Source organism: Vibrio sp. Vb2131, from assembly GCF_033338535.1.
Lineage (GTDB): Bacteria > Pseudomonadota > Gammaproteobacteria > Enterobacterales > Vibrionaceae > Vibrio > Vibrio alginolyticus.
Genome location: NZ_JAWOSW010000003.1, coordinates 140,562 through 255,904 on the forward strand (window position 1 = coordinate 140,562; position 115,343 = coordinate 255,904).

The 115,343-nt window shown below is 44.6% G+C and carries 95 protein-coding genes and 2 tRNA genes (1 of these 97 only partly in view); 54 read left to right on the forward strand and 43 right to left on the reverse strand.

All coding sequences use genetic code 11. The features are described from left to right. Positions 1 to 51: 51 nt before the first annotated feature. The 5 genes from R7E38_RS04715 (at position 52) to R7E38_RS04735 (ending at position 5,569) form a co-directional block, all read left to right on the forward strand. Entirely contained in the window at positions 52 to 390 is a 339-nt protein-coding gene (locus R7E38_RS04715; RefSeq protein ID WP_005386570.1) for a P-II family nitrogen regulator, read from the forward strand. Positions 391 to 417: 27 nt separating this feature from the next. After that, on the forward strand, positions 418 to 1,647 hold the full coding sequence (locus R7E38_RS04720) for an ammonium transporter (RefSeq protein ID WP_005386568.1): 1,230 nt from the start codon (positions 418 to 420) through the stop codon (positions 1,645 to 1,647). A gap of 152 nt (positions 1,648 to 1,799) precedes the next feature. Next, a complete protein-coding gene (locus tag R7E38_RS04725) occupies positions 1,800 to 2,813 on the forward strand; it encodes a Fe(3+) ABC transporter substrate-binding protein (protein WP_005386566.1) in 1,014 nt (337 codons plus the stop codon). A gap of 99 nt (positions 2,814 to 2,912) precedes the next feature. Beyond that, a complete protein-coding gene (locus R7E38_RS04730; RefSeq protein WP_025768193.1) occupies positions 2,913 to 4,538 on the forward strand; it encodes an ABC transporter permease in 1,626 nt (541 codons plus the stop codon). Beyond that, entirely contained in the window at positions 4,538 to 5,569 is a 1,032-nt protein-coding gene (locus R7E38_RS04735) for an ABC transporter ATP-binding protein (protein WP_005380055.1), read from the forward strand. Before R7E38_RS04730 ends, R7E38_RS04735 begins: the two co-directional genes overlap by 1 nt. A gap of 157 nt (positions 5,570 to 5,726) precedes the next feature. On the opposite strand, the gene R7E38_RS04740 is transcribed toward R7E38_RS04735, so the two are convergent. The 14 genes from R7E38_RS04740 to hemL all read right to left on the reverse strand — a co-directional run bounded on the left by R7E38_RS04740 (position 5,727) and on the right by hemL (position 28,500). Next, a complete protein-coding gene (locus tag R7E38_RS04740) occupies positions 5,727 to 7,139 on the reverse strand; it encodes a phosphoglucomutase/phosphomannomutase family protein (protein WP_005380053.1) in 1,413 nt (470 codons plus the stop codon). A gap of 125 nt (positions 7,140 to 7,264) precedes the next feature. Then, complete coding sequence (locus R7E38_RS04745) at positions 7,265 to 9,673, reverse strand: GH36-type glycosyl hydrolase domain-containing protein (protein ID WP_005380050.1); 2,409 nt, start codon at positions 9,671 to 9,673, stop codon at positions 7,265 to 7,267. 84 nt (positions 9,674 to 9,757) lie between these two features. Next, entirely contained in the window at positions 9,758 to 11,677 is a 1,920-nt protein-coding gene (locus R7E38_RS04750; RefSeq protein ID WP_005380048.1) for a beta-N-acetylhexosaminidase, read from the reverse strand. A gap of 8 nt (positions 11,678 to 11,685) precedes the next feature. Further along, a complete protein-coding gene (locus R7E38_RS04755) occupies positions 11,686 to 12,576 on the reverse strand; it encodes an N-acetylglucosamine kinase (protein ID WP_005380046.1) in 891 nt (296 codons plus the stop codon). A 2-nt stretch (positions 12,577 to 12,578) separates the two neighbouring features. Next, positions 12,579 to 14,318 carry a glycoside hydrolase family 9 protein gene (locus tag R7E38_RS04760; RefSeq protein WP_226083662.1) on the reverse strand — a complete coding sequence of 580 codons (1,740 nt, stop codon included), beginning with the start codon at positions 14,316 to 14,318 and terminating at the stop codon, positions 12,579 to 12,581. Positions 14,319 to 14,381: 63 nt separating this feature from the next. After that, positions 14,382 to 15,377, reverse strand: a complete 996-nt coding sequence (locus tag R7E38_RS04765; protein WP_005380041.1) for an ABC transporter ATP-binding protein — start codon at positions 15,375 to 15,377, stop codon at positions 14,382 to 14,384. Between the two features lie 47 nt (positions 15,378 to 15,424). Next, positions 15,425 to 16,408, reverse strand: a complete 984-nt coding sequence (locus tag R7E38_RS04770) for an ABC transporter ATP-binding protein (protein ID WP_005380040.1) — start codon at positions 16,406 to 16,408, stop codon at positions 15,425 to 15,427. A 2-nt stretch (positions 16,409 to 16,410) separates the two neighbouring features. Next, the gene (locus R7E38_RS04775; protein WP_017635901.1) at positions 16,411 to 17,436 is read right to left on the reverse strand and encodes an ABC transporter permease; all 1,026 of its coding nucleotides are present in this window, start codon (positions 17,434 to 17,436) and stop codon (positions 16,411 to 16,413) included. Positions 17,437 to 17,438: 2 nt separating this feature from the next. After that, entirely contained in the window at positions 17,439 to 18,425 is a 987-nt protein-coding gene (locus R7E38_RS04780; RefSeq protein WP_005380038.1) for an ABC transporter permease, read from the reverse strand. Between the two features lie 170 nt (positions 18,426 to 18,595). Further along, positions 18,596 to 20,278, reverse strand: a complete 1,683-nt coding sequence (locus R7E38_RS04785) for an ABC transporter substrate-binding protein (RefSeq protein WP_005380037.1) — start codon at positions 20,276 to 20,278, stop codon at positions 18,596 to 18,598. Positions 20,279 to 21,058: 780 nt separating this feature from the next. Then, positions 21,059 to 24,445: a response regulator gene (locus R7E38_RS04790; protein ID WP_318081687.1), complete on the reverse strand. Its 3,387-nt coding sequence runs from the start codon at positions 24,443 to 24,445 to the stop codon at positions 21,059 to 21,061. A gap of 226 nt (positions 24,446 to 24,671) precedes the next feature. After that, complete coding sequence (rsmC, locus tag R7E38_RS04795; protein WP_033905578.1) at positions 24,672 to 25,697, reverse strand: 16S rRNA (guanine(1207)-N(2))-methyltransferase RsmC; 1,026 nt, start codon at positions 25,695 to 25,697, stop codon at positions 24,672 to 24,674. Between the two features lie 76 nt (positions 25,698 to 25,773). Next, on the reverse strand, positions 25,774 to 26,859 hold the full coding sequence (locus R7E38_RS04800) for an AI-2E family transporter (protein WP_031779035.1): 1,086 nt from the start codon (positions 26,857 to 26,859) through the stop codon (positions 25,774 to 25,776). 345 nt (positions 26,860 to 27,204) lie between these two features. Then, positions 27,205 to 28,500: a glutamate-1-semialdehyde 2,1-aminomutase gene (gene hemL / locus R7E38_RS04805; protein WP_005380032.1), complete on the reverse strand. Its 1,296-nt coding sequence runs from the start codon at positions 28,498 to 28,500 to the stop codon at positions 27,205 to 27,207. A 246-nt stretch (positions 28,501 to 28,746) separates the two neighbouring features. Between hemL and erpA the strand changes: the two genes are divergently transcribed. From erpA to vmeK, 3 genes are all read left to right on the forward strand, one after another. Beyond that, entirely contained in the window at positions 28,747 to 29,088 is a 342-nt protein-coding gene (gene erpA, locus R7E38_RS04810; RefSeq protein WP_005380031.1) for an iron-sulfur cluster insertion protein ErpA, read from the forward strand. A 105-nt stretch (positions 29,089 to 29,193) separates the two neighbouring features. Next, positions 29,194 to 30,306, forward strand: coding sequence for an efflux RND transporter periplasmic adaptor subunit (locus tag R7E38_RS04815; RefSeq protein ID WP_054579091.1), 1,113 nt, complete (start codon positions 29,194 to 29,196; stop codon positions 30,304 to 30,306). 12 nt (positions 30,307 to 30,318) lie between these two features. Continuing rightward, the gene (gene vmeK / locus R7E38_RS04820; protein WP_017820415.1) at positions 30,319 to 33,423 is read left to right on the forward strand and encodes a multidrug efflux RND transporter permease subunit VmeK; all 3,105 of its coding nucleotides are present in this window, start codon (positions 30,319 to 30,321) and stop codon (positions 33,421 to 33,423) included. A gap of 64 nt (positions 33,424 to 33,487) precedes the next feature. Here the strand turns inward: vmeK and R7E38_RS04825 are convergent, their stop codons facing one another. Beyond that, positions 33,488 to 34,780 carry a peptidoglycan DD-metalloendopeptidase family protein gene (locus tag R7E38_RS04825; protein WP_005386530.1) on the reverse strand — a complete coding sequence of 431 codons (1,293 nt, stop codon included), beginning with the start codon at positions 34,778 to 34,780 and terminating at the stop codon, positions 33,488 to 33,490. A 130-nt stretch (positions 34,781 to 34,910) separates the two neighbouring features. Here R7E38_RS04825 and tyrS point away from each other — a divergent pair, with 130 nt between their 5' ends. Further along, positions 34,911 to 36,098, forward strand: coding sequence for a tyrosine--tRNA ligase (gene tyrS / locus R7E38_RS04830; protein ID WP_005380061.1), 1,188 nt, complete (start codon positions 34,911 to 34,913; stop codon positions 36,096 to 36,098). A 418-nt stretch (positions 36,099 to 36,516) separates the two neighbouring features. Then, complete coding sequence (locus R7E38_RS04835; protein WP_005380062.1) at positions 36,517 to 37,362, forward strand: magnesium transporter; 846 nt, start codon at positions 36,517 to 36,519, stop codon at positions 37,360 to 37,362. On the opposite strand, the gene dacB is transcribed toward R7E38_RS04835, so the two are convergent. Together dacB and R7E38_RS04845 are read right to left on the reverse strand one after the other, a co-directional pair. After that, positions 37,341 to 38,762: a serine-type D-Ala-D-Ala carboxypeptidase gene (gene dacB / locus R7E38_RS04840; RefSeq protein ID WP_005380063.1), complete on the reverse strand. Its 1,422-nt coding sequence runs from the start codon at positions 38,760 to 38,762 to the stop codon at positions 37,341 to 37,343. The genes R7E38_RS04835 and dacB overlap by 22 nt on opposite strands. Positions 38,763 to 38,948: 186 nt before the next feature. Then, a complete protein-coding gene (locus R7E38_RS04845; protein ID WP_005380064.1) occupies positions 38,949 to 39,971 on the reverse strand; it encodes a porin in 1,023 nt (340 codons plus the stop codon). Between the two features lie 545 nt (positions 39,972 to 40,516). Here R7E38_RS04845 and greA point away from each other — a divergent pair. Continuing rightward, positions 40,517 to 40,990 (forward strand): transcription elongation factor GreA, encoded by a 474-nt coding sequence (gene greA / locus R7E38_RS04850; protein ID WP_005380065.1) that lies wholly within the window; start codon positions 40,517 to 40,519, stop codon positions 40,988 to 40,990. A gap of 84 nt (positions 40,991 to 41,074) precedes the next feature. Here the strand turns inward: greA and yhbY are convergent, their stop codons facing one another. After that, a complete protein-coding gene (gene yhbY, locus R7E38_RS04855; RefSeq protein WP_005380066.1) occupies positions 41,075 to 41,371 on the reverse strand; it encodes a ribosome assembly RNA-binding protein YhbY in 297 nt (98 codons plus the stop codon). A 138-nt stretch (positions 41,372 to 41,509) separates the two neighbouring features. Between yhbY and rlmE the strand changes: the two genes are divergently transcribed. From rlmE to R7E38_RS04940, 17 genes are all read left to right on the forward strand, one after another. After that, entirely contained in the window at positions 41,510 to 42,139 is a 630-nt protein-coding gene (rlmE, locus tag R7E38_RS04860; protein WP_005388985.1) for a 23S rRNA (uridine(2552)-2'-O)-methyltransferase RlmE, read from the forward strand. Between the two features lie 108 nt (positions 42,140 to 42,247). Further along, the gene (ftsH, locus tag R7E38_RS04865; RefSeq protein WP_017635895.1) at positions 42,248 to 44,221 is read left to right on the forward strand and encodes an ATP-dependent zinc metalloprotease FtsH; all 1,974 of its coding nucleotides are present in this window, start codon (positions 42,248 to 42,250) and stop codon (positions 44,219 to 44,221) included. A gap of 52 nt (positions 44,222 to 44,273) precedes the next feature. Then, the gene (folP, locus tag R7E38_RS04870; protein ID WP_226083702.1) at positions 44,274 to 45,104 is read left to right on the forward strand and encodes a dihydropteroate synthase; all 831 of its coding nucleotides are present in this window, start codon (positions 44,274 to 44,276) and stop codon (positions 45,102 to 45,104) included. Between the two features lie 19 nt (positions 45,105 to 45,123). Beyond that, entirely contained in the window at positions 45,124 to 46,464 is a 1,341-nt protein-coding gene (glmM, locus tag R7E38_RS04875) for a phosphoglucosamine mutase (protein WP_005388992.1), read from the forward strand. A 220-nt stretch (positions 46,465 to 46,684) separates the two neighbouring features. Then, the gene (gene secG / locus R7E38_RS04880) at positions 46,685 to 47,023 is read left to right on the forward strand and encodes a preprotein translocase subunit SecG (protein WP_005380080.1); all 339 of its coding nucleotides are present in this window, start codon (positions 46,685 to 46,687) and stop codon (positions 47,021 to 47,023) included. Between the two features lie 16 nt (positions 47,024 to 47,039). Beyond that, a tRNA-Leu gene (locus R7E38_RS04885) sits at positions 47,040 to 47,123 on the forward strand. Between the two features lie 56 nt (positions 47,124 to 47,179). Then, positions 47,180 to 47,256, forward strand: a tRNA-Met gene (locus R7E38_RS04890). A gap of 225 nt (positions 47,257 to 47,481) precedes the next feature. Next, positions 47,482 to 47,937, forward strand: a complete 456-nt coding sequence (gene rimP, locus R7E38_RS04895; protein ID WP_005386424.1) for a ribosome maturation factor RimP — start codon at positions 47,482 to 47,484, stop codon at positions 47,935 to 47,937. Positions 47,938 to 47,973: 36 nt separating this feature from the next. After that, positions 47,974 to 49,461: a transcription termination factor NusA gene (gene nusA, locus R7E38_RS04900; RefSeq protein WP_005380084.1), complete on the forward strand. Its 1,488-nt coding sequence runs from the start codon at positions 47,974 to 47,976 to the stop codon at positions 49,459 to 49,461. 22 nt (positions 49,462 to 49,483) lie between these two features. Then, positions 49,484 to 52,195 (forward strand): translation initiation factor IF-2, encoded by a 2,712-nt coding sequence (gene infB / locus R7E38_RS04905; RefSeq protein ID WP_005380086.1) that lies wholly within the window; start codon positions 49,484 to 49,486, stop codon positions 52,193 to 52,195. A gap of 114 nt (positions 52,196 to 52,309) precedes the next feature. After that, positions 52,310 to 52,705: a 30S ribosome-binding factor RbfA gene (gene rbfA, locus R7E38_RS04910; protein WP_005380087.1), complete on the forward strand. Its 396-nt coding sequence runs from the start codon at positions 52,310 to 52,312 to the stop codon at positions 52,703 to 52,705. After that, positions 52,705 to 53,658, forward strand: a complete 954-nt coding sequence (truB, locus tag R7E38_RS04915; RefSeq protein WP_226083661.1) for a tRNA pseudouridine(55) synthase TruB — start codon at positions 52,705 to 52,707, stop codon at positions 53,656 to 53,658. Before rbfA ends, truB begins: the two co-directional genes overlap by 1 nt. Positions 53,659 to 53,799: 141 nt before the next feature. Continuing rightward, complete coding sequence (gene rpsO, locus R7E38_RS04920) at positions 53,800 to 54,069, forward strand: 30S ribosomal protein S15 (RefSeq protein WP_005380094.1); 270 nt, start codon at positions 53,800 to 53,802, stop codon at positions 54,067 to 54,069. A 292-nt stretch (positions 54,070 to 54,361) separates the two neighbouring features. Beyond that, the gene (pnp, locus tag R7E38_RS04925; protein ID WP_005380098.1) at positions 54,362 to 56,497 is read left to right on the forward strand and encodes a polyribonucleotide nucleotidyltransferase; all 2,136 of its coding nucleotides are present in this window, start codon (positions 54,362 to 54,364) and stop codon (positions 56,495 to 56,497) included. 178 nt (positions 56,498 to 56,675) lie between these two features. Next, on the forward strand, positions 56,676 to 57,596 hold the full coding sequence (gene nlpI, locus R7E38_RS04930; protein WP_005380101.1) for a lipoprotein NlpI: 921 nt from the start codon (positions 56,676 to 56,678) through the stop codon (positions 57,594 to 57,596). A 99-nt stretch (positions 57,597 to 57,695) separates the two neighbouring features. Then, positions 57,696 to 58,118, forward strand: a complete 423-nt coding sequence (locus tag R7E38_RS04935) for a MarR family winged helix-turn-helix transcriptional regulator (protein ID WP_005380103.1) — start codon at positions 57,696 to 57,698, stop codon at positions 58,116 to 58,118. A gap of 124 nt (positions 58,119 to 58,242) precedes the next feature. After that, positions 58,243 to 59,589 carry an MATE family efflux transporter gene (locus R7E38_RS04940; RefSeq protein ID WP_017635889.1) on the forward strand — a complete coding sequence of 449 codons (1,347 nt, stop codon included), beginning with the start codon at positions 58,243 to 58,245 and terminating at the stop codon, positions 59,587 to 59,589. A gap of 51 nt (positions 59,590 to 59,640) precedes the next feature. On the opposite strand, the gene R7E38_RS04945 is transcribed toward R7E38_RS04940, so the two are convergent. The 3 genes from R7E38_RS04945 to R7E38_RS04955 form a co-directional block, all read right to left on the reverse strand. Continuing rightward, a complete protein-coding gene (locus R7E38_RS04945) occupies positions 59,641 to 60,519 on the reverse strand; it encodes a U32 family peptidase (RefSeq protein WP_226083700.1) in 879 nt (292 codons plus the stop codon). Between the two features lie 20 nt (positions 60,520 to 60,539). Further along, positions 60,540 to 61,553, reverse strand: coding sequence for a ubiquinone anaerobic biosynthesis protein UbiU (locus R7E38_RS04950; RefSeq protein ID WP_005380110.1), 1,014 nt, complete (start codon positions 61,551 to 61,553; stop codon positions 60,540 to 60,542). Between the two features lie 133 nt (positions 61,554 to 61,686). Further along, a complete protein-coding gene (locus tag R7E38_RS04955; RefSeq protein ID WP_005380112.1) occupies positions 61,687 to 63,726 on the reverse strand; it encodes a bifunctional diguanylate cyclase/phosphodiesterase in 2,040 nt (679 codons plus the stop codon). 363 nt (positions 63,727 to 64,089) lie between these two features. Here R7E38_RS04955 and R7E38_RS04960 point away from each other — a divergent pair, with 363 nt between their 5' ends. Both R7E38_RS04960 and R7E38_RS04965 read left to right on the forward strand, forming a co-directional pair. Next, on the forward strand, positions 64,090 to 64,617 hold the full coding sequence (locus tag R7E38_RS04960; protein WP_005394645.1) for a ubiquinone anaerobic biosynthesis accessory factor UbiT: 528 nt from the start codon (positions 64,090 to 64,092) through the stop codon (positions 64,615 to 64,617). Further along, positions 64,601 to 65,104: a GNAT family N-acetyltransferase gene (locus tag R7E38_RS04965; protein ID WP_005380119.1), complete on the forward strand. Its 504-nt coding sequence runs from the start codon at positions 64,601 to 64,603 to the stop codon at positions 65,102 to 65,104. Before R7E38_RS04960 ends, R7E38_RS04965 begins: the two co-directional genes overlap by 17 nt. Positions 65,105 to 65,138: 34 nt before the next feature. Here the strand turns inward: R7E38_RS04965 and R7E38_RS04970 are convergent, their stop codons facing one another. Beyond that, entirely contained in the window at positions 65,139 to 65,612 is a 474-nt protein-coding gene (locus R7E38_RS04970) for a hypothetical protein (protein ID WP_226083660.1), read from the reverse strand. Positions 65,613 to 65,771: 159 nt separating this feature from the next. Between R7E38_RS04970 and R7E38_RS04975 the strand changes: the two genes are divergently transcribed. The 6 genes from R7E38_RS04975 to R7E38_RS05000 all read left to right on the forward strand — a co-directional run bounded on the left by R7E38_RS04975 (position 65,772) and on the right by R7E38_RS05000 (position 71,053). Beyond that, positions 65,772 to 66,170, forward strand: coding sequence for a DNA polymerase III subunit psi (locus R7E38_RS04975; RefSeq protein WP_017635885.1), 399 nt, complete (start codon positions 65,772 to 65,774; stop codon positions 66,168 to 66,170). A 12-nt stretch (positions 66,171 to 66,182) separates the two neighbouring features. Next, positions 66,183 to 66,638 (forward strand): ribosomal protein S18-alanine N-acetyltransferase, encoded by a 456-nt coding sequence (rimI, locus tag R7E38_RS04980; RefSeq protein ID WP_005386430.1) that lies wholly within the window; start codon positions 66,183 to 66,185, stop codon positions 66,636 to 66,638. A 285-nt stretch (positions 66,639 to 66,923) separates the two neighbouring features. Next, entirely contained in the window at positions 66,924 to 68,513 is a 1,590-nt protein-coding gene (prfC, locus tag R7E38_RS04985) for a peptide chain release factor 3 (protein ID WP_005380123.1), read from the forward strand. A gap of 94 nt (positions 68,514 to 68,607) precedes the next feature. Then, positions 68,608 to 68,805 (forward strand): DUF5363 family protein, encoded by a 198-nt coding sequence (locus R7E38_RS04990; RefSeq protein WP_064376469.1) that lies wholly within the window; start codon positions 68,608 to 68,610, stop codon positions 68,803 to 68,805. Continuing rightward, complete coding sequence (locus R7E38_RS04995) at positions 68,792 to 69,565, forward strand: TatD family hydrolase (RefSeq protein ID WP_033905570.1); 774 nt, start codon at positions 68,792 to 68,794, stop codon at positions 69,563 to 69,565. The genes R7E38_RS04990 and R7E38_RS04995 overlap by 14 nt, the downstream gene beginning before the upstream one ends. 204 nt (positions 69,566 to 69,769) lie before the next feature. Continuing rightward, positions 69,770 to 71,053, forward strand: a complete 1,284-nt coding sequence (locus R7E38_RS05000; protein ID WP_005380131.1) for a NupC/NupG family nucleoside CNT transporter — start codon at positions 69,770 to 69,772, stop codon at positions 71,051 to 71,053. A 358-nt stretch (positions 71,054 to 71,411) separates the two neighbouring features. Here the strand turns inward: R7E38_RS05000 and R7E38_RS05005 are convergent, their stop codons facing one another. Then, positions 71,412 to 71,546: a hypothetical protein gene (locus R7E38_RS05005; protein ID WP_005391675.1), complete on the reverse strand. Its 135-nt coding sequence runs from the start codon at positions 71,544 to 71,546 to the stop codon at positions 71,412 to 71,414. 90 nt (positions 71,547 to 71,636) lie between these two features. Between R7E38_RS05005 and deoC the strand changes: the two genes are divergently transcribed. The 4 genes from deoC (at position 71,637) to deoD (ending at position 75,991) form a co-directional block, all read left to right on the forward strand. Beyond that, positions 71,637 to 72,413 carry a deoxyribose-phosphate aldolase gene (deoC, locus tag R7E38_RS05010; protein ID WP_005380133.1) on the forward strand — a complete coding sequence of 259 codons (777 nt, stop codon included), beginning with the start codon at positions 71,637 to 71,639 and terminating at the stop codon, positions 72,411 to 72,413. 97 nt (positions 72,414 to 72,510) lie between these two features. Continuing rightward, entirely contained in the window at positions 72,511 to 73,839 is a 1,329-nt protein-coding gene (gene deoA, locus R7E38_RS05015) for a thymidine phosphorylase (RefSeq protein ID WP_005380134.1), read from the forward strand. 68 nt (positions 73,840 to 73,907) lie between these two features. Beyond that, a complete protein-coding gene (locus R7E38_RS05020) occupies positions 73,908 to 75,128 on the forward strand; it encodes a phosphopentomutase (protein ID WP_226083507.1) in 1,221 nt (406 codons plus the stop codon). A gap of 143 nt (positions 75,129 to 75,271) precedes the next feature. Continuing rightward, a complete protein-coding gene (gene deoD / locus R7E38_RS05025) occupies positions 75,272 to 75,991 on the forward strand; it encodes a purine-nucleoside phosphorylase (RefSeq protein WP_005380140.1) in 720 nt (239 codons plus the stop codon). A gap of 95 nt (positions 75,992 to 76,086) precedes the next feature. Here deoD and R7E38_RS05030 read toward each other — a convergent pair whose 3' ends face one another. Continuing rightward, complete coding sequence (locus tag R7E38_RS05030; protein WP_005391677.1) at positions 76,087 to 76,692, reverse strand: YtjB family periplasmic protein; 606 nt, start codon at positions 76,690 to 76,692, stop codon at positions 76,087 to 76,089. A 91-nt stretch (positions 76,693 to 76,783) separates the two neighbouring features. Here R7E38_RS05030 and serB point away from each other — a divergent pair, with 91 nt between their 5' ends. After that, on the forward strand, positions 76,784 to 77,764 hold the full coding sequence (gene serB / locus R7E38_RS05035; RefSeq protein WP_005386439.1) for a phosphoserine phosphatase: 981 nt from the start codon (positions 76,784 to 76,786) through the stop codon (positions 77,762 to 77,764). Positions 77,765 to 77,827: 63 nt separating this feature from the next. Here the strand turns inward: serB and R7E38_RS05040 are convergent, their stop codons facing one another. Continuing rightward, positions 77,828 to 80,176: a PilZ domain-containing protein gene (locus R7E38_RS05040; RefSeq protein WP_206953300.1), complete on the reverse strand. Its 2,349-nt coding sequence runs from the start codon at positions 80,174 to 80,176 to the stop codon at positions 77,828 to 77,830. 136 nt (positions 80,177 to 80,312) lie between these two features. Between R7E38_RS05040 and radA the strand changes: the two genes are divergently transcribed. Together radA and fusA are read left to right on the forward strand one after the other, a co-directional pair. Then, on the forward strand, positions 80,313 to 81,692 hold the full coding sequence (gene radA / locus R7E38_RS05045; protein WP_226083504.1) for a DNA repair protein RadA: 1,380 nt from the start codon (positions 80,313 to 80,315) through the stop codon (positions 81,690 to 81,692). 215 nt (positions 81,693 to 81,907) lie between these two features. Next, on the forward strand, positions 81,908 to 83,998 hold the full coding sequence (fusA, locus tag R7E38_RS05050; protein ID WP_005386444.1) for an elongation factor G: 2,091 nt from the start codon (positions 81,908 to 81,910) through the stop codon (positions 83,996 to 83,998). 118 nt (positions 83,999 to 84,116) lie between these two features. Here fusA and R7E38_RS05055 read toward each other — a convergent pair whose 3' ends face one another. Then, positions 84,117 to 85,064: a LysR substrate-binding domain-containing protein gene (locus R7E38_RS05055; RefSeq protein ID WP_318081688.1), complete on the reverse strand. Its 948-nt coding sequence runs from the start codon at positions 85,062 to 85,064 to the stop codon at positions 84,117 to 84,119. A gap of 106 nt (positions 85,065 to 85,170) precedes the next feature. On the opposite strand from R7E38_RS05055, the gene R7E38_RS05060 reads away from it, so the two are divergent. Further along, the gene (locus R7E38_RS05060) at positions 85,171 to 85,371 is read left to right on the forward strand and encodes a DUF1127 domain-containing protein (protein ID WP_226083547.1); all 201 of its coding nucleotides are present in this window, start codon (positions 85,171 to 85,173) and stop codon (positions 85,369 to 85,371) included. Positions 85,372 to 85,439: 68 nt separating this feature from the next. Here R7E38_RS05060 and R7E38_RS05065 read toward each other — a convergent pair whose 3' ends face one another. Then, entirely contained in the window at positions 85,440 to 87,131 is a 1,692-nt protein-coding gene (locus tag R7E38_RS05065) for an AMP-binding protein (protein ID WP_031779037.1), read from the reverse strand. 476 nt (positions 87,132 to 87,607) lie between these two features. Between R7E38_RS05065 and R7E38_RS05070 the strand changes: the two genes are divergently transcribed. Further along, positions 87,608 to 88,603 carry a transporter gene (locus R7E38_RS05070; RefSeq protein WP_005380160.1) on the forward strand — a complete coding sequence of 332 codons (996 nt, stop codon included), beginning with the start codon at positions 87,608 to 87,610 and terminating at the stop codon, positions 88,601 to 88,603. A 224-nt stretch (positions 88,604 to 88,827) separates the two neighbouring features. Here the strand turns inward: R7E38_RS05070 and R7E38_RS05075 are convergent, their stop codons facing one another. From R7E38_RS05075 to R7E38_RS05090, 4 genes are read right to left on the reverse strand one after another with little or no spacing between them, the layout of a single operon-like run. After that, the gene (locus R7E38_RS05075; protein ID WP_005380163.1) at positions 88,828 to 89,394 is read right to left on the reverse strand and encodes a hypothetical protein; all 567 of its coding nucleotides are present in this window, start codon (positions 89,392 to 89,394) and stop codon (positions 88,828 to 88,830) included. Between the two features lie 54 nt (positions 89,395 to 89,448). After that, positions 89,449 to 90,126, reverse strand: a complete 678-nt coding sequence (locus R7E38_RS05080; protein WP_005380165.1) for a C39 family peptidase — start codon at positions 90,124 to 90,126, stop codon at positions 89,449 to 89,451. Positions 90,127 to 90,131: 5 nt separating this feature from the next. Further along, positions 90,132 to 90,455 carry a hypothetical protein gene (locus R7E38_RS05085; protein ID WP_005380167.1) on the reverse strand — a complete coding sequence of 108 codons (324 nt, stop codon included), beginning with the start codon at positions 90,453 to 90,455 and terminating at the stop codon, positions 90,132 to 90,134. 20 nt (positions 90,456 to 90,475) lie between these two features. Then, a complete protein-coding gene (locus tag R7E38_RS05090; RefSeq protein WP_005391691.1) occupies positions 90,476 to 91,405 on the reverse strand; it encodes a hypothetical protein in 930 nt (309 codons plus the stop codon). Positions 91,406 to 91,973: 568 nt separating this feature from the next. Between R7E38_RS05090 and R7E38_RS05095 the strand changes: the two genes are divergently transcribed. Further along, positions 91,974 to 92,618, forward strand: a complete 645-nt coding sequence (locus R7E38_RS05095) for a helix-turn-helix transcriptional regulator (RefSeq protein WP_005380169.1) — start codon at positions 91,974 to 91,976, stop codon at positions 92,616 to 92,618. A gap of 123 nt (positions 92,619 to 92,741) precedes the next feature. On the opposite strand, the gene chrA is transcribed toward R7E38_RS05095, so the two are convergent. Continuing rightward, positions 92,742 to 93,881 carry a chromate efflux transporter gene (chrA, locus tag R7E38_RS05100; protein WP_226083496.1) on the reverse strand — a complete coding sequence of 380 codons (1,140 nt, stop codon included), beginning with the start codon at positions 93,879 to 93,881 and terminating at the stop codon, positions 92,742 to 92,744. Between the two features lie 112 nt (positions 93,882 to 93,993). Here chrA and R7E38_RS05105 point away from each other — a divergent pair, with 112 nt between their 5' ends. After that, positions 93,994 to 94,911, forward strand: coding sequence for a LysR family transcriptional regulator (locus R7E38_RS05105; protein WP_052484234.1), 918 nt, complete (start codon positions 93,994 to 93,996; stop codon positions 94,909 to 94,911). A 170-nt stretch (positions 94,912 to 95,081) separates the two neighbouring features. Here R7E38_RS05105 and ebgR read toward each other — a convergent pair whose 3' ends face one another. Continuing rightward, a complete protein-coding gene (gene ebgR / locus R7E38_RS05110; protein ID WP_025768213.1) occupies positions 95,082 to 96,068 on the reverse strand; it encodes a transcriptional regulator EbgR in 987 nt (328 codons plus the stop codon). A gap of 420 nt (positions 96,069 to 96,488) precedes the next feature. Between ebgR and R7E38_RS05115 the strand changes: the two genes are divergently transcribed. Beyond that, on the forward strand, positions 96,489 to 97,076 hold the full coding sequence (locus R7E38_RS05115; protein ID WP_017636001.1) for an outer membrane beta-barrel protein: 588 nt from the start codon (positions 96,489 to 96,491) through the stop codon (positions 97,074 to 97,076). A gap of 38 nt (positions 97,077 to 97,114) precedes the next feature. Here the strand turns inward: R7E38_RS05115 and R7E38_RS05120 are convergent, their stop codons facing one another. After that, positions 97,115 to 97,666 (reverse strand): gamma-glutamylcyclotransferase family protein, encoded by a 552-nt coding sequence (locus R7E38_RS05120; protein WP_226083494.1) that lies wholly within the window; start codon positions 97,664 to 97,666, stop codon positions 97,115 to 97,117. Between the two features lie 182 nt (positions 97,667 to 97,848). Here R7E38_RS05120 and R7E38_RS05125 point away from each other — a divergent pair, with 182 nt between their 5' ends. After that, a complete protein-coding gene (locus R7E38_RS05125) occupies positions 97,849 to 99,033 on the forward strand; it encodes an NnrS family protein (protein WP_005391701.1) in 1,185 nt (394 codons plus the stop codon). A gap of 73 nt (positions 99,034 to 99,106) precedes the next feature. On the opposite strand, the gene R7E38_RS05130 is transcribed toward R7E38_RS05125, so the two are convergent. From R7E38_RS05130 to R7E38_RS05150, 5 genes are all read right to left on the reverse strand, one after another. Then, positions 99,107 to 100,060, reverse strand: a complete 954-nt coding sequence (locus R7E38_RS05130; RefSeq protein ID WP_005380188.1) for a CorA family divalent cation transporter — start codon at positions 100,058 to 100,060, stop codon at positions 99,107 to 99,109. Between the two features lie 275 nt (positions 100,061 to 100,335). Beyond that, positions 100,336 to 101,895: a glycerol-3-phosphate dehydrogenase gene (gene glpD / locus R7E38_RS05135; RefSeq protein WP_017636005.1), complete on the reverse strand. Its 1,560-nt coding sequence runs from the start codon at positions 101,893 to 101,895 to the stop codon at positions 100,336 to 100,338. A 176-nt stretch (positions 101,896 to 102,071) separates the two neighbouring features. Beyond that, a complete protein-coding gene (locus R7E38_RS05140; RefSeq protein ID WP_005380192.1) occupies positions 102,072 to 102,863 on the reverse strand; it encodes a DeoR/GlpR family transcriptional regulator in 792 nt (263 codons plus the stop codon). Between the two features lie 159 nt (positions 102,864 to 103,022). Continuing rightward, entirely contained in the window at positions 103,023 to 104,540 is a 1,518-nt protein-coding gene (glpK, locus tag R7E38_RS05145; RefSeq protein WP_005380193.1) for a glycerol kinase GlpK, read from the reverse strand. Between the two features lie 59 nt (positions 104,541 to 104,599). Then, on the reverse strand, positions 104,600 to 105,454 hold the full coding sequence (locus tag R7E38_RS05150) for an MIP/aquaporin family protein (protein ID WP_005380195.1): 855 nt from the start codon (positions 105,452 to 105,454) through the stop codon (positions 104,600 to 104,602). Positions 105,455 to 106,350: 896 nt separating this feature from the next. Between R7E38_RS05150 and glpT the strand changes: the two genes are divergently transcribed. Both glpT and glpQ read left to right on the forward strand, forming a co-directional pair. Next, entirely contained in the window at positions 106,351 to 107,715 is a 1,365-nt protein-coding gene (gene glpT, locus R7E38_RS05155) for a glycerol-3-phosphate transporter (RefSeq protein WP_005380199.1), read from the forward strand. 56 nt (positions 107,716 to 107,771) lie between these two features. Then, on the forward strand, positions 107,772 to 108,827 hold the full coding sequence (gene glpQ, locus R7E38_RS05160) for a glycerophosphodiester phosphodiesterase (protein ID WP_005380201.1): 1,056 nt from the start codon (positions 107,772 to 107,774) through the stop codon (positions 108,825 to 108,827). An 88-nt stretch (positions 108,828 to 108,915) separates the two neighbouring features. Here glpQ and dapD read toward each other — a convergent pair whose 3' ends face one another. After that, a complete protein-coding gene (gene dapD, locus R7E38_RS05165) occupies positions 108,916 to 109,947 on the reverse strand; it encodes a 2,3,4,5-tetrahydropyridine-2,6-dicarboxylate N-succinyltransferase (protein WP_017636007.1) in 1,032 nt (343 codons plus the stop codon). Positions 109,948 to 110,393: 446 nt separating this feature from the next. On the opposite strand from dapD, the gene R7E38_RS05170 reads away from it, so the two are divergent. Next, a complete protein-coding gene (locus tag R7E38_RS05170) occupies positions 110,394 to 111,008 on the forward strand; it encodes an AHH domain-containing protein (RefSeq protein WP_033905557.1) in 615 nt (204 codons plus the stop codon). Further along, the gene (locus tag R7E38_RS05175; RefSeq protein WP_238853068.1) at positions 110,998 to 111,594 is read left to right on the forward strand and encodes an imm11 family protein; all 597 of its coding nucleotides are present in this window, start codon (positions 110,998 to 111,000) and stop codon (positions 111,592 to 111,594) included. The genes R7E38_RS05170 and R7E38_RS05175 overlap by 11 nt, the downstream gene beginning before the upstream one ends. A 57-nt stretch (positions 111,595 to 111,651) precedes the next feature. Here R7E38_RS05175 and R7E38_RS05180 read toward each other — a convergent pair whose 3' ends face one another. Beyond that, a complete protein-coding gene (locus R7E38_RS05180) occupies positions 111,652 to 111,951 on the reverse strand; it encodes a YebG family protein (RefSeq protein WP_005380208.1) in 300 nt (99 codons plus the stop codon). A gap of 128 nt (positions 111,952 to 112,079) precedes the next feature. Then, complete coding sequence (locus R7E38_RS05185) at positions 112,080 to 113,006, reverse strand: LysR substrate-binding domain-containing protein (protein WP_017636009.1); 927 nt, start codon at positions 113,004 to 113,006, stop codon at positions 112,080 to 112,082. A 109-nt stretch (positions 113,007 to 113,115) separates the two neighbouring features. On the opposite strand from R7E38_RS05185, the gene R7E38_RS05190 reads away from it, so the two are divergent. After that, complete coding sequence (locus tag R7E38_RS05190; protein WP_005391714.1) at positions 113,116 to 114,090, forward strand: TDT family transporter; 975 nt, start codon at positions 113,116 to 113,118, stop codon at positions 114,088 to 114,090. A gap of 75 nt (positions 114,091 to 114,165) precedes the next feature. Here R7E38_RS05190 and R7E38_RS05195 read toward each other — a convergent pair whose 3' ends face one another. Next, a protein-coding gene (locus R7E38_RS05195) for a DUF3413 domain-containing protein (protein WP_042521370.1) crosses the window boundary here: on the reverse strand, positions 114,166 to 115,343 show its 3' portion. 646 nt of this gene lie beyond the right edge of the window; 1,178 of the gene's 1,824 nt are visible here — the last part of the coding sequence; the start codon falls outside the window, past its right edge; it ends in the stop codon at positions 114,166 to 114,168.

Genomic DNA, 115,343 nt, shown 5'->3' on the forward strand with positions numbered 1-115,343 from the left:
TAGATTGGATTATAAGAAGTGTTTCAGGATGAAAGCTTCGGAGATAACTCAATGAAAATAATCAATGCCATTATTAAGCCGTTTAAATTAGACGATGTACGAGAAGCATTGGCTGATGTCGGTATCGAAGGGATGACAGTATCAGAAGTTAAAGGGTTCGGTCGTCAAAAAGGTCACACGGAATTGTATCGCGGTGCAGAGTATCAAGTCGATTTTCTACCAAAGGTGAAAATTGAAATCGCGACTCACGCAGACAATGTAGATCGCGTTGTTGAAGCAATTACAAAAGCTGCGCAAACCGGAAAAATCGGCGACGGTAAAATTTTTGTTTACGATCTGAACCAAGCGGTGCGTATCCGAACTGGCGAAATGGACGCAGAAGCACTTTAAGAATTCAAAGGATTGGAGATACTTATTATGGAATTAACAACAACAGTAACCGAGTTACGTTACGCACTTGACACCTTTTTCTTCCTCATTTCCGGTGCGTTGGTAATGTGGATGGCAGCAGGCTTTGCGATGCTAGAGGCTGGCCTTGTGCGCTCTAAAAACACAACAGAAATTCTTACGAAGAACATCTGTTTGTACGCCATCGCATGCACGATGTTTCTGATTGTCGGTTATAACATCATGTATGTCGATAATGGAGAAGGAGGCTGGTTACCTTCATTTGGTACGCTAATTGGTACTCAAGGTGAAGGGGCCGACCACTCTTTAGAGTCTGACTTCTTCTTCCAAGTTGTCTTCGTTGCAACTGCTATGTCCGTCGTTTCTGGTGCGGTAGCTGAGCGCATGAAGCTTTGGTCTTTCTTGATTTTCTCTGCGATTTTAACTGCGTTTATCTATCCAATGGAAGGTTACTGGACATGGGGTGGAGGCTTCCTAGCAGAAGCTGGATTTAGTGACTTTGCGGGGTCTGGTATCGTACATATGGCAGGTGCTTCTGCTGCTCTTGCTGGTGTGTTACTGCTTGGCGCGCGTAAGGGTAAGTACGGTAAAAATGGTGAAATCTATCCGATTCCAGGTTCTAACATGCCTTTGGCAACGTTGGGTACTTTTATCCTTTGGTTTGGCTGGTTTGGATTTAACGGTGGTTCTCAGTTGATGGTTTCAGATTTTGAGAATGCTACAGCGGTAGGTCAGATCTTTCTAAACACTAACGCAGCAGCGGCTGCTGGTGCAATTGCGGCGCTATTCGTTTGTAAAACTACTTGGGGTAAAGCCGATTTAACGATGATCCTCAATGGCGCGCTAGCTGGCTTGGTTGCCATCACTGCAGACCCTCTATCGCCATCACCACTGTACGCGGTTGCGATTGGTGCGGTGTCGGGTGCACTAGTAGTATTCAGTATCATTGCTCTAGATAAACTTAAAATTGACGATCCAGTAGGTGCTATCTCAGTTCACGGTGTGTGTGGTTTCTTCGGCCTAATGGTAGTGCCACTGAGCAACGGTGATGCAACGTTTGGTGCACAGCTTTTAGGTGCCGTAGTTATCTTTGCTTGGGTATTTGGTGCTAGCCTAGTTGTGTGGGCAATCTTGAAAGCGACCGTTGGGATTCGCGTTACAGAAGATGAAGAAATGGAAGGTATGGACATGCATGATTGTGGTGTTGGTGCTTACCCAGAGTTTGTTACGGTGAAATAATCATTAGCTTGTAATAAATGGTTACACACTTAACACAATAAAACCTGCTCCGATGAGCAGGTTTTTTAATATTCGTCATTGTCTTCTTATTGAACATACATATAATAACGCAACTGATAAACGTTATCATTAGCATGGTAAAGGATTAAACAATGAAAAAACTGCTAACTCTTTCAGCACTAACTTGCGCTACTCTAGCTCCAACAGCAATGGCTGCTGAAGAAGTGAACGTCTACTCTTACCGTCAACCTTTCCTAGTTGAACCTATGTTCAATGAGTTCACTAAAGAAACTGGTATCAAAGTAAACGTAAAATTTGCTAAAAAAGGCTTAGCAGAAAAGCTAGCTCAAGAAGGTGAGTACAGCCCTGCTGACGTTATTCTTACGACAGACATCAGCCGTCTAGCTGAACTGACAAACAAAGGTTTAGTTCAGAAAGTCGATAGCAAAATCATTGAAGAAAACGTACCTGCTCAATACCAAGATAAAGAGAATGAGTGGTTTGCTCTAACTCTACGTTCTCGTAGCGTTTATTCATCACGTGATCGCGTAGGTAAACTAGGCGCAGATTTCAACTACGCAGACTTAGCTAAGCCAGAGTTCAAAGGTAAAATTTGTACTCGTAGCGGTAAGCACCCGTACAACGTTTCTCTAGTTTCAGCAATGATTGCTCACAATGGCGAAGCAGAAACCAAAGAGTGGTTAGAAGGCGTGAAAGCAAACCTTGCTCGCAAACCACAAGGCAACGATCGTGCACAAGTTAAAGCGATCAAAGAAGGCCTATGTGATGTTTCTCTAGGTAACAGCTACTACCTAGGTAAAATGGTTAACGACAAAGAGCAAAAAGCTTGGGCTGATGCAGTTTACATCAACTTCCCTAACCAAGAGACTACAGGCACTCACGTGAATATCTCTGGTATGGCGATGGCTAAGTACTCTCCAAACAAAGACAATGCTGTGAAGCTAATGGAATTCCTAACGGGTGACAAAGCGCAGCAAATGTACGCAGAAGTTAACTACGAGTACCCAGTTAAAGAAGGCGTGAAGCGTTCTGAGCTTGTGGAATCTTGGGGTGACTTTAAAGCAGACAAGCTTTCTCTAGACGATATTGCAGCCAACCACGAAGCGGCAATTAAGCTATTAGATGAAGTGAAATTTGACCTTTAATTCCTTGTGGGGGTATAACAGTACCCCCATTTGATTAAAGGATATGAGATGTATTTGCAACAGCATTTGTATTTCATACAGCCTTGCAGTAATTAGGCGATGAAAGATAAACACTCTTTATGGAAAACCAGTAGTGGGGTAATAACTCTGCTACTGGTTTTGCCGATCTTAGCGATCTTCTACACCGCAATTGGTGAAACGGATGATTTGTTTGCTCATTTAATGGCAACGGTCATGCCGACTTATATTTTTAACACGGTTGCGCTAACTGTTGGCGTAATGGTGCTGTCCTTAATTCTTGGTATTCCAAGCGCTTGGATAATGGCCATGTGTAAACTGCCGACCGAAAAATGGTTGCAGTGGGCATTGGTGCTACCTCTTGCAATGCCAGGTTATATCATTGGTTATATTTTTACTGATTGGTTTGATTTTGCAGGCCCGATTCAGATCTTTTTGCGTGATGTAACCGGATGGGGACCTGGCGAGTATTGGTTCCCTGACATTCGTACGTTGCCTGGTGCGACCTTTGTGTTGGCTTTGGTGTTGTATCCTTACGTGTATTTATTGTGCCGGGCTGCGTTTATGGAGCAAAATGTCTCTTTATTGCAAAGCGCGCGTTTGCTCAAGTGCTCTCCATGGGAAAGCTTTTGGCGCATCTCGATGCCGTTAGTAAGACCCTCTATCGCAGTAGGTTTATCATTGGTCGCAATGGAGACCATCGGTGACTTTGGTACGGTAAGTTACTTCGCGGTGAATACGTTAACCACAGCGGTCTACGATACTTGGTTGGGGTACTCTAATCTTAATGCGGCAGCCAAGATTTCTGCCATGATGCTCGTCATTGTAGTACTGCTTCTTAGTGCCGAACGATACAGCCGCCGTAAACAAAAGCTTTTTCAAAGCCAATTTAACAGTCACGAAGATTTTCGTTACGAGTTGACGGGCTGGAAAAAGTGGACCGCACTGGTTTGGTGTTGGGGCTTGGTTTCAGTCGCTTTTATTTTGCCGCTACTACAGCTGATTGATTATGCGATCACTTATTTTGCGCAGAGTTGGACCTCAGAGTTTCGTGAATACGCATGGAATAGCTTAGTTGTGTCTGTTATTGCTGCGATTATTGGTGTTGCTGTCGCACTGATCGTTAACTTTACCCATCGAGTCAGTGGTAAACGAGAAAGCTTGGCATTTATGCGTCTTTCTTCTATGGGCTATGCAGTACCAGGAACGGTACTAGCCATCGGTGTGATGGTCGCTGTGCTGTTTATGGATCATCGTGTCAACGATGTTGCTAAAGCCATGGAGTGGGGAAGGCCGGGACTTATCTTTTCTGGTTCCATGTTCGCACTAGTATTTGCCATGGTTGTGCGCTTTTCCGCGGTAGCGATTGGTAGTATCGAAAGTAATTTAAATAAAATTTCTCCGTCGTTAGATATGGCATCGCGCACTATGGGTTGTAAGCCCAATGCCATGCTGTGGCGCGTGCACTTTCCGCTGGTTAAGCGCGGTGCACTGATTGCGGCTTTATTAGTGTTTATCGAGTCGATGAAAGAGCTTAATGCGGCTTTGTTACTTCGTCCGTTTAACTTTGAAACACTAGCCACATACGTTTATAACTTCGCCTCGGATGAGCATTTAGAATTGGCCGCTTTGCCAGCGGTTCTGTTGGTTCTTGTTGGGTTGATCCCGCTTGTTGTTGTTAACCGTTCACTGGAGCAAAATCACTGATGAGCTGTGCATTATCAATTAAAAACCTAACGTGCCAATATGACGATCAAACTGTACTCGAATCATTGTCTCTTGAGGTAGAACAAGGGCAGATTGTCTGTTTGCTAGGAGCCAGTGGCTGTGGGAAAACAACACTATTAAAGGCCGTTGCGGGATTATTGCCGTTAACGTCAGGCGAAATGAGTCTAAATTGCGTCACAATTGATGATGGGGAAAACTGGTTGCCGCCAGAACAGCGTAATATCGGGATGATTTTCCAAGATTACGCACTTTTTCCTCACTTGACGGTGGAGCAAAACATTGCCTTTGGCTTAAAGCAGTGCTCGACAAAAGAGAAAAATGCCAAAGTTCAAGAGATGTTAGAACTCGTGCATCTTCAAGGTTATGGCGATCGTTATCCTCATCAATTGTCTGGTGGACAGCAGCAGCGTGTTGCGATTGCTCGCTCATTAGCTTACAGCCCAGACTTATTGTTACTTGATGAACCGTTTTCTAATATTGATACGCAAGTTCGCCATGAGTTGATAAGTGAGATCCGTAAGATTTTTAAGGCCCAAGGTGTGACTGCCATTTTTGTTACGCATAGCCGTGAAGAGGCTTTTGCTTTCGCCGATAAAATGGCAGTGATGAACAATGGAGTCATCGAGCAATATGGCACAGCATCTGAGCTTTACTACCAGCCTTCAAGTAAATTTGTCGCTGATTTCTTAGGTGGTGGCAGTTACCTTGCTGCTAAACGGGTTTCGAATTCAGAATATGAAACCCACTTGGGCGTGGTTGAAGCCACGGCTCAACAAGATATTCCAGTACAGGCGGAGTGCTCTTTACTGCTAAGACCGCAGCATGTGCAAATTCAATCCGATGAAGATAGTTCGGTAACCGTATTGGAACAGCATTTTATGGGTGATCACTGCCGTTATGTGATTAACGCGAATGGTGACCGTTTGTTAGCTACAGCTTCGCAAGCATTAAATATAGGTGAGTCCGTCGCGGTGAAAATTGAAACGCAAGGCGTCCTGGCATTTGCTTAACGCTCCTGAGTATCTTTTCTATCTCGTTTACGACTTCCCAACATACAATAAAAAAGCCCGGCTGTGGAGCCGGGCAAGTGCTCTTCTCCTGTTGATGAGCGCCTTTTCAGACAGCGTTGACTCTCATCATAGTGCTCGAAGCGGGCACAAGGTTCAGTTATAAAGACAAGAAGTCTTTAAACTGTTGAAGAACACGTTCCGCAGTGTCCTTATCTTGCATCTCTGCAAAAATTCGTAGCAGTGGCTCAGTGCCAGAGAAGCGAGCGATGATCCAACCGCCGTTCTTGAAGTAGACTTTCGCACCATCTTCATAGCTGACTTTTTCGATTTCAAACTCGAACTCAGGCAACTGCTTTTCAACATAAATCTTGTTGAACAGTACGTCTTTTTGCGCTGGTTTGAACTTGCAATCGCCTTCTGCCATGTAGGCATAGCCGTACTTGCCGTAGATTTCATCCAGCAACTCAGACAGCTTCTTGCCGGTTACTGAAATCATTTCTACCAATAGGCTTGATGCGAATACGCCGTCTTTACCTTTGATGTGGCCGCGAATGGTTAGGCCACCAGAGCTTTCCCCGCCAATCAGTGAGTCATCCGCTTCCATTTGGGAGCTGATGTGCTTAAAGCCTACAGGAACCTCAAAGCATTTCTCGCCATGATCTTCGGCGACTTTATCGAGAAGGTGGGTGGTTGCGATGTTACGTACCACGGAGCCTTTCCAGCCTTTGTATTCAAGTAGGTAGTAGTAAAGCAGCAGTAGCACTTCATTTGGATGAATGAAGTTACCTTTTTCGTCGATAATACCAAGACGGTCCGCATCGCCATCAGTACCGATGCCAATATCGTAACCTTGCTCTTTCACTAGGTGCATCAAACGGTAGAGTGTTGCAGCGCTTGGCGAAGGCATTAACCCACCGAAGTCTGGGTTTTTGCCATCGTTAATCACATCAACGTCACAGCGGCCGTTGATTAATACGGTTTGCAGTGCGTTTTTCGCGACACCAAACATTGGGTCGATCAAAACACGTAAATTCGCCTTCTTGATCGCTCCGATGTCGATAAAGTCGATGATTGAGTCAACGAATTCGTTCATCGGATTGATGATTTCAATCAGCTTATCTTCAACCGCTTGTTCAAAGTCGACGCTTTTTACATCTTGCGCAGTGAGCGCGTCTATTTGTGATTCGATTTTTTGGGTGATGATTTCATCTGCGTCACGACCACCTTCAATGAAGACTTTAATGCCGTTGTAATCGGCAGGGTTGTGTGATGCGGTAATACATGCCGAGTATGCGCAGCCCATTTCTTTCGCTTTAAACATTACGATAGGTGTTGGGACAAATTTGTCGATAAAGCTAACCATAATGCCGTTTGCTGCTAGAACTTCAGCGAACCAACGACCTGCTTTATCGGAAAGAAAACGACGGTCATAGCCAATCACAAAACCGCGATCAGCAACCGATTCGTTATTCGTGATGTTTGCAACTGCTTGGGCAACCAAGCGTACGTTATCTTTGGTGAACTCCTCACCAATAAATGCACGCCAACCGCCTGTACCAAATTTGATCATGATTCGATCCTCGATAAGAGCGGCATCCCACCGCGTCTTAAATCTTTGCTAGCGAACCGATGCACTTGTAAAACATAAATGCACCGGATAAATCAAAAGGGGAGAAGGACTCCCCCAAAAGATGATTAACCTAGAGTAACGATAACTTCGTTTACTGAACCTTCCGCTTGAACTGGTACAGATGCACCATTTACAGCTTCACCGTTCACGGTAATCGACTTAACGCCTTTGCTTACTGAGTCTGGGTTAACGACTTTGATGTTGTACGTTGCTCCTAGCCATTGGCGAGTCACTTCGAAGCCAGGCCAGTTCGTTGGGATACATGGATCGATAGTTAGGCCATCGAAGCCTGTACGCACACCAAGAATAAAGTTGGTAACAGCGAAGTAAGCCCAGCCTGACGTACCTGTTAACCATGGGTGGTTTGCACGACCGTGGTCTTGGTGGTCACGACCCATGATGAACTGAACGTATGAGTATGGTTCTGCAATACGTTTTTCGATGATGTCGTTCTGGTTGTATGGGTTTAGCGCATCGTAGAACTTCATTGCACGATCACCACGACCCAGTTTCGCTTCAGCTACCCAAGCCCATGGGTTTGGATGCGAGAATATCGCACCGTTCTCTTTTACGCCTTGGTAAACACGAGTTACGAAGCCGATATCATCATTCGGTGTTGCAAAAGATGGTGAGTTTAGGTGGAGGCCGTATTCAGAGAATAGGTTCTCATCGACAGCGTCCATCGCTTTTTCTCCGCGCTCTTGAGATACCGCACCAGAAAGTACCGCAAGTGTGTTTGACTCTAGGTGTACACGACCTTCTTTTTGTTGCGCTGTACCGATCTTTTCGCCGTTTTTCGTTAGACCACGGATATACCAGCCGCCTTCTTCGTCCCAAAGGTGTGTTTCACACGCTTCACGCACGTTTGCTGCCATCTCGGTGTATTTTTCAACGTCGGCTTCCTTACCTAGGTATTTCGCTAGGTCGATGAACTCCTGCAGTGCCCAGAAATGTAGGAACGACACCATTGAAGATTCGCCGCCACCTAGGTTCAGACAGTCGTTCCAGTCTGCACGCAGACCTTTACAGATACCGGTTTGACCTACGTATTCAGCCGAGAAGTCTAGCGCGGCTTTCATGTGGTCATAAACCGTTGCATCGCCACCGTCGGCGTAAGGGATCACTTCGTCGAAGAAGCTGTGCTCACCGGTTTCCATCACGTACTTACAGATGGTTGGAACTAGCCATAGGTGATCATCAGAACAGGTGTCTTCGATGCCGTGAATTTTGTCTTCATCAGAAGGTGTTGGAACTACGGTTGGAGATTTAGATGGTTTAACATCCGCTTTTTCTGGATCAAACCAATCTGGATCGAATAGGTGTAGACCGTAGCCCGCTTTTACTTGGCCGCGCAGTAGGTCAACGATACGTTTGCGCGTCATTGCTGGGTTAGCGTGAGGAACTGAGATTGCATCTTGCGCTGTATCGCGGTAACCAAGACCAGTACGGCCTCCCACCTCGATGAATGAAGCAAAGCGAGACCACACCACACACGTTTCCGCTTGGTATAACGTCCAAGCGTTGATCATGGTATCTAGACCTTCGTTTGGTGATTTCACTTGGAACTTGCCACAACGCTCATCCCAGTGTGCTTTGATACCCGCAAATGCGTTGTCGACTTCTGCAAGGTCTTGGTACTTAGCACGCAGACGCTCTCCGTTGCCTTTACCGATACCGAGAATGTAAGCAAAGCGAACTTCTTCACCCGGCTGAATAGTAAATTGCTTATGCAAAGAGCCACAGTGGTTGTAACAAGTTTGCGCTGTATTGAAACACTTACCTTGTTCTACCGCTAACGGGTTTGCTTCGTCACGGTATAGGCCTAGGAAGCTGTCACGTTGGCCGTCGTATGAATCTGGGGCAAATGTTGAAGCTAGGTAGTAGAAGCCTTCGAAATCGTTGGTGTTGTAGTACAGGTCGTACTCGATCACGCCTTCGTTGTAAGCCGTACCTGCCGAGTACAGAGACATCTGATGGTTTTGGTTATCAGATTGAATGTGGCTGAATGAGAACTCAACAAATGAGAATGCACTGATCGTACGTGGTTTGTCAGAGGTGTTTTTAATCACTACATCCCAGATTTCAGCGTCTTCGCCTTTTGGCACGAACAGAGTTTTTGTTGCGGTAATACCGCTGTATTCACATTTGAACTTAGAGTAAGACAAGCCGTGACGAACTTCGTAGTTTGCTTCGTCTAGGCTCTTCGCAACTGGTTGCCAAGAGATTGACCAGTAATCACCTGTCTCATCATCACGCAAGTAAACGTAGTGTCCTGGGCGATCGAATGTCGCATTTGGACGGAATTTAGTAACACGGTTGTATTCTGGAGAGTTGTAGAACGAGTAGCCACCCGCGTTGTGCGAGATAACCGTACAGAACTTCTCAGTACCTAGGTAGTTGGTCCATGGTGCTGGTACGTCAGGGCGAGTGATGACGTATTCGCGATTCTCGTTATCGAAATAGCCGTATTTCATTTGTGTCTTTCCTTTTTACGAAGCTGCATCAGCAGCCAAAATTTAAAAACTCTTCAAGCGTGATGTTTCGACATCAGTTTTGTATTACTTCCACGGTTTACGGTAATTCACTCCCTGCAAATCAAGCAGAGGTAGATGGCCTTTCAAGCGTGATAAATAGTCGGTCCAATCTCGGTGTTGTTTGTCTGTCCAACATGCTTCTGCCATTGCAGTTAAACGAGGGAAGATCATGTAGTCCATGCGAGGTTGGTTATTGATAATTTCGCACCATAATGCTGTTTGAATGCCCCAAATGCGCTTACGTATTGGGTCGTCAGCAGGCACTTCAGCGAGCGGCTCGTAGTTGTAAGCTTTTTCTAGTGGCAGTGGGTTTGCCCAGTCCACGCCCGGTTCTTCAGGTGCGTAGTCTTGGGTCATATCTAGGTAAGTGGTTTGTGCTGGTTGCAGCACCACATCAAAGCCTTGGCGAGCACAGTTCAAGGCCGCTTCTTCGCTTAGCCATGAGTAGATCACCGTATCTTTACTGACTTTGTCGCCGTGTTGAGCTTCTTCCCAGCCCAGCATGCGTTTGCCCAATTTACGAAGTTTGTCTTCGGCATAACGCAAGAAGTGTCCTTGCAAATCTTTGTAGTCGCTGTAACCCAGTTGTTCCATTAGTGCTTGGCATGCTGGGCTTTTTGACCATACGCCGTTAGGTACTTCGTCGGCACCAATATGAACGTAAGGCGCAGGAAAAAGCGCAGAGACTTCTTCTAGCACTTTGTCGATAAATTCATAGCTCCCCGGCAGAGCTGGGTTAATGACGTTGTCGTTGTAATGCTGAATACTGCGGTATTCGGTGGTATCTTCCGCTTCTACCAATAGGTGTGGTAACGACTTGATGGCGGCTCGGCAATGACCAGGTACATCAATTTCAGGAATGATGGTGATGCCGCGTTGCGATGCAAATTCGATAACGTCTTTGATGTCTTCTTGTGTGTAGAAGCCGCCGTAACGTTCATCAAAGTGCGTGTACTGTGGTTCATTGATCTCATCCAATCCGCGCCAAGCACCAATATCGGTCAGTTGAGGCAGTGATTTGATTTCAATTCGCCACCCCTCATCGTCGGTAAGATGCCAATGGAACGTATTGAACTTGTAATGAGCCAGTTGGTTGATCAAGCGTTTGACTTGCTTAACGGAGTGAAAATGACGAGCACAATCCAGCATCATACCGCGGTAACGAAAACGTGGCCTGTCCTTGATTGAACAGCAAACTACTTCCATTGAGTTAGGTTGATCGCCAACTTTGATTAGTTGTAATAACGTTGCACAAGCATGGGTAAAACCAGACGAAGATCCTGCTTCAATTTTGATTGACTCTTCGGCTACTTTCAGTTTGTAAGCGCCTTCATCCAAGGTTGGGTTGCCTTTGAAGATGATCTGACTGCCATTGTCTGATGCGAACTCAAATTGGTGAATGCGCTTAAGCTCATCAAGTAGCCATTCTTTAGCTGAATTGGCCAGGCTTGAATAAACCGCGACGCCAGCATGATGATCAAAGCTAAAATAGTGATCGCTGACCTCAATATGGTTTGGTTTTGGCAGCAAGGGCTGTGCATGGGTTAAACTTGCAGGAATCTCACTGCGTTCACGGTATGGTGAAGCTAATACGATAGGCGTGACATCCACTTGTGCGCGCTGTGGGTTTCCATCAACGACAAAGTTGATCATCGCTTCGTTAAAGCCATCCGAGTAATAACGGAATGGGTTCGAACCAATACTGAATTCACAGTAATAGTGATGGTTGGCAGCCAGTACCACCCCTTCTGGCTTAAGTGTGCAAAAACTACCAATTTGAGTCAGTTGACCATTTGAAACGCTGTCTGGAAGAATGTAACGATCGAAAGCGAAAGTTAAGCTCCAGCTGTTTAGGTCTTGGTCGCTCAAGTTATGAAAGGTGAGGCCAAAGCGGCAGTTTTGTTTCTGCTCAGAAAGGACTACGAGATCAACACGATATTCCATATCTACTCCTACGCCGCACTGAGCGAGTAAAGGTTATGTTCTGGTTTGCCAGCAAACATAATTGCGCCTTCAATCGCGTCAAACTGTGGCTCAACAATCCATTGCTGAACTGGTGGTGAAAGCCAACGTACAATGCGTTCAGCTATGCTGCCCATTAAACAAATACGTGTTGCGCCGCGCTTGTTTAATGCCACGAGAAACATTTCTATATCCGCTGCGGTTTGCTTCAGCATTTCAATGGCCAGTGCATCGCCTTGTTCCGCATGTTGGAAAATAGCCGGAGAAAACTGCCCATAATCACGAGGAAGCGCCTGTTTTGACCACGCCACCACGTTGTCGACCTCATTTTCGAAATGCGTCATAACGTGTTGTGCTAGGGGCGTTTTTTCTCTGATGCCATCTTCAGCTAACAAAACTTGCTGAACTAGGCGTAGCCCCATCACTGCACCGCCACCTTGATCCGAAATAGGGAACTCACGACCACCGACAACGTGTTGCTCCAATCCGTTAAGGTAGATGCCACAAGAACCGGTTCCCGCAATCATGATTGCGCCATCTTCGCCATTGTGCGCACCAACGCACGCACCGTAAGCATCGGTATTCAGAGTCATACTGGCAAATGGATGAGGAAGAGACATGAAGGCTTGCCAAGATGCTTTGTGCTCTGCGCCAGCAAGGGCTAAGCCGACGTGCATCGACGCGAAATCTTGTTGTGTCAGACCGCCTTGCTCGGTAGCCGAAGTGATGGATTCAAGAATCGAAGCCATTGCTATTTCAGCACCTAGCATGATGTTGGCACTGCCGCTTTTGGCCTCGCCAAGAAAATTACCTTGTGAATCTTTAATCCTGGCTCGACATGACGTGCCGCCACCATCGATACCGACAAAATACATTCCCATGATTATTCTTCCTTCATATTTTTAGAGGTCGCCAACTGAGAAACATGCTGAGCTTGACTCATTATCGCGAGTAAGTACCAAGCGCCATGCGGGATCCATTGTTCGCCCCAGCGCCAGTTTTGTAACACGTCTTCTTTTTGTGCAGGTGGGTTAAATGCAATGTCTTCCTCGTCTTCAAAGCCGCCAGTGATTCCGTTACACACGCCACCTTTTGCGTTGAAGAAACCATATTGAGGGAGGTAATCAGGGTTGTTACGACCATGGCCATCTAGCATGCACATGTCGTATGGGTTTAAGCCTACAACCCAGTTCAATGCATCTTGAGCAAACACAGAAAGTTGTTGCTGTACTTCTTGCGACGCTATATGCGGTTGAGCAAGGTACGCCATGGTCGCGAGTGAGCCCAGTCGAGCATTCTCGCCTTGCCACCAATAGCCGGATTCATTGTTGTGTGCGACAAAAAATGCCTCGCGTTTTGACTCATTTACGCCTTTAACATATTGGCGAGGGTAACCGAATGGGTTGATCACTTTATTCGATATTGTGATCTCAAACTCACACGCTAGGTTGACGATACGTTTTACCGATTCCGCTCGTGCTGAGTCGTCTTCAATTGATAGATATTCGCATAGGGCAATAACTGGTAGACCAGCTTCGGCTGCGTGAAAATATGGACGGCTGCCGTCTTGGTTTGCTGACCAAAAGTGTTGAATCTGCTCGTCGCTCATTTGGCGTGCAACTAAACGTTGCGCCCACAAACGGCTCTCTTCCAAGTAGCGAGTTTCTTTGGTTGCTTTAAACAGTTCTACACAAGCCAGTAGCGCACAGTATTCGTCGATAATGTTTTCTTCCCCATCATTGAGGTACTGCGTATTGTGCTCTTTTAAGTGCCAGTAACCATTTTCGGCAGCGTTGCGGTATTTTTGTTGATCGTATTCACCGTGAACACTTAAACGCGACGCTGCCGCTAGCGCTGCAATGGCGACACCGCCACCTTGTCGAAAGCCTGCTTGATAGTCGTCAAATTTGTGACCAAGTTGAGTTTCGTACGCGCAAATCTCGCGTTGCGCAGTATCTTTGCTCCACTTGTCAAAGACCGTCATGTAGAAAAAGCCTTTTTCGTTTTGCATACGCACAAGAAAGTCTGCACCGAACAGGGCTTCTTCAATCAGACGTGTACGTGTGAAAGCTGCAATGTCTTCGCTTCCTTCAAGCAATGAAACCCCTTTTAGGATGTTCCAAACCACCATTGGGGTTTGTTGAGGATTCAAATAATTCGCGTATGAAAGGTGACTTAAATACTTGCTAACGTCTCCTGATGCGTCGTACCAGCCGCCGTGTACATCAACCTTTTTATTGGAGTTTAGTACTGGAAGTTGTCGATCTTGTTTATCGAAGATCCCGCCGCAACGTTGCGATTTGAAGTAGTGGATCACATCTGACAAAGTTTGATCCAACAGAATGTGTTCGCCAACGATGAAAGAGGAAGAGCACGTATCTTCTACTTGCAAGAAATAGTCACCTGACGTTGTGAAAGAGGAAAAGTCGATGAGGTAGAAATAGCCCTGATGCCAGTTCGCCACTTTACCTTGTTCTTCAACCGCAAAAGTTGCCACGGTTTGCTCGCTAGTGGCACAAATCAATTGAGCAGTGTAAGAAGACAAGTGTGGTTGTTCGGTCTGGATAATGGCTTTCTTTGGGCCCAGACGTTCATAACCAATGTGGTTAGTCAGTAGCAGCATTCAATGTCTCCGGGAAACGATAAAAACAGGAATGGGTCAGGCTGAACCTGACCCTCGTTATGATTAATCTTCAAATAAGTAACAGCGGACAAAGTGGTTGTCGGACAGTTGAGTGACGCCCGGTAGTCGTTCGCGACATTTGTCGGTAGCGTGTACACAACGTCCAGCAAATGGACAGCCGACAGATTCTGGTGTCCAAAGTGGGATTTCCCCTTTGTTGCCTTTCAGTTTCTCGTGAATAGACTTCGATGGATCTGGAACCGCAGATACCAACAGTTGCGTATATGGGTGTTGAGGATCGTGAATGATTTCTTCAGTATCGCCCCATTCAACCATGTGACCTACGTACATGACCGCGAGATCTTCAGCAATGTAACGCGCTGTTGCGATGTCGTGAGTGATGTAAAGCAGAGACATTTGTTTCTCGAACTTCATCTCTTCCATCAAGTTCAGAACACCGGCACGGATTGATACATCGAGCATCGATGTTGGCTCATCCGCCAATACCACTTCAGCACCAACTGCGATGTTACGAGCTAGGTTTACACGTTGACGCTGACCGCCAGATAGCTGGTGCGGGAACTTTTGCGCCGTTTCTTTTGGTGGAATAAGACCAACTTGTTCAAGTAGGTCGTACACACGCTCTTCCAGTTCTTTCTTGTTGCCCGGTGCTACTTTCTTATGAATCAGCAGCGGGCGCGCAATATGGTGGAAGATATTGTGCGTTGGGTTTAGCGAGCCAAACGGGTCTTGCCACACCATTTGTACACCTTCACGGTAGGTCATTAAATCGTGACGAGAGGTGATGTCTTGGATATCACGACCTTTGTATTCAATGATGCCATCGGTTGGTGCGTACATTTTTGCAATCATTTTTGCAGTAGTAGACTTACCTGAACCAGATTCACCTACCACTGACAAGCCGCGGCTCTTGTACATTTTGAAAGAGACGTCGTTGATTGCGCGCATCTTAGATTGTTTGATTGAGTTACTGTTTAAAGGGAAGTCCTTAACGACATTTTTACCCTCAATCAGCAGTTCGCCGAATTGTTTGCTCATAATTCTCTCCAGTGTAATTTTTGTTCTTAGCTAGCGTTTTTTTGTTGTTAAACCTTAGCTTGAGCAATGGTGTCGCCGTACAAATGGCAATTTGAGAGGCGACCTGGTTCAATTTGACGTAATTGGGTTGGTACACGTGTACATGCTTCATGTACGCGATCGCAACGAGCTTGGAAGCGGCAGCCCCGTGGTACTTCTAGCAAGTTCAACGGGTTACCTGGAATACCAGTCAATTTGGTCTTTGGTCCAGTTAGTGGAGGGAAAGAGCTACCCAAACCTTTGGTGTAAGGGTGGTAAGGACTTTCCAGAATTTGCTTAGAAGGCGCGACTTCAATCAACTCACCTGAGTACATGATGCCGATACGATCCGAGAACTCGACCATCAATGACAAGTCATGTGTGATGAACAGAATTGAGAAACCAAACTCTTCTTTAAGCGCGTAAATTTTTTGTAGAATTTCACGTTGAACCACTACATCCAATGCGGTAGTCGGTTCGTCCATGATGATCATTTTTGGGTTCAGAGCCAAAGCGATTGCGATTACTAGACGTTGACGCATACCACCAGAGAACTGGTGCGGGTAATCACTCAATCGGCTAGGGTGGATATCAACGATTTCCAGCAGACCTTCAGCGCGTGTTTTTGCTTGAGCGCGAGTCATATTGGTATGACGCATGATGACGTCACAGAACTGCTCTTCCATGGTTAGAACAGGGTTCAAAGCGTTCATCGCACTCTGGAATACCATCGACATTTCACTCCAGCGGAACGCTTGCATGCGATCATCGCTGTACTGAAGGATATCTTCACCGTTGAAGATAACCTCACCACCTGTGATAAACGCTGGTGGCTTATGAAGGCGCATTAGTGAGAAGGCAACAGTGGATTTGCCACAGCCAGATTCACCAGCCAGACCGAATACTTCACCTGGTGCAATGTCGAAGCTCACGTTGTTACAGGCGCGGACATCGCCCGCGTCTGTGATGTAGTCTACGCATAGGTTACGGATGGAAATTAGTGGTGCAGTCATGATTATTTATCTCCGCTCCATAGTGCATTTTGTGGTGCCAGTTCAGGCTCACGCTCTTTCTTGTCTTTTGCTGCTAGTTTTTTCCAGCGTTTCATGCCTTTGTGAGAACGAAGTTGAGGGTTCGCAATTTCGTCAACGGCAAAGTTCAACAGAGCAAGACCAGTAACCAGTAGTGTTAGGGCAATACAAGGTGCTAGTACTTCCCACCATGCGCCAATCAGCATGGCTGATGAGGTTTGCACGTTGTAAAGCATGATGCCCCAACTGATCGTGTTGGCATCACCCAAACCTAGGAACGAAATGACCGCTTCAGTGTTGATCGCCAACATTACTGAGCCAATGAAGCTCGCACCGACAATTGGGATAAGGTTTGGTAAAATCTCAACGAAGATGATGCGGAATGAAGACTCTCCCAATACTTCGGCAGCTTTAACGAACTCTTTCTCGCGTAGTGCCATAGTTTGAGAGCGGACAACACGTGCACCCCATGCCCAAGAAGTACTAGCGATAATCAAGGCAATGGTGAGTGGGCCTGCTTCACCGATAAAGGCCGCCAACACGAATAGCAATGGATACTGCGGGATTACTAACATGATGTTCATCGCGGCACTCAATACGTCATCCACTTTACCGCCGAAGTAACCTGCCGATATACCAATGACTGTTGCTAAGAAACACACGATGATGCCAGCACCAAAGCCTACACCCAGTGATACTCGTGCACCGTAAGCCACCTGCGACCAGATATCGCGACCCATTCGGCTAGTACCTAATACGTGGTCGGCCTTTTTAGACATAAGCAGTGTACGACGATCGTCTGCTAGGTTTTTAGCGACCCAACCATCAGGGTTGTTTTGTGCCTGTTTTACAACAAAGCTTGGGTATTCGTGTGGGTTACCGGTTCGCTTGTCTGGCGCATGCTTTGTAAGTAAAGGAGCGGCAATCGCAACGAACACGAACAGCGTAACAATGCCAAGACCAATGCGAGCAAATGCGTTACCTAAAATAAGTTTGAATAGTTCTTTCATGATTATTTGCCTCCCGTACGTAGGCGAGGGTCTAGAATCATGTACAGCATGTCAGCCATTAAGTTGAAGCACAGCATGAACATCGTCATGATAATTAACTGACCTTGAAGTACTTGGTAGTCACGAGCGTGAATTGCGTTCAATAGAACAGTACCTAGGCCTGGGTAGTTGAAAATCATCTCGATGATTAATTGACCTCCAATGGCCATACCTAAAGACATAGACAGTGCGGTAACACTTGGAAGTAGTGCGTTACGTGCGGCGTAATTAAAGACGACGCGGTTTTCACTCAGCCCTTTACCTTTAGCCATCGTGATATAGTCTTCGGCGAGAAGGTTGATCATGTTGTTACGCATGTTAACTAGGAAGCCACCAATTTGAACGATGGTTGCACAGAATAGAGGTAATACAGCGTGGTAACCCACGTTCTTGATGAACTCCCAGCTTGTCCAATCAGGAATAGTACCTGGCGTGTAAGCATAGCCAGATGGGAACCATTTCAGGCCAATCGCAAAGGTAAACAGCGCTAACATTGCGATAACCATTTGTGGAATAGCTTGAATGATCAATGTACCAGGCGTTACGAATGCATCGTACTTACTACCGCGCTTCCAGGCGGCAAAAATACCAAGGACAGAAGCGATGGAGAAAGAAAGTACAACCGCAGTACCAGCTAGAAATAGTGACCAGCCAAATGCACTACCTAGTAAAGAATTAACTGAAAGTGGGTAGAACTGGATTGAGGTGCCCAATTCCCAACTTAGAATGTTTTTAATGTACGAGAAGTACTGAATGTAAATTGGCCCATCAACGAAACCGAGCAGTTCTTTCATTGCTGCGATTCGTTCTGGAGTCACCTGTACTGAAGCATTAGCAAACATCATGGTAACTGGGTCACCAGGCATTGCTCGCGGAATAATAAAGTTTAACGTCGCTGCAACTAAGAGCGCGACAAGATAGAACGACAAACGTCTTAAAAAATAACCCATAACTCACACCTTACTCACCCAGATTTTTTCCCTGTTTCTGGTTTCAGGTCGCTCCTAGCGAAATTTAGAGCGAAAAATCCCCTGACGACGAGCGCCACATATTGGTTTCGTTAACAAGGGATTTTTATAGGCGGCACACGGGATGTATGCCGCTTGAAATGAACTTCTACTTATTTAACTGGTTTTAGGTCCAGTACGTGAAGTAGACGCTCTGGGATACCTGCCCAAATGTTTGGACGGCCCTTAGGGTTTTCTTCGTTCCACCAACCAGTGAAGCGAGTTGTGTTGTATTGGTACATGTACGCGCCAGATAGCACAGGAATAGTTACTTGGTCCTGAGCAATGATCTTCTGAATGCCATGAGCGATCTCTAGCTGTTCTTGCTTATCTGCTGTCTTGTAGAAGCTGTTAAGAAGACCGTCTAGCTTATCGTTCTTGTAGAAGTGCATTGCAAAGCGAGGCATGCCGTCACCAGCTTGTAGCTTCGAGTTGTAGCCACTATCCCAGTACAAGTGTGGATCTGCACCGTGGAAGTAGTTGGTGTAAGCAACGTCGTAAGTACCTTCTAGCATAGCTTGGTTGTATACCGAGAAGTCCGGTGTACGAGCACGAGCTTTAATGCCCACTTCTGCTAGTTGCTCAACGGCTAGTTGTACCGTGTTGTTGAAGTCAGTCCAACCGTTTGGTGATTGAATTAGAAGCTCGAAAGACTTGCCAGATGGTGTATCCACAAAGCCATCTTTGTTTACATCTTTGAAGCCAGCTTTAGCTAGAAGCTTTTTCGCACCTTCCGCGTTGTATGTGTTGTAGCCTTTGTACTTGTTGTGCGTCTCTTCATCAGACCAAGCTTCAAATGCGTAGCCAAGGCCAGATGCGAAGTCGTTCACTGTACCGCCGCCGTAGAAAGCGATATCAATGATAGTTTGACGGTCTAGCGCCATAGAGAACGCACGACGGAAGTCAACGTTAGTTAGTGCTTCGTTTTTCGCAGCGTCTGGGTTTTTGAAGTTCACTACAAATGCTTGAGTACCCGCTGGTGGGTACCAGTAGTGGTGATTCGGACTTGCTGCAGCGTACGTACGGTCGATGTCTGGTACGAATGAAGACGTCCAGTCCATTTCGCCGTTAACGATTTTGCCCAAGAATTGGTCGTTGTTCGCGATTTGTGGCACACGCAGACAATCTACATCTAGGTTGTCAGCATCCCAATAATTCGGGTTCTCACACTGGATATATAGCTGCGGTGTGAAAGTGTCGATTTCAGTAAATGGACCACTGCCTACTGGATTTTCGTTTGTGAATGTTGCTGGATCTTTTACTTTGCTCCATACGTGCTTAGGTACGACTGGTACTTTCGCAATTTCGTAAGGAACGTTTGAGTTTGCTTCGCTTAGACGGAATTTAACTTGGTAGTCGTTAACTTTTTCTACGCCAGTCACCCAAGAGTTGATACCAGATTGGTCTAGCTCTGGCTTCTCTTTAACTAGGTTGAAAGAGTAAACAACATCATCAGCGGTAAACGCTTTGCCATCAGACCATTTTACGCCCTTACGGATATCGAAGGTTACGCTCATCAGGTCATCAGCCATGGTAAAGTTTTCTGCTAGACGAAATACAGGCGTGTTACCGTGCATTTCGTTAAAAACAACGAGCGGCTCGTAAATAAAGTCGGTTGTTGTGTGCAGGTTAGTTGCACCCAAGAAAGGGTTAAAGTTACGAACGAAAGTTGTAAACTCTTTAGGGTGGATAGTCAGTTCACTGCGTTCAGCCGCAGTAGCTACCGATGCAAAACCTGTAGTAGCCGTTGCAATAATTGCTGTTGCTAGTGCTGTTTTTTTAATATTGGCAAGCATAGCTGTTCCTTACTATTTGCTTTCATTTCACTAAATGGAATTGAATGTCATCAATTGATAAACACTCTCTAAGACCTACCTCTTGTACATGCCTTACTCATTACAACATTGAGTTTCGCCAAGAGTGGCCTGTAGGCCTTAGGCAGGAGTAAGAAAACACCTTATCCATAAAATAATCAAACTTGATTCCCGTTAAAAACGTTAAAATCTCTGAGCTCTCCGTTATAAACGTTATTTTGGCTAATTTTAACCAGTAGAGGGACAAAAAATAAACGTTGATATGCGTCGCAGTTTATATCCTTGTTAATAATGAGTGTTGGTGATTACTAACCTGGTGATCCATTTAAAATATACGTTTCTTGCTTGGTTTCTAGGTTCGGAGATCTCGCTCACATGCAGAAATGGTGTTAATTAATCAGCTAAAAATTAATCTGCCGTTCTGTTGTGATTAAGTTCGCAATCTCTATCAATAGTTCGTCAAAATCCGCTTGTTATCTGAAAAATGGCCTTTTTTATCGACAGTTTTCTTCCGTTTGTCGTCCTTTTTTTATTGTGTGAATGAAGTTTTTTGGTTGCTCGAACTTACCTAATTAAGGCCAGTTAAATGGATAAGATCGTACGTTTTGAAGACCAACAATAGATAGCGATGTCTAACCGAATGTTCGTTATTGGAAATATGTTAATGGGGTAGGAAGAGGCGGTCTCTTTTATCTCTAGGAAGGGAATACTCGAATAACAAAAAAGCCCAGCATGCACGCTGGGCTAGTTTTTTGATAAATATTAGCTGGTCAATAGTCGCTGTAGTTTATCTCGTTGTGCTTCTATGTATGCTCTCTCGGGGCTCTGTTCTTTGCAGTGTTCGAGAATGAACTCTATCGAGCTTAGCACCGTTCTCCAACGTGGTGTTTTGGGTAATGTTTCTATACGCATGTATTTATCTAAGGTGCGTGTTTGCAAAGTACTACGGTCTAGATAAACGCGCCACAAGCCACTTTGCTCTGCAAATGCGAACTTACTTTCACCCGTTACAGATTCCCAATACTCTAAAGCATGTGTCATTGCGTCTACTAGAACTTCTCGCATAAGTTCTTGCTTGTCTTTTTTATTACCGAGCGCTTTGTCTGCAAGGCGCGTAAATTCTCCGCCAAGCTCTTTTAGCTTTTGCAATTGGTCTTTGTCACCATCAAATGCATAACTTGAAAGCACTTCTACGGCGGTTTCTAGATTATGTATGCGAGCGGCACTGGCTCCACCGCCGACATTAAAGATGTACATGATATCTAACCCTGAACCTTCAGGGAGCTTAAGAATGTCTGCTTCGATGTTCTGACGAATATCTTCAATATAGATATCAATCTTGCCACAGTAATGAGGTTGTTTGACGGTCAGATATTTAGGGGCAATCAGCTCATCAGCAGATGAACGCTTTAGCTGTTCTAAGCTGCGCTTGAATAGCTTACAAGCAGCTTCGTTAGCAAAGCGAATACGCTTGTCTTCACGTAGACAGATGATAGCTTCAGGAGCCGATTCTAGCTGTTCCAACAAACGACCTTGAGTCTCAAGTAAGCTTGCTTCAACGACTGCACGCTGTCTAAGTTCAGACTCTAGCACTTTGTTTTCCATATGGCGCATTTCTGCTTTACTTGCCGTTAAATGCGCTTGGATACGTGCCGCCAACTCTTGTTTATTAAATGGTTTCGATAAATAGTCGTTGGCTCCTGCCTCAAAACCTCTTACACGATCTTCTGTTTGACTGAGTGCGGTGAGCATAATGATTGGCAACTCGGCATGATCATAGGTTTCACGTAGTTCACTACAAACTTGGTAGCCGCTCATGCCTGGCATCATGATATCCAATAACAGAAGTTCCGGCTTCTCTTGCTCGACGAGCGCTAACGTTTCTGGCCCATCGGAGACAGTACGCACACGATAGCCCTCTAAACGTAAAAAGCTTTCAAGCACGCGTAAGTTTACTGGTTCATCGTCAGCAACATACAGTAACGGGCCGTCTGGGTTCTCTGGAAGTGATAAGTCTTCACTGTTCTCTACATTAACTTCAGGAATTTGGAAGTGCCCGTGCGCAGCTAGAGTCTGGGTTGCTTGGATTTCTTCTTCACTGGCGAGCGGTAAAGTGAAACTGAAGGTAGTTCCGACCATTGGTTGGCTACTGACGTATAACGAGCCTCCCATTAATTCGATCAATTGACGGCTAATGGAGAGCCCAAGTCCTGCACCTTGACGATAACGGCTCGCGTCTTGCCCTGCTTGGATAAGTGGTTCAAAAATATGTTCAAGTTGTTCTGCGGGAATTCCTTGTCCAGTATCCACGACTTGTACGCGTACATGATCATCTACCACATTAGCGGAGATAACAATTTTACCTTCTGAGGTGTATTTAATCGCATTGCCAATCAGGTTATATAGCACTTGTTCAAGGCGTTGCGGGTCAGCTGACACTGCTTTTAAATCCGCTGGGACTTGGTTGATGATGCGGATGGTTTTACTTCCAAGTAAATGGCTAGAAAGCTCTAAAACCAATCGTGTTGCACTGCCCAAACTCACTGCTGATTTCTGGATATCCATGCTTCCATAACGCATTTTATGATAATCCAACAAGTCATCGACTAGATTAGCGAGACGCTGACCACTTTTAATGATGATATCAAGCTGATATTTCTGGCTAGCGGGGATCGCGCCATTGGCGCCGGACGCTAAGGTTTCAGCAATCCCGACCATGCCGTGTAACGGTGTACGAAGTTCATGAGAAGTCGTGGCTAAGAATTCATCTTTTAATTTATCGGCCAATTGCAGTTCTTCATTCTGTTTTTGAATGATCTGTATGTTGCTTTCTAGTTCTTCATTTTGCTTCTTAATGGTTTTAATCTTCTCTCGAATAGAGCGTTGCATTCGTTCAAAGCTTAACGCAAGCCGACCAATTTCATCTTTACGAACAGTATTAAAAGACGTGTCATCAAGATCACCTGCAGAGACCTTTTCGGCAACCCAAGTCAATTTCAGCAACGGAGAAGTGATAAAGTTTGATAAATAGTGAGAAGCGATCACCACAAGGATAATGGCGATCAACATAGCGATAACGAATAGTTTTTCGAGTTGATGGATACGAGCGAAAGCTTCGTTTTCTGGTAACTGTACGACGAGCGCCCAAATCACACCACGAGTTTCAATCGGTGCATAAGCCGCGATGATCTCTTCACCTAAACCGTTTGTGTAAGTGCCGACACCAAATGCACCAGAGAGTGCTTTATCGATCACTTCTAAACTGTTCTTAATATCGTCTTGTTTCGTGTTAATTGTGCGAGGTTGGTGATCATTTCCAACCAGCAAGGTGTTAATTGATGACTCTCGGTTGGCGTCTGCGGCTAACTTAGTGATGCCATTATTTGGCAAGCGGAACATGGCATAGCTGTGTAGATAACCTTGCTGAACAATTGGTGCACCTAGCCAAGCGACTGATTTCCCCCCTTCCAGCTCGAAGTCAGACACAATCACAGGAGTGTAGTCTTCGTTTACTTTTCGACGTTCAGTCACATCATCGGCGAGACGCTTGAAAGTTTTGCCAAGTGCCGAGTCTTTGTAGGGGCCTGATAACAAGTTCGTTCCGTAGTTATCGTCTTTGTTGATCGAGTAGGTGACGTTACCATTGATGTCGACCAGCAAAATGTCATTAAAATCAGAGCGCTTGAGGAGCTCTAAGTAGGCCCAATGATAGCGTTTATGTAAAAGCCGGTAACGTTCACTTCCTACATAGTTGGATGACTCGGGTAACGTTGAGGTTTTGATTTGGTCTCCGCTGCCCTCGATGTAGCGCTGTTGGGCGTTTTTACGAGACTCTTCAATATCATTGCCTAAACGACTAAAAGCATTGACGAGACCGTAGAATCGGCCACCACTGGCGTAAGCCAACTCTGAGCGCACAAAGCCCATGACTTCGGTTTCTCGTGCCTCAAAGTAGTCGATGATTTGCTGCTGTTTTGTATCTCGAACAGACAGTAAGTGCGAGGTGCTTTGTTCTTGCAGATCTTTACTGTGGGACTGCAAGAAAAAGATCGCAGTAATGGTAAGAGGTGTGATACTGAGCACCAGAAATGCGGTCATCAGTGTACTCTGAAGGCGCTTAAATTTCTGTTTTTTGTAGAATTTAAACATGGATAAGATTACAACTCATAATGGGCAGTTCTAAAACATACTTCGCTGCCGAGGTTCTCGTTAAAAACGGATAAGATGTTCAACTAGATAGAATTAACAAAATTAACGAGTTTTTTTTCTTTGACAAGAAAGTTAGTTGTAAAGCGTGCAGGGTGACGCAGTTTTTCTTATGAGTGTTGAATTTATGAGAAAAAATCGCGCAGGTTTGTGCCCGCGCGGGGGGAAGTTATGATTTTTTCGCGTAGTAGATAGAAAATTTATTGGTCTTATTTAGCGTCTCGCAATTATTAAACGCCCGCTCGATAATTGGTGGGTATTTTAAGAAACTATTCGCGACAATCACCATTTCGCCGTCTTTGGTTAAATATTGTGGTGCCTGACCCAACAAGGTTTCCGCTGCGTTGTAATTTGTGTCTAGACCACTGTGGAATGGCGGGTTGCTGACGATAAAGCGGTAGTCTTTTGCGGTATCCGAGTATATATCTGATGCAAATACGCGTCCGGATAAACCATTCGCTTCTAATGTGGCTTGGCTAGAAGTGATCGCATAAGCATTAATGTCACACATCTCAATCGCGATCTCTGGATTCGCTTTCGCCATAAACGCACCGAGTACACCTGCACCACAACCAAAGTCGAGCACTTTGCCCGACAGCTTAGGTAAGGCTTCAAGCAGCAATCGGCTACCTAAGTCGAACTCGCCATGGCTGAATACGCCAGGTAGGCTCTTAACCGCTAGCGACTGCTCACCGAGTGTAACAGTGTAAGACTTAAACCAATCTGCTTGGTTGAAAGGTTTTGGTTCATTGAGGCAATTACCCCAGTAAAATGAGCAGCGACGAGCAGAGTCGTACTTGTTCACAGGGCCGTATTCTTGGAACATCTTCTCGATGCTCTTGATGCCGGAGCGGTTTTCACCAACGATGACGATTTCGGTGTTAATGCCCAGTTTCGCCATCAACATCGCCAGCAAGTATTCTGCTTCGGCTTTTGCTTTTGGCCAGTATAAAAGGACCATGTCTGCTTTTGTTTCAACATCAAACACAGAGCCAAAATGACTTTTCACTTTGTCAGAGGTTTGAATTTGGCGGTAGTAGCTATAGTTGGAAGTAAACACTTCAACAGACTCACAATGAGCCACTAACTCAAGAGGAAATAGGTCTTCAACTTCACCAGCGACTAAAACGTGTTTTCCGTTGAAGTATTCAAGTTGGCGCTGAGCTATTTGGCTAGGAGCGATATAAGCAGACATAAATTTGGTTCATCAGAAATAATTTGGGGCAGATTTTCGCACAATCCGCCCCAAGCTTGAAGTGATTAAGCGGTGACTAGCTGTTGTCTTGTTGGTTAAGGAAGTCTTTGAATTCTTCCTCGTAGATATTAAACAGTACCATGGTCACGGCAAAAATAAGTGGGCCGTAGATAAGACCAATCAAACCAAACAGATGCAGACCACCCAGTAATGAGAAGAAAATCATAAGGGTATTCATGCCGGCGCTGCCTTGCATTAGCAACGGACGTAATAGGTTATCTATAGAGCCAACGATAACTACACTCCACACCGTCAAGAAGATAGCCCAAGTCATATCGCCTGTTAAGAACAAGTACGCTGCTGCAGGAATCCAGATTAGCGCGGTTCCTACCACTGGAATGAATGATGCAAAGCCCATCATTGTTCCCCAAAATAACCCAGGGAAACCGGCGAGCCACATACCGATACCGCCAGCCAAACCTTGAGCAATCGCTGTCATGAATGAGCCCATTACGGCTGATTTAGAAACTTGCTCTATCTCTGTCAATATGCGGTCTTCTTGGCTACGTGAGAGTGGCAGGATATGACGAATCGCAGAGATAATTTTGTCGTGGTCACGAAGCAGAAAAAACAGCACAAACAGCATTAGGAAGAAGTTCATTAGGAAGTTGGTTGCGTCTCCTAAAATCTTTGCGCTGATAGCGACTAAGTTAGAGCCAAACGATGTGGCAAATTGCCCAATTTTCTCAGCGATGGCTTTGGGCTCGATTTTATCAAAAGGTAAGTACTCATTAACAATCGCTAAGCCTTTGATAACGAAAGGATGTTGGAATATATCTTGGATACCACCATTGGTAACCCAATTATATGTATTTTGTGAGAAAACAGAGCCTTGCTGAACAATGGCGGCAAACACAAATAAAAGCGGGATAACAATAATAAACGTCAAGACGACACATGACAGCAGTGCCGCCATATTGGGGTGCTTGGGAATTTTCTGCTCAAACCATTCGTGTATCGGAAACATGAGCAAAGAAATGATAAAAGCCATCACAATTGAATTGATATATGGCTCAACCAATAAGTAGCAAGCAAAAGCAGCGGCGAGTAAAGCAACCATTAGTACTCGGTGACTCGACGTTATTTTTACATTATTTGGCATGGTATTAGTCCAACTTACAGGTGACGTTTACGGTTTATGCCTTCAATGATGGCGTGTAACCTTTATTACTTTGCACTCTTAACTCTTTCAAGCTTATGACAATGCCGAATTAGAGCAGGGCGATGTACCTTGCTATAATGACTACAAATCAGTCGGTTATCAATCAAGAGATGAGCTATGGGTTGTTGCAACGGTGATAAAAAGTGTCAAACCGAGAAAAAAGCTAAGCGAATACCGTGGTTTGGCATTGTCGTTGGGGTATTAGCGATATTGGTTATTTTGAATTGGCAATAAAAAAGGACCGTTACGGTCCTTTTCTAAATGCGTTATCGACGTTTTTAGCGATTACTTCGCTTCTTCTGCAAGAACAGCAAAACAGCGGTCAGCAGCTTCTAGTGTGGCATCAATCTCTTTTGAACCATGAGCGAGTGAAGTAAAGCTCGCTTCAAACGCAGATGGCGCAAGGTAGACACCGTGTTTTAGCATTAAGTGGAAGAAACGCTTGAAGCGTTCTACATCGCACTTCGTTACGTCTTCGTAGCAAGTTACTTTTTCTTGGTCAGTGAAGAAGAAGCCGAACATACCGCCCACTTGGTTAACAACTAGCGGAATACCGTGTTTTTCTGCTAGAGACTTAAAACCTTCAGCAAGTTGTTTCGTTTTAGAAGCTAGGCGCTTTTCGTTGCCTTCTTCTTTTAGAAGGTTCAAACATGCGTAGCCTGCTGCCATTGCGACAGGGTTACCGGAAAGGGTACCAGCTTGGTAAACTGGGCCTGTAGGTGCAACGTATTGCATCACTTCTTTACGGCCACCGAAAGCACCTACTGGCATACCGCCACCAATCACTTTACCCAGTGTCGTTAGGTCGGGTTTGATGTTGTAGTGTGCTTGCGCGCCGCCTAGAGCAACACGGAAGCCTGTCATTACTTCATCAAAAATTAGTAGCGCGCCCTCTTGATCACAGATTTCACGTAGCCCTTCGTGGAAGCCTTCCACTGGTGGAATACAGTTCATGTTGCCAGCTACTGGCTCAACGATGATACAAGCAATTTCGCCTTTGTTAGCAGCAAATAGCTCGCGTACAGAATCTAGGTCGTTGAATGTTGCTGTTAGCGTGTGCTTAGCAAAATCTGCAGGAACGCCAGGAGAGCTTGGTTGACCTAGTGTTAGTGCACCAGAACCTGCTTTTACTAGCAAGCTGTCAGCGTGGCCGTGGTAACAACCTTCAAATTTCATGATCTTGTCGCGACCGGTGAAGCCACGTGCAAGGCGAATCGCGCTCATCGTAGCTTCAGTACCAGAACTTACCATGCGGATTTGCTCCATTGATGGAACAAGCTCAGAAACTAATTCTGCCATCGCGATTTCAAGCTCTGTTGGCGCACCGAAGCTAAGACCGCGTTGCGCTGCATCAATTACTGCTTCGCGGATAACCGCGTGGTTGTGGCCAAGAATCATTGGACCCCAAGAGCCAACGTAATCAATATACGCTTTACCATCGGCATCAAAAATCAGTGGACCGTCTGCTCGTTCGATAAATAGCGGAGAGCCGCCAACGCCGTTGAATGCACGAACTGGTGAATTGACACCGCCAGGGATGGTTTGCTGAGCTTTTTGATACAGCTCTGATGATTTGGTCATGGGGTTATCCTCTTTTGATTGCTCGGACCAAGTGGAGCGCATTGTACCTAGCTATAATCAAGTTAGAAACGTTTTGCTTAATTTATGTGTTGTTTCGCAGTGTAATCTTATATATCCGCATCTGTTATAAAGAATCGGCGGCGAATACTTGAACGAGTTTGTCAGGTATTGGATAATCGTCTCAATTAGCACAAATTTGACGTCTTGCTTCAGGCTTGACGCATTACACGAGTGAGAGAGGTCTTCGTGAGCGAAGTAAACGTACCATTATCTTTTTCTGACGCAGCAGCATCTCGCGTTAAAGCATTGATTGCTGAAGAAGAAAACCCAGCATTGAAACTGCGCGTATACATTACTGGCGGCGGCTGCAGCGGCTTCCAATACGGCTTTACTTTTGATGAAAATGTAAACGAAGGCGATACGACAATCGTAAACAGTGGTGTAACACTGGTTGTAGACCCTATGAGTCTGCAATATCTCGTTGGCGGTATTGTTGACTACACAGAAGGGTTGGAAGGAGCGCGCTTCTTCGTAAATAACCCCAATGCAACGACAACATGTGGTTGTGGTGCATCGTTCAGTGTGTAATTAACACCTAACAGGCAGCTAATGGCTGCCTGTGCTTTATGTAGAAGGATGTCACGTAAAGCACACGCTCGCAGATATGCAGAGAAATAATAAAAAGGACTTTATATGTCTGGACTTTCTTTTGGACGCCGAATTGTCGAGCGCCCTTGGCTAGTATCTCTTATCCTCGTCTTACTTCTTGTTGCATGGCTAACCATCGGCCAACTCAAAGCACAAGATGATCATCCTAACTCTTCAACATCCACGAACACGACACCACTTGCAAAGGTGATGTTTGATACTTTTCTTGCCGAACCTACCAGTAAAACCATTGAATTGTATGGACGAACAGCGCCCAATCGTCAAGCGCGTCTTGGCGCCGAAGTTGCAGGTAAAATAGTCAGTCTTAACATAAAGAAAGGCCAAGCGGTCAAACAGGGACAAGTGATCGCAAACATCGATAAGCGCGACCTTGGCATTCAACTTAAACGGGCCCAGGCGATGCTGTTGGTTAAAGAAAAAGAGTTTAATGCAGCTAAATCGCTAAAAAGTCGAGGACTGCAAGGTGAGGTTGCGTTTGCGACAGCGCAAGCAGCGTTGGTAGATGCACGTGCGAATTTGAGTAACGTGCAAACGGCTTTAAGAAATACTGAGGTTAAAGCGCCATTTGATGGCATCGTAGATCACCACTTTGTTGAGTTAGGTGATTTTGTCGGGATTGGCGATCCTATTGCGACGGTCATTGATTTGGATACTTTAGTGATTGAAGCCGATGTCAGTGAACGGCATATACAATACCTTAAGGAAGGCCTAGAAGCCGACGTAAGAACCATTAACCAACAGCATCATCAAGGTCGTGTGCGCTACATTGGACGTGTTTCTTCTGCTTCTACTAATACATTTCCAATTGAAATCGAAATTGATAATCAAGACGCAAGAATTCCTGCTGGTATGAGCGCAGAAGTACAGCTACCTTTGAGTGAAGTGTTGGCAGTAAAGATTACGGCTGCCATGTTAGCACTCGATGAAGAAGGTAACTTAGGTGTCAAGACACTGCGTAATGAGCATGTTGAGTTTGTTCCAATTCAACTCGTTAAGGCCGAGGATGATGGTGTGTGGCTCTCTGGGTTAGGAGAGCGTGTAGACATTATCGTGCTGGGACAAGGTTTTGTGCGAGATGGTGATCAAGTACTGGCCAATAAAGTTGATGACGTAGTTATTGAAGCGGCTAATGAGTAGTAAGGAGCACCTATGTACACTCTGATTGATGCTGCGTTATCTCGCGCTCGCACCATGCTGACATTGTTGGTGATGATATTAATTGCCGGTGTCATTACTTACGTCACAATCCCCAAGGAATCGAGCCCTGATATTACCATTCCTATTATCTACGTTTCTGTTGGGCATCAAGGCATTTCTCCTGTCGATGCCGAGCGTTTATTGGTTCGTCCAATAGAGCAAGAGCTGCGTTCAATTGAAGGCGTAAAAGAGATGACCTCTGTGGCATCAGAAGGTCATGCTTCGGTGACGCTGGAATTTAGTGTCGGAGTGGATCTTGATAAAGCGATGGCAGATGTGCGTGATGCGGTTGATCTTGCGAAGCCAAAATTACCAGAGGACAGTGATGAGCCGACGGTAAACGAAGTCACGTTTGCATCTGAAGAGCCTGTTTTGACCGTTGTGCTCTATGGCACCGTACCAGAGCGAACCATTGTTCAGATTGCCAGAACGTTACGTGATCGTTTGGAAAGTTTCCGTCAGGTTCTTGAGGTTGAAATCGCAGGAGATCGCGAAGACATCGTGGAGATAGTTGTCGATCCGCTATTGATGGAAAGCTACGGTCTCGATCAAGCGGACATCTATAATTTAATTGCCTTGAATAACCGAGTTGTGGCTGCGGGGTTTGTCGATACTGGGTATGGACGCTTTTCGGTAAAAGTCCCATCGGTTTTTGATTCACTGAAAGATGTGCTTGAACTACCGATCAAGGTGAATGGCAAAGAGGTGATCACTTTTGGCGATGTGGCGACAGTACGACGTGCATTTCGCGATCCTGAAAGTTTTGCTCGTTTAGATGGCGAATCTGCCATCGTTTTGGACGTAAAAAAACGGGCAGGGGAAAACATCATTGAAACGGTTGAGCTGGTAAAAGAAGTACTGGCTCTGGGACAGAAGCGCGCCGAGTGGCCCGACAATTTGCAAGTTAAATATACTTGGGATCAATCCGACGATGTCAAATTGATGCTCAGTGATCTACAAAACAATATCTTATCCGCAATTATCCTCGTAGTTATCGTCATTATTGCCATATTGGGGGTTAGGACCGCGCTTCTCGTGGGGATTTCTATTCCAGGATCGTTCTTGACTGGGTTGTTGGTGTTATCGGTATTTGGGCTGACGGTCAATATCGTCGTACTGTTTGCTTTAATTATGGCAGTAGGCATGTTGGTGGATGGTGCCATTGTGGTGACAGAGTTTGCAGATCGGCGCATGCAAGAAGGAACGCCACGTAAAGAAGCCTATCGAGATGCAGCAAAGCGAATGGCCTGGCCTATTACTGCATCCACAGCAACCACATTGGCTGCGTTTGCTCCGTTACTTTTCTGGCCAGACATCACTGGTGAGTTCATGAAGTACTTACCACTTACTTTAATTGCTACTTTGGCCGCTTCGCTGATGATGGCTTTATTGTTCGTTCCTGTCATCGGTGGGATCATTGGCAAGCCTCAAGTCGTCAATCAGAAAGCTCAGCGAGAAATGGTGGAGCTGCATAACGGCAACTTTGAAAAAGCGACAGGCATTACCAAGCTTTATTACCAGACTCTGTCGGTAGCGATTCGTCATCCATGGAAAGTCTTACTCAGCGCGATACTGCTAGCGGCAGGTGTCGGCTTCACTTACAACAAAGCTGGCTTGGGTGCAGAGTTTTTCCCTGAAGTGGACCCTGCCTTTTTTACCGTTAAAGTTCGTTCTTATGGTGACTTGTCTATTCACGAAAAAGATGTTGTTATGCGCGAAATCGAGAAGGTGATGCTCGGTCATGACGAGTTTGAAAGTGTCTACACGCGCACAGGATCGAGCGATAATGGGGACGAGATTGGCCAGATTCAAATAACGCCTGTGGATTGGCAGTATCGACGCAAAGTGAAAACCATTATTGAGGAACTAAAAGAGACGACAGACCGCTTTTATGGTGTTGAACTTGAGTATAAATTCCCGGACGCAGGACCGCCTGTCGAGCATGATCTCGTGATTGAAGTGTCATCACGAAATTTGAGTGTTAGTGCGTTAGATGAAGCAGCCAAAAAAGTACGACATTGGGCTGATGGTAATCCTGCACTGACCAACTTGAGTGATACCACTAATAAGGAAGGGATTGATTGGCAAATTGATATCCAGCGAGATGACGCCTCTCGCTTTGCAGCGGATGCTACTTTAGTCGGGAATACCGTCCAGTTTGTTACGAACGGCTTGAAAATAGGCGATTATTTGCCCGATGATGCGGATGAAGAAGTCGATATTTTGGTGCGCTATCCGCAAGATAAGCGCGACATAGGTCGATTTGATCAACTGAGAGTGAAAACGGCAGCTGGTCTGGTACCGATTACGAATTTTGCTCAAATCAAACCAGATCATAAGCAAGACACTATTCGTCGGGTCGACGGTCATCGAGTTATCAATATTAAAGCGGATATGGTGGAAGGTTACAATTTGGCGCTTGAGTTACCTAAGATTGCCGCTGGAATGGAACAGCTCGACTTACCGGAAGGCATTGAATATAAGATTCGGGGTCAAAATGAAGAGCAGGAAAACTCATCAGCATTCTTGCAAAATGCTTTTATTGTCGCGCTTGGTGTGATGGCTTTGATTTTAATTACGCAGTTTAATAGCTTTTATCAAGCTTTCTTAATCCTTAGTGCAGTGCTGTTTTCTACCGTTGGTGTCTTCGCCGGGTTACTTATTTTCCAAAAGCCATTTGGCATCATTATGTCGGGAATTGGAGTGATTGCGTTGGCTGGTATCGTGGTAAACAACAATATTGTTTTAATCGATACTTATAATCAGATGCGTAAACGTGGCTTAGAAAAATCTGAGGCTATTTTGCGTACGGGTGTGCAGCGTTTAAGACCCGTTTTACTTACGACGGTGACCACCATATTAGGCTTATTGCCAATGGTGTTAGAAATGAACATCGACTTAGTTAATCAGAAAGTGGAGTTTGGCGCACCAAGCACTCAATGGTGGTCTCAGCTTGCGACCGCTGTCGCGGGTGGTTTGGCGTTTGCGACTTTGCTAACGTTAGTTCTGACCCCGTGTTTGCTGATGCTCGGGAGAGAGCATCACTCCGAACAGTAAGCTTTATCGTGATGATATCGACAAAACAAAAAGGGCAGCTTCGCTGCCCTTTTCAATACCTGGCTTACTTCATTGCTAGCAGTTTGCTGTAGCGTTCAAGCTTGTCCATGCTAATTTTCGCGTTTGCCATGAAAGTTTGTCTCGCTTTGCCTGTCAGGGATTTAGATTGTGGCAAATTCACCGTGCGCGGGTTTTTATGGACACCATTCACAAGGAACTCATAGTGCAGGTGAGGGCCAGTTACACGGCCAGTTCCGCCAAGCGTACCAATGGTTTGGCCTTGCTTAACGCGTTGACCAGCTCGTACAGTACGTTTGGTTAAGTGCAGGTACTTGGTAATGTAAGTATTGCTATGTTTAATGAAAACGTAGTTACCATTAAATTTGTTGTAAGACGATTTTTGAACAACGCCATCACCAGCCGCCCAAATCGGGGTGCCCACTGGTGCCGCATAGTCCGTGCCTCTATGAGGGCGAACGCGTCCCGTAACTGGATGTAAGCGGCGTGGGTTGAAATTAGATGAAACTCGACGGAAATCCAACGGCGCGCGTAAGAATGCTTTTTTCATTGCACGCCCATTTTCGTCGTAATACTTGCCACTTTTCTGATCCAATATTGCGGTAAAGGTATCGCCTTGGTTTTTAAAGATCGCAGCAATGATTTTTCCACGGCCGATTACTTCACCTTCTACCACTTCCTCTTGGTAAAGTACTCGGAAGCTGTCGTTTTTACGAATATCTAAAGCAAAGTCGATGTCCCAACCAAATATGCCAGCCAGTTCCATGATTTGGTTACCATTTAATCCAGAAGATATTCCTGCATTCCAAAAGTTTGATTTGATGGTGGCTTCTGCGTAGTTGTACTGGAAGTCGACTTCTTTCTTATCAACTTCAGAAACGTACTTGCCGTCTTTTAATGTGATACGAAAAGTCTCGAACGCGCTTAGTGTCCTTCTTAGCTGCACCAAGTCGTTATTTTCGTCAAAACCAAATTGCAATCGGTCACCAGGTCGAAGCCGAGTTAACTGTTTTTCCACTTCTTTGTCTGATGAGACCAGTTCATGTAATAGACGAGCAGAAAGTCCTACGCGACTAAATAAGATGGCAGCACTCTCGCCATTTTTTACTTTGTATGTTTCCCAGCGCAGCACGGCAGGAACCGCAGGCGATGAACTATTTAGTGCACTGAGTTCGAGGGAAACTGGCACAGGATAATGTTGACCAACTTTTAATCGGCTCTGCTGCGGGTCTAGGTCTTGCGGATCAGGTAAAAAGAATAGCGCGAAGATAATCAGCGCACTAAAAAAACCGATCAATACTTTGTGCAAGAGTGGAAGTCGGACAAAAATCGAATGCATGAGGTACTTGATTGCTAAATTAAACGGAAAAAGTGACAACTACCTAGTCTAACGTGTTTCAAAATGCATCGCTATTCAAGTAATATGTTCAGCTATTATATTTTTGCCAAATCTGTGGGAGTGAACAAGAATGGCGAGCATTGAAGCTGCACTAGCCGAGATTAAGCGCGGTGTTGAAGAGCTGATTCCAGAAGAAGAGCTAATCGCAAAACTAAAAGAAGACCGTCCTCTACGTATTAAATTGGGCGCTGATCCAACAGCACCTGACATTCACCTAGGACATACGGTTATTTTCAATAAGCTTCGCTTGTTCCAAGAACTAGGTCATGAAGTGACGTTCCTAATCGGTGACTTCACTGCAATGGTTGGTGACCCAACAGGTAAAAACACAACTCGTCCACCGCTAAGTCGTGAAGACGTATTGCGTAACGCTGAAACGTACAAAGAGCAAGTGTTCAAAATTCTCGATCCTGCAAAGACTAAAATTCAGTTTAACTCTGAGTGGCTGTCTGAACTGGGCGCAGAAGGTATGATTCGCCTTGCGGCAAACCAAACCGTTGCTCGTATGCTAGAGCGTGACGACTTTAAAAAGCGTTACGCGGGTGGTCAGCCAATTGCTATTCATGAGTTCATGTACCCACTTCTACAAGGTTGGGACTCAGTAGCAATGGAAACGGATGTTGAATTAGGTGGTACAGACCAGAAGTTCAACCTTCTAATGGGTCGTGAACTGCAAAAGTCTCACGGTCAAAAACCTCAGGTTGTACTGATGATGCCGCTTCTAGTGGGCCTTGATGGCGAGAAGAAGATGTCTAAGTCAGCAAACAACTACATCGGTATCAGCGAAGCGCCAAGCGAAATGTTTGGTAAAATCATGTCTATTTCTGATGACCTAATGTGGAGCTACTACGAGCTGCTCTCTTTCCGTCCTCTGGAAGAGATTGCTCAATTCAAAGCTGATGTAGAAGCGGGCAAAAACCCTCGTGACATCAAAGTATTGCTAGCAAAAGAAATTATTGCTCGTTTCCACAGTGAATCCGATGCCGATGCAGCAGAGCAAGAATTCGTAAACCGTTTTGCGAAGAACCAAATTCCTGATGAAATGCCAGAGTTTGACTTTGACGCAGGTCGCCCAGTGAGTAATCTGTTGAAAGAAGCAGGCTTATGTCCATCATCGTCAGATGCGATGCGCATGGTTAAGCAGGGCGCTGTGAAGATTGATGGTGAAAAAATTGCGGACAGCAAATTTGCTCCAGAAGCGGGTACTTACGTGTTCCAAGTAGGCAAACGTAAATTTGCTCGTATTACTATTCAGTAATTCATAATGACTGCAAATGAAAGCGTCCGAAGGGCGCTTTTTTTGTATGAAAATTTAGCAAAAACGGCAAAGTAAAACTTCCATACCTGATGAACTTTGCTACTATACTTGCGCTGCCAATAATGGCAGCGCTATCGGAGATTTACATGAACAATACCGACCATCCTCCCAGTCGTTGGGTGAGTAAGATTAAGGGAGCGAAATAACCCGCTTCGGTATTGGCGATCTCCGCCTTACCTAAGTGGTGAGGCATCTTTTCTAATTTTCTTCTCGTTATTTCCTTCATACATTCTGAATAGACAGTGCATTCGCATTGGTTTTCTCTGTGCATCTTAATTGTTGTCTGACTTTTAGCGTGCAAGAGTGGCTTTTCATGCTTTGTCGATGGTCGTTACCAATGCCAATCGGGAGATTCGCCATGACGGTAATGAACAACACTTTTATTGAAACAACACCAAACTTTTCTGAAGTAGAAATTGGTGCAGCTCGCAATGCATTCTTGCAGTACGAGCAAGAGCAACAAGTCCATTTGCTTACGGTTATGCCGATTGATGAGGCTGTAGGTATTTTACAGCATTGCTCTGTCGGCTATGTGAATAGTCTTATTGCTCAACTTGAGCAAGCAGGTCATGACAAACGCGCACGTCATTATGCTCACCAACTGGGTCTGCATATGTCTGAAGTTGATACACCCGATGGTTATTTATCAACTAGTGTTTTAGGGCATGTAAAACAGCGTATTGGATGGATCATTGCGCTGGCTCTTTTAGGGATAGTGTCAGGCTTGATCATCGCTCAGTATGAGGACACCCTTAGTCAGCTTGTTTTACTTGCAGTGTACATGCCAGTGATTGCAGCTGCTGGTGGTAACACAGGAACACAAGCAGCAACTTTGGTGATTCGTGCTCTTGCTACTGGAGAGTTAAAAAAGCGCCAATGGTTAGAAGTTTTGTGGAAAGAGAGCCGAGTCGCTCTATTTATTGCGCTAGCGATCGCTATCGTGATGATTGGACGCATTATGTTATTTAGTGCAGGACAATCAACAGGAGGCTTTGAACTGACCGATATCGCACTGGCAATAGCAGTTGCGCTGTTCATTCAAGTCACCATTTCTACAACATTGGGCGGGCTGTTGCCAATTATTGCACGAGCTTGCAAGTTGGACCCAGCCGTATTGGTGAGTCCAGTTCTTGCATCTATCGTCGATATTTCAGGAATGTGGATTTACTTTAACGTGGTGAACTATTTCTTAGGTATTGCCTGACTAAAGTTCACAATGTCATTGTAAAAAAGCTGCTCAAAATGTGTAATCGGGGCGATGACAGGTGTGTTGTCGTCCCTTTTTTCTGGGAAGTAGTCTGAAACAAACTGAACAAAAATGGTGTTAGGTTGACCATTTTTGTCCAAGCCATATCCAGCCATATTGTAAGTCCCGTAGATAGAGCCACTTTTCGCGATCAGCTGTCCTTTAATTGGAAGTTTTCGCATACTTTGTCGGTACTTTAATGTGCCGGATTCACCTGATTTCGGCATGATGGCAATCAATTTGAGTTCGTTTTCATGCTTCCAAATATAGCGCAGCATTTCAGCCATCTTGGTCGCGGAGATCCGGTTATTTCGCGAAAGTCCTGAGCCGTCTTCTAGGCGCGCATTACGAATATCAATACCAGTGTTGGCGAAAATGATCTGCTTGATCGCTTCTGTACCGTTAGTAAAACTGCCTGGCTGAACGAAAAATTTAGCACCAAGTGTTTTGGTTAATGTGTCGGCAATCAAGTTGTCAGAGTTTTTGAGCATATCTTCGAGAATGTCTGGTAAGGCTTTTGATTGATGCATTGCGATGAGTTTTCGCTGCTTTTCTGGCGCCGTACCGACCCTAATCTGTCCTGATACCCCAATGTTGAGCTCCTTGAGCAAAGCCGCCAACCTTTGACTGGTGTAACGCTCAGGGTCTTGAACCGCAAATTTCAGTGGCAATGGTTTGTCTCTTTCAACCAAGCACCCTGTTAGCTTGTAGTTGTTATCGGGATTTGCAACTAAACCTAAGTCACAATGACGACTTTTCTTAATGGTTTTAGAAACTGTTTCTACGGTACTTGTGACACGAATAGGTTGATGCTCTGGTACGTAGACCCGCGTTCCACCATCTTTTTGTGTATAGATAGAGGCTTGTACACAGTTGTTATTGAGTGTGATGGTCGATGCCGGAGCGCTGTAGCAAACTCCCAAGATATCCCATGGCCAGCCCACCGCACGGTTATAACCAGTGAATGCGCTGTTATCGAGCCATAGGTCACCGTTAATCCGTTTTAAGCCATTTTTCTTAGCTAGAGTGAGGAGTGATTTTAAGTCGTTGGTTTGGAGTGTTGGGTCGCCGACAAAGTAAATCACTGCATCTGAGTTCGACGTTTCCAGCTTGGTTCGAAACCGGAAATTATCACCCAGTTCTAGCTTTGCGGCTAATGCGGTGACGATTTTTAATGTACTCGCTGGTGGGAACAGTTGTTCGGTAGGATGAACACCGTCAAGCTCAGCATTTTCACTGAGTTTTTCCGCAACTAAACTGATGCGGGCGCCTTCAGGCAGCACTTCTTGATGAGGGTACGCTTGTGAAAAAGCAGAAAGTAATGAAGAGAATATGAGCAAGGGCCAACGTAAACGCATAATGATACTTTCTAAGGTGAGTTATGTGATTGAGTATACGCAAGTCCTTTCAATATGCTAGGTAACTAAAGAAATGCTTCAAATGTCTTCATGAATGAGACACGAGAGAAAGGCGCGCTGCTTAAAATTAAGTATAAAAAATGCCCGCTTAAAGCGGGCATTCGATATTCTAGTCAAAGACCGGAATTAGAAGTCGTAACGTAGACCTAGAGCTAGCTCGTCTTCAGCATCGATCTTAGTTGCAACTGTTTTGCTCGTGTCAGTTGAACCAAACTTGTCACCTGCATCAATCAGGTTGAAGTTGTAAGAAATGTAACCACGGAAGTTAGGCTTGAAGTAGTAAGAAGCATCAACAGCGAAGTTGTTTGCAGAAGTTTCGTTGTTAGTTTCTGCATTGTTGTATGATGTTGTAAATACTGTTTGGCCTAGAGTGTAAGCACCCGCTAGCTCGTAACCAGTGTAATCAACTGTGTTACTGTTGTTTGAATCTTCCATTTTCTCGCCGTCAGTGAATACACCAGCGAAGTAAAGATCAGACATTGTGTAAGATGCAGCTAGCATGTACTCGTTAGCTTTGTCTTGATCTGCGTAACCAGCACCTAGCTCAAGACCAGTGTCAGCTAGAGCGTAGATTGCAGATAGAGAGTAACCGTCTTGTTTGTTGTCGTAGTACTCACCAGTGTTTTTGTTTTCCATACGATCAGCGAAGCGGTAGCTTGCTTTTACGCTTAGGTTTTCAAACTGGCCTTTGTAAGCCATCATGTTGTCTGTACGGTCTGATACAGCTAGTTTGTCTGCTGCAGAGTTACCGTGGTAAGCCATGATATCTGTGAAGTCAGTGATAACGCCTAGTGCACCTTCAGTTTTACCGTATGCGAACTCACCGTAAGCACCGCCAAGACCAGCGTAAGCAAGACGAGTTTCTAGATCGCTCTTGTCGTCGCCGTCTACAGTACCGTTTTGAGCAGTCTCAAATTCACCTTCCCAGAAACCAACACCGTATAGGTTGTCATTGATTTCTTGTTTACCAAGGAAGTTTAGACGGATGCGAGATTTGTCTTGAGCGTCGCCATCTTTCATAGATAGACGTGCTTCAGCACGGCCGCCCATTTCTAGAGAAGTACCGTCTTGGTTGTAAAGTTCAGCTGCGTTTACGCCAGTTGCCATAGCTGCTGCAGATACAGAAAGAGCAATTAGAGTCTTTTTCATCTTATTTGTCCTAGTTAGCTGTCCATAATCATTGTTGTATGGGGGAGAGGTGATCTCTCACAAGTTGTTGGTCCAAAATTGGCTAATTGAGCGATATAGTTCGCACTTGTAAGCCATTGATCTAACAACTCGCTGGACATGTTTTACTGCTAAAGTTTCCGTATGAGTTAGTAAAATGATATAAATCCCACTGATGAACACTGTTCAATTGTGCGTTGTTTTTATTTAAATTACTGTTTTTGATTGAAATTATTGGCAATGACATTGGCCTGACATTGATTAGTTTTTATCTTTTTTGAGGTTTTTGGTGTAATGAACAGTGTTGTTTTTCAATAAATTGAGAAGGTGATTCGCCCTAGAACCGCTCTAAAAGTGAGTTATATCATTATGCCGAAAAGGCATAGTCTTGCTGTCTTTCGAATTAAGATGATTTCGTCCGGGAGTTTGTTTACACTAAACGAAATACATCTTTAAGCGCACTACCCAGTCCTATGACAGGGTGGGCTTTTTTTGTCCAAAGACCCATTTGGGCTTGAGGTTATAAAATGGAAAAAGTTCCAATGACACTACGTGGCGAGCAAAAGCTACGTGCAGAACTCGATCGTCTACTTAAACTACGTCCTCAGATCTCAGAGGCAATTGCTGAAGCTCGTGAGCTAGGTGATTTAAAAGAGAATGCTGAATATCACGCCGCTCGTGAAGAGCAGGGCATTTGTGAAGCACAAATCCGTGACATTGAATACAAACTGTCAGTTGCTCAAGTTATTGATGTAACGAAGATGGAGAACACGGGTAAAGTTATTTTTGGTTCAACCGTAACCTTGATTGATATCGACACCGAAGAAGAAAAAACGTACCAAATCGTTGGTGATGACGAAGCCGATATCAAAGCAGGTCGCATTTCAGTGAGCTCACCTATTGCTCGTGGCCTGATTGGTAAGATGGAAGGCGATGAAGTTGCTATTCAAACTCCAGGTGGCGCGAAAGACTTCGAAATTGACCGAGTAGAATATATCTAAGTCGTTTGGAGTAGCATTACTACTCTGATAAAACGCAAAAAGGTCGCCTCAGGCGACCTTTTTTCTTCAGCAACGTAAGTAGAGTTACTTACGAGGGATTTCGATTTTACGCTCTTCAGACTGGCGATATAGCACAAGCACTTTACCAATAGTCTGAACTTTTTCAGCGCCCGTCTCACGTACGATAGCGTCGATGATTAGCTGTTTTGTTTCACGATCTTCCGAAGCAACTTTTACTTTGATAAGTTCGTGATGGTTAAGAGCGATTTCAATTTCTGCTAGCACGGCTTCTGTAAGTCCATTTGCGCCCATTAGCACAACAGGTTTTAAACTGTGAGCTAGGCCTTTAAGGTGCTGCTTTTGTTTGGTGCTTAGGTTCATTACGCGGCCAATTTTCTTTAAAATAAGGGTTGAAAAAAGCTATTTTAACGCCATCTATTGCTGAAGACTATAATTTATTGAGTAATAGGTAGCGCCTATTAAAACAATAGCTCCAATTTGTGCCTTGTTGGGATTAAAATGAGTAAACAAAAACATTCGGCTAGTTCTGGTCGTTGGTTGAAAGAACACTTTGATGATAAATACGCGAATGAAGCCCGAAAAAAAGGCTACCGCTCACGTGCTTATTTCAAGATCGATGAGATTCAAACGAAAGATAAATTGTTAAAGCCTGGAATGACAGTCGTCGACTTGGGGGCTGCGCCGGGCGGATGGTCTCAATATGCTGCTAAGATAGTAGGGGACAGTGGTCAGATCATCGCGTGTGACTTGCTTCCTATGGACCCGATTGCTGGCGTTAGCTTTTTACAAGGCGACTTTCGTGATGATGCGGTATTGGAAGCTTTGCTAGAAAGGATCCAACCTTCCATGGTAGACGTAGTAATGTCTGATATGGCGCCTAACATCGCGGGAAACAATTCTGTTGATCAACCTCGCGCTATGTATTTAGTTGAATTAGCTTTAGATATGTGTCGACAAGTTCTAGCGCCTAATGGTAGCTTTGTCGTAAAGGTTTTCCAAGGGGAAGGCTTCGATCAGTATGTGAAAGAAGTCCGAGACATGTTTAAAGCCGTAAAAATTAGAAAACCAGACTCATCGCGAGCTCGCTCTCGAGAGGTCTTCGTCGTAGCCACTGGTTACAAAGGTTAACCATTTTGCTCTCTTGAGAGCGTGTTAACACTATAGCTACAGTTAATGAACTGTAGTACCCTACCTTTAATTACAATTAGTTATCGAGAGGCTTACACCTTGAGTGACATGGCAAAAAATTTAATTCTGTGGCTTGTTATCGCCGTCGTATTGATGTCGGTATTCCAGAGCTTTGGCCCTGGAGAAAGCAATGGCAGAACCGTGGATTACACCACGTTTGTACAGGAAGTTGGCCAAGGCCAGATTCAAGAAGCAACTTTTAAAGACGGTGAAATTAGCTTTGTTCGTCGTGGCGGCGGTGCCAAAATGGTCACTTACATGCCAGTGTATGACCAAAAGCTTCTAGATGACCTAATTAACCAAAACGTGAAAGTACAAGGCACGCCTCCAGAAGAGCAAAGCTTGCTTGGTACTATCTTCATCTCTTGGTTCCCAATGATCTTACTAATTGGTGTATGGATTTTCTTCATGCGTCAAATGCAAGGCGGCGGTGGTAAAGGCGCCATGTCTTTTGGTAAGAGTAAAGCTCGAATGATGAGCGAAGAACAAATCAAGACAACTTTTGCTGACGTTGCTGGTTGTGACGAAGCAAAAGAAGACGTGAAAGAACTGGTGGACTACCTACGCGATCCAAGCCGCTTCCAAAAACTGGGCGGTAAGATTCCAACGGGTGTTCTAATGGTTGGTCCTCCTGGTACGGGTAAAACGCTTCTAGCGAAAGCCATTGCCGGTGAGGCGAAAGTACCATTCTTTACTATCTCTGGTTCTGATTTCGTAGAAATGTTCGTTGGTGTTGGTGCATCTCGTGTGCGTGACATGTTTGAACAAGCAAAGAAAGCCGCACCTTGTATCATCTTTATCGATGAGATCGATGCGGTAGGTCGTCAACGTGGCGCAGGTGTTGGTGGTGGTCATGATGAACGTGAACAAACACTAAACCAAATGCTCGTTGAGATGGATGGTTTCGAAGGTAACGAAGGTATTATCGTTATCGCTGCGACTAACCGTCCGGATGTGCTGGACCCTGCGTTACTGCGTCCTGGTCGTTTTGACCGCCAAGTGGTAGTTGGTCTTCCAGATGTACGTGGCCGTGAACAGATCCTAAAAGTTCACATGCGTAAGGTCCCTCTAGCGGGTGATGTAGAGCCTTCTCTCATCGCACGTGGTACTCCAGGCTTCTCTGGTGCTGACCTAGCAAACTTAGTTAACGAAGCAGCCCTGTTTGCTGCGCGCGGTAACAAGCGCAACGTTTCTATGGTTGAGTTTGAACTGGCGAAAGACAAAATCATGATGGGTGCTGAGCGCCGTTCAATGGTGATGTCTGAGGAAGTGAAAGAGTCAACCGCATACCACGAAGCGGGTCACGCGATTGTTGGTCGCTTGGTTCCTGAACACGATCCAGTGTACAAAGTGTCTATCATTCCACGTGGTCGTGCGTTGGGTGTAACAATGTACCTTCCAGAGCAGGACCGCGTGAGTATGTCTCGCCAACACCTAGAATCAATGATTTCTAGCTTGTACGGTGGTCGTTTAGCAGAAGAACTTATCTACGGTGCTGACAAAGTATCAACCGGTGCTTCTAATGATATCGAGCGCGCAACAGATATTGCTCGTAAGATGGTTACTCAATGGGGTTTCTCTGAAAAGCTTGGCCCTCTGCTGTATGCAGAAGATGAAGGCGAAGTGTTCTTAGGGCGTAGTGTAACTCAGACTAAACATGTGTCTGACGATACAGCGAAGTTGATTGATGACGAAGTTCGTCAGATCATTGACCGCAACTACGATCGTGCGAAGAAGATTCTTCAAGAGAACATGGATATCATGCATGCGATGAAAGATGCGCTGATGAAGTATGAAACCATTGATGCTCGCCAGATTGATGACTTAATGGAGCGCAAAGCTGAAATTCGTGAGCCTGCGGGCTGGAGTGATAACTCAGCAAGCAAACCAGAAGACAGCGACAAGCCTCAAGCAAAGCAAGAAGTTAAAGAAGAAGCAACGGAGACTGCGAAAGATGCAGAACAGCCTAGCTCTTCTGAAACAACTTCTAACGAAGCGCCTGAAAAGAAAGACTCTGAATAAAGAGTATCGATAATATTAAACCCCGAGTTATCTCGGGGTTTTTGTGTTTATGATGATGATTACAGCAAATAACAAATCTTTGGACCTTTCGCGTCCACATGTCATGGCCATTCTAAATGTGACACCGGATTCCTTTTCGGATGGCGGTAAATACAACTCAATTGAACTTGCTCTTGCTCAAGTTGATAAAATGATAAAGGCTGGTGTAAGTATTGTTGATGTTGGTGGTGAATCAACAAGACCTGGTGCACCGGATGTGTATTTGGAAGAAGAGCTTAGGCGTGTTGTCCCAGTAATCAAAGCCATTCGTGAAAAATATGATGTATGGATTTCCGTTGACACCAGTAAAGCAGAAGTGATGCGTCAAGCAATTGATGCTGGGGCTGATTTGATCAATGACATCCGCTCGCTGCAAGAGCCAGGTGCTCTGGAAGTCGCAGCAGAAGCAAACCTTCCAATTTGTCTGATGCATATGAAAGGTCAGCCTAGGACCATGCAAGTTGACCCTCATTATGATGATTTAATGGGGGACGTGTCGGCTTTTCTAGAAGAACGTATCGCGGCGTGTGAAGCAGCAGGGATTGATAAATCTCAACTGATTCTCGATCCTGGGTTTGGCTTTGGCAAAACAATCGAACACAATTATCATATGCTTGCTCATCTTGAAAAGTTTCATGAATTCGGCCTGCCTATTTTGGCTGGCATGTCTCGTAAATCCATGATCTTCAAACTGTTAGACAAGCCAGCGGCAGAGTGTACGAACGCAAGTGTCGTTTGTGCTACGATTGCCGCGATGAAAGGCGCGCAGATCATTCGCGTGCATGACTTTGAAGAGACAATCGAAGCGATGAAAGTTGTTGAGATGACGAAAAACAATATTTAAAAATAATAAAGGAAAGTTTATGTCGAATGAAAGACGTTACTTTGGTACTGACGGTGTGCGCGGTAAAGTAGGACAATACCCAATCACTCCAGACTTCGTACTTAAGCTTGGCTGGGCTGCTGGTCGTGTACTAGCGAAACAAGGCACAAAGAAAGTTATCATAGGTAAAGATACACGTATTTCAGGTTATATGCTTGAATCTGCACTAGAGGCTGGCCTTGCAGCTGCGGGACTTAAAGCAACATTTACTGGTCCCATGCCAACTCCAGCTGTGGCATATTTAACTCAGACTTTCCGTGCCGAGGCTGGTATTGTGATTTCTGCATCACATAACCCATATTACGACAACGGCATTAAATTCTTTTCTTCTGAGGGTACTAAGCTACCTGACGATATCGAATTGGCGATCGAAGCTGAGTTAGATAAAGAAATTGAATGTGTGGAGTCTGCTGAGCTTGGTAAAGCAACCCGCCTAAATGATGCAGCTGGTCGTTACATCGAATTCTGTAAGAGTACTTTCCCATCTGAGTTGAGCCTTGCGAACTTTAAGATCGTAGTAGACTGTGCGCACGGTGCAACGTACCACATCGCTCCAAATGTTTTCAAAGAACTTGGGGCAGAAGTTATCGCTATGGGCGTAGAGCCTAACGGCATCAACATTAATGAAAAAGTGGGCGCAACAGACGTACGAGCTCTTCAACAGCGTGTTGTTGAAGAGCAAGCGCATCTTGGTCTCGCATTTGATGGTGATGGTGACCGCATCATTATGGTCGACCACCTAGGTAACAAAGTTGATGGTGACCAAATTGCTTATATCATCGCTCGTGATGCACTTCGTCGTGGTGAGCTAAAGGGTGGTGTTGTTGGTACACTAATGACTAACTTGGGTATGGAAAATGGTTTAAAGCAGCTAGGCATTCCGTTTGTACGTGCTGCTGTTGGTGACCGTTATGTCATGGAGCAACTGCTAGAAAAAGGTTGGAAAATTGGTGCTGAAAACTCAGGCCATGTGATCTTATTAGATAAAGTCACAACCGGCGATGCGATTGTTGCTGCACTTCAAGTACTTGCTTCTGTAATTGGCAGCGATATGTCTTTATATGAACTATCGCAAGGAATGACATTATATCCTCAGGTTTTAGAAAATGTCCGTTTCTCAGGAGAAAGTAACCCTCTTGAAGCTACAGCTGTATTAAACGCTGTCGCTGAAGTAGAGGCGACACTTGGTGATAAAGGGCGTGTACTGCTGCGTAAGTCTGGCACTGAGCCTTTGATCCGCGTTATGGTGGAAGGCGAAGATGGTGAACTAGTTCAACACTCAGCATTGAAAATCGCTGAGGCTGTTAAAGCAAGTTGTTAATCATTGCGTTAAAGCATGTCTTGAATGAAAAGGGCATCTTTTGCCCTTTTTTTGAGCGCTTAACGCATTGGCATTGATTTTTTACTAATTTTCCCTTGTCAGCGTTACTGGCTTTCGCTAGTATTGCTCCGCCTCCCGTTAGGAGGTCGCTAGCCTTGTTCATTATGATTTGTTCTTTTGAACGGCGCTGGCTCAACAATTCGGAACATAGGTGGAAAAAATGTTTTCAGTTCTACTTGTGATTTACCTGTTGGCAGCGCTTGGTGTGATTGGCCTTGTGTTGATTCAACAAGGTAAAGGCGCAGATATGGGAGCCTCGTTCGGTGCTGGTGCTTCAAACACAGTGTTTGGTGCTGGCGGCTCAGGTAATTTCTTAACCCGAACAACTGCTATTTTAGCAACCGTATTCTTTATCGTTAGCTTGTTACTTGGTCGTATGTCTACGCACCAGACTGAATCACAATGGGTAGACCCAACGTTAGGTCAACCAGTTGTTGAACAAGTTAAGGACGCAGCGAGTGAAGTTCCTGCCCCTGCGGGTGATGAAATTCCTCAATAAGCTGTAAGGTTTTGATGCCGAGATGGTGAAATTGGTAGACACGCTAGCATGAGGTGCTAGTGCCTTAGGTGTGAGGGTTCGAGTCCCTCTCTCGGCACCATGTATTTACAAACTTGTAAATCACTTGTTTGCGAGTATAATGCTCAGCAAGTCGGACGCGGGGTGGAGCAGCTTGGTAGCTCGTCGGGCTCATAACCCGAAGGTCGTCGGTTCAAATCCGGCCCCCGCAACCAATCTCTTTCCTTAAAAGGAAATCGTAGATTGGCAAGTTTGCGTAGTGCTAACCACACTACGAGTTAAGAAAAGCAATTGTTGGCTATTCTTAACGTATCAGGGTCCAGCAGCATAAAACCCCGACTATCGGGGTTTTTTGTTATCTGAGCTTTTTGAAATAGCTCAGATACTGCTTGGTTTTTTGATTGGGCTCTGAGCCCTTTTTTTGTTTCTGGAGTGGTTAAATGACTGGTTTAGAAAGACAACTTACTGAAATGCTTGACGCGCCAGTAGCGGCATCAGGTTATGAGTTAGTTGGATTAGAATTCATTCGTGCAGGCGCGCACTCAACGTTACGTATCTACATTGACCATGAAAATGGTATTAACGTAGACGACTGTGCAGAAGTTAGCCACCAAGTTAGTGCAGTTTTAGACGTTGAAGATCCAATTTCTGTTGCTTACAGCCTAGAAGTGTCTTCTCCAGGTTTAGAAAGACCACTTTTTAAAGCAGCACATTACGAGCAATTTATTGGTCACGAGGTCAGCATCGTATTGAAAATGGCTGTAGCAAACCGTCGTAAGTGGAAAGGTATTATCCACGGTGTTGATGGCGAAACAGTGACAATTACTGTAGACGGTCAGCAAGAAGAGTTTGCTCTAAGTAACATTTCCAAAGCTAACCTGATCCCTAAATTTTAGTTCCCTAAAAAAGTTTAAGCTTAGAGGCTAAATACAATGAGTAAAGAAATTTTAGCGGTAGCAGAAGCGGTATCGAACGAAAAAGCGGTACCTCGTGAGCGTATCTTTGAGGCTCTTGAGATTGCTCTAGCAACTTCTACAAAGAAGAAATACGAAATCGAAATCGACGTACGTGTTGCCATTGACCGTAAAACCGGTGAGTTTGTAACTTACCGCCGTTGGTTAGTTGTTGATGACGTTGAGAACCCTACAAAAGAGATCTCACTAGAAGCAGCGCAATACGAAGATGATTCAATCGAGCTTGGCGACTACGTAGAAGACGAAATCGAATCAGTAACGTTTGACCGTATTACGACTCAAACTGCTAAGCAAGTTATCGTACAAAAAGTTCGTGAAGCTGAGCGCGCACAAATCGTTGAACAGTTCATCGACAATGAAGGTGATCTAATCACTGGTGTCGTGAAAAAAGTAAACCGTGACACAATCGTGCTTGATCTTGGTAATAACGCTGAAGCGGTAATCCTGCGTGATGACCAACTTCCTCGTGAAAACTTCCGTCCAGGCGACCGCGTACGTGGCCTTCTTTACAAAGTCGCGCCTGAAGCACGTGGTTTCCAATTGTTCATCACTCGTTCTAAGCCAGAAATGTTGGCAGAACTGTTCCGTGTTGAAGTGCCTGAAATCGCAGAAGATATTATCGAGCTGAAAGGCGCAGCACGTGATCCTGGTTCTCGCGCTAAGATCGCTGTCAAAACAAATGACAAACGTATCGACCCTGTAGGTGCGTGTGTTGGTATGCGTGGTGCACGTGTACAAGCTGTTTCTGGCGAACTTGGTGGTGAGCGTATCGATATCGTTCTTTGGGATGATAACCCAGCTCAATTCGTTATTAACGCAATGGCGCCAGCTGATGTTGCTTCTATCATCGTTGATGAGGATGCACACTCAATGGACATCGCAGTTGAAGCTGACAACCTAGCGCAAGCTATTGGTCGTAACGGTCAAAACGTGCGTCTAGCATCTCAACTAACCGGTTGGGAACTGAATGTTATGACAGTTGCTGATCTTCAGAAGAAACACGCTGAAGAATCACAAGCATCTATTGAAAACTTCATGAAGTACCTAGATATTGAAGAAGACTTCGCTCAACTTCTTGTTGAAGAAGGTTTCTCAACGCTAGAAGAAATCGCATACGTGCCAGTTAACGAGCTACTAGAAATCGATGGTTTGAATGAAGAACTAATCGAAGAGCTTCGTGGACGTGCAAAAGATGCACTAACGACGATCGCACTAGCACAAGAAGAGTCTTTTGAAGGTCTAGAACCAGCTGAGGACCTACTTGCACTTGAAGGTCTTGAGCGTGAGATGGCATTTAAATTGGCAGCGAAAGGTGTAGCGACACTGGAAGATCTTGCTGACCAAGGTATTGACGATTTAGAAGGTATCGAAGGCCTGACCGAGGAACGTGCAGGTGAGCTAATTATGGCCGCACGTAACATCTGTTGGTTCGGCGAAGAAGCATAATTTTCGGCAAGGAGGAAGCGGCATGACACAATTAACAGTTAAAGCACTGAGTGATGAGATTGGTACGCCAGTCGACCGCTTGATTGAACAACTTGCTGACGCTGGCATTAAAAAGGCGAGCTCTGACAATGTTACTGATGAAGAGAAGCAGAAGCTTCTCTCTCATTTAAAGAAAGAACACGGTGATAAATCAGGTGATTCAGAGCCGACTCGCCTTACGCTTCAGCGTAAAACTCGTAGTACACTTAGTGTGAACGCGGGTGGTGGTAAGAGTAAGAATGTTCAGGTTGAGGTGCGCAAAAAACGTACATACGTGAAGCGCAGCACAATTGAAGATGAAGCGAAACGTGAAGCTGAAGAAGCAGCACAACGTGAAGCAGAAGAAGCAGCAAAACGTGCAGCAGAAGAAGCTGCAAAACGTGAAGCTGAAGAAGCTGCAAAACGTGAAGCTGAAGAAGCTGCAAAACGTGAAGCGGAAGAAAAAGCGAAACGTGAAGCTGAAGAAAAAGCGAAGCGAGACGTAGATACGAATGCACAACGTAATGCTGAAGAAAAAGCAAAGCGTGATGCTGAAGAGAAAATTAAGCAAGAAGCAGCGCGAAAAGAGGCCGACGAGCTTAAACGTCGTCAGGAAGAAGAAGCTAAGCGTAAGGCTGAAGAGGAAAGTCAGCGCAAGCTTGAAGAAGCTCGCGAATTGGCTGAAAAGAATAAAGAGCGTTGGTCTGCTGCAGAAGAGAAAAAGGGTGATATGGAAGATACAGATTACCATGTAACGACTTCACAATACGCACGTGAAGCCGAAGATGAAGCAGATCGCAAAGTAGAAGGCGGTCGTCGTAAGAAGAAAAAAGCAGCTTCGGGTAAAGACGACCAAGCTCGCGGTGGCCGTAACAACCAACGTGGCGGTAGAGGTCGTAAGGGCAAACTTGCTAAGCCGACTTCAATGCAGCACGGGTTTGATAAGTCAGCAACGGTTGCTAAGCAAGACGTTGTAATTGGCGAAACGATCGTTCTATCAGAACTTGCTAACAAGATGTCGGTTAAAGCGACAGAAGTTATCAAAGTAATGATGAAGATGGGCGCTATGGCGACTATCAACCAAGTGATCGACCAAGAAACAGCACAACTTGTTGCTGAAGAAATGGGCCATAAAGTAGTTCTTCGTAAAGAGAACGAACTGGAAGAAGCGGTACTATCTGACCGTGACACTAACGCGGAAGCAGTTCCACGTGCTCCAGTTGTTACTATCATGGGTCACGTTGACCACGGTAAAACGTCAACACTTGACTACATCCGTCGCACACACGTTGCTTCTGGCGAAGCGGGTGGTATTACTCAGCACATTGGTGCGTACCACGTTGAAACAGACAACGGCATGATCACGTTCCTTGATACTCCTGGACACGCAGCGTTTACTGCAATGCGTGCTCGTGGTGCTCAAGCAACAGATATCGTTGTTCTTGTAGTTGCAGCAGACGATGGCGTAATGCCACAAACAGTAGAAGCGATTCAGCACGCGAAAGCGGCAGGCGTTCCTCTAATTGTTGCTGTGAACAAGATCGATAAAGAAGACGCGAACCCAGATAACGTTAAGAACGAGCTTGCTCAATACGACGTTATTCCTGAAGAGTGGGGCGGTGAGAACATGTTCGTTCACATCTCTGCTAAACAGGGTACAAACATCGATGGTCTTCTAGAAGCAATCCTTCTTCAGTCTGAAGTTCTTGAACTTACAGCTGTAGCTGAAGGCATGGCATCTGGTGTTGTTGTTGAATCTCGCCTAGATAAAGGTCGTGGCCCAGTTGCAACAGTACTTGTTCAATCAGGTACACTAAACAAAGGCGACATCGTTCTTTGTGGTCAAGAATACGGCCGTGTTCGTGCAATGCGTGATGAGCTAGGTAAAGAAATTACTTCGGCTGGCCCATCTATCCCTGTAGAGATCCTAGGTCTTTCAGGTGTACCATCTTCAGGTGATGAAGCAACAGTAGTTCGTGACGAGCGTAAAGCGCGTGAAGTAGCTAACTACCGTGCTGGTAAGTTCCGTGAAGTGAAACTTGCTCGTCAGCAGAAATCTAAACTAGAGAACATGTTCTCTAACATGACTGCTGGTGAAGTTGCTGAACTTAACGTTGTACTTAAAGCAGACGTTCAAGGTTCTGTAGAAGCAATCGCTGACTCACTAGTTAAGCTATCTACTGACGAAGTTAAAGTGAACATCGTTGGTTCTGGTGTAGGTGGTATTACGGAAACTGACGTAGTACTAGCGGAAGCTTCAAACGCAATCATCCTTGGCTTTAACGTTCGTGCAGATGCTTCTGCTCGCCGTGCTGTTGAAGCCGCAGCTGTTGACTTACGTTACTACTCAATCATTTACCAATTGATTGATGAAGTGAAACAAGCAATGGGCGGTATGCTTGCTCCAGAATTCAAGCAAGAGATCATTGGTCTTGCTGAAGTTCGTGACGTGTTTAAGTCACCGAAACTGGGCGCTATCGCTGGTTGTATGGTTACAGAAGGTGTGATCAAGCGTAACAACCCAATCCGTGTACTACGTGATAACGTTGTTATTTACGAAGGTGAACTAGAGTCACTACGTCGTTTCAAAGATGACGTTCAAGAAGTTAAGAATGGCTACGAATGTGGTATCGGCGTTAAGAACTACAATGATGTTCGCGTTGGTGACCAAATCGAAGTCTTCGAAATCGTTGAAATTAAACGTACTCTAGACTAATTGACTAAAATTACTAATATTGTCTTTGAAAGATAAGTAGTAATTGGTTGTTGAATACACCATGGGGGGCTGGCTTTGACCAACCCCCCATTCTTTCTATATAAGAGTAAAGATATGTCAAAAGAATTTAGCCGCACGCAGCGCGTTGCACAGCAGCTGCAAAAAGAACTAGCGATGATCCTTCAACGTGAAGTTCGTGACTCTCGCCTTGGCATGGTGACGATCTCAGACGTAGAAGTCTCTCGTGACCTAGCTTACGCAAAAGTATTTGTGACCTTCCTGTGTGTGGGTGAGCAAACACCAGAATCATGTCTAGCAGCGCTACGTGAGCACGAAGTGCACATTCGCATGATGTTAGGTAAGCGTATTCGTCTACGTTTAACGCCAGAAATCCGCTTCCACTATGACAATACGCTTGTTGAAGGTATGCGTATGTCTAACCTAGTGTCTGAAGTCGTTAGTTCAGACAAACAAAAGCAAAAAGATTCTGGTCGTGAGGACGAAGAATAATGGCTCGTCGTCGTAAAGGTCGTCCAATTAATGGCGTTATACTGTTGGACAAACCAACAGGTATCTCTTCCAATGATGCACTGCAAAAAGTAAAGCGAATCTACTTTGCTGAGAAAGCAGGCCACACTGGAGCCTTGGACCCATTAGCGACAGGCATGCTGCCAATTTGCTTGGGTGAAGCGACAAAATTTTCTCAGTTTCTTCTTGATTCTGATAAACGCTACCGCGTGATCGCAAAGCTGGGTGAACGTACCAATACGTCTGACTCGGATGGTGAAGTTGTAGAGACGCGTCCAGTCAATGTTACGTTAGACAAGCTAGAAGCGTGCATCGATCAGTTCCGTGGTGAATCTGATCAAGTGCCTTCCATGTTCTCTGCGTTGAAGTATCAAGGTAAACCCTTGTATGAATACGCTCGTAAAGGCATCGAAGTTCCGCGTGAATCTCGTAAGATCACGGTATATGAGATTGTTCTTCACCGTTTTGAAGGCGATGAAGTAGAGATGGAAGTGCACTGCTCTAAAGGTACCTATATTCGTACTATCGTTGATGATCTGGGCGAAATGTTAGGTTGTGGTGCGCACGTAACTATGCTTCGTCGTACTGGTGTTGCTAAATACCCTTACGAGAATATGGTAACACTTGAGCAACTAAATGAGTTGCTAGAGCAAGCTCACCGCGAGGAACGAGCGCCTCGAGAACTACTGGACCCACTGCTTTTGCCAATGGATACAGCGGTAGAAGACTTACCAGAAGTCAACTTGGTGCCTGAACTGGCGAATATGGTCCAACATGGGCAGCCCGTTCAAGTATTTGGTGCTCCGACTGAGGGCTCACTTCGCCTTACTATGGGTGAAGAACGCTTGTTTATTGGCGTTGGCGAAATGAACGAAGATGGCAAAATCGCTCCTAAGCGATTGGTCGTGTTCCGAGATGACGTTGCATCCAAGTAAATGATTGAAAATACCGACCTGAGTGTCGGTATTTTTATATTGCACGAGATAGGAAATTTCCCTATAATCCGCGCTTCGCGTAGCGGCTGAATCAGAGATTGGCTGCTACAACTTTAAACCTACTCTTATTAGGAGAGAATTATGTCTCTGAATGCAGAAACTAAAGCAGCAATCGTTGCAGAATACGCACAAGGCGAAGGCGACACTGGTTCACCAGAAGTTCAAGTAGCTCTACTTACAGCTTCTATCAACCACCTACAAGGTCACTTCAAAGCGCACAAAGGCGATCACCACAGCCGTCGTGGTCTTCTACGCATGGTTTCTCGTCGTCGTAAGCTTCTAGATTACCTAAAAGGTAAAAACCTAGCTCGCTACCAAGACCTAATCAAACGTCTAGGCCTACGTCGCTAATCAGCGACTGCATAGCAGTTTGTCTAAAAAGGGGCTTTATGCCCCTTTTTTGTTGCCTAAATTTAGCCAAATTAGACTTATGCCGTTATAATACTGGCGGCTAAACCTTGTAAGAGGTTTTCTCAAAAGCTCATAGCATTACAGTCAACCACGTCGACCAAAAGGTCGCGACTATTCAAAAGGAATTTCCGAGTTTCTTTTTACTAGTCGCGATTCGTAATGCCTTGAGTGTCAATTAACACATCTAAGATTTCTTTAAGCACTAAAGGAAGATTAGAAACAAGGAATAACAATGTTCGAAAAACCAGTTGTTAAAACGTTCCAGTACGGTAACCACACAGTTACTTTAGAAACTGGCGTTATTGCACGTCAAGCTACAGCAGCAGTTATGGTCACAATGGATGATACGTCTGTATTCGTATCTGTTGTAGGTAAAAAAGAAGCCGTTGCAGGTCAAGACTTCTTCCCACTAACGGTTAACTACCAAGAGCGTACTTACGCTGCGGGTAAAATCCCAGGCGGCTTCTTCAAACGTGAAGGTCGTCCTTCTGAAGGCGAAACGCTAACAGCTCGTCTAATTGACCGTCCAATCCGTCCGCTATTCCCAGACGCGTTTAAAAACGAAGTTCAGGTTATCGCGACAGTAATGTCTGTAAACCCAGATGTTCAGCCAGATATCGTTACAATGATCGGTACTTCTGCTGCTCTTGCTATCTCTGGCATTCCATTCAACGGCCCTATCGGTGCGGCGCGTGTTGGTCATATCGATGGTCAGCTTGTACTTAACCCTAGCCAAACTGAACTAGAAACTTCTAAGCTTGACCTTGTTGTTGCAGGTACAGAGTCAGCAGTACTGATGGTTGAGTCAGAAGCGGACAACCTAACTGAAGAAGAAATGCTAGCGGCGGTTGTTTATGGTCATGACCAACAACAAGTTGCTATTCAAGCTATCAACGAATTCAAAGCAGAAGTTGCAACTCCTGCTTGGGATTGGGTTGCTCCTGAAGAGAACACTGCGCTTAAAAATAAGATTGCTGATCTAGCAGAAGCTAAACTTGTTGAAGCTTACCAAATTACTGAGAAAATGGCTCGTTACGACCGCATCCATGAGATCGCTGCGGAAGTAAATGAAGTTCTTCTTGCTGAAGATCCTGAAGCAGATACAAAAGAAATCCACACTATCTTCCATGATCTAGAGAAGACAGTAGTACGTAGCCGTATTATTGCAGGTAACCCTCGTATCGATGGCCGTGAAAAAGACATGGTTCGTGCACTAGATGTACGTACTGGTGTTCTTCCTCGTACTCACGGTAGCGCGCTATTCACTCGTGGTGAAACTCAGGCGATCGTTACGGCAACGCTAGGTACTCAGCGTGATGCTCAAATCATCGATGAGCTAACTGGTGAGCGTAAAGATCACTTCCTACTGCACTACAACTTCCCTCCATACTGTGTAGGTGAAACTGGTTTTGTAGGTTCTCCTAAGCGTCGTGAAATCGGCCACGGTAAACTGGCGAAGCGTGGTATTGCTGCAGTAATGCCTTCTGTTGATGAGTTCCCATACACAGTACGTGTTGTATCGGAAATCACTGAATCTAACGGTTCATCTTCAATGGCTTCAGTATGTGGTACTTCTCTTGCGCTTATGGACGCAGGTGTACCAATCAAAGCATCTGTTGCTGGTATTGCAATGGGTCTTGTTAAAGAAGGTGACGATTTCGTTGTACTTTCTGACATCCTTGGCGATGAAGACCACCTAGGTGACATGGACTTTAAAGTAGCAGGTACTAACACTGGTATCACTGCACTTCAAATGGACATCAAGATCGAAGGCATCACTAAAGAAATCATGCAAATTGCGCTTAACCAAGCTCAAGGCGCACGTAAGCACATCCTATCTGTAATGGATGAAGCAATCTCTGGTGCTCGTGAAGACATCTCTGAATTTGCTCCGCGTATTCACACGATGAAGATCAGCGCTGAGAAGATCAAAGACGTTATCGGTAAAGGTGGTGCAGTTATCCGTGCTCTAACTGAAGAGACTGGTACAACTATCGAAATCGAAGACGACGGTACTATCAAGATTGCGGCAACTGAAGGCACTGCTGCGAAAGAAGCTATCCGCCGTATCGAAGAGATCACTGCTGAAGTTGAAGTGGGCCGTATCTACACAGGTAAAGTTGCACGTCTAGCAGACTTCGGTGCATTCGTAACGGTTCTTCCAGGCAAAGATGGTCTTGTACACATTTCTCAAATCGCAGAAAAACGCGTAGAGAAAGTGTCTGACTACCTAGCTGAAGGTCAAGAAGTTCAAGTTAAAGTTCTTGAAATCGACCGCCAAGGCCGTGTACGTCTAAGCATGAAAGAAGCGGTAGAAAAGCCAGCTGAAGAAGCTGCTGCTGAAGCACCAGCTGCTAAAGACGAGTAAGACAAAATGAGACTTTCAGCCTTTTATTAGATTAAGGGCCTGAAAGCATGTTATAAAAGGGGAGCATTTTCGCTCCCCTTTTTTGGTTTGTTTCGATGTATTAACCTCAAACGAGGTTATCGCCTATATTGCATTAAGAGAAATAAATCTTGAGCGGTCCAAACAGGAGTATCAATTAGTGAAATGGTTTCAAACCGCAATTTTATGTGTTGCTATCGCGCTGACCGGTTGTGCAAATACTTCTCAACAATCAGCACAAAAGTGGTTATATCCACCGATGGCGGTGCCACTTCAGCCTAGTGTTCAACAAGAAGTACAAATCGCGCGTCTCTCGCAGTTGCTACAACGTCCCGACCTTAGTGATGAAGTGCGCGCTAAAATGCATTATGAGCGCGGTAGCTACTACGACAGCGTTGGTTTACGTGATCTTGCCCGTTTGGACTTTAACCAGTCTTTGCAGTTGAATCCTGCTCAGCCGGACATCTTCAATCTTTTGGGAGTATACTTTACCCAAGTAGGAGAGTTTGATGCGGCATATGAAGCGTTTGACTCGACCATAGAGTTGGCTCCTGATAATACCTATGCTGAGCGCAACCGTGCGATTGCACTGTATTATGGTGGCCGAATCGATCTCGCTTTAGAAGATATGACCAAGCATTATCAAGAAATGCCAACGGATCCTTTTCGTTCATTATGGCTGTACATCATCGAAGCTGAGCAAAATCCAGAGCAAGCAAAAGCCAATCTTCAACAGCGTTATTTACGAGATCGTAGTGAAGAGTGGGGGTGGGTTCTTGTTGCTATCATGCTGCGAGACGTCTCGGACGAAGACGCGCTTAAAGCAATTATGGATGGAACGAGAGAGAACTATCGCCTAGCTGAACGATTGACGGAAACGTATTTCTACCTTGGAAAGCGTAATCAGCTTGAAGGTGATATCGCAAGTGCTATCTCACTTTATAAGCTCGCGATTTCGTTCAACGTTTACGATTATGTTGAGCATCGCTATTCTTTCTTGGAGTTGGCGCAAATTTACGATCAATTACAGCAAGATAGATTGGCCAAGTTAAAGGCTGCCAAGAAGCTGGAAATTGAATGATTTAGAGCCGCTCGATGAGAGCGGCTTTTTTTATGATTGAACTTGATGAGTGACTCATTTAAAATAGTTAGTCTTGCTAACTAAGTGGTGGTGGCTTTTATGGCATTAGAAGAAAGCTTGATTGATTTAGAGCGTTTTTGCGCCAAAGCTTGGCGTGTCTATGCCAAAGAAGATCCATTATCACATCTAAGCTTTAATGAGTTCGATTATTTACGTGTGATTCAGGTTTACCCTGAGGGTGTGCGAATAACCGATCTTGCAGAAGAGCTGCAAGTGACTAAGCCTTCCGCATCGACAATGGTTGTGCGTTTGGAAAAAAAGGGTTTGGTGAAACGCATCGCATGTAATGAGGATGCTCGTGCTAAGCGTGTGTTGCTTACGGAAGAAGTCGCAGAAAAAATGTCTTTGGAGCAGGTAGTGTACAAAGATATCTCTGACCAAATGATGCAACAATTAAATCAGCAAGAAGCTGAACAGTTACAAGCTTTATTGAATAAAGCATTGAGTAATAAGTCATTTTAAACTGAAGCAAAGGCCTCAGCTGTATGGTTTAGTTTTTGTTGTTTCATCTTTCTTTTATTTAATTTAACCATTTAGTTAGCCTTGCTAATTAAATGGTTAGCTTTGCTAACTACTGGTGACAGTCATGCAAAACTCAATTTATAGACAGTTTTGGAAATATACGATTCCAACCGTCGCAGCAATGCTCGTAAACGGTTTGTATCAAATAGTTGATGGCATTTTTATTGGCCGTTATGTTGGCGCTGACGGATTAGCTGGGATCAATGTTGCGTGGCCTATTATCGGTTCGATCCTCGGTATAGGAATGATGATTGGGGTGGGGACTGGCGCGCTGACTTCGATCAAGCAAGGAGAGAACGATCATGAAGGCGCTAAGCGAATCCTAACGACCGGATTGACGTTGTTAGCGGCATTGATGCCGATCGTTGCTACAATATTGTTCTTGTTTTCGGATGAATTTATTCGCTGGCAAGGTGCGGAAGGGCGAGTGTTTGAACTTGCGCTGCAATATTTGCATATTCTGATTGTCGCGTGCGTATTCACGTTGGGTTCTATCGCAGTTCCGTTTTTATTACGCAATGACGACAGCCCGAACTTAGCAACGATTTTGATGGTCATCGGTGCCGTTATTAACATTGTATTAGACTACGTATTTATTGCTTGGTTGGAGTGGGAGTTAACCGGAGCCGCTATTGCCACTGCACTTGCACAATTAGTGGTCACTGTGCTCGGTATTGGTTACTTCTTTACTTCAAAAGCAACATTACGCCTTCGTATCCGCGACTTCAAAGTTCAGGTTGATGCTGCACCAAAGATTATCATGATAGGTACATCAAGTTTCTTTATGTACGCCTACGGCTCTGTGATGGTGGCACTGCACAACGCGTTATTTGCTCAATACGGAAGTGCAATGTTGATCGGAGCGTACGCCATTTTGGGGTACATCGTGACGGTTTACTATCTGATAGCAGAAGGAATTGCGAATGGTATGCAGCCTTTAGTGAGCTTCAACCACGGTGCACGTAATCAGGAGAACATCAGAAAGTTATTAAAGGTCGCGATGGGGACATCTGTGCTTGGTGGGGTGGCGTTCGTTGTTTTGATGAACCTTTTCCCGTACGAACTGGTTGCGGTGTTTAATAATGCTGACCAACAGTTGATTGATAGCACCGTGATCGGGATTCGTTTACACATGTTTGCGTTGTTCTTAGATGGTTTTTTAGTTGTGGCGGCCGCGTACTATCAATCAGTAAACAAAGGCAGCAAAGCTATGTTTGTAACACTAGGCAACATGCTGGTCCAGTTGCCATTCTTATTCATTATGCCGAAACTTTTCGGCGTGACAGGTATTTGGTTAGCTTTCCCATTGTCTAACATTGCATTGAGTTTGGTCGTGATCAGTATGTTGTGGCGAGATGTGAAAAAGCTGCTTAATGAGAGTTCTGTCGAACCAAGGGTGCAAGCCTGCTAACAAAAGCTAACAGATAAAAGCGAGGCTAGGCCTCGCTTTTATCTTTAAGGATTAAATGGTTTTTACTTCTAAGCCCGCTAGTTGATGCCAATAGCCATTGCATTGGCGGCTTTCGAGCTTTTCAGGATTATCGCCGTATTCGTTTGAGCGAAAACGCTCTAACTCTGAAAAAGTGTCGATACCAAGAGGGCTTAACCGGACCACATCAACCAGCCCTTTCATAGTAGGTAAGTCATTGATGAGGTTGTAGCAATACCCTGACTGTGTTTGAATGCCGTTAAGGTTAAAGACTTCTTGCCCTTCTTGGCTGCTGACCTGGATACCCGTAGGGTATTTGATACAGCAGGTTTCGCAATCGTCTTTCGCTCGGTTTTCAGCTCGGGCTGTGAAACAGCGAGCGGAATACGCTAAAGGCAAATAACCGTGGCTAAATACCTCAACTTCAAACTTGTTACGAATACCAAGCTCGTCACACTGAACTAAAGTATCGTTTAACCATTCGCGAGATAGCTCGACAGGCATGCACCAACGCATCATACCTTGCTTCAAAAATAAGTTGAGCGTGTGTGCGTTATAAGTATTGATTGCAGGGCCAACGACGAAAGGCACTTTATGCTCTGATGCCAATTGAACAGCAGATACGTCATTTGCTTCAATCGCGAAGTCACCGTTGTCGATGTACTTCCTCATTATGTTTACTTCACTCGGAGCTTCCAGTAGTGCCATCGTTGATAGCACCACTTGCTTGCCAGATGCAGACAGCTCTTTTGCGATTTCAAGCCAATGCGAAGGCTTCATTTCTCGACGTTTTGAACATACGGTTTCCCCAAGATAGACGATGTCCGCGGAGCTTGATTTCGCTTGTTCATAAAACGCTTCGATGTCTTGTTTTGGCCAGAAGTACAACAGCGGGCCAAGCGCGTATTTCATTGAATTATCCATCTTAACCTCTACTGCCATTTGCGGTGATAAGCACCAAGTGTGGTCTGCGTACCTTCAGACACGTTTGCCAATGCGGCATCCCAAGCCGCTTCGACTTGGTAAGCTTCTGGGTTTGCTTGGTAACGGTCAATCGCGGCTCGCCATGTTCGAGTGACTTGTTCTACGTAAGCTGGGCTACGTTGGCGACCTTCAATTTTTACAGACGCCACATTTGCAGCAAATAGTTCTGGCAGCATAGAGAGGGTGTTCAAACTGGTTGGTTCTTCCAGTGCGTGGTAGCGTTTTTTCTCGCCTTCGATTTCTGCTTCGAAACGGCCTTTACACAAGGTAGGGTAGCCCGCATTTTCACCGGTGCTGTAGCGATCGATCAAAATGTCGTTAAGGCGGGATTCCAGACCATTTTCTGTTTCTTGCCAGCGAACGTACTTAGCTGGAGAGCATGCTCCCACAGTGTTTGGAGACTCGCCTGTCATGTATGACGATAGGTAGCAGCGACCTTCAGACATGATACAAAGGCTACCAAAAGCAAAGACTTCTAACTCGACATCGCTAGTGATGTTGCGTGAAAGCTGTTTGACCTGATGAATCGATAAAACGCGAGGTAGCACTACCCGTTTTACGTTGAAGTTTTGTTTGTAAAAATCAATGGCTGCGACATTAGTCGCTGATGCTTGCACTGAAAGGTGTAGTTCCAGATCGGGATATTTGCGAGCCGCGTACTCCAGCACTGCAATGTCTGCAACAATCAGCGCGTCTACACCCAGTGCCGCTGCATTGTCTACTGCGTTCGTCCAGCGCTCGAAGCCATTGGGATGAGCGAAGGTATTCAACGCGACATGAATTTTTTTATTGCGGTCATGAACGTATTGCACCGCTTTTTCTAACTTTTTGCCGTTAAAGTTTAGGCCAGCAAAGTGACGGGCGTTGGTATCATCTTTGAAACCAATGTAGACGGCATCGGCACCGCAATCAATCGCAGTTTTTAACGCAGGCAGGTTACCCGCGGGACACAAGAGTTCCATATGCTCACAATCATTGAGAATAAAAAGGTGTCCGCATTTTATGAAGAATTATGAATAGCGAAATTGACCTAAGTTAGGTTTAGCTCAATAAAGTCGATATTTACCCCTTGCGAGTAAGGGTATCGGGTCGGGGTTAGTTCTTGTGACGACGATTCTGTACAAACAGCTCTTCAATTTCATGTTTTGGCTGCGGGCGATAAAAATGGAAGCCTTGAATCGCATTACATTGAAGGTTAGAGAGCAGGGTCGCTTGCTGATGGGTTTCCACCCCCTCGGCAACGACAGTTAAGTCGAGCGACTTACCTAGGTTAATGATGTTTTCAATCACAGTGACTTGTTTCGGTAGTGTGTCGATATCATTAATAAAAGCGCGGTCGATTTTTAGCTCGTCAATAGGGAAACGCGCTAAGTAAGAAAGAGAAGAGTAGCCGGTACCAAAGTCATCGATAGAGAGAGCGAAGCCAAGCTTTTTAATCGCATTCAACATCTGCAGTGTATGTTCGCTATCACTCATCACGGCACTTTCGGTTAGCTCGAAGGTAATGCAGCTTGGATCAAGCTCGGTAGTGCGAAGCAGCTTTTCCATAAAGTCGATCAGCTGTGGGTTGCCAAATTGCTCGGGAGAGAGGTTGATGGCGACACGGCCTGGCAGTATGCCTTGTTGCTTCCAACGTTTTACCGTATTGAAAACATCACGCATCACGACACGTCCAAGGTGTTCGATTAACCCAGCGCGCTCGGCGACAGGAATGAATGAGCCAGGACTAATGTACCCTTCAACTGGATGCTTCCAACGAACGAGCGCTTCTGCGCCGTTGATACTGAAGTCTCGCGCGTTAACCTTAGGTTGATACCACACTTCCAAACCGTTCTGCTGCAATGCTTTTTGCAGTTCGATTTCAAGCCACAAACGCATACGCGCTTCTTTGTTCATTTGATCGTTAAATTTGATCAGACGATTTCTACCACGATCTTTGGCTTCATACATCGCAGTATCGGCATTTTGTAGTAGGATTCGCGCATCTTGTCCGTCTTCAGGGTATCGAACGCTACCAATTGAACAGGCAAGGCGTTTGCTGAAGTGGTGCAAGTCGAAAGGTTGGTTGATCAACGAGATAATGCGATCGGACAAAATTTCAGCCATGCGGGTATTTTCTGGCTCCGGCAGAATGACGCCAAACTCATCGCCACCCAAATGACCAATAATCGCTTGGTTTGGTAGTAACCGTTTAAGACGGGCCGACACCTCTTGAATCACTTTATCGCCAATATGGTGACCAAGTGAGTCATTAATGTTTTTGAAGTTATCGATATCCAAATAGAACACCAGAAGCGGTGTTTGCTTTTTGATCAGCTGTTCCAAACGTTTGGTGAAGCCAAAGCGGTTGTAGAGTTTGGTGAGCGAGTCAATGTGTATGTCTTCATTCGATGCAGAAGACAGGTTTTTGGGCGCATCATCAGCATCTTGGATTAGGATAATTTGAGATTCGCTACCTAATATCGCCGTGGAATCCGCGTGTAGCTGAACTTTCCGTTCAAAGCCGCATCTTGCGCTGGTTAAGCAGACAAAAGGTTTGTCAGAAATTAATGTACTCAATCGATGACTAAATACCTTTTTACTGTTTTCATCGATGAATAAACGACTTAGTTCTTCGCCCAACAATTCATGAGGAGAGTTAAGTCCGAGAAGGCGCGCTGATGCGGGGTTCGCAGAGATGACAATATCATCTTCGATAAGCAGTAAGCCGTCTGGTAGCAGTTGTGTTAACTTCGCAAACTTACTTTCGGACTCTTCTAAGGAGCGAACGAGTATCTGCTTTTCTGAAGTATCGACAGCGTGAAAAACAACAAAGCGAATGTCGTTACCTTCAAAAACTGGCGAAAGACTAAAGTGAAGACTGGTTTCAAGGTCGGTTTCATCGAGCGTGATTTCGGCTTCGACATGTGCCCCTTTGAACGCGCGCTGATAGTATGGTGCAAGCTTCTTATAAAACTGCTCACCCAGCACTTGGCAATCGTTTAAGCCGACGATTTCCTCATGACTTAAACCTGCGATATCGCAGTAACGGTCACTTACCATTCGATAATTGTGTTTTTTATCAAGAATGGCAAAGAAGAAAGGGCTATTTGAGGTTAGCGTGGCAAACCAATGTTTTAATTGCTGGGAAGGCATTAGGGTATTACCGATCTCCAATGAGCCAGATTATTCGTCCGTGTATAAAAAGCGACACCCTGATAAGCCTGCGGCGGTCTACCACCAAGCTAAAGTGTTACTTGCCATTAAAGGGCTCGCGGTTTTAGCTGTGCAGTCGACAATCACATGGATACGCTCAGATAACTATAACTTTGAAAATACGGTTGTAAAAGTGTTTATCCACCTGTTCGCATCAATAATACACGTAAGTTCAAAAAAAGAAGCGTTAGTGAGCAATAAACCACCAATCTAAAATAAGCACTTTATTGATACATAACAGTAATCTCATCGCCACGATTGCTTAATATAAGCAACCTAATGACAAAGTAACGGATAATGAACGTGTTAAACAAGATTCGCAGTCAACTAGTAAAGAACGCAGCTAATATTTTGCGTTCTCCAGTCCAGTTATTACCACAGCCAATTCAGCAAAAAGCGTTGCTGGAAGGGCTAAAAATGGTGTTTAAAGAAGCCTTGGAAGATGGTGACTTTGAGTTCCTTGAAGACAAGTGGTTAAAAGTTGCGATTAAAGACTTGAACTTAGCATGGTACATCAGCTATCAAGACGAAAAATTGGTGGTAGCTGAAAAACCAGTTCAGGAAGATGTGAGTTTTAGTGGTAATCTAAACGACCTAGTACTGATTGCTGGTCGTAAAGAAGACCCTGACACACTGTTCTTCCAACGTCGCCTTTCAATTGAAGGTGATACTGAGCTTGGCTTAGAAGTGAAAAACTTAATGGACAGTGTCGACTTAGAGCAGTTACCGAAAGCAATGCAAGTCGCTTTGAATCAATTGGCTGATTTTGTTCAGAAAGGAGTTCAAGCGCCTGCACAACCAACCGGAGTAGCGAATGCTTATTCGAACTGAAGCCCCAGCGGACATTCTTACCATTGACCGCTTATTGAAACACGCCTTCCCGACGGAAGCTGAAGCTGAGCTTGTGATGCGTTTGCGCGAAAACAGCAAATTCACGCTTTCCTTAGTCGCGTGTACAGATGAGGGAGAGGTGATAGGCCATGCTTTATTTAGCCCTGTGACCTTAAACGGTGAAGATTTGTCATGGCAAGGGCTAGCGCCATTAGCTGTTCATGAAGATTACCGTCGCCAAGGCATCGCTGCAGAGTTGATCAAAGAAGGTTTTGATTCACTGCGTGATTTTGGCTACCCAGTGTGTGTGGTGTTGGGCGATCCTGATTATTACGCGCGCCAGGGTTTTCAATCATGCGACGAGATGGGCTTTGAATGTGCTTGGGATGTCCCTAAAGGTGCATTTCGAGTCGCAGAGTTGGTCGAAGGTCAATGTGCTGGACGCTCCGGACGCATAGACTATGCGCCAGAGTTCTCTGAACTGTAAATGAAAGAAGCCCACGACTAAGTGGGCTTCTTTCTTATTCACTGAAAACTGAGATAGGGAGGTTAGGATGACTGGTTACTTTTCTTTTTGCCCAGACCTCTATTTTCGCTTTTTTACTTACCCCTAGCAGGCTGAGTTTTGTGCTTCCCCAGCTACTGTAAGTCATTTCAATCTGTTTTAGCTTGGCTTCTTTTGTACCTGGAAGGCTCCAGGCACGAGTCGACAATCCGCTTGTTAGTACGCCCATAGAGGAAAGCTTTTTCTCACTACCATCTGTCATGACGACTTTTAAACCATTAATGTCTACCGTTCCTTGCACACATTTTAGTTTTATTTTACTGAAGCTTCGGTTTCGGAATAGGCTATTTGGTGTCACGGTATCTGTTTCTGTATGAAAGTTAACGGTTTTCGTTGCAATCAGCTCCCACTCATCGCTGTTATTAGCAAAAACACTCATGCTGGTGGCGGCTACCAGTGTGCAAAGTAGTAGCGTATTTAAGAATTTCATAATGTACCTCATATGTCATACCCAATGTGTGGCTGTTGGCAAAACGCTATGTTCAGGAATATCCAAATCATCTCATTGTGTTCAGGTGTTCCTTGAAGTCCTTTAGGTATAATCGCGATAATTTGATAGGATTGCCCTCGTTCAAATAGGTGACGGAAAATGTCAATTAACGAGAAACAGTATTTACGTGAAATGGGGATCAGCACATGGGAGCTGGTACACCCTGAAAGACTGGAAGGCTATCAATCGCCATTATTGGATTTGCAAAGTTCATGTAAACTCCTATTGGTATCGCCAATATGTCCAGAAAACGAGACGGCATTGATGTTTGAGCGCGTATTAAAAAGCATTAAGCTCACGCTTGATGATGCGCTACACCTAGAGCCTGAGCGCTTATCCATGCTGGGTGAACATCAGCTAGAGTGGGTGTGGTTTGCAGGCTGTGAGGCTGATAAAAGCATCAAGGCAAAGCACCTGACCTCGCCACTATTACAAGATATTGATGGTAATAACGAACAGCGCCGCGCATTGTGGCAACAAATCTGTTCGTACTCTTAACGGAGCTAATGCGTGACAATTGAAATTACGCCGATGCGTGCAGAGCACCTCGACCAAGTTTGGCAAATCGAGCAGCAAGCACATTCTCACCCTTGGGCCGAATCTTTGGTTCGTGACTTATCCAGTCGCGGTGCTTGCCACCATGTGATGCTGGAAGGCTCTCAAGTGGTTGGTTACTTCTATGGACAGAATATTGTTGGAGAAGTGACACTATTAAATATTGCAGTAGCGCCTTCTCAACAGGGCAGAGGGCTAGGGCAAAAATTGCTGGACGCGTTTATTGAACACTGTGAACAAGCCAAAGCAGAGAGTGCTTGGTTAGAAGTGCGTGAAAGTAATCACCCAGCTATCCATATTTATGAGCAAGCAGGTTTTAATGAAGTGGACCGTCGTTACAACTATTACCCAGCTAAATCGGGAAATGGTAAGGAAGACGCCATTATCATGAGTTACTTATTTTTGAGTTAGTTTTAGGCCGTTACTAATTACCTCATCAACACTTATGCTTTAAATGCGTATCCGGATTCGAGGCTTTTGAATATGTAATAATAATTTTTTGAATTTTTACATCTCTTTGTGTGGAGCTGGCTTTCCCTTGTTAGTTGCAGGTAAAGGCTGGTGAGCCGAGTAAATTCAGTTCATGTCTTTCCAGTTTGCTAGCACAGCGATAATAAGCGAGAATACCGCACAATATCGAATAGTAGATATGCTTGCCTATTTTGTGAGCATGAAAGTAATTTAGAAGATTAACTAATGTCAAATCCCCTTTTTTTAGGCGAAGTGTCTAAGCGCAGAACGTTCGCTATTATTTCTCACCCGGATGCGGGTAAAACCACCATTACTGAAAAAGTCCTTTTATTCGGAAACGCGATCCAAAAAGCAGGTACGGTTAAAGGTCGTGGTAACGCACAGCACGCAAAATCAGACTGGATGGAAATGGAAAAAGAACGTGGTATCTCGGTAACCACTTCTGTAATGCAGTTCCCTTACAATGACTGTCTGGTAAACCTACTTGATACGCCTGGACACGAAGACTTCTCGGAAGATACATACCGTACGTTAACGGCAGTAGACTCGTGTTTGATGGTTATCGATGCGGCGAAAGGTGTCGAGGATCGAACACGTAAGCTGATGGAAGTAACGCGTCTGCGTGACACGCCAATCGTAACCTTCATGAACAAACTTGACCGTGACGTTCGTGATCCAATGGAAGTATTGGACGAGGTAGAAAACGAGTTGGGCATGATGTGTGCGCCAATTACATGGCCAATCGGCTGTGGTAAAGAATTTAAAGGTGTGTACCACATTCACCGTGATGAAACGATTTTATACGAATCAGGTCACGGTCATGAGATTCAAGAAGTTCGAATCATCAAAGGTCTCGATAACCCAGAGCTTGATGAAAAAGTTGGTGCAGGCCTTGCGGAAAGTGTTCGAGAAGAGCTTGAACTTGTGATGGGCGCTTGCCCTGAGTTTGATTTGGAAATGTTCCTAACCGGTGATCTTACGCCAGTTTACTTCGGTACTGCATTAGGTAACTTTGGTGTGGATCATATGCTAGACGGTCTAACTGAATGGGCTCCAGCGCCGAAAACTCGTCAAGCGGTTGAACGTGAAGTCGAAGCGACTGAAGAGAAGTTCTCTGGTTTCGTATTTAAGATCCAAGCGAACATGGACCCAAAACACCGCGACCGTATCGCATTCATGCGTATTGTATCGGGCACTTACACGCAAGGTATGAAGATGAACCACGTTCGTCTTGGCAAGCAAGTGAGCATCTCTGATGCAGTGACCTTTATGGCTGGTGACCGTGCACGTGCAGAACACGCTTACGCCGGTGACATCATTGGCCTACACAACCACGGCACTATTCAGATTGGTGATACCTTTACGCAAGGTGAATCACTGAAGTTCTCTGGTATTCCGAACTTCGCTCCGGAACTATTCCGTCGTATTCGCCTGAAAGATCCACTAAAGCAGAAGCAGCTTCTCAAAGGTTTGGTTCAGCTATCAGAAGAAGGTGCGGTACAGGTATTCCGTCCTCTACAGAATAACGATCTGATCGTTGGTGCCGTTGGTGTACTTCAGTTCGATGTTGTTGTGGCTCGTTTGAAGTCTGAGTATAACGTTGAAGCGATTTATGAAGGCATTAACGTTGCAACTGCGCGTTGGGTTGAGTGTGGTGATGCGAAGAAACTGGATGAGTTCCAACGCAAGAATCAAGCGAACTTAGCATTGGATGGTGGTGATAACCTAACGTATATCGCTCCAACAATGGTTAACTTAAACTTAGCGAAAGAGCGTTTCCCTGACGTTGATTTCCGTGCGACGCGTGAGCACTAATTTGCGCGGTTAGGGTAAGCCTTAACGCAAACTAGATTTTAAAACGCCCTTGGCTATAAACTTAGCCAAGGGCGTTTTTATATAAGGATAAGATATGAACTGGTTTAAACGTGGGCTAAAGCGTTACGACAATTGGTGTAAAGAGATGGGGCTAACTCCCGATCAGAAACGCAGTTGTGTCCCATATCGAAAAGACCCTGCCCATCAAACTAAAGAGAAGAGTGAAGCCCAACCATCCTCTGATTTTCTGCCCGCAGATACAGATAAAAAGCGTCAAGATGAAGCTCTTTGATACGCACTGCCACTTTGATTTTGATGTGTTTCAAGATGACTTTGCGCATCAACTTGAGCTTGCTCAAACGCAAGGCGTCGCAAGAATTTTGATTCCTTCCGTCGGTCCGCAAAACTGGGCTCGTATTCAAACTTTGGCAGAGCAACATGCCAATTTGTATTATGCGCTCGGCTTTCATCCGTATTTTCTTGAAGATAACGTTGAGCAGCACCTTACAGAGCTAGAAGGCTATCTAAATCAAAAAGGGCCACAGTGCGTGGCAATAGGAGAGTGTGGTTTAGATTTTGCCATTGATGTTGATCCACAGTTGCAAGAAAAGACACTTGAAGTTCAATTTGAGCTGGCTAGACGCTTCGAACTCCCAGTTATTTTACATAGCCGAAAAGCGCACAATCGCCTCATTCAAATGGTGAAAGCGGCGAATCTCCCTAGAGGTGGTGTGCTACACGCTTTTTCTGGGAGTTATCAGCAAGCCATGGAGTGGGTCAAATTAGGTTTTTTTATCGGTGTAGGAGGAACGATTACCTACCCAAGAGCCAAGAAAACACGCGACGCAATTCAAAAATTACCACTCGAAAACCTAGTAATCGAAACAGACGCACCAGATATGCCTATACTTGGATATCAAGGGGAGTCAAATCACCCAGCCAAACTCATTCACGTCTTTAATGAGCTCGTAGAGTTGCATAACGGCCGAAAGCAATCGATTGCCTCTCAACTGTGGAAAAATAGCAATTTTGCTTTCTCGATATGTGAATAAAATCTAAAGATGTGGTTTGAAATCGAAAACGTTTTCCTGCTTATTGTGAATTAACTCACAAAGCTGGTTGAATCAATCATGAATCTTATAGGAAAGTGTGAGGCTGGCATTACTTTAATTGATTCTGCATGAGTATAATTGCCCCCGCTTTATAGCTCCATTTTGTAACACGCCAATAAATAACTTATAAGGAAGTCATAAACTATGAGCCTGTTTATGAGCCTAATCGGTATGGTAGTGCTTCTTGCGATTGCAGTGGCATTTTCTAACAACCGAAAAGCTATCAACTTTAGAACTGTGGGTGGCGCATTCGCTATCCAATTCGCATTAGGTGCATTTGTTCTGTATGTACCTTGGGGCCGTGATCTACTAAACGGTTTCTCTTCAGGTGTTTCTAACGTTATCAACTACGGTAACGATGGTTCATCATTCCTGTTCGGTGGTCTTGTTTCTGACAAGATGTTCGAAGTATTCGGCGGCGGCGGTTTCATCTTCGCATTCCGTGTTCTTCCTACACTGATCTTCTTCTCTGCACTGATTTCAGTTCTTTACTACATTGGCGTTATGCAATGGGTTATCAAGATTCTTGGTGGCGCACTACAAAAAGCGCTAGGCACTTCGCGTGCGGAATCAATGTCAGCAGCAGCTAACATTTTCGTAGGTCAAACTGAGGCACCTCTAGTTGTTCGCCCATTCGTTCCAAAAATGACTCAATCAGAGCTATTTGCGGTAATGTGTGGTGGTCTAGCTTCTGTTGCTGGTGGTGTACTAGCTGGTTACGCATCTATGGGTGTTCCACTAGAGTACCTAGTTGCGGCATCATTCATGGCAGCACCAGGTGGTCTACTGTTCGCTAAAATCCTTCACCCAGAGACTGACCAGCCTCACGAAAGTATCGAAGAAGCGATGGACGGCGGTGACGACAAACCAGTTAACGTAATCGACGCAGCTGCGGGCGGTGCGGCTTCTGGTCTACAACTTGCGCTTAACGTAGGTGCAATGCTAATCGCATTCGTTGGTCTAATCGCGCTAATCAACGGTATGCTAGGTGGCATCGGTGGTTGGTTCGGCATGCCAGAACTAACACTAGAGCTAATCCTAGGTTACGCGTTCTCTCCACTAGCATTCCTAATCGGTGTTCCATGGGCAGAAGCTGTAACAGCTGGTTCATTCATCGGTCAGAAAATCGTAGTGAACGAATTCGTTGCTTACTTGAACTTCACACCATACCTAGGTGAAAACGCTCAAGTAATCGCGGCAACTGGTGAAGTAATGTCTGAGAAGACAACAGCTATCATCTCATTCGCACTATGTGGTTTCGCGAACCTTTCTTCTATCGCGATTCTACTTGGTGGTCTAGGTAGCCTTGCACCAAACCGTCGTAGTGACATCGCTCGCATGGGTGTTAAAGCAGTTCTTGCAGGTACGTTGTCTAACCTTATGGCAGCGACAATTGCAGGCTTCTGCTTAAGCCTTGCAGCACTATAATTAGAATCGGTTCTTAATATATAGACGCCGTTTTACATCATGCCCTGTAGCAAGAGATTGCTGCGGGGCATTTTTCGTTTTTCGGGCTCCAAAATTTCATCGGGTGTTTGCCTTAGTCGAGGTATTACGCAGTCAATGGAATAGGGGCTAGGAAATTTTGAGATACAAACCGTTTGCGCTCTATTTGGTGCTACAGTTTTGCGGTGAAACTCTATAATGTATTAATCACAGGATAGTGGTTAAGCTTGATTCTTAATCACGTAATGAATATTACATAATCGATGGGCAAATGAATTGCCCTGCAATATCAGATCTAATAGGCGTTTTGCTTTGTGATGTGATATTAAAGACACCGCAATCATAGATTGTTGTGCCATAGGCCAAACTGGTACTGTGCGGTGACAAGGATAGCAATTGGCATATGATAAATTTTCGCTGTATATGCCGAGTCTTCAGGGAACCAAGTCCGTTCATTAATAGACTGTTTAGCCATTTACTCACATTGTCTCGACTTGTTGATTATAGTTAAAGACGTGATGTAAGGCTGAGTAGTGAATTTTTTGAATATTGATCGGAGATAGAAATGAGCGATTTAAAAGCAGCAGCGCTACGTGCACTTAAACTTATGGACCTAACTACGTTGAATGACGATGACACTGATGCAAAAGTGATCTCACTATGTCATGACGCGAAAACAGCAGTAGGCAACACAGCTGCAATTTGTATTTACCCTCGCTTTATTCCTATTGCTAAGAAGACACTTCGTGAGCAAGGTACGCCAGAGGTTCGTATTGCAACAGTAACGAACTTCCCACATGGTAACGACGACATTGAAATCGCAGTTGCTGAAACAAAAGCGGCGGTTGCTTACGGTGCAGACGAAGTTGACGTAGTTTTCCCTTACCGCGCGCTAATGGCGGGTGATGAGAAAGTAGGCTTCGAACTAGTTAAGCAATGTAAAGAAGCTTGTGGTGACATTCTTCTTAAAGTGATCATCGAAACAGGTGAACTAAAAGAAGAAGCACTAATCAAGAAAGCATCTCAAATCTGTATTGAAGCAGGTGCTGACTTCATTAAAACTTCAACTGGTAAAGTGCCAGTAAACGCAACACCAGAATACGCTCGCATGATGCTTGAAGTTATTCGCGACATGGGTGTTGCAGAAACTGTTGGTTTCAAACCAGCAGGTGGTGTGCGCACTGCTGAAGACGCAGCAGCATACCTAGCAATGGCTGACGAAATCCTAGGTGACAACTGGGTTGATGCTCGTCACTACCGTTTTGGTGCGTCTAGCCTGCTAACCAACCTACTAAATACATTAGAAGTATCGGACGACGTCGCTGATCCAACAGCGTACTAATTCCAATAATACGTCTGAACGGTAGCACCTAAACGGGTGCTACCAAACCTCTTCTATCCTACTACAACCATGGCTCAAAAGAGCTTGGGAGGCACTAATGTATTTACCACAAGAAATCATTCGTAAAAAACGTGACGGTGAAGTACTTACCGCAGACGAAATCAACTTCTTTATTCAAGGCGTAGCGAACAACACGGTATCTGAAGGTCAGATTGCGGCGTTTGCTATGACGATTTTCTTTAATGAAATGACCATGGATGAGCGCATCGCCTTAACGTGTGCAATGCGTGATTCGGGCATGGTTATCGACTGGAGCCACATGAACTTCGGTGGTCCAATTGTCGACAAACACTCAACCGGTGGTGTGGGTGACGTAACTTCTTTAATGCTTGGCCCAATGGTGGCAGCGTGTGGCGGTTTCGTACCTATGATCTCTGGCCGCGGTCTTGGTCATACAGGCGGTACGCTGGATAAACTTGAATCTATCCCTGGTTACAACATTACGCCGAGCAACGATGTTTTTGGTCAAGTAACCAAAGACGCTGGTGTGGCGATCATCGGTCAAACTGGTGACCTTGCTCCTGCGGATAAGCGTGTTTACGCGACTCGTGATATTACCGCAACGGTAGACAATATCTCCCTGATTACGGCGTCGATCCTTTCTAAGAAACTGGCGGCGGGTCTGGAATCGCTAGTGATGGACGTAAAAGTGGGTTCAGGTGCATTTATGCCAACTTACGAAGCGTCTGAAGAGCTAGCAAAATCAATCGTTGCGGTAGCAAACGGTGCTGGCACTAAGACTACGGCAATTCTTACGGACATGAATCAAGTATTGGCGTCTTCAGCGGGTAACGCGGTAGAAGTTCGTGAAGCGGTTCGTTTCTTAACGGGTGAATACCGTAACCCTCGTCTACTTGAAGTGACCATGGCTTCATGTGCTGAAATGTTAGTACTTGGCAAGCTTGCTGAGAACACAGAAGACGCACGCGCAAAACTGATGGAAGTGCTGGATAACGGCAAAGCGGCTGAGTGCTTCGGCAAGATGGTTGCTGGCTTAGGCGGCCCTGCGGACTTCGTAGAAAACTACGACAACTACTTAGAAAAAGCAGAAATCATCAAGCCAGTTTACGCAACAGAAACGGGCATTGTCTCTGCAATGGATACACGTGCTATCGGCATGGCTGTGGTTGCTATGGGTGGTGGTCGTCGAGTCGCTACTGATGAAATCGACTACGCAGTTGGTTTCGACGAGTTCATCCGCCTAGGTGAGGTCGCAGACAGTGATAAACCTCTTGCGGTCATCCACGCTCGCACTGAAGAGCAATGGGAAGAAGCGGCAAAAGCACTGCGCAGTGCAATCAAAGTAGGTGGTGAATACACGCCAACTCCAGAGGTTTACCGCCAAATTCGTGCAGAAGATATCTAATAGAACAAGTAATTACACAAGGCCTACTCAACCATAATAAAAAGCCGAGTGGGCCTAAGGAACGAGCAATGAAAAGAGCATTTATTTTAGTACTAGACTCATTCGGTATCGGTGCAACTGCCGATGCTAAAGAATTTGGTGATGTAGGTTCAGACACACTAGGTCACATCGCTGACCAATGTGAAAAAGGCTTAGCAGATAACGACAATCGCCAAGGTGCACTTCGCCTTCCAAATCTATCGAAACTTGGTTTGGCAATGGCGCATAAAGAATCGACAAGTCGCTTCGCTCCTGGACTAGACGCAGACGCTGAAATCATTGGTGCATACGGTCATGCAGCAGAGCTTTCTTCAGGTAAAGACACGCCGTCTGGTCACTGGGAAATCGCAGGTGTTCCTGTTCTGTTTGACTGGGGTTACTTCACTGACAAAGCAAACAGCTTCCCGAAAGAATTGACTGACCGCATTCTTGAGCGTGCGGGGCTTGACGGTTTCCTGGGTAACTGTCACGCGTCTGGTACTCAAGTTCTTGACGATCTTGGTGAAGAGCACATGAAGACTGGCAAACCAATCTTCTACACGTCTGCTGACTCTGTATTCCAAATCGCATGTCACGAAGAGACTTTCGGTCTAGACCGTCTACTAGAGCTTTGCCAAATCGCACGTGAAGAGCTAGAAGATTACAACATTGGTCGTGTTATCGCGCGCCCATTCGTTGGTGCTGGTAAAGGTCAATTTGAGCGTACAGGTAACCGTCGTGATCTTTCTGTAGAGCCACCATCAGCAACGGTTCTTCAGAAGCTCGTTGATGAGAAGCAAGGCAACGTGGTTTCTATTGGTAAGATTGCTGATATCTACGCAAACTGCGGCATCACTAAGAAAGTGAAAGCGACAGGTATCCCTGCATTGTTCGAAGCAACGCTAGAGCAAATCAAAGAAGCGGGCGACAACACGATCGTATTCACTAACTTTGTAGACTTCGACTCAGCTTACGGTCACCGTCGTGACGTAGCGGGTTACGCAGCGGCACTTGAGTACTTCGATGGTCGTATCAACGAAGTGCTAGAGATTATGGAAGAAGACGATGTGCTTATCCTAACGGCAGACCACGGCTGTGACCCAACATGGCCAGGCACTGACCATACTCGTGAGCACATCCCAGTATTGGTTTATGGTCAAAAAGTACCAGCTGGTTCTCTTGGCCGCCGCGAAACATTCGCAGATATCGGTCAAACATTGGCAAGTTACTTCGGTACTTCTCCAATGGATTACGGTAAGAACTTCCTATAATTAGTTAGGTTTTTGAAAACTAGGAGCTTGATTGCTCCTAGTTTTATGTTTGCAGTATGTAAATGCTGCTTGTCGGAAATGAGAATACTCTGGCTTATATCGCCTTAAGCGCGGAGCGCTAGAGAAAGGTTAAGGAAAAGAAAATGGCAACTCCACATATCAATGCTGAAATGGGTGCATTTGCAGACGTCGTACTGATGCCTGGCGATCCACTACGTGCAAAATACATCGCAGAGACTTTCCTTGAAGATGTCGTTCAAGTGTGTGACGTTCGTAATATGTTTGGTTACACAGGCACATACAAAGGCCGTAAGATCTCGGTAATGGGCCACGGTATGGGTATCCCATCATGCTCGATTTACGCGACTGAACTAATCAAAGACTTCGGCGTGAAGAAAATCATCCGTGTTGGCAGCTGTGGCGCAGTGAATGAAGACATCAAAGTGCGTGATGTTGTGATCGGCATGGGTGCATGTACTGACTCTAAAGTGAACCGTATCCGCTTTAAAGGTCATGACTTCGCGGCAATCGCAGACTACAACATGGTTCGTGCGGCAGAAGACGCTGCAAAAGCTCGCGGTATTGACGTTAAAGTTGGTAACCTATTCTCAGCAGAGCTTTTCTACACGCCAGATCCAGAAATGTTCGATGTAATGGACAAGTACGGCATTGTTGGTGTTGAAATGGAAGCGGCTGGTATTTACGGTGTTGCGGCAGAATACGGTGCAAAAGCTCTGACAATCTGTACGGTTTCTGATCATATCAAGACTGGCGAACAGACTACATCTGACGAGCGTCAAACGACATTCAACGACATGATGCTAATCGCACTAGATTCAGTATTGCTTGGTGACGAAGAGTAAGCGACGAAGAGTCATTCTATTTTTCGCTCTCAAGAGCTAAAAAAACAGCCCGCACATTGCGGGCTGTTTTTATATGAGTTGTTAGCGCTACCTAGTTACTTGGTTAGCAGCAGGTTTGGCGCTTTTTTACGACGTATCGGTTGTCGACGTAAAATCAAGATGAACAACATACCACAGACAAAGCTCATTAAGACCATCATGTACATATAACGATCGCTCTTGCGATAGTGGTGGTCAGAAATAGCCGTCACCCGGCCCGTCTCAAAGGTCACGCGAACAAAACCGATAAGCGCACCATCTGCAAAAACTGGTTCAACCAACTGCTGGCGACCAATGGAAGCTGTTGCCAAAGGCGTATCCAGGCCAAGAACTTCGCGTACCGATAATGCCTCTTCACTAGACGCTAAACGTACACCCTGTGCATCGTAGATTGTTGCATCAAACACTAAACGGTCTTGTGCTAGTTGGTTTGTTAGCTGAAGTAATCGTTCTTGATCTTTAGTTAAAATCATCTCACTGGCAGAAAGAGACGCCTGTGAAATCAAAACTTTGGTGAGTGTTTCAAGCTGTTGTGCTTGAATTTTCTCATTACCCTTACTGATCACAACACTGTTTTTTATTGTGATAAACAACATCACACACAGTAGGATTAGTGCCAGAATTCTTAGGGCATTCCTTACTGAGAACAAAGATTCACTCATGCTCTTTACTCATCCATTTAAAATAAAACAAAGACTTGCCTTTTTAGTTTGTTGAGGTAACGTTTTAGCAAAGTCATAAGGGATTATATACATGGACGCGTCAAAAAGCTTGCCTATCAGAAAACATACGACACTTTTAAAACGATTACCCGAGACTCGATTTGCCTCCCAATTAGATAAAGCAAAAGCAAACTGGATCGTATTTGCTGAGTACCTTTCGCCAAGTCACTTCGAAGACATTGATTTCTTCACCGGCTTTTACAACCCGATACTAGAAACGTGGAAAGTTGGCCAATATGAAGTAGCCCTGATGGCCGGAGAGTTGACTCCTCAACATGAAACGATCTTACAAAGTCTCAACCTAGATTACGCCTCGCTTAATGAAGTGCCCGATCTATCAACCCAAGGGTTGATTGTATTTGATATGGATTCAACGGCGATCCAGATAGAGTGTATTGATGAAATCGCGAAACTGGCAGGAGTAGGGGATGAGGTAGCGGAAGTCACTGAACGTGCCATGCAAGGTGAGCTGGATTTTGAGCAAAGTTTACGTCAGCGAGTTGGTAAGCTCAAAGGTGCCGATGAATCAATTCTTGAACAAGTTCGTTCCCAGTTACCATTCATGCCGGACTTTGAAGCGCTAATTGCGACGTTGAAAGCCTTGGGCTGGAAAACAGCGATTGCCTCCGGTGGTTTTACTTACTTCTCTGATTACATCAAAGATAAAGTCGACCTAGATTTTGCTCGTTCCAATCAATTAGAAATTATTGACGGCAAACTCACGGGTAACGTACTTGGCGATGTGGTAACGGCGCAGATGAAGTCAGACATTCTAGTGGAATTGGCGGATGAATATGAAATTGAGCAGCACAACACGGTCGCTGTCGGTGATGGCGCTAATGATCTTGTGATGATGTCGGTGGCAGGATTAGGGATTGCGTATCACGCAAAACCAAAAGTGGAAGCTCAAGCGCAATCTGCGATTCGCTTTGCTGGGTTAGGCGGTGTGCTCTGTATTTTATCTGGCGCATTGGTGAAGCAGCAAAAGGTTAGCTGGAAAGCTAAACCTTAACCATCCATTCAAAAACACCGCCAGAAAGGCGGTGTTTTTTTTCAATTTGGTATGACTTTGAATTTACTCGGTTAACTCCAATCTAATTACAACCTCTTCAGTAATGTCTTCAAATTCACTGTAACCAACGAGCGCCGTCAACTCTTTTTCTAACTTGCTTGCTTGATGTACACCAAATTGGGTTAAGTCACTTAAATCTTGTTGCAGTAATGATGTCATCGGATCGAAAATTGGCGCAGTAGAAAGGCGAATCACGTAAAAGTCACCCATCATTCGCGCTTTCTTTATAAATTGAATCCGCTCTTTTACGCTGTTGAACTCTTGATGAAGCTTTGACTCAATGCCTGTAATTTTATTGCCTACTTTTGCGGCGCTTATGTAGATATCCTGATGTCTGGCTTGAGCACCTTCTACACGTTTTATTGGCTCTGCGATTAATGTGCTTGTCCGGCCTTTAAAGATAGGTTCAAGTGACAACAGTTGGTCATGCCCAAGACGGGCAAAAAGCTCAATGTGTTTAGGTAGCGGCAAGTTCACCCCGATAACGGGGGTTTTGATTGAAGATGACGTACTCTTACTGATAAAAATGGGCGTGCTCAGCGTACGCGAGAGCAACATGCAGTGCAGCCTTTCAAGTAGAGCATTACTTGGTAGCGTCTCTTTTTGCGGGATTAGCTTGTCTTGATTGTGCTCGATAATGCTATTGAAAAAAGCGATTACCTTCATGGTTTGGCTGCTTTCATCAATAACTAGCTGCACGCTACAACCATCTGGGCTTACACGAATTACTCGGTATGGCACCGACATTAACGGCAATTTTTTATCGTAGAGTTGTAATTCTCGAAAGTTGATTCTTACCTCTTGCCCAGAACGTAACATCGTGGGCTCACTTAGCCTAATTCCGAGTCCTCGTTTGGAAAGGTCAACAGTACAGCCGCCTGTTTTAGTTTGTCCTGAGTACAACTCTAAAGGTGTTTTAAAACGATAACGAGGCTCTTTACGACGAGACTTTGCATCAAAATAAATGCCCTTTGGATTGCCGATAACTCTTCTCGGATGGCGAAACGCGTTTAACGTATTAGCGGGTAAGCGCGGCTTTTCAGTTAGCAGGTAATCCTGCCCTGACTTTTCGTCAGCAATTTCTTGCAAAATACCAATATGAGTCAGTGATTGAGACGTTTCTGCTAACTCTGGAGAGAATGCCGCTAGGTCTTCCTGTTCTTGCTCTGATAGTTCAAAGATTGAAATTCTAAAGGCGCGCCAACTCTCTCGTTTGCCACCTAAATGCCAAAATAGCTGGCGCTGTTCGCGAGTTGCTTCTGGGCGAAACATCGAATAGAAATAGGTTCGATTCTCGTGCTCGTGAGTAAATGAATAAAGGACATTGGTTGTTCCTTTAACACCAGGCTTAATGAGTGACGCGATGCGTTGCTCGTTGAATAAGGAACCAAACATTTGCTGGTTTCTCTCATCGTGCCAGTATTGCCAAAGCTTTTGATTGTTTGGCGTTAACATTGCTAATTTTAGGTCACTACCATCAAAGAATAGAGGCAAGCTGCTGGTGTGCTTTAGTGCGATGTGCTCATAACCGCGAGTTCGAGCTCGAATAATCTTGTCTTGATTGTCGTGACGAGCTCTTTTAACAGCACTGTTGAGCGCTTCATCTATCACTCTGGTGACGACATTGGTATCAGTTAAGCGTATGGTTCTGAGGTATCGAACTGAGTCATTTTCGTAACAGTCATCAACCGCGAGTATGCGGTATGCAAGCGGTTTCTCTATACCTGCAACGTTAGATTTGCTGGCAAATTCAGTAAACGTGACCTGAATAATTTCCCCAAGGTTATATTTAAATGCGCTAGGGACTTTGAACTTTGCGCCAGAGCTAGATAAATCAATGCTTAATCCATGAAGAAGCTGTCCTTTAGAACGGCAAATTTCAACTTGAGATTGGACTTTCAAGCGTTTTTCTTGGCGCTTTAAATCGTAGCCTAGGTGAACGGGTTCTGCTAAGAACGGGCTTTTAGGATCCGTTAACGATTGCGTTTTTTGCTGAGTAAGGCGCTTGCTCATTACGCGAAAGTTATTTCGCGTGTTGACCAATGCTTCCCACATTCCTTCCGTGTAGCAGCCAAACTTTTTGATGTTTTTATGGTAAGCGTTGAAAGCAACATCATCCAACCAATGTGGAATACCATCCAAAATATACTCGCGACATTCGCCTTGAACGCGACCTCGCAAATCAATGCTTTTTTTGCATGGAGCCATTAAGCGGTTAAGTTCCATTTTAACCAAAATTTTGGCCGAAGGCGGCTCTTCCTCGGTCAGTTGGCCAAGGACAAAGTCAAAGTCATTCGTACCGTAAACGGGAATGAGTCGTTCTGCGAGCGAGAGAATTTCAGATTGCTGCATTATTTCTGTTAGAGTATGTCGTTACTTTAAATTGTATCGGCTAAGCGAAGTAATACTTAAGTATATCAATAGTTCATTTCAGTTCAGGTCTGACTTGGCTGTGCTTAGTCACATTTGTAGAAAAAATTGAGGCATCATGGCGAAAGCAAAACGAGCGTATGTTTGTAATGATTGTGGCGCGGACTTTCCCCGTTGGCAGGGGCAGTGTAACGCATGTGGTGCATGGAATACGATAACAGAAGTACGTATCGCTGCATCGCCAACCGTTGCTCGCAATGAACGCTTAAGCGGCTACGCTGGTTCCGCAACAGAAGCTACGGTTCAAACGCTATCCGAAATTGATCTGCAAGAAGTACCTCGCTTCACCAGTGGGTTTAAAGAGCTTGACCGCGTGTTGGGTGGTGGTGTTGTGCCAGGTGCCGCAATTTTGATTGGTGGTAACCCTGGTGCAGGTAAATCAACCCTTCTGTTGCAAACCATGTGTAGTTTATCTGCGCAAATGCCAACGCTTTACGTAACCGGTGAAGAGTCATTACAGCAGGTGGCAATGCGTGCTTCCCGATTGGGCTTGCCGAAAGATCATTTAAAAATGCTATTGGAAACGAACGTCGACAAAATTTGCCAAATCGCCGAAAAAGAGCAGCCTCGTATAATGGTAATAGACTCGATTCAGGTGATGCACGTTTCTGATGTTCAATCGTCGCCTGGCAGTGTTGCTCAGGTACGTGAATCTGCGACGGCTCTGACACGATACGCAAAACAGAATAATGTTGCGGTATTTATTGTTGGTCACGTAACAAAAGATGGTACCCTTGCGGGCCCCAAAGTTCTTGAACACATTATCGACTGTTCGGTACTACTCGATGGTGGAACGGATAGCCGATTCCGCACTTTGCGTAGTCATAAAAACCGTTTTGGTGCTGTGAATGAGCTTGGTGTATTTGCAATGACAGGCCAAGGATTGAAGGAAGTGAGTAACCCATCAGCGATCTTCCTTTCTCGTGGTGAAGAAGAAACATCAGGCTCTTCAGTCATGGTGGTTTGGGAAGGCACGCGCCCTCTACTAGTAGAGATTCAAGCGCTGGTGGATTACTCGCAGTTAGCCAACCCTCGTCGTGTTGCGGTCGGCTTGGAGCAGAACCGCCTATCACTTTTGCTCGCTGTGTTGCATAAGCATGGTGGCTTACAAATGGCAGACCAAGATGTCTTTGTTAATGTGGTTGGCGGTGTTAAGGTGACGGAGACAAGCGCTGATCTTGCTTTAGTTATGGCGCTTTTATCGAGTTTTCGTGACCGTCCACTCCCTAAAGATGTGGTGATTTTTGGTGAGGTAGGGCTTGCGGGCGAAATCCGTCCAGTGCCAAGTGGGCAAGAGCGTTTGAATGAAGCGTTCAAACATGGTTTCAAGAAAGCCATCGTGCCAGCAGCCAACATGCCGAAAGGTGGCATCCCTGGCATGCAAATTCACGGCGTTAAGAAATTGTCGGAAGCGATAGAGGCTTTTGACGAGCTGTAATGCTCATAAGAATGGTATTTGTGCAATCACAAACTGTTCTATCCGTCCTCAATAAAATGCGAATAAAGTACATAAATTGCTGTGTTTGACTATGCTTTGGGGACGGAAATTTCACGTTAAAATTTTTTTTCTTCCATCCGCACGCAAGGGTATCAGTATTGACAGAATGTGATATACTCTGCGCGCACTTTATACCTTATTAACAGAGTAAGACAATGACTGATTTATCAAAATACAGAAACATTGGTATTTTTGCTCACGTAGACGCGGGTAAAACTACCTCTACAGAGCGTATCCTAAAGCTAACTGGTAAGATCCATAAGATCGGTGACACTCACGACGGTTCAACTACTACTGACTTCATGGAGCAGGAAGCTGAGCGTGGTATCACAATCCAGTCTGCAGCAACAACTTGTTTCTGGAACGATCACCGTCTAAACATCATCGATACTCCTGGACACGTTGACTTCACTATCGAAGTTTACCGTTCTCTAAAAGTACTTGACGGTGGTATCGGTGTATTCTGTGGTTCTGGTGGTGTTGAGCCTCAGTCAGAAACTAACTGGCGTTACGCTGACGAATCACACGTATCACGTCTGATCTTCGTTAACAAACTAGACCGTATGGGCGCAGATTTCTACAAAGTTGTAGATCAAGTACAGAACGTACTAGGTGCTACACCTCTAGTTATGACTCTACCTATCGGTATCGAAGAAGATTTCGTAGGTGTTGTAGACGTACTAAGCCAACAAGCTTACGTATGGGATGAGTCTGGCCAACCAGAGAACTACGAAGTTCAAGATATTCCAGCAGACATGGTAGAAAAAGCTGCTGAATACCGTGAAATGCTAATCGAAACTGCTCTAGAGCAAGACGAAGATCTAATGATGGCTTACCTAGAAGAAGGTGAAGAGCCATCTCTAGAAGACATCAAACGTTGTATCCGTAAAGGTACTCGTGATCTAGCATTCTTCCCAACTTACTGTGGTTCAGCGTACAAGAACAAAGGTATCCAACTTATTCTTGACGCGGTAATTGATTACCTACCATCTCCAACAGAAGTTGATCCACAGCCTCTAACTGATTCAGAGACTGGTGAGCCAACTGGTGAAGTTGCGACTGTATCTGCAGACGAGCCACTACGTGCTCTTGCATTTAAGATTATGGATGACCGCTTCGGTGCTCTAACCTTTATCCGCATCTACTCTGGTAAGATGAAGAAAGGTGACACAATCCTTAACTCTGCAACTGGTAAAACAGAGCGTATCGGCCGTATGGTTGAGATGCACGCGGACGAGCGTAACGAGATCGATTCAGCACAAGCTGGTGACATCATCGCTGTAGTTGGTATGAAGAACGTTCAAACTGGTCACACTCTATGTGATCCTAAGCACGAATGTACTCTTGAGCCAATGATCTTCCCAGATCCAGTAATCTCTATCGCAGTTAAGCCTAAAGATAAAGGCGGTTCTGAGAAGATGGGTATCGCGATCGGTAAAATGGTTGCAGAAGATCCATCATTCCAAGTTGAGACTGATGAAGATTCAGGCGAAACTATCCTGAAAGGTATGGGTGAACTTCACCTAGACATCAAGGTAGATATCCTTAAGCGTACTTACGGCGTTGAGCTAGAAGTTGGTGCTCCACAGGTTGCTTACCGTGAAACTATCACTCAAGCAATCGAAGATAGCTACACGCACAAGAAACAGTCTGGTGGTTCTGGTCAGTTCGGTAAGATCGACTACCGCATCAAACCAGGTGAGCCAAACTCTGGCTTCACGTTCAAATCTACAGTTGTTGGTGGTAACGTACCTAAAGAATTCTGGCCTGCAGTTGAGAAAGGCTTTGCGTCAATGATGGAGCACGGTGTTCTAGCTGGCTTCCCTACTCTAGACGTTGAAGTTGAACTATTCGACGGTGGTTTCCACGCAGTTGACTCTTCAGCTATCGCTTACGAAATCGCAGCGAAAGGTGCATTCCGTCAGTCTATGCCTAAAGCTGGCGCGCAACTTCTTGAGCCAATCATGAAAGTTGACGTGTTCACTCCAGAAGATCACGTTGGTGACGTAATCGGTGACCTTAACCGTCGTCGTGGTATGATCAAAGACCAACAAGCAGCGTCTACTGGCGTACGTATCAAGGGTGATGTACCTCTATCAGAAATGTTTGGTTACATCGGTACTCTACGTACTATGACTTCTGGTCGTGGTCAGTTCTCTATGGAGTTCTCACACTACGCACCATGTCCAACAAACGTTGCAGAGCAAGTAATTGCTGACGTTAAAGAGCGTAACGCTAAGAAGTAATTCTTAAGTTAACTCTATAACTTGAAAGCCCCGCTTAGTGCGGGGCTTTTTGTATTTAGCAGTCTTATACGCAGAGTGTGTTTGTTTTATTCCTATTTAGCGTTTGTTTTGACGATTGTTATGATGCCGTTCTAGTACTGTTGCCTTTTAGGTCAATGGTCTTAAAGTCTGGTACCACTGACTTTTCAAATATTTCTATTTCTTCCTTCAACCATTGCGCAAACAATTGAGCTTTAGGTCTTTTTAAGTAGCCTTTTGGCGCACACAAGTAATACGCAAAGTTGGGCTTGATAGCGATATCTCCAATTCGGACCAATTTGCCAGAACGAAAATATTGATGGGCTAAACTGTGTTTTACTAATGCCACGCCTTGAAGTGATAGTGCAGCCTCAAGCACGAGATGTGATCCACTGTATTTTAAGGTAGGCTTTGCTGCGCAGTGACCCAAGGTTGCTAACCACATATTCCAATCAAGATCAGGCCAAACATCTTCAATCAGCTCAGCTTTGCTTAAATCCTCGATGTTATAGATCCCGTGCTCTTTCTGGTACACCGGATGACAAGCAGGATAAAAAGCTTCGTCCATCAGCCATTGTGATTCTAAATTGGGATATTTTCCTAAACCGTAACGAACACATAAATCTATCTGACTATCTTGAAAAGACACCAAATCATTGGTTGGTTCTAATAGCAAGGCGATATCAGGGTGACGCTGGCGAAAAGCCGTAATTTTCGGGACTAACCAATGATGAGCGAAAGAGGGGAGTGTTGATATCGAAAGGTGGTTCGGGGTTGGATCTTGATTGACTAATCTAACCCCTTGCTGCAAATGAGCAAACCCTCTTTCTGCCTGACTAAACAGTAGCTCTCCCTCTGGTGTGAGCACGATTTTTCTGTGCTGACGAACAAATAGGTCCGTGCCTAAGAACTCTTCTAAATGACGAATTTGCTGACTAATGGCCGCTGGCGTAACAAACAGTTCTTTTGCTGCCGTTTTAAAGCTTCCTTCCTTTGCTGCAACGAAAAAGTAATACAAGCCCTGTAAGGGAGGCATTCGATCTTTCACATTAGTTTTCCTTAACTCTATGGCAGATTCTATCGTTTGAGGATATCAGCGTAGTCGCTGATTATTAAGTGGTCAACATTGTATAGGGATCTTTGAAATGGGAAACATGACACACACTTGTGAGCGTACTGTACCTACTGCCCATCAGAGCGGGTTACAGTTAATTTATTCTAAACTGGCGGCTTGGAGAAGGAACTATAAGACACGTCGTCACTTGAGAGAGTTACCAAAGCACCTTTGGGACGATATTGGATTAGGTGAAAGGGAGATTAGTTGTGAAGTGAGTAAGCCATTCTGGAGAGAGTAGTCTATGAGTTTGATTCAAGCTCAAAGTTAAGTTGCACTCCCCAATGGTGTTGAGGAGTGCAAGCAAAATTACAAGTCTTCTTCCCACACGACCAATTCATCTTTTGGCCAATTGTGGCCTATCTCATGATACTTTTGTTCGAGCACATGACGTTTAATTTTAAGCGTTGGCGTCAGTACGCCATTTTCTATACTCCAAGGTTCTTTAATCATTAACACACCTTTGATTTGCTCATGAGAGGCGAGTTCTTGATTCATCCTGGCAATAACTTTACGTGTGGTACGTGCGTATCGCTCTCGATCAAAGTTAGGGAAGTCATGTGGCACAACCAAAAGAATCGGAGCGGGTAGCCCTAAACCGATGAGACACATCATCTCTACGCGACTGTACTCGAAAAGCTTTTTCTCGATAGGAACCGGAGAGACAAATTTACCTTTGGCGGTTTTGAAGTTATCTTTTTTACGGCCTTGAATCGTTAGATAACCATCTGAGTCGATAGCGCCGATATCGCCTGTGTGTAGCCAGCCCTCTGAATCAAAAGACTCTTGGGTGGCAATATCATTTTTGTAGTAGCCAGAAAATAGCCCTTTGCCACGCACCATGATTTCATCATCGGCTGCGATTTTTAACTCAATGCCTGGCCCTGCATTACCGACACTACCAATTTTGTCAGCTCTAAATGGGTAGTTGAGCGTGCTGTAGGCAAATGATTCCGTCATCCCCCAAGCCTCTGTGATATCAAGGCCCACTGAGTGGTACCATTCCAACAGCGCTGGCGAGACAGGTGCAGAGCCACAGCCTAATACTCGAGCCTGATCTAAACCGAGACCATCTGCTAGCTTTTTCTTGATCAAAGAATTGACGAATGGGATTTTCAACAGAATATTGAGCTTCTTCTGTGGAAGTTTGTCTTGAATACGTTGCTGGAATAGCGTCCATAATCGTGGGACGGAGATAAACAGAGTTGGTCGGTGCATCTTCACATCTTCGATAAAAGTGTCCAGTGACTCTGGAAATGCTGTTGGCACGCCACCCATAATCGATGAACCGAAGATATAAACACGCTCTGTAATATGAGCGAGCGGTAAATAAGAGAACAATCGGTCGTTTTCTTGGATACCAATATGATTGATCAGTTGCTGAACAGACCAACTGAATGCGCCGTAAGTTAGCATCGCGCCTTTCGGTAACCCTGATGTGCCTGAGGTATACACCAACGACATTAGCTTGTCATCGTAATGCTGCGGACGCTCTTCACTTGGCACTGCATCAGCAATGAGCGCTTGGTATTCGTGCTTACACTTAGGTGCCGTGTCATAAGGTAGAGCGATGCTAATGAGTTCAGGCATAGCATCAATGACTTGCTGAGTTGCTTTGGGATCATCGAGTTTTCCGCCAATGATCGCTTTACTTTCACTATGAGTCACACAGTATTCGATGGTGTCTGCACCGGCGGTAGGAAAGATTGGCACACTGACATAGTCACCAAGCATCATAGCAAGATCGCAAATAAACCATTCTGCACAGTTTTTAGATACTAACGCAACTTTGTCGCCAGGCTTTACACCAAGCGAGCGTAGTGCGCTGACAAGTTTTAAGGCTTGATCTGCAACATCAGAGAATGTGTACTCAACAAACTGTCGGTTAATAATTTGTTTTAGGTAGACCTCATTTGGACGCTCTTGAGCCCATTTGAGGATCATTTCATTTGGTGGTGGGAGAGCGCAACCAGCAGCGCTATTTAGATTCGGCTGATTCATTTTAAGTGACTCCATGTCTTCTCATTGTATTTATAATTGTTAACGCATTGTTAACTTTAGCATGTTAAATCGCGACACGGGAATGCATTTTGATGAAATATGTGGGGAAGATAGCGTTAGTTATGGTTGAAGTCGGAGCGACTCGATCTAAAAAGCAATGTGATTGATGCTACGCAAAAGAGAACAGGCTTTTCAGCTGTTATGTCATACCGACTTCATACTAAGAGCACAGGTAAGCAATTTATTTTATTAATAATATTGCGAAAACATAGAATCTATCCTAATTATTTATTAACTAGTGGCTTAGTGTTGAAGATAAGTATAAATGTCTCCTAATTTCTTCAAAGCGCCAAACTTAAAGGTATGTCGTGGTTTTGAAGTAGCTATACTAATCTTACTTTGGAAAGTTAGGAGCTTCACCTCAAGCTATTGCCTGAGATTACTTGGGTACGATCATCAGCAAAAGGAAAGATGTGATGTTACGGAAGACTTTACTGGGTACCTATCTTTGTAGTTTATTCATTGCGGGGAATGCATATGGTGCTGAAGGAGATGATATTCCTCAGCGTGCCCAAACGGTTGGTGATGTTATTGAGCGCCCAGGCGTTCTCACACCTAAAGGTAAATGGTCATTTGATTCGTCTTTAAGCTATACACAAAACTCTTCAAACAAAGTGTCTGTTGTTGGGTATACAGTCTTACCAACTCTGATTGTTGGGCGAATTGAAGTGAGTGATTCGGATAGGACTACAGTAACCGTTGGATTAACTGCTCGGTACGGTTTAACAAACGCCACAGAGTTAGAAGTTAGAGTGCCGTATGTGTATCGTAATGACCAAGTTTCTACGCGCCCCATTCAAGATGGTTCAAACAGTGAAGTAGTAAACACAACGGTGGATGGCGGAGGGCTTGGTGATGTAGAGTTCGCATTGAGGCACCAGTTTAACTTTGAGTCTGCGCCATACTGGGTAGGTGGCCTTAGAGTAAAGTCGGATACAGGACGATCGCCTTATGATGTTTCTATTGAAGATGGAAGCAACTCATTTAGTGATGTCCCTACAGGTTCGGGTTTTTGGAGTTTTGAGCCTAATTTATCTCTTATTCACCCTGTTGATCCTGCGGTCTTGTTCGCTAGTCTAAGTTATATTTATAACTTAGAGGATACTGTTACAGTTGGCGACACAAAAGCTGATGTTGAACTTGGAGACACTATTTCTCTTTCAGGAGGAATGGGGTTTGCGGTGAATCCTGATCTTTCATTCTCTTTAGGACTTAGCCATAAAACTATTTTAAAAAGCAAAGTAAATGGCAGATCGGCAGATGATGCTAAGTTGCTTCAATTAGATGCATTAACTTTTGGTATAAACTATGCCTTTAGTGAACGCTCATCTATCAATGTTAGTGCTCAAGCTGGTCTTACAGAAGATACTCCCGACTTTCAATTAACAGTACGAGTACCTTTTAATTTGTAAAATGGATATTAGGCCCTTGAGTCTTGGGCCTAATTTATCGTTAGCGCCTAGTGTTCGCATTATAAATTGATTGGATTATATTGGATAAAGTAGGTATATATTCTTAAAATGATGGTGGCCTATTGATATATCTACCTTTCTTTTGGTATGTAATCATAGATATCAGTCGTTTCTAATATCAAAGAAGCTTAACGTGACAATTTTTCAGATAAAAATGGAAATGCTCATTGAAGGTGGTTCAATAAGGCGTCTTCTAATTGTTGGTTTGCTTTGATTTCCCGTATTACCCCATTTACTTGAGCATCAATGTCTACGAGCGTGCTAAGTCCAATAATACTGTTATCTTTCGTGTTTTGAATAATATTGATAATACTTGAATTTATAAAGTCTGAACTTATTATATTAGGATTTTGAGACGAAGGCATTTTGGGTGAATCTATAGAATCATCTCCAATAATATTTCCTTCACCAAATTGTATGATGTTAACAATACCCTGGTTGAAAATATCTCCACTTTGATTTTCACTATTTGCGCTAATGTTTTTTAAATTACCATTTTCAATTACTAAGTTGGCAATGTTTGTGTTCAAAATATCATCGCCATTTATAGTCGTAGTAATGCTTAATCCAATATTAATAATATACTCGTCCGTAATTTGGAAGCCACCTCGATATTCTTCTAAAGATAAATTTGAAAGAGGAGTAAGTTCTTGCAGGCCAACATCTTTAGCATTCACATTAAAATGAGGTATTAGCATACAAAGCACTAACAAAAATTTATTGTAGTTCATAATGTAGGCCTTTCAGGTTGTTAAGTTCTTAAAGTTATTTAAAACAATGTTATATTAATTTTCACCGGAAACTGGGAGAGTAATGCTAAATACCCCTAAGGAATCTCTAGACACTCCTGTTTTTAATGGTGATCTTTGATATACGGTGAAATTATCATTGGTTATAAAGCTAGACCGTCCCATTTCCGCTTCGTTACGGACCAGTAACACAATTCCTTGGTAATATTTTTCAAACTCATCCAGTTTCATTATCATGGTTCCTCTAGAAGGGTCTCCTAGAATAACTGAGTGATTGTTTATACCTCTGATGACAACAAAATGCATATACCCGTCGAAATTAACGAGAGTAATCCCAGGGACGCCGACTTCTTTAATTTTCTCCAGTCCTACTTGAAAGCCGTCAGAACGTAACCCTATGGAATCCAAGTAAAACTTCATATCCAACAAAGAAAAACCTTTCTCTTTGATTTTTTCTTTATCACCTTTTTCAAACATGCTTTTGAAGATATCTTGTTCAGATGACTCTGTTGCATAATGAAAAGTGAGAAGAGAAGCCAGGGCGGCAGAGCCACAGCTGAAGTCATACTGTTGGCGAAAAACATCACCGAACACTATTTCTTTGTAGCTTTTAACAGGAACAGAGTAATGTGCTCGGTAAGGTAGCAGTTCTAATGAAATGGCTGATGCTGAATAAACGAGCATCAGCCAAATTAAGTTATTTAATACTTTCATATTGTTTACTTGAGTGTCAGGTTAACGACGGTAGAGTTCTGGATTAAAACGTTGTTTCCGCTGTTCTGAATTACGTTGGATATACCCGAACTGTCTGCGAACGCTCCACTTGATAGTATATTGTTACCACTCACGGTGTTTGACGCGACATTATCTGACGAAATACCATTGATATCTGATTCTGCATAAACCAAGTCGAGTTCAACATTTTGTCCACCTCTTGATTCATTCATGATATCCAAGCTAACTTCTCCGCCAGATAATGCAATGTCATCAGCGAGTGCAGTGCAGGCAACTATCATACTCAAAGTACAGATTGCCAAACGCATCGCTTTCTCCTACTAGTCGGTTACTCACCCCCAGTAAACACACTTGCATTAGTTGTAACAGATTGTTGTACAAGTGAATTTGAACCAGCATTCTGACCAACGGTAGTAATACCAGCTGCACCACCAAGACCACCAAGGGTGTTCATGTTTTCAACTCGAACTCGAGTATCATCCGCGTTAGTTGCATAAATAACTGATGCACCTGTAACACCACCCATTAGGCTTGAGCTCGCAACAACCATATCTGTATCCATATGGACTTGATTGAAGCTATCAACATTTGTTGAGCTCGAGTCACTTTGATAGTTACTATTGTCGTTAAAGCTGTTCGAGTTTGTTGTGCTTGAATCAGCGTAGCTACGGTTATCACTCTGGTTACGGTTGTCGCTTTGATTACGATTATCGCTGTTATCGTTAAAGCTACTGTTGATACTAGAGTCACTGTTGTCGTTGTTGCTACGTCTTACAGTAGTACTAGAGTCACTGTTGTCGTTGTGGCTTCTATTTGTGTTAGTACTTGAATCACTACTATCACTATTTAGGCTCACATCAAGATCAGCACTGGTACTGTTGTCGTTAGCGTTAGACGTACTATTGTCGTTGTGGCTTTGAGCTGTGTTAGTGCTCGAGTTTGAGTTGTCGCTGTTGTTATTAAAGCTGTCATCAACACCAAGAGTTGCACTGTTGTCAGTGTCGCTGTTGTCGTTGAAGCTATGACCAATACCTAGTGACGCACTATTATCGCTGTTGTCGTTGAAGCTATCACCAACACCGAGAGATGCGCTATTGTCACTGTTATCATTGAAGCTGCCAGATAAACCGATATCGGTATTAGCGCTGTCAGTCCATTGCATGTTGTCGTCTCCATCATCGATCTCATTCGCGATTAGAGAGCCACTAAATAAAATTGCTGACATTGCTAAAGCAAGCCCTGTTTTGTTTAGAGTCATAACGATTACTCCATTTCCTGTTATTCCTGATTAAAAATGACTGCACTTAACTTCTTGCTGCTTCCTTCAAATGTTGTGGGAAGCGATGAAATTATAAGAAAGGATCAGTGAAAGCTGTTCTCATTATTGAGAATGATTCAGGCTGGAAGGGAGTATTTAGGTGCGTCTCTTTAAGGAGTTAAAGAAAAAAATAACATAATCATAATGTTATTTTTTGTATTTACTTTAAGTACTCATCAAGTATGAAATGAAGCCAATATAAAGAAGTAATTCGTTCTATTGCACTGAGCGGAGCAGTCATCCATTTTTTATAAATGGTATTTTATCCAATTATTATCTTTATTATTTAATATTATAAATCATATCCTTATGCTAACACAGGTTGAAAAGTATGGATAAAAATATAACAGGTTCATACTTTTTAAGTCTTTTTCGGTGCTGAAAAGCAATGCGATATCATTCTGAAGTGCTATATTTTCTACTTAAAATGAAGATAAATTCTCTTTGCTATCCCCAATTAATTTTCTAACGGGGGTTGGTGAAACAGGTAAGTTAATGTGGTGGGACTATGGAAAAGAAGCACTTGATACTGCTAGCTGAGAGTAATTTACAAAGTAACTTAATAAAAAAACAGCTGTCTTCCATTCATGATGTCGATGTAAAGATAATGCAACCAGATGAAGTGGTGTTCAGAAGTCACTCACTCAGTATCGATTTGATGTTTATTGATTACGATTTTATGCGTCAGCTTGAAGTACAAGGAAAGTTACCAGATTTTGATCTATTTGGGTGGTCCTTTATGCTTCACAACGTCCCTTGTGAAAAAGTACAAACGGACTTACTGCATTGGAAGTTGTTGAAAGGAATTTTGCTCCGAAGTGCATCAGTGACACATATATGTGATGGCGCGGAATACGTACTGAAAGGTGGGTTGTGGCTACCAAGAATGTACCTAGAGAAGTTAGTCCTCAATTATCGGCATGCAAATTTGTCCGAAGAACAGCAGCATGATGAGTTAACATGCAGAGAAAAACAGATTCTAGAGCTACTTGTGTACGGCATTTCAAATCAACAAATTGCTTCAAGACTTTTTTTATCTGAAAGTACAGTGAAAAGCCATATATACAAGTTGTACAAAAAACTCGATGTCCATTCTCGTCATGATGCAGTTAAGTTGGTAAGAATGAACAATGGCTTAACCGAGAGAAGTTAAGTCATAATTTGTGATGCTCTTTTTATCGGGGTCTGTTCCGTTTTCACTATCTAATCTAAGCAAGGGCACTCGTATTTGAGTGCCCGTGGTTTATCTAGATTCAATAGTTGGCGTATCAGCAGGCTACATCATGCCCGTGACAAGGCCTGCTGCCACAAAAAACACGATCATCCATAGTACCGAAAGGTTGAGCTTTTTGTGTAGATAGAAACCCGCAATCACTAACGCCATGTCGATGGGAGCAACAACTGCGCTGCTAAATACTGGCTGGTAAAGTGCCGCGAGTAGTAACCCTACTACCGAGGCATTTACACCGTTGATGGCGCCGGAGACCAGCGGTTTGCCTGCCAGTGCTTGCCAGTTTTTAAGAACGCCAAGTAGTAAAAGAAACCCTGGGAGGAATACGCCAAGCGTTGCGAGCAGCGCACCTAAAATTGGCGTATCCGAAAGCTCATAACCGATAAAAGTCGCAAAGGTGAACATTGGCCCTGGTACAGCTTGTGCAGCGGCGTAGCCTGTTAAAAATGCATCTTGGCTGAGCTGGTCGCCAACAATGTTTTGCAGAAGCGGCAGAACCACATGACCGCCACCAAACACTAAGCTACCAGCTTGGAAAAAATCACTAAACAGCCCAAGTAAAGGTAACGTATGAGCCACTAACGGTAAGCCGAGTAAAAGCATCGCAAATAGAGCCAATGGCGCGATAGACGGTTTAAACGGCTCGGCTGATGGCGCGGAGTCTTTCTTCAGATATCGCATTCCGACAAAACCTGCTGCGATCAACACGAACATTTGCGTCATGATGCTTGGTGCCACCAGCAACGCAATCGCAGTCGCGATGCACAAACCCGCGGTCAGTTTACTTTGGCAGAAGTTTTTGTACATGCCCCAAGTCGCATCCGCCACGACGACGACTGCGAGCAGTTTTAGGCCGTGAACGATGTTTTGGAACACTGCGGTGTCGGTGATTTGGCTGCTCACCATCGCCAGCGCCAACATGATGGCCACTGAAGGAAGCGTGAATCCGACAAATGCTGCGCATGCGCCACCTAAACCGCCACGTTTATAGCCTAAAGCAAAGCCAACTTGGCTTGAGCCCGGTCCCGGCAAAAACTGACTGAGCGCGACAATTTGCGCGTACTCGCTGTCATCAAGCCATTTCAGTTTCTCAACAAAGGTTTGGCGAAAATAACCAATATGAGCCGCCGGGCCGCCGAAGCTGAACCAACCCAGCCAGAAAAAAGTTTTGAATATGGTGAACATGTCGAGCCTGTTTATCTAAAAAGCATTGTTGCTAATTTATCGAATGCTCTAAAATGACTCAAATTGATGATTTTAATTTCATCTATGAATAAAATGGGATGAGGATGTTGGAGTGAAAGAGGACATTCAGTGGCGCAACATTGACTTGAACTTATTGGTGACGTTTTCCTACTTGTATCGCTATCGAAGCGTTAGCGTCGCGGCAGAGAAAAGTTACGTTAGCCAGTCGGCGATGAGTCATAGTTTGTCTCGTTTAAGGTTGTTGTTTGACGACCCGCTTTTTGAGCGAAAAGGGCACAAGATGGAGCCCACCGAGCACGCTCACCACATCGCGCCAATCGTGCATCATTTGTTGGATTCTATTGCCAAAGACTTGCTCACTAAGTCTGTCTTCCAGCCTAAAAATTATGCGGGTGTATGTCGCATTGGATTAACGGATTATGCCGAGTTTATTTTTGCTCCTCGGCTTTATGACGAAATACGCCAGCGCGCCCCAGAGGCGCAGATCAGTTTTATTAACGTCAATCGTAGCAACTACGTGGCATTAACTGAGCACGAAAAGCTCGATGTCATTATTGGCAGCATGCCGGTGTTGGATGACAACTTTGAGAGCTTGTACTTGTACACCGAAAAACACGTGTGCATGTGTGATAAACAGGTGTTGAAAGGGGAAACACAGCTGTCTCTGGAAGCGTTCGCGAACATCGAGCAAGCTCTGGTAAGTCCCGATGGGAGCTTAAAGACACAAGTAGACCAAAAGCTCGCAGAACATGGCTTGAGCCGCAAAGTCACCGTGGCGTCGCGCAACTTTCTCACTATTCGGCATCTATTGAAAAAGCGCGATCTCATTGCCATCGTGCCAGAAAAAATGGCGTTGGCGGAGGGCTTTTCGGACGATCTCATTACTGTTAAGCCGCCGATCGCCGTTGCGGATTTTGATATTGCCATGCTGTGGCATTCCAGCCGAAACAATGAAGACAAAGGCATTTGGCTACGCGAGTTGGTTTCTTCGACCATCACCTCTAAATGATAAACATTTGGGGCACTCATGGTGCTTAGAGTGATTTGTTGTTGAACTTCTTACTACCCGCTGAGTTATCGGCGTTACGCCGAAACAGTACTGATTGTGCAAAATGAATATCTTGGGTTAGGGGGGGATGTTCCAGATTTAATTCATAAAAGAGATTAATGGAAAAGGTATCATTGAGTTGTACCACGTAGTTTAAGCTCTGTTTGAACGTATACATGAAGAGGGAGTAAGCGTCCATCTCGGTATTTTTCCACTAGTAAGTTCACTCCCTGAGTTCCCATCAACTCAGAGTGAATACGAATTGTAGACAACGGCGGAAAGGTAAAGCGAGCAGTAGGAATATCATTCATACTAATCAGCGTAATATCCTCTGGTATCTTTAAGCCAAATTCATGGATTGCACGTACTATGCCAATCGCGATGGAGTCTGAATCAATGAATACTGCTTTCGGGAAGTCACCTTTGGCTAGCATCTCTTTCGCTAAGTTATAACCGGACAAACTAGAGCAGGCACAATAGTGTATATCATGTTCTGCGACCACGCCTTTTAGATAGCCATAGTCCAAAAACACATTTTCACGAGTGTCAGCTGCGTCGTGCTTGTCTTGACCGCCAATATAACCGATGCGGCGGTGGCCTCGTTGTACAAAGAAATCAACTACTTGCCTACTGATTCGAATAAGGTCGACATCAACGCAATCATAAGGGCAGGTTGGATCTGAAAAGTTTATGTAGCAAATGCTATCGGCTAGACGTTTAGGTAATTTATCTACTACCTTTTGGTCGACATTTCCGACTAAAAGGACACCTGTTATCTTTTTCGTTTCAACATCAATTTCACTGTTATAGCAATTGGTTAGCGTAATACCTAATTTGTCGCATTGCGTTTCAATCCCATGACGAATTGATAAGTAGTAAGGGTCATTCACCTCTGTTTCTTGTTTGTAGTTATATAAGGCTAAAAAGTGATGTTTTTGCTTAGCTTCTTTGATGCCTTTCTTCGAGCTACTGGTGCGGTACTCCAGTTTTTCTGCAATTTCCAAAATGCGGTATTTGGTTTCTTCTTTAACGCTCAACGTTGGGTCGTTGTTCAAAACCCGCGATACGGTTGCAAGTGAGACGCCTGCTTCAATGGCGATATCTTTTAGCTTTGCCATGTAAATTTCCCGTTGGCACTGCCCAAGTGTGAGCTCAATAATCTGACTATTTTAAACAGCTACTTAGATATGCACAAACCTTTAGTAAGACAGTCCTAAACACTTTAAATCATCATATCAAGCCAAATTGTTTTCATGAAATAGACTCTATTGAGTAATAAATAAAGCCGTAAACGTAAGGATTATATTGCTGTAAAAATACTGAAAAACGCGACTGGTTTGGAAACTTGCTACTTGTGGTAACTCTAGTACTTAATAGGACTCGATCTGTTTAGAGTTTAATCAAGCAAACGTTTTATTGTTCATGTTTATGTTTTGTGTCTCATTTTATAAACAAATCAATAGGAAAGTATTCAACTCTATTTATAATCTCCGCGCTTTTAAAAGCTGTCTAACAGTATGAAAAATTAGGAAATTATAATGAAAAAAGTATTGCCATTATTGGCTTTAGGTGCAGTGGTTGCTTCAGCATCAGTTCAAGCAAAAGGTAACTGGTATGTTGGTGCTGATTTGGTAAATTCAGATCTTAAAGTTAAAAGCTTGTCAAAAGATTTTTCTGCGACAGGTCTTAGCCTTGCTGTAGGTAAAGAGCTTCAATATTCAGAAAACTTCAAACTAGCTTTTGAAGGTGAGTACATATACTTTGGCGACTTTGAAGAAACATTTTCTTACATGGGGTGGCCGGTTAAATTTAGTGTTGATGCTTCTGCGTTCAATTTCAATGCGAAGCCTAAATACCAATTTGCAGGTACAGGCTTCTATGTTGGTGCGATTGCTGGCCTTGGTGTAATGAGTGTTTCTTATGAAGTGAAATCATCTAGCACTGTTACCGATGATGGTCGTGATGTAGGCTTTAACTACGGTGTTGAGGCTGGTTATGAGTTCGCTTCAGGTTTGGTTGTATCTGGTGGCTACCGTGCTTCTTCGGTAAGTATTGATGCCGAAAACGGTGGCAGCGAAGATTTTGATTTTGACAGCCTGTACGTTGGTGTTGATTACAAGTTTTAAGCTCGCGTAAGCAAAACATAGATACTAAAAAGGAGCCGTTAGGCTCCTTTTTTTATTAGATTATCAATCAACTCATAATGGTGATCTTGTACGCCTGCAAGGTTGCCATATTTGGGTTGGTGGCGGTCATTTTCTTTCGCGTGTTGCCAGCCAATGGTGTGACGCACAAAATGCTCTGCAAACGCGTGGGAAACTTCCAAGCAACCTGCCAGTACGGTATCAACATAACTTTGCATGATTGGGCTCTTTTCGCATGGTGGTAGTGGCTCGTCTTTTACGTAAACCCAAATGTCATGTTCTTGGTTAAAATTCGCATCTGTTTCGATTTGATCTGGCTGAAGTTGAATACGATGATAACCTCGCTCACGGCGGTCGAATTCTGCGAGCGCTTCTTCATTTACTTCGAGTAAAACGCCATTAACCTGTCCATCGCCTTGGTTCACCACTAATGGAGAGAGGCTGTAGCTGTCGTCAATCTTCCCCCAGTAGCGAACCAACCCATGTGCTATGACGGGAATGGCTTCTCCCGTTTGTCCGGTTAACTTACGCGACGCAGAATTAATCAAACTGCCATAGCCAAATATGTACATTGTCGTTGCATCCCTTAACTGATAGTTGTGCCTCTCATGTTTATACCTAACCCGCATCTGAAGCACAACTTTACCTCTTAAGTATAATCTTAATTATAAACATGTATTTTTTATACATGTTTATGGTAGCATCAATATGTAGTTGAGTTAACCAGCATCGAGAGACGCTTGAGGGCAAGATAATGCTGAATATCACCGATAAAAAAGTAGAAGAAAAAATCCCCGCATGGCTGCGATTAGGCTTTCGGCCGTTTTTTCTGTTTGGGTCGATTTACGCCATTGTTGCGATTGCGTTGTGGGTGTGGATGTTCCAAGGCGGACAGCCAAACGCATTAGCCGTGCCTGCATTGTGGTGGCACGTACATGAAATGTTGTTCGGTTTTTCGATGGCCATTGTAGTTGGCTTTGTACTGACCGCGGTACAAAACTGGACTGGCATTAATGGTACCAAGCATTACATGCTTCTGGCTTTATTTGGCTTGTGGTTAGTGCCCCGCATATTGCTTTGGACACCAGCACCGTTATGGTTAACCAGCAGTATCGAAGCGGTATTTTTACTGTTTGTCGCCTATGAGGTGGGCATTCGTGTGTATCGAGCCAAAGGTTGGCGTAATTTGTTTTTCGTTCCACTGTTTCTTTTAGCCATCTTTGCGAACTTTGCAAGCTACGCAACGATAAAAGGTATGCCGCCCTTTAGCTCTTCAGCGGTGTGGCAAGCAATGCTGTGGTGGTTTACCTTGCTGTTGTCAGTGATGGGCGGACGTGTGATTCCATTTTTTACTGCGCGTCGATTTAATTTCGAAAAAGCGCAACCATTGGCTTGGTTAGAGTGGTTCGCGAACTTGCCATTGGTAATGCTATTTGTGCTGAGCTTTTTCCCTGTGACGTTTGCAGAACTAGGTAGTCCTTTGATGCTATTTGCAGGTGTTGCTCAGTTGGTGCGTTTTGTTCGCTGGAAACCTTGGTTAACCCTGAGCGAGCCTTTAGTGTGGTCGCTGCATGCTGCGTATTTGTGTTTACCACTAAGCTTAATTTTGCGAGGCGTCTGGGGAGATGCATTTGCCAGCCATAACCTCATTCACCTGTTTGCGATAGGTGCGTTAGGCGGTTTGATTTTAGCGATGATTACACGGGTGACGATGGGACATACTGGTCGCATGATCTACAAAGGGCCAAACATGAGCCTTGCGTTTGCAGCGATTACCGCGGCAGCTTTGGTTCGCAGTTTCGCCGTGATCTTTGATCCAGCGAACATGATACTGTGGATTGATATCAGCGGTGGATTATGGATTGTTGCGTTTGGGCTATTTGTGTGGCGCTTTGGTGTGATGCTTGTGACCCCTCGTGTGGATGGTCACCCCGGATAAGATTCTAATGTGAGTAGAGAAAAGAGGAGCCGCGTGCTCCTCTTTTGGTTTTTGTTCTTTATAGGTTTAGTGTTTATTCGTCTTCGTCGTCCGCTTTATTCGTGAGCCCCAAGCGTTTAAATAGCCACCACTCTAGACCAAAAATGACAATTAAGGCGATGCAGAACCAGGTGAATGCCATGGTGGAATCCACGCCTGGCATTCCACCAACATTGATACCGAGTAAACCTGTTAAGAAGCTGGTTGGTAGAAAAATCGTTGCTACCAAAGTAAACAGGTAACTGTTTTTATTGGTTTTCTCATCACGATGATGTTTGATCTCTTCTTGGAAAAGCGCCACTTCTCCAAGATAAAACTCAAGTGTTTCATTTATGCGCGTAATATTATTGTGTGCGAAGCGATATTGATGAGGTCTCAAAGCAATCAATTCTGATTCTGACTCCACAAGATCACGGATAGCGTACTGCTGAGGGCGAATAAAACGCTTGATAGAAATCAGTGCTTTTTGAGTCGCCATATGTTTGTACGTCGACTCATCATTCACGTCGAACTGGTTTAGTGTTTCTTCAATCGTATCAAGGTAAATGTCTATTTTACTGTTTAATCCTTCAATGATCTGATGAAGTAAACTGGCAAGACTTTTTGGGCCTTTGTGTTCCGCTAATGCTTGGCGAATCTCCATGATCGCGCGTGATGGAATTTTACGAGTTGAAATGAGTGCGCCTTGAAAGTAGAGAATTCGAATACTAAGCATATCTTCTGGTGATGCATTGCCGTTCATATTGACGCCTCGTAAAATCAACATGAAGTTCTCGTCATCCAAAGGATGGAAAGATGGTCGGCTTTCGTCGGCTAATAGATGATCAACCGTAGCTCGAGGTACTTGGTTCTGCTCCAGCCAACCACGAATATCAGGATGCAGCCGTTCGCAATGGTACCAATGCTTAGCTTGAATTTGCTCTGCCGTGGTGGATTGTTGAGTTGCTTCTGGGGTTGAGAAGTCCCAATGTTCAATCATAAAACCCATTTTCTTTTCCTTGTTTGAGCCGATACCAAAATAACCTCAAGATACTTCTTTCGCGAGAATTGCATTGCCATACAGAGGCAATATTCTGAGTACGGTACTCTGAAGTCATTGATGCATTATTTTTCAAATGAGTATGATTGTATTTAACGCCAAATGTCTATGAATAGTTGTTCTTATTTGCAATCGAGTGGAGCGCACCAAGGTGTTGTGCTTAAACAACAAAACAAAAAGCCTGCAACTAAGCAGGCTTTATTGTGGGGGAGGGAGGGGAGCTGTTAGCCAACTTGAGAAAGATTAACCACTTTCTGTTGTAGCTTTTTCTTTAAATAGTCCGTTAAGGCCTGTTTTTCTTCCTCGTTCATGTAAAGACCAAGCTTAGTACGGCGCCATAAAATGTCTTCATCGGTCATTGCCATTTCATGGTTCATTAAGTAATCGATCTCACGTTGGTAAACACCACCTGCTTGTGCCGAGAACGTTTGTCCTAAGTCAGCTTCACTTGTTGTGCCTTCCATTAAGTTCCAGGTTTGGGTACCAAACTGTGTGACATAACGAAGAATCAATGCTTCTGGCGCCCAAGTGTATTTAGCGTGAATTTGTTTCGCTAATTGTTCACGACTACAGCTGAAGTTACCACCAGGAAGGGTTTGGTTGGCCGTCCAGTCTTTACCCATTTCAGGTAGGAACGGAGCAAGTTTCTTCATTGCTGCTTCACCTAACTTACGGTAGGTCGTTAACTTACCACCAAAAACAGAAAGCAGAGGTGCATGGTCGTATTCCGCATCGAGCTCTAGCGTGTAGTCTCGTGTGATTGCTTGCGGAGAGTCAGATTCATCGTCACATAAAGGACGAACACCGCTGTATGTCCAAACTACATCTTCGCGAGTCAACTGGTGGACAAAGTGTTGGTTTACGATATCAATGAGGTAATCGACTTCGTCATCTGAGATCGACACTTCACGTGGATCACCTTTGTATTCCACATCTGTTGTACCAATGATTGAGAACTTATCTAAGTAAGGAATCATAAATACGATGCGATTGTCTTTGTTTTGAAGAATGTAGGCTTGCGGTTCGTTGTGGATACGAGGAACAACGATGTGCGAGCCTTTGATTAAGCGAATGTTACGAGGAGAGGCTTGCTCTAATCCATCATCAAAGAACTGTTTTACCCAAGGCCCCGCAGCATTGACTAACGCTTTCGCTTTACGTTCGAAACGTTGGTCTGTCATCACATCGTGAATAGTAACGTGCCAGATACCACCTTCACGGTGTGCTTTTTCCACGCGGCAGTAGTTACGTACTTCAGCATGGTTTTCGCGAGCCGCAAGAACGTTCAGTAATACTAAACGTGCATCATCAACCCAACAGTCAGAGTATTCGAAACCCGTTTTCATTTCTGGTTTTAGCAAGCCAGATTTCGCAAGGTTGACGGTTTTACTGCCTTGCAGCGTCGTACGTTTACCCAAGTTATCGTAAAGGAAAAGGCCACAACGAATCATCCAAGCTGGGCGTAGGAATGGGCGATGCGGTAAACGGAAACGCATTGGTAATGCGACGTGTGGTGCTTTACGAAGAATAACCTCACGCTCTGCGAGCGCTTCCGAAACTAAACGAAACTCGTAGTGTTCAAGGTAGCGTAAACCGCCGTGTATCAGTTTAGAACTTGCTGAAGAAGTCGCAGATGCGAAGTCATTTGCTTCATATAAGCCAACACTCAAACCTCGGCCTGCTGCGTCTGCCGCAATACCAGCTCCGTTAATGCCGCCACCGATTACGATCAAGTCTAAGGTAGTGGATGAGCTAGTAGTGGAAGCATTATTTTGTATACTCATAAATTTGACCTCTTGGTGAGCGAACGAGCATTTTAGAACATAATGTAATCCTAGCTCAGGTTTCGTTTGTGATCATCTATTATTTTCGTTTGTGAGCGTTTTGTGTGATTTAGACACAAAAAAACCTCTGTCTAATTAAGACAGAGGTCATTTGAGGGGAAATTATACGATTGACGTTACTCGTTTTCGGAGTTTGATTCGTTAGCTTCAACCACTTCAAGTGGGATAGAAGCTTCCTTCAAAATTGACAAGATTTCTTCTGGTGGCTGCTTATTGGTAAAGATCATGTTGAGCTGTGCAATATTGCCTAGTTTCACCATAGCATTGCGCCCGAATTTGGTGTGGTCTACGGCCAGAAATACACTACGGCTATTGTCAATGATCGCTTGTTTGACCCGGACTTCGTGGTAATCAAAGTCTAATAGCGAGCCATCGAAGTCGATACCGCTAATGCCGAGAATACCAAAGTCGAGACGGAACTGTTTAACGAAATCGAGGGTAGCCTCGCCAACAATACCGCCGTCTCTGCTGCGGACTTCTCCACCCGCTAAGATGACTTTGATTTCAGGGTTAGGGAAAAGAATGGTCGCAACATTGATGTTGTTGGTGACAACACGCAACTGTTTATGGTTTTTATTGAGCGCTCGCGCAACTGCTTCTGGTGTGGTGCCGATATCGATGAATAGTGTGGCACCATCTGGAATGTGTTTGACTACCTCGTCTGCAATGACATCTTTTTCATTGAAGTTGAGCGCTTTACGCGTGTTGTAAGATGTGTTTTCAGAACTGAGAGGAATAGTGGCTCCACCGTGATAACGACGAATTTTGTTGTCATCGGCGAGTTCATTGAGATCGCGTCGGATGGTTTGTGGGCTGACATTGAATCTTTCTACCAACTCATCCGTGCTGACATAGCCTTGTTTTTTCACCAGCTCAACAATCTGCTGGTGTCGAGGTATTTGCTTCACTTACCACTCCCTTGTGCATTGGTAACGGCCAATGCTTCAAATTCGAAGCTCTATTGTGCTCGAATTTGCTCGTTGTGAGAAGTAAGCGAGTTCAGGAATCGGGGATAAAGCGCAAAAAGAGCGCACAAATGGCGCTCTTTTTTTCTTATGGAGATGAGATTAATCTTCTTCGTCGTGAAGTTCAGACCAGGTTTGTGCACATTTCACTGCACGTTTCCAGCCCTTGTAACGACGATTGCGTTTTTCTTCATCATCGTGTGGCTCAAAGGTGCGATCAAGTACCGCTTTATTCTGCAACTCATCAATGCTATCCCAGTAACCAACTGCAAGGCCGGCAAGGTAGGCTGCACCAAGAGCGGTAACCTCAGTTACTTGAGGGCGGTGTACTTCTGTGTTCAATACATCGGATTGGAATTGCATTAGGAAGTTGTTCGCTACTGCACCACCATCGACGCGAAGGTTCGCAAGCTTAATGCCTGAGTCAGCTTGCATCGCATCCAGTACGTCACGAGTTTGATAAGCGATGCCTTCCAATGTTGCACGGATGATATGGTTTGAATTCACACCGCGAGTAAGGCCGACAATCGTGCCACGTGCGTAGGCATCCCAGTATGGAGCGCCTAAACCAGTAAATGCAGGCACGACATAAACGCCGTTTGATGTATCCACTTTTGTCGCGAAGTATTCAGAGTCTTCTGCACCGTTTAGGATTTTCAATTCATCGCGTAGCCATTGGATAGAAGCTCCACCCATGAATACGGCGCCTTCAAGTGCATAAGCTGGTTCGCCTGCAGGACCACAAGCCAAAGTAGTTAGAAGGCCATGTGTCGAAGTGACTTTTTCTTGGCCAGTATTCATTAGCAAGAAACAACCCGTACCGTAAGTGTTTTTCGCTTGACCCGCTTCAACACACATTTGGCCGTAAAGCGCCGCTTGTTGGTCACCTGCGATTCCAGAAATAGGAATACGAGTACCGCCTTTACCACCGATGTTGGTTTTACCGTAAATTTCCGATGAGCGCTTCACTTCTGGCATCATAGATGCTGGGATGCCAAGCTCATCTAACATTTTTTGATCCCAACATAGATCGTTGATGTTAAACAGCATGGTACGCGATGCGTTAGTGTAGTCGGTTACGTGAACGCGACCTTGAGTCATCTTCCAAACTAACCAAGTATCGACAGTACCAAACAACAGCTTACCTGCTTCTGCGTCTTCTCGTGCGCCTTCAACATTGTCCAGAATCCATTTAACTTTGGTACCGGAGAAGTAAGGGTCAAGCACCAAACCAGTGTTGTCACGTACATAGTTTTCGAGACCGCGTGCTTTTAAATCTTCACAGATATCAGCAGTACGGCGACATTGCCATACAATCGCATTGTAAACGGGTTTACCTGTTTCTTTGTTCCAGACGATAGTCGTTTCACGCTGGTTAGTAATACCGATAGCCGCTAATTGGTCGCTACGGATGCCAGACTTAGCTAGAGCTTCTACTAAGGTAGAGCTTTGTGTTGCCCAGATCTCCATTGGATCATGTTCAACCCAACCAGCTTCTGGATAAATCTGAGTAAATTCGCGTTGCGCGACGCTTACGATGTTCGCATCATGATCAAGAATCACTGCGCGAGAGCTTGTTGTACCTTGGTCTAGGGCAACAATGTATTTTTGCTCAGTCATGGTAAGAATCCTTTTGTTTCGTTATTTATATTTTAGTAAATGTTCGAGTTACGTCAGTTTTAAGCTCTAGCTTCTTCTGTTTCTTCTTCCGTCTCACATTGGTTTGGAATCGTGCAACCGTGACCTTGTTGTGGAAGGTAAGCGGCAATCGCTTTTGGATACAACCAACCACCAAAACACGCACCTGCAATCGGAGCAAGTAAAGGCACGATAAAGTAAGGAATGTCTTTAGCACCTGTCAGAGCGTAATCCCAACCAGCGAAGTAAGCGAACAACTTCGGTCCAAAGTCACGAGCAGGGTTCATCGCAAAGCCTGTTAGTGGGCCAAGTGAGCCACCGATCACGGCAATCAAAATACCGATCAATAGAGGGTTCATTGCGCCACGTGCCGCGCCGTTATTTTCATCGCCCAGAGCCAGAATCGCAAACATCAGCACAGCAGTGATAACGAATTCCACAGCAAAAGCACCAAAGAAAGAGAGGGAGGCATGCGGATAGGTTGAGAAGATACCAGCAGTTGCTAGTGCATCTTGGCTGCTGCGAACGAAGTTATGAGCGATTTCGTAGTCGGTGAAAAGGTTGCTGTATAAGCTGTATACTAATGCAGCAGAACAGAATGCCCCAAGCATTTGAGCGATAATGTATGGCACCACTTTCGCCTTATCAAAACCATGGAACATAGCAAGTGCGATGGTAACGGCAGGGTTGATGTGTGCACCAGAGACGCCAGCCGTACAGTAAATAGCGATGGCGACACCGAAGCCCCATACAATACTGATTTCCCATTGTCCAAATGATGCGCCTGTTAGAACTAAGGCTGCAACACAGCCTACGCCGAAGAAAATAAGTAGTCCTGTACCGATAAACTCGGCCAAACATTCTCCAAGCAGAGAGGGGTGTTTGTTCGTTGTCATGTTAAAAGTCCTTTGATCATTTTTGCCTGTCTAGCACGATACTATTGTGCATATATAAACGTTTGCGAAAATAAACGAGCGTTAAAAATGAGCGTTTGAGCATAAATTTGTTAATCAAAGTCTTCGTTTTTGTTAAATGGCGCATCTTTTAACCGGAAAAGAACACAACGAAAATAATTTATTTGTCACGAGGCCAGTGTTGAGAGCGCTCAAATTACCGATGTGAAAAAGAATGCACAACTGGTAAGAGGAGTTTTGTGAAGCTGCTACGTGCTTGGAGACTTATTGCACAGAACTTGTGTAGCAGTTAACCCCAAAGGAGTAGAAGAATGTCAAATGTATCAAGGGCTAGCAGTGATATAAAAAAATACGCTGTCATGTTTGGACTTTTAGAAAAATCGTCATCCCATTGATACCAATAGGATGAGTTGAGAAGAGAATAAACGCTGTTAATGTCTTGTGTTTGTGAATCATTGCTTCGGCTTGTATTCAAATAAAAATTGTTTTTTTTATTTCGTTTGATGCTAAACGTGATCGTTTTTCAGCTTTTTAGTTATTAGTTGGTTCGGAGCGAGTAGGGCAGGCGTAAATCGCCCTTTTTACGGTTAGTTTATGTTCTAATTCGAGCCTTTGTTTCAAAGGTTTCGAATTGGAATGCTCAAGTGAGAGGTTTGAACATCAGTTTCATATTAACGAATCTTGAGTAAAGTTGAACGATGATCTAATTAATGCTCATATAATTTACTGTATTTACTTATATTTAATCCATGTGCAACATTTGTCACAGAAATAAAATCCTAACTCCATACAATTCATGAACTTTCGAACGAATATTTATTTTGTTTCGTTCGCTCCTTTTGTGTTTTTACCATCGCATACAAAATAATGAGGTTCCTATGTTTGGAATATTCAAACCTAAGGCGCACATTGATCGTCTGTCCCCTGGCAGCATCGATAGCACCTACTCTCGCCTCCGTTGGCAACTCTTTATCGGTATCTTTGTTGGCTACGCCGGTTACTATCTAGTTCGTAAAAACTTCAGTTTGGCGATGCCTTATCTTATCGAGCAAGGCTTTAGCCGCGGAGACTTAGGTGTCGCCTTGGCAGCTGTTTCCATTGCATATGGTCTCTCTAAGTTTCTAATGGGCAGCGTTTCAGACCGCTCCAACCCTCGCTATTTCCTTAGTGGCGGCCTATTGATGTCTGCATTAGTGATGTTTTGCTTTGGCTTTATGCCATGGGCGACTGGTAGCGTCACTGCGATGTTCATTTTGCTTTTCTTAAACGGTTGGTTCCAAGGGATGGGGTGGCCTGCTTGTGGCCGAACCATGGTGCACTGGTGGTCACGTAAAGAGCGTGGTGAGATCGTTTCGGTTTGGAACGTGGCGCACAACGTGGGTGGTGGCTTGATTGGTCCACTATTTATTCTTGGCCTGTGGGCATTTAACGATGATTGGCGCACTGCATTTTATGTTCCTGCATTTTTCGCCACGTTGGTTGCTGTGTTTGTTTGGATGACGGTTCGCGATACCCCTCAGTCTTGTGGTCTGCCTCCTATTGAAGAATACAAAGACGATTACCCAGATGACTATGACAAGTCCCATGAACAAGAAATGACAGCGAAGGAAATCTTCTTCAAATACGTCTTCAACAACAAACTTCTTTGGTCGATTGCAATTGCAAACGCATTTGTTTACCTAATTCGTTACGGCGTACTGGACTGGGCACCTGTTTACCTAAAAGAAGCGAAGGATTTCTCGGTAGATAAATCGTCATGGGCTTATTTCTTGTACGAATGGGCTGGCATTCCAGGAACACTATTGTGTGGTTGGATCTCTGACAAATTGTTCAAAGGTCGTCGTGCACCTGCTGGTATCTTATTTATGGTGCTAGTGACAGTTGCAGTGATGGTTTATTGGTTTAACCCTGCGGGCAACCCAACAGTAGATATGATGGCGCTTATTGCAATTGGCTTCCTAATCTATGGTCCGGTTATGCTGATCGGTTTGTACGCACTTGAACTCGCTCCGAAGAAAGCCGCAGGTACTGCCGCTGGTCTTACTGGTTTGTTTGGATACCTGGGTGGGGCAGTTGCCGCAAACGCGATTTTGGGCTACACCGTAGACCACTTTGGCTGGGATGGTGGCTTTATCATCTTAGTGGGTTCTTGTATTACTTCTATCGTGTGTTTGATGTACGCCTTCTTAGGTGAACGTGCGCACCACGAGCAAAAAGAGCGCGAGAAGGAAGCGCTAGCGTAATATTTATTTAAAGAGGCAGTGGAATACTGCCTCTTCGCTTTATCAAGGAAATAACAATGAAAACAAAGTCAGTATGTCTTACTTTTTTAGCACTTAGCCTCTCTGCTGGTGCGATTGCGAAGCCGCTTGTCATTGCGCACCGTGGCGCATCGGGCTACTTGCCTGAGCACACGCTAGAAGCCAAAGCACTTGCTTACGCAATGAAACCTGACTACATAGAGCAAGATGTGGTAATGACGAAAGACGACCAGTTGGTCGTGTTGCATGACCATTATCTCGATCGCGTAACGGATGTTGCGGAGCGTTTTCCTGATCGTGCACGTAAAGATGGTCGTTATTACGCGATTGATTTCACTCTGGCGGAAATCAAATCCTTGCGAGTTACCGAAGGGTTCAACATCGATGAGAAAGGCAACAAAGTAGCGGGCTATCCAACCCGATTCCCTATGTGGAAATCTGATTTCACCGTGCCGACGTTTGCTGAAGAGATTGAGCTGATCCAAGGCTTAAACAAAACGCTGGGTTATGACATCGGTATTTACCCAGAAATTAAAGCGCCTTGGTTCCATCGTCATGAAGGTAAGGACATTTCTAAAGCAGTACTTAAAGTCTTGAAGCAGTACGGTTACGGCTCTCAAGACGACAAAGTCTACCTTCAGTGTTTTGATGCGAATGAACTTCAACGCATCAACAGTGAACTTATGCCTGCAATGGACATGGACTTAAAGCTCGTTCAGCTTATGGCTTACACGGACTGGAACGAAACTATGGTGTACAAAGGCGACAAGGCAACACCATACAGTTATGACTGGATGTTCGAAGCCGACGGAATGAAGAAAGTAGCGAGTTACGCGGAAGGAATTGGACCTTGGAAGCCGATGCTGGTGGATGATAAGTCAACTAAAGACAATATCATCATCAAGCCGTTGATGAAGGCTGCAAAAGACGCTGGCTTGCAAGTGCATCCATACACGTTCCGCGCCGATCCAGGACGCATTCCCGCGTACACTGACAGCTTTGAAGGCATGATGGATGTGTACTATAACCAAGTAAAAGTGGATGGTTTGTTTACTGATTTCCCAGATAAAGCGGTCAGCTTTTTAAATCAGTAATCAGCACTCACGCATTTTGCTTTAAGCTAAAAAATCCCCCAACAGTTTCCTGCTGGGGGATTTTTCGTAGGGCTAATTCACGAATGAATTAGTTGTTTTTATGCAGTTCGCTGTTCAGTTCAACCGCGCTCTTGTTAGCAAGACATTCGATTTGACCTGTTACAGAGTTACGACGGAACAGTAGGTCAGAAACACCAGCAAGATCGCGGGCTTTCACCACTTCGACTTCTTGACCTTCAGAATCTAGCATGCGCACTTTAGAACCAGCAGTTACGTACAGACCTGATTCGATAGTACAACGGTCACCCATTGGGAAACCAAGACCTGCGTTCGCGCCTAGTAGAGAGTTTTCACCGATAGAAACCACAACTTTACCGCCGCCAGATAGCGTACCCATGATAGATGCGCCGCCGCCGATGTCAGAGCCGTTACCAACCACTACGCCAGCAGAGATACGACCTTCAACCATGCTTACGCCTGTTGTACCCGCGTTGAAGTTGATGAAGCCTTCGTGCATTACCGTTGTGCCTTCGCCAACGTGTGCGCCAAGACGTACGCGAGAAGTGTCAGCGATACGAACGCCAGTTGGTACCACGTAGTCCACCATTTTAGGGAACTTGTCTACGCAATCTACGCTTAGTGCACGACCCGCTAGGCGAGCTTCGATTTGACGCTCTGCCAGTTCAGGTAGGTCGATTGGACCTTCGTTAGTCCATGCGATGTTGTGTAGTAGACCGAAGATACCGTCTAGTACCGTGCCGTGCGGTTGAACTAGGCGGTTAGAGATAAGTTGAAGTTTTAGGAAGCCTTCAGCAACGCTTTGTGGCTGCTCGTCAGTTGCAAGGATAACCAGTACAAGTGGTTGTGCTGATTCTGCTGCTTTTGCTGCGAAAGAAGCGTTTGCCGCATCGCCGTTTGCTTCAAATGCTGCTGCCAGTTCTGCGCTTTGTGCTGCAGAGATCTCGATAGCTTGGTTGCCTTGCTCGTAACCTGCTACTGCTGCTAGTGCGTTAACAAGCGCTTCGCTTGGGTTAAGAACTGGGTTTGGGAAAAACGCTTCGATGATTTTGCCGTCGCGGTTTTTAGTTGCCGTACCAAAGGCTAGAGAGAAGAAAGCCATAGTTGATCTCCATGTGTTGAGTCTTGTGTCTCGTCTGTTCACTGACAAGAAATAATTAAGTTGTCAGTCATCATAAAGAGAGTGTTGGGGAGTTTAAAGAGGGGAAATGGAGAAAGTCCGTAGATGGATACCTTTTGTCTTTTTAGAGATATGTTTGTCTGATGAGAAATGTGGCTACGAGGTGGTCTATTGGGGGAGTTTTGCTGAAACGATAGAAGGCAGTTTCTTGTCTCGGCTCTAGAAAGAAAGGGCGTTTTCCTATTCTGGCGAGTTCTTTCGAGATACAGAGGTATGTTTTTAATTGTTTAGAACAAGGTGTCGTATAAGTTCAAATAAATTTGGCGCAAGCTTGAGGCGGCTCGGTTTTGAGATAAATAATTCTTTATATTCATATTGATTCATATTAAGGTTGATCTACGTTTTTAAGCATTTTCAATGAGATCAGTATGGGTAAAAAAGTCGTTACGGTTACAACGTCTGAGCTGGAAAGAGATTTGTTTAATGTGACTGGTGATAAGTTATTCGCTTCCAAGCAAGCTTCGCAATTTCAAATATTTTATGCAGGTTCAGTGATAGATTCTATTAAGTATAAGAGAGGGGTGATATCCAAAGATGATCTTTTACTTAATCAACATATAAGGTGGGAGCATAATAAGGCCCATAGTTATCGCTTGGCCAAAAACATCCTTAAAAAAACAGGGCAATGTCGTCCTAAGAATGTAGCTGCTCATCATATTGTATCATGGAAAGACATTAGAGCTGCAAAGTCCAGAATGAGGCTATCAGCATTTCGAATCGATATAGATAGTGCGGAAAATGGTGTATTTTTACCAAGATGGAATAAACATGTGCCCCATTCGCAAATGGTTGAAGCTTATTCTCACTCCTGTATCCATACTTCATTTTACTATTTGAACGTTGAACATTTACTTGAAAATACGATTGCTCAGGATGCAGATAGAGAAGATATCGTTGAGGTTTTAGAGGATATTGGAGACGACTTGAAAATGGGCATGTTTCCAATAACCAGAAAAATAAGGGCGAATGAAATTGCAGTTTAAAAAACAAACTTTTACTAAGGTATTTGGTATTCAGCCAGATGTGGATAAATATTTATATCTAGAGCACACGAGCCTATTGGGTTTAGACGACGTGAATAATGAAGTTTTACCAATATTCAATGGAGCTTCAAAAATATCAACTTGGCAACCATTGACACTTGATTGGCTCCGGCATGATGATTCCGATGACTTAATAAAACCAATGATTGCTGCCTGGGGTAGCTGTACGTACGTAGTTCGCCATGATATTGCGAGCTTGTTCAAAGATACGCTCGGAGATTGTTGTGAATTCCTACCTGTAAATGTGGATAACTCCATTTGGTATGCACTTAATGTGACTTCTAAATTGGATGCATTACATACTGAACTGTGCGAGATAAACTACAAGCCAAATGGCAGAGTTCATAGAACTAGACCATATAAGCGTTTTGTTATTGATCGTGCTAAAGTTTCAACCCCGAGGCTCTTCAAATTAAGTGGTTCTCCAATAAGCATCTGTACTTCAAATATCGACAATAGCTTTTTAAATCTAGTGACTAAAAACGAGTTTACCGGGGTTAGTTTTTATGAAATAGAGAGTGTTTAACTTCAGGAATAAAAAAACGCCGCATAATGCGACGTTTTTTCTAAACAAATGAGAGGCTTATGCAGCGTCTTCTTGCTCGCTATCTTCTTCAACAGCTTCAAGCTTCTTTGCTTTTTTTGGTGCAGGTTTACGTTTTGCACCAAGAGCGTAAAGCACTTCTTCTTTGTTTTGCGCAAGGAACATTGCAAGATCTTCTTGCTTACCTTCGTCTTCTAGAAGTTCACTTTTACCCAGCAGTGAGAATAACTCGTCTGCCATATCCAGCATTTTGTCGTATGCGTCAGCTTCCGCTTTAGAGGTAAAAGTCATTTTCTCTTCTCCATTGCGTTCTACCACGTACTTGACGATTACAGCCATGGTTGGTCCCCTAATTTGGTGTATTGATACTGGCTTTTTATACAGTTTTTGACCAATCAAGTCTAGCGACAAGCCTCAGAATGAGAGACACGTACAACTAACTGACTAGCATTTAAACTATCTTGGTTTCACTTTGCGGATTTGTCCGCCAAAGGAAGGTTTGTTGGTCGCTCCCAATCTTGGCAAAATTCGATAAACGTTTTGAGCAATGGGCTTTGATATTTCTCTTTATGAACCAGTAACCAGAAGCGACGTTTCATATCTAAAGGCATGTCGAGCAGTTTTACGCGGCCGTCACGAATAGCAGGTTCTGCAGACAAACGTGACAAACAGCCCAAGCCTAACCCTGCCGATACTGAGTTGATCAACGCTTCGGTGGTATTGAGCTGAAAAGCTTCATGCCAATGTTCCAAGCGCGGCGCGACAACGCGCATAAAAAATTCGCGTGAACCAGAGCCTGCCTCTCGCAATATCCATTCACTGTTTTCTAGCTCGGTTAAGTTTACTGGCCCTTCGTGCGCGGCTGGGGAATTGGGCGCGCAAATCACGCACATTTCATCTTCGCTAAACTGGGTAGACTGCAATTCAGGGTGAAGTGTTTTGCCTTCAATGAGGGCTATGTCTAACTCGTAATCGGTCAGCATGTCGCAGATTTGTGCGGAGTTAGAAATGAACAGACTTTGAGAACGATGGTTCGTTTGCTGACGAAATTCGCTAAGCAAATAGGGCGCGACTTGGTTGCCAATGGTGTCGCTGGCACCAATGCGAAGTTGGCCCGATAGCGCTTGGTCACCATCGAAAATGCTCTCGATGTCCTTGGCTCGGTTGAGTAATTCATCCGCCAGTGGCAGTAGTTTTTGACCTTCTTGGTTCAAAATCAGTCGGTTATTAACACGATCAAATAAGTGATGGCCGATCTGCTTTTCTAATTCTGAGAGTGCCATGCTCACTGCGGCTTTCGATAAAAAGAGACTATCAGAAGCCGCTGTGAGCGTTTTGTGCTGCGTGATCGTCGTAAACACTTTCAGTTGTTTAAGAGAAATGTGACTTGCCATACCCCACCGTTAAGTAATTCTGAACGTTTGTTTTAAATAATTAGATATATCGGAACGAAGTGCAAGCGTATTATACGTCTCATCAAGAGTGAGTCTGGTTGAGGTCATCATGATTCAAAGAACAAAAGCAAAAGTAATGGGAGCGCCAACTCCAATGGCGGGTTTGGCTCTTGGTATTGCAAGCTTGGGCTGGAGTTGGGAAAACTTCGCCGAATTACATGGCTACGGACAGTGGATTAGTGCGGGTATCGCGAGCATATTGTTGGCTATATTGGCAACCAAGTTTTTGCTACATAATCATCTATTGAGACAAGATCTTGCTCATCCGGTTGTGGGCAGCGTGGTTCCGACATTTGCGATGGGCACTATGGTGGTATCGAACTCTCTCGGCCATTTTTACCCATTAGCTGGCGATGCGCTTTGGCTGATTGCGGTGGTTTTGCACATCGTATTCTTGGTGAGCTTTGTTTACCATCGCGCCAAAGATTTTGAATTGCACCACATGGTTCCTAGTTGGTTTGTACCGCCAGTGGGTATCATCGTTGCGGATGTGTCTTTCTCTGGCAACCCTATGTTAGCACCAGTGGCACAAGGTGCATTGATGTTTGGTATGGTGGCGTACGCGATCATGTTGCCGATGATGATTTACCGTTTCATGTTTACCCATGAAATTCCGGATGCAGCAAAACCAACCATGGCAATTATGGCGGCGCCAGCAAGTCTATCATTGGCAGGGTACTTAACGGTCACTGCGACACCATCACCAGTGATCATCGCTATGCTATTTGGTATCGCGGTATTGATGACAGCCATCATTTACCTCGCATTCTTTAAATTGCTTAGACTGCCATTTAGCCCAGGCTATGCGGCGTTCACTTTCCCGATGGTGATCGGTGCGACGGCGCTGTTTAAAATGGCGAATTGGATGGAGTTGCAAGGATTGGCTGCGCACTATGTTCAACAAGTGCGAGGCTTAGCTAGTCTTGAGTTGATTGTGGCAACATTTGTTGTCTCTTATGTGGCCTTACAATACATCAACAACTTGTTGATTCAGCCACGCTTGATGCACGCTCATCACGCTTAAATAGCAGATAGGAAAAAGCCTCTTGGTCTTACAACCAAGAGGCTTTTTTATTTCAATCGGCGTCGATGTTGGACGCTAGCCTTTTTTGTAAAATCGCGACATCTCATCCAGAGAATGACGAATGATATCGACAGGAACTTTCTGTTCTTTCTCGACTTTTAACTGGCGATTCAGTTGCTGAGAGTGCCCGCCAGGGTTGACCACAAGCATCAGCTCTTTGCCGACCAATGCATAGTTGTAGTAGCTGCCTGCAATATACCAATCGCGAGAGGCTGAGCTATCAAACAAGTTATGACCAACGCTGTATGAACTCGTTGTGCCTTGAACGTCAAACAGCGTATTCATCATGGTTGGCACGACGTCAAAATGGGTCGTGCGGTAATCAACTTGCTCTGGCTGACGATTTGGCATGTACACGTAAAGAGGCACATGTACTTGAACGTCACTGTAGTTACCCGTGTGGCCCCAATAGTTCATCTTATGGTCATTAAACTCTTCACCATGATCTGATGAAATCACCACAATGGTATTGTCTAAGTCGACGTTTTTCAGCACATCACCAATCAAGCTATCGATGTAGTACAACGAGTTCTTGTATCGATTATGGTAAAGCGAAGCGTCAAAATCGTTGTTGAGCAAAATGTGGTCAACGCGTTCCCAGTATGGTTTGAATTTCGCAAATTCAGGTTCGGGAAATACTGTGCCATGGGCGGCATCGTAGAACAGAAAACCAAAGTACGGCTTGTCGCTATCCTGCTTTTGGAACTCGATGAACTTGTCTGTTATCTGCTGATCGCGCTCGACAGCTGTTTCCCCAGTTTGTTTCAGGGTCAAGTCCGACACTTTTTTGAATACCGTGCGAGAAAGTGGCGGGCTGGTGAGCGGTGCCGAGCCAAAAATGCCCATGCGGTAGCCTTCTGCTTGCAGCGTATCCATAAAAACAGGAGAGCGTTGACTTGCGTAAAAGCTTTCCCAGTAGGTCGCTGGCAAGCTGTAAAACAGGCTGAAAATACCCGCTTGAGTTGAGTTGCCGCCGCTCATATGTTGTGTGAAATTCACTGTTTTTTCGGCGAACTTGCTGACATTTGGCATGACTTCCGGCGTCGCATCACTGTAGCGCCACGCATCAACCAAGATAAACAAGACATTGGGCTGTTTCTCTTTGCTTTGCACTTGAATCGGCGCAAGCGGATAGTTGAGTGAGCTACGTTCAATGTTGGTTAACTCTACGCGGTTCTTCGATGCAATGTTCT

What these genes read in the sequence shown, in the direction of transcription:
- R7E38_RS04715 (WP_005386570.1), top strand. Translation starts at nt 52, where the DNA reads ATGAAAATAATCAATGCCATTATTAAGCCGTTTAAATTAGACGATGTA.
- R7E38_RS04720 (WP_005386568.1), top strand. Translation starts at nt 418, where the DNA reads ATGGAATTAACAACAACAGTAACCGAGTTACGTTACGCACTTGACACC.
- R7E38_RS04725 (WP_005386566.1), top strand. Translation starts at nt 1,800, where the DNA reads ATGAAAAAACTGCTAACTCTTTCAGCACTAACTTGCGCTACTCTAGCT.
- R7E38_RS04730 (WP_025768193.1), top strand. Translation starts at nt 2,913, where the DNA reads ATGAAAGATAAACACTCTTTATGGAAAACCAGTAGTGGGGTAATAACT.
- R7E38_RS04735 (WP_005380055.1), top strand. Translation starts at nt 4,538, where the DNA reads ATGAGCTGTGCATTATCAATTAAAAACCTAACGTGCCAATATGACGAT.
- R7E38_RS04740 (WP_005380053.1), bottom strand. Translation starts at nt 7,139, where the DNA reads ATGATCAAATTTGGTACAGGCGGTTGGCGTGCATTTATTGGTGAGGAG.
- R7E38_RS04745 (WP_005380050.1), bottom strand. Translation starts at nt 9,673, where the DNA reads ATGAAATACGGCTATTTCGATAACGAGAATCGCGAATACGTCATCACT.
- R7E38_RS04750 (WP_005380048.1), bottom strand. Translation starts at nt 11,677, where the DNA reads ATGGAATATCGTGTTGATCTCGTAGTCCTTTCTGAGCAGAAACAAAAC.
- R7E38_RS04755 (WP_005380046.1), bottom strand. Translation starts at nt 12,576, where the DNA reads ATGGGAATGTATTTTGTCGGTATCGATGGTGGCGGCACGTCATGTCGA.
- R7E38_RS04760 (WP_226083662.1), bottom strand. Translation starts at nt 14,318, where the DNA reads ATGCTGCTACTGACTAACCACATTGGTTATGAACGTCTGGGCCCAAAG.
- R7E38_RS04765 (WP_005380041.1), bottom strand. Translation starts at nt 15,377, where the DNA reads ATGAGCAAACAATTCGGCGAACTGCTGATTGAGGGTAAAAATGTCGTT.
- R7E38_RS04770 (WP_005380040.1), bottom strand. Translation starts at nt 16,408, where the DNA reads ATGACTGCACCACTAATTTCCATCCGTAACCTATGCGTAGACTACATC.
- R7E38_RS04775 (WP_017635901.1), bottom strand. Translation starts at nt 17,436, where the DNA reads ATGAAAGAACTATTCAAACTTATTTTAGGTAACGCATTTGCTCGCATT.
- R7E38_RS04780 (WP_005380038.1), bottom strand. Translation starts at nt 18,425, where the DNA reads ATGGGTTATTTTTTAAGACGTTTGTCGTTCTATCTTGTCGCGCTCTTA.
- R7E38_RS04785 (WP_005380037.1), bottom strand. Translation starts at nt 20,278, where the DNA reads ATGCTTGCCAATATTAAAAAAACAGCACTAGCAACAGCAATTATTGCA.
- R7E38_RS04790 (WP_318081687.1), bottom strand. Translation starts at nt 24,445, where the DNA reads ATGTTTAAATTCTACAAAAAACAGAAATTTAAGCGCCTTCAGAGTACA.
- rsmC (WP_033905578.1), bottom strand. Translation starts at nt 25,697, where the DNA reads ATGTCTGCTTATATCGCTCCTAGCCAAATAGCTCAGCGCCAACTTGAA.
- R7E38_RS04800 (WP_031779035.1), bottom strand. Translation starts at nt 26,859, where the DNA reads ATGCCAAATAATGTAAAAATAACGTCGAGTCACCGAGTACTAATGGTT.
- hemL (WP_005380032.1), bottom strand. Translation starts at nt 28,500, where the DNA reads ATGACCAAATCATCAGAGCTGTATCAAAAAGCTCAGCAAACCATCCCT.
- R7E38_RS04815 (WP_054579091.1), top strand. Translation starts at nt 29,194, where the DNA reads ATGTCTGGACTTTCTTTTGGACGCCGAATTGTCGAGCGCCCTTGGCTA.
- vmeK (WP_017820415.1), top strand. Translation starts at nt 30,319, where the DNA reads ATGTACACTCTGATTGATGCTGCGTTATCTCGCGCTCGCACCATGCTG.
- R7E38_RS04825 (WP_005386530.1), bottom strand. Translation starts at nt 34,780, where the DNA reads ATGCATTCGATTTTTGTCCGACTTCCACTCTTGCACAAAGTATTGATC.
- tyrS (WP_005380061.1), top strand. Translation starts at nt 34,911, where the DNA reads ATGGCGAGCATTGAAGCTGCACTAGCCGAGATTAAGCGCGGTGTTGAA.
- R7E38_RS04835 (WP_005380062.1), top strand. Translation starts at nt 36,517, where the DNA reads ATGACGGTAATGAACAACACTTTTATTGAAACAACACCAAACTTTTCT.
- dacB (WP_005380063.1), bottom strand. Translation starts at nt 38,762, where the DNA reads ATGCGTTTACGTTGGCCCTTGCTCATATTCTCTTCATTACTTTCTGCT.
- R7E38_RS04845 (WP_005380064.1), bottom strand. Translation starts at nt 39,971, where the DNA reads ATGAAAAAGACTCTAATTGCTCTTTCTGTATCTGCAGCAGCTATGGCA.
- greA (WP_005380065.1), top strand. Translation starts at nt 40,517, where the DNA reads ATGGAAAAAGTTCCAATGACACTACGTGGCGAGCAAAAGCTACGTGCA.
- yhbY (WP_005380066.1), bottom strand. Translation starts at nt 41,371, where the DNA reads ATGAACCTAAGCACCAAACAAAAGCAGCACCTTAAAGGCCTAGCTCAC.
- rlmE (WP_005388985.1), top strand. Translation starts at nt 41,510, where the DNA reads ATGAGTAAACAAAAACATTCGGCTAGTTCTGGTCGTTGGTTGAAAGAA.
- ftsH (WP_017635895.1), top strand. Translation starts at nt 42,248, where the DNA reads ATGGCAAAAAATTTAATTCTGTGGCTTGTTATCGCCGTCGTATTGATG.
- folP (WP_226083702.1), top strand. Translation starts at nt 44,274, where the DNA reads ATGATGATTACAGCAAATAACAAATCTTTGGACCTTTCGCGTCCACAT.
- glmM (WP_005388992.1), top strand. Translation starts at nt 45,124, where the DNA reads ATGTCGAATGAAAGACGTTACTTTGGTACTGACGGTGTGCGCGGTAAA.
- secG (WP_005380080.1), top strand. Translation starts at nt 46,685, where the DNA reads ATGTTTTCAGTTCTACTTGTGATTTACCTGTTGGCAGCGCTTGGTGTG.
- rimP (WP_005386424.1), top strand. Translation starts at nt 47,482, where the DNA reads ATGACTGGTTTAGAAAGACAACTTACTGAAATGCTTGACGCGCCAGTA.
- nusA (WP_005380084.1), top strand. Translation starts at nt 47,974, where the DNA reads ATGAGTAAAGAAATTTTAGCGGTAGCAGAAGCGGTATCGAACGAAAAA.
- infB (WP_005380086.1), top strand. Translation starts at nt 49,484, where the DNA reads ATGACACAATTAACAGTTAAAGCACTGAGTGATGAGATTGGTACGCCA.
- rbfA (WP_005380087.1), top strand. Translation starts at nt 52,310, where the DNA reads ATGTCAAAAGAATTTAGCCGCACGCAGCGCGTTGCACAGCAGCTGCAA.
- truB (WP_226083661.1), top strand. Translation starts at nt 52,705, where the DNA reads ATGGCTCGTCGTCGTAAAGGTCGTCCAATTAATGGCGTTATACTGTTG.
- rpsO (WP_005380094.1), top strand. Translation starts at nt 53,800, where the DNA reads ATGTCTCTGAATGCAGAAACTAAAGCAGCAATCGTTGCAGAATACGCA.
- pnp (WP_005380098.1), top strand. Translation starts at nt 54,362, where the DNA reads ATGTTCGAAAAACCAGTTGTTAAAACGTTCCAGTACGGTAACCACACA.
- R7E38_RS04935 (WP_005380103.1), top strand. Translation starts at nt 57,696, where the DNA reads ATGGCATTAGAAGAAAGCTTGATTGATTTAGAGCGTTTTTGCGCCAAA.
- R7E38_RS04940 (WP_017635889.1), top strand. Translation starts at nt 58,243, where the DNA reads ATGCAAAACTCAATTTATAGACAGTTTTGGAAATATACGATTCCAACC.
- R7E38_RS04945 (WP_226083700.1), bottom strand. Translation starts at nt 60,519, where the DNA reads ATGAAATACGCGCTTGGCCCGCTGTTGTACTTCTGGCCAAAACAAGAC.
- R7E38_RS04950 (WP_005380110.1), bottom strand. Translation starts at nt 61,553, where the DNA reads ATGGAACTCTTGTGTCCCGCGGGTAACCTGCCTGCGTTAAAAACTGCG.
- R7E38_RS04955 (WP_005380112.1), bottom strand. Translation starts at nt 63,726, where the DNA reads ATGCCTTCCCAGCAATTAAAACATTGGTTTGCCACGCTAACCTCAAAT.
- R7E38_RS04965 (WP_005380119.1), top strand. Translation starts at nt 64,601, where the DNA reads ATGCTTATTCGAACTGAAGCCCCAGCGGACATTCTTACCATTGACCGC.
- R7E38_RS04970 (WP_226083660.1), bottom strand. Translation starts at nt 65,612, where the DNA reads ATGAAATTCTTAAATACGCTACTACTTTGCACACTGGTAGCCGCCACC.
- R7E38_RS04975 (WP_017635885.1), top strand. Translation starts at nt 65,772, where the DNA reads ATGTCAATTAACGAGAAACAGTATTTACGTGAAATGGGGATCAGCACA.
- prfC (WP_005380123.1), top strand. Translation starts at nt 66,924, where the DNA reads ATGTCAAATCCCCTTTTTTTAGGCGAAGTGTCTAAGCGCAGAACGTTC.
- R7E38_RS04990 (WP_064376469.1), top strand. Translation starts at nt 68,608, where the DNA reads ATGAACTGGTTTAAACGTGGGCTAAAGCGTTACGACAATTGGTGTAAA.
- R7E38_RS04995 (WP_033905570.1), top strand. Translation starts at nt 68,792, where the DNA reads ATGAAGCTCTTTGATACGCACTGCCACTTTGATTTTGATGTGTTTCAA.
- R7E38_RS05000 (WP_005380131.1), top strand. Translation starts at nt 69,770, where the DNA reads ATGAGCCTGTTTATGAGCCTAATCGGTATGGTAGTGCTTCTTGCGATT.
- R7E38_RS05005 (WP_005391675.1), bottom strand. Translation starts at nt 71,546, where the DNA reads ATGGCTAAACAGTCTATTAATGAACGGACTTGGTTCCCTGAAGACTCG.
- deoC (WP_005380133.1), top strand. Translation starts at nt 71,637, where the DNA reads ATGAGCGATTTAAAAGCAGCAGCGCTACGTGCACTTAAACTTATGGAC.
- deoA (WP_005380134.1), top strand. Translation starts at nt 72,511, where the DNA reads ATGTATTTACCACAAGAAATCATTCGTAAAAAACGTGACGGTGAAGTA.
- R7E38_RS05020 (WP_226083507.1), top strand. Translation starts at nt 73,908, where the DNA reads ATGAAAAGAGCATTTATTTTAGTACTAGACTCATTCGGTATCGGTGCA.
- deoD (WP_005380140.1), top strand. Translation starts at nt 75,272, where the DNA reads ATGGCAACTCCACATATCAATGCTGAAATGGGTGCATTTGCAGACGTC.
- R7E38_RS05030 (WP_005391677.1), bottom strand. Translation starts at nt 76,692, where the DNA reads ATGAGTGAATCTTTGTTCTCAGTAAGGAATGCCCTAAGAATTCTGGCA.
- serB (WP_005386439.1), top strand. Translation starts at nt 76,784, where the DNA reads ATGGACGCGTCAAAAAGCTTGCCTATCAGAAAACATACGACACTTTTA.
- R7E38_RS05040 (WP_206953300.1), bottom strand. Translation starts at nt 80,176, where the DNA reads ATGCAGCAATCTGAAATTCTCTCGCTCGCAGAACGACTCATTCCCGTT.
- radA (WP_226083504.1), top strand. Translation starts at nt 80,313, where the DNA reads ATGGCGAAAGCAAAACGAGCGTATGTTTGTAATGATTGTGGCGCGGAC.
- fusA (WP_005386444.1), top strand. Translation starts at nt 81,908, where the DNA reads ATGACTGATTTATCAAAATACAGAAACATTGGTATTTTTGCTCACGTA.
- R7E38_RS05060 (WP_226083547.1), top strand. Translation starts at nt 85,171, where the DNA reads ATGACACACACTTGTGAGCGTACTGTACCTACTGCCCATCAGAGCGGG.
- R7E38_RS05065 (WP_031779037.1), bottom strand. Translation starts at nt 87,131, where the DNA reads ATGAATCAGCCGAATCTAAATAGCGCTGCTGGTTGCGCTCTCCCACCA.
- R7E38_RS05070 (WP_005380160.1), top strand. Translation starts at nt 87,608, where the DNA reads ATGTTACGGAAGACTTTACTGGGTACCTATCTTTGTAGTTTATTCATT.
- R7E38_RS05075 (WP_005380163.1), bottom strand. Translation starts at nt 89,394, where the DNA reads ATGAACTACAATAAATTTTTGTTAGTGCTTTGTATGCTAATACCTCAT.
- R7E38_RS05080 (WP_005380165.1), bottom strand. Translation starts at nt 90,126, where the DNA reads ATGAAAGTATTAAATAACTTAATTTGGCTGATGCTCGTTTATTCAGCA.
- R7E38_RS05085 (WP_005380167.1), bottom strand. Translation starts at nt 90,455, where the DNA reads ATGCGTTTGGCAATCTGTACTTTGAGTATGATAGTTGCCTGCACTGCA.
- R7E38_RS05090 (WP_005391691.1), bottom strand. Translation starts at nt 91,405, where the DNA reads ATGACTCTAAACAAAACAGGGCTTGCTTTAGCAATGTCAGCAATTTTA.
- R7E38_RS05095 (WP_005380169.1), top strand. Translation starts at nt 91,974, where the DNA reads ATGGAAAAGAAGCACTTGATACTGCTAGCTGAGAGTAATTTACAAAGT.
- chrA (WP_226083496.1), bottom strand. Translation starts at nt 93,881, where the DNA reads ATGTTCACCATATTCAAAACTTTTTTCTGGCTGGGTTGGTTCAGCTTC.
- ebgR (WP_025768213.1), bottom strand. Translation starts at nt 96,068, where the DNA reads ATGGCAAAGCTAAAAGATATCGCCATTGAAGCAGGCGTCTCACTTGCA.
- R7E38_RS05115 (WP_017636001.1), top strand. Translation starts at nt 96,489, where the DNA reads ATGAAAAAAGTATTGCCATTATTGGCTTTAGGTGCAGTGGTTGCTTCA.
- R7E38_RS05120 (WP_226083494.1), bottom strand. Translation starts at nt 97,666, where the DNA reads ATGTACATATTTGGCTATGGCAGTTTGATTAATTCTGCGTCGCGTAAG.
- R7E38_RS05125 (WP_005391701.1), top strand. Translation starts at nt 97,849, where the DNA reads ATGCTGAATATCACCGATAAAAAAGTAGAAGAAAAAATCCCCGCATGG.
- R7E38_RS05130 (WP_005380188.1), bottom strand. Translation starts at nt 100,060, where the DNA reads ATGGGTTTTATGATTGAACATTGGGACTTCTCAACCCCAGAAGCAACT.
- glpD (WP_017636005.1), bottom strand. Translation starts at nt 101,895, where the DNA reads ATGAGTATACAAAATAATGCTTCCACTACTAGCTCATCCACTACCTTA.
- glpK (WP_005380193.1), bottom strand. Translation starts at nt 104,540, where the DNA reads ATGACTGAGCAAAAATACATTGTTGCCCTAGACCAAGGTACAACAAGC.
- R7E38_RS05150 (WP_005380195.1), bottom strand. Translation starts at nt 105,454, where the DNA reads ATGACAACGAACAAACACCCCTCTCTGCTTGGAGAATGTTTGGCCGAG.
- glpT (WP_005380199.1), top strand. Translation starts at nt 106,351, where the DNA reads ATGTTTGGAATATTCAAACCTAAGGCGCACATTGATCGTCTGTCCCCT.
- glpQ (WP_005380201.1), top strand. Translation starts at nt 107,772, where the DNA reads ATGAAAACAAAGTCAGTATGTCTTACTTTTTTAGCACTTAGCCTCTCT.
- dapD (WP_017636007.1), bottom strand. Translation starts at nt 109,947, where the DNA reads ATGGCTTTCTTCTCTCTAGCCTTTGGTACGGCAACTAAAAACCGCGAC.
- R7E38_RS05170 (WP_033905557.1), top strand. Translation starts at nt 110,394, where the DNA reads ATGGGTAAAAAAGTCGTTACGGTTACAACGTCTGAGCTGGAAAGAGAT.
- R7E38_RS05180 (WP_005380208.1), bottom strand. Translation starts at nt 111,951, where the DNA reads ATGGCTGTAATCGTCAAGTACGTGGTAGAACGCAATGGAGAAGAGAAA.
- R7E38_RS05185 (WP_017636009.1), bottom strand. Translation starts at nt 113,006, where the DNA reads ATGGCAAGTCACATTTCTCTTAAACAACTGAAAGTGTTTACGACGATC.
- R7E38_RS05190 (WP_005391714.1), top strand. Translation starts at nt 113,116, where the DNA reads ATGATTCAAAGAACAAAAGCAAAAGTAATGGGAGCGCCAACTCCAATG.